The 111,839-nt window shown below is 68.0% G+C and carries 111 protein-coding genes (2 of these 111 cut by a window edge); 57 read left to right on the top strand and 54 right to left on the bottom strand.

Annotated features, from left to right (window positions below; all coding sequences use genetic code 11):
• Positions 1-1,081, top strand: the 3' portion of a protein-coding gene (locus A9Z05_RS12825) for a secretin N-terminal domain-containing protein (protein ID WP_256121975.1). 260 nt of this gene lie to the left of the window's left edge; 1,081 of the gene's 1,341 nt are visible here — the last part of the coding sequence; its start codon lies off the left edge, out of view; the stop codon is at positions 1,079-1,081.
• Between the two features lie 135 nt (positions 1,082-1,216).
• On the opposite strand, the gene A9Z05_RS12820 is transcribed toward A9Z05_RS12825, so the two are convergent.
• From A9Z05_RS12820 to A9Z05_RS37750, 5 genes are all read right to left on the bottom strand, one after another.
• The gene (locus A9Z05_RS12820) at positions 1,217-1,672 is read right to left on the bottom strand and encodes a molecular chaperone Tir (RefSeq protein ID WP_040139485.1); all 456 of its coding nucleotides are present in this window, start codon (positions 1,670-1,672) and stop codon (positions 1,217-1,219) included.
• Positions 1,673-1,795: 123 nt separating this feature from the next.
• Positions 1,796-2,005 carry a hypothetical protein gene (locus tag A9Z05_RS12815; RefSeq protein ID WP_006765597.1) on the bottom strand — a complete coding sequence of 70 codons (210 nt, stop codon included), beginning with the start codon at positions 2,003-2,005 and terminating at the stop codon, positions 1,796-1,798.
• A gap of 173 nt (positions 2,006-2,178) precedes the next feature.
• On the bottom strand, positions 2,179-2,439 hold the full coding sequence (locus A9Z05_RS12810) for a hypothetical protein (protein ID WP_011660757.1): 261 nt from the start codon (positions 2,437-2,439) through the stop codon (positions 2,179-2,181).
• A gap of 23 nt (positions 2,440-2,462) precedes the next feature.
• Positions 2,463-3,503, bottom strand: coding sequence for an HrpD5 family protein (gene hrpD5, locus A9Z05_RS12805; RefSeq protein ID WP_256121973.1), 1,041 nt, complete (start codon positions 3,501-3,503; stop codon positions 2,463-2,465).
• A gap of 114 nt (positions 3,504-3,617) precedes the next feature.
• Complete coding sequence (locus tag A9Z05_RS37750; protein WP_256121972.1) at positions 3,618-4,145, bottom strand: hypothetical protein; 528 nt, start codon at positions 4,143-4,145, stop codon at positions 3,618-3,620.
• Here A9Z05_RS37750 and A9Z05_RS37745 point away from each other — a divergent pair.
• Positions 4,125-4,835, top strand: coding sequence for a hypothetical protein (locus tag A9Z05_RS37745; RefSeq protein WP_256121971.1), 711 nt, complete (start codon positions 4,125-4,127; stop codon positions 4,833-4,835). The genes A9Z05_RS37750 and A9Z05_RS37745 overlap by 21 nt on opposite strands.
• On the opposite strand, the gene sctS is transcribed toward A9Z05_RS37745, so the two are convergent.
• Genes sctS through sctU form a run of 6 tightly spaced genes read right to left on the bottom strand, consistent with a single transcriptional unit; the run spans position 4,805 to position 10,855 of the window.
• Entirely contained in the window at positions 4,805-5,068 is a 264-nt protein-coding gene (gene sctS / locus A9Z05_RS12795) for a type III secretion system export apparatus subunit SctS (RefSeq protein ID WP_027782683.1), read from the bottom strand. The genes A9Z05_RS37745 and sctS overlap by 31 nt on opposite strands.
• A 10-nt stretch (positions 5,069-5,078) precedes the next feature.
• A complete protein-coding gene (gene sctR / locus A9Z05_RS12790; protein WP_069618416.1) occupies positions 5,079-5,735 on the bottom strand; it encodes a type III secretion system export apparatus subunit SctR in 657 nt (218 codons plus the stop codon).
• Complete coding sequence (gene sctQ, locus A9Z05_RS12785) at positions 5,722-6,846, bottom strand: type III secretion system cytoplasmic ring protein SctQ (RefSeq protein ID WP_069618415.1); 1,125 nt, start codon at positions 6,844-6,846, stop codon at positions 5,722-5,724. The genes sctR and sctQ overlap by 14 nt, the downstream gene beginning before the upstream one ends.
• Positions 6,847-6,853: 7 nt before the next feature.
• Positions 6,854-7,798: a type III secretion system protein SctP gene (gene sctP, locus A9Z05_RS12780; protein WP_069618414.1), complete on the bottom strand. Its 945-nt coding sequence runs from the start codon at positions 7,796-7,798 to the stop codon at positions 6,854-6,856.
• A gap of 16 nt (positions 7,799-7,814) precedes the next feature.
• Entirely contained in the window at positions 7,815-9,791 is a 1,977-nt protein-coding gene (locus tag A9Z05_RS12775) for an FHIPEP family type III secretion protein (RefSeq protein ID WP_069618413.1), read from the bottom strand.
• Between the two features lie 5 nt (positions 9,792-9,796).
• Positions 9,797-10,855 carry a type III secretion system export apparatus subunit SctU gene (sctU, locus tag A9Z05_RS12770; RefSeq protein ID WP_069618412.1) on the bottom strand — a complete coding sequence of 353 codons (1,059 nt, stop codon included), beginning with the start codon at positions 10,853-10,855 and terminating at the stop codon, positions 9,797-9,799.
• A gap of 334 nt (positions 10,856-11,189) precedes the next feature.
• Here sctU and A9Z05_RS12765 point away from each other — a divergent pair, with 334 nt between their 5' ends.
• The 9 genes from A9Z05_RS12765 (at position 11,190) to A9Z05_RS12725 (ending at position 18,160) form a co-directional block, all read left to right on the top strand.
• The gene (locus A9Z05_RS12765) at positions 11,190-11,801 is read left to right on the top strand and encodes an HrpB1 family type III secretion system apparatus protein (RefSeq protein ID WP_256121970.1); all 612 of its coding nucleotides are present in this window, start codon (positions 11,190-11,192) and stop codon (positions 11,799-11,801) included.
• A 28-nt stretch (positions 11,802-11,829) separates the two neighbouring features.
• Positions 11,830-12,228 (top strand): serine kinase, encoded by a 399-nt coding sequence (locus A9Z05_RS12760; protein ID WP_069618410.1) that lies wholly within the window; start codon positions 11,830-11,832, stop codon positions 12,226-12,228.
• Positions 12,229-12,284: 56 nt separating this feature from the next.
• Complete coding sequence (sctJ, locus tag A9Z05_RS12755) at positions 12,285-13,079, top strand: type III secretion system inner membrane ring lipoprotein SctJ (protein WP_069618409.1); 795 nt, start codon at positions 12,285-12,287, stop codon at positions 13,077-13,079.
• Complete coding sequence (locus tag A9Z05_RS12750) at positions 13,076-13,888, top strand: type III secretion protein HrpB4 (protein ID WP_256121969.1); 813 nt, start codon at positions 13,076-13,078, stop codon at positions 13,886-13,888. Before sctJ ends, A9Z05_RS12750 begins: the two co-directional genes overlap by 4 nt.
• Entirely contained in the window at positions 13,882-14,892 is a 1,011-nt protein-coding gene (gene sctL / locus A9Z05_RS12745) for a type III secretion system stator protein SctL (protein ID WP_069618408.1), read from the top strand. Before A9Z05_RS12750 ends, sctL begins: the two co-directional genes overlap by 7 nt.
• 51 nt (positions 14,893-14,943) lie before the next feature.
• Positions 14,944-16,335, top strand: a complete 1,392-nt coding sequence (sctN, locus tag A9Z05_RS12740) for a type III secretion system ATPase SctN (protein ID WP_084044221.1) — start codon at positions 14,944-14,946, stop codon at positions 16,333-16,335.
• A gap of 15 nt (positions 16,336-16,350) precedes the next feature.
• Positions 16,351-16,836, top strand: coding sequence for a type III secretion system protein (locus A9Z05_RS12735; RefSeq protein WP_069618407.1), 486 nt, complete (start codon positions 16,351-16,353; stop codon positions 16,834-16,836).
• Between the two features lie 52 nt (positions 16,837-16,888).
• Positions 16,889-17,695, top strand: a complete 807-nt coding sequence (gene sctT / locus A9Z05_RS12730; protein ID WP_069618406.1) for a type III secretion system export apparatus subunit SctT — start codon at positions 16,889-16,891, stop codon at positions 17,693-17,695.
• 75 nt (positions 17,696-17,770) lie between these two features.
• Positions 17,771-18,160, top strand: a complete 390-nt coding sequence (locus tag A9Z05_RS12725; RefSeq protein WP_069618654.1) for an HrpB1 family type III secretion system apparatus protein — start codon at positions 17,771-17,773, stop codon at positions 18,158-18,160.
• 68 nt (positions 18,161-18,228) lie between these two features.
• Here the strand turns inward: A9Z05_RS12725 and A9Z05_RS12720 are convergent, their stop codons facing one another.
• Entirely contained in the window at positions 18,229-18,705 is a 477-nt protein-coding gene (locus A9Z05_RS12720) for a RidA family protein (protein WP_069618405.1), read from the bottom strand.
• Between the two features lie 121 nt (positions 18,706-18,826).
• Positions 18,827-19,882, bottom strand: coding sequence for an aldehyde reductase (locus A9Z05_RS12715; protein WP_069618404.1), 1,056 nt, complete (start codon positions 19,880-19,882; stop codon positions 18,827-18,829).
• 58 nt (positions 19,883-19,940) lie between these two features.
• Between A9Z05_RS12715 and A9Z05_RS12710 the strand changes: the two genes are divergently transcribed.
• The gene (locus A9Z05_RS12710; protein ID WP_069618403.1) at positions 19,941-20,987 is read left to right on the top strand and encodes an AraC family transcriptional regulator; all 1,047 of its coding nucleotides are present in this window, start codon (positions 19,941-19,943) and stop codon (positions 20,985-20,987) included.
• Positions 20,988-21,304: 317 nt separating this feature from the next.
• Here the strand turns inward: A9Z05_RS12710 and A9Z05_RS12705 are convergent, their stop codons facing one another.
• Complete coding sequence (locus tag A9Z05_RS12705) at positions 21,305-22,696, bottom strand: PLP-dependent aminotransferase family protein (RefSeq protein ID WP_069618402.1); 1,392 nt, start codon at positions 22,694-22,696, stop codon at positions 21,305-21,307.
• Between the two features lie 48 nt (positions 22,697-22,744).
• The gene (locus A9Z05_RS36900; protein ID WP_176730200.1) at positions 22,745-23,047 is read right to left on the bottom strand and encodes a hypothetical protein; all 303 of its coding nucleotides are present in this window, start codon (positions 23,045-23,047) and stop codon (positions 22,745-22,747) included.
• Positions 23,048-23,077: 30 nt separating this feature from the next.
• Here A9Z05_RS36900 and A9Z05_RS12700 point away from each other — a divergent pair, with 30 nt between their 5' ends.
• The 10 genes from A9Z05_RS12700 to scpA are packed head-to-tail and all read left to right on the top strand — an operon-like array spanning position 23,078 to position 33,018.
• Entirely contained in the window at positions 23,078-23,560 is a 483-nt protein-coding gene (locus A9Z05_RS12700; RefSeq protein WP_046424759.1) for an MSMEG_0572/Sll0783 family nitrogen starvation response protein, read from the top strand.
• A gap of 19 nt (positions 23,561-23,579) precedes the next feature.
• A complete protein-coding gene (locus tag A9Z05_RS12695; protein WP_069618401.1) occupies positions 23,580-24,602 on the top strand; it encodes a Nit6803 family nitrilase in 1,023 nt (340 codons plus the stop codon).
• Positions 24,595-25,665, top strand: coding sequence for an MSMEG_0568 family radical SAM protein (locus A9Z05_RS12690; protein ID WP_069618653.1), 1,071 nt, complete (start codon positions 24,595-24,597; stop codon positions 25,663-25,665). Before A9Z05_RS12695 ends, A9Z05_RS12690 begins: the two co-directional genes overlap by 8 nt.
• A 17-nt stretch (positions 25,666-25,682) precedes the next feature.
• Entirely contained in the window at positions 25,683-26,228 is a 546-nt protein-coding gene (locus A9Z05_RS12685; RefSeq protein WP_249190522.1) for an MSMEG_0567/Sll0786 family nitrogen starvation N-acetyltransferase, read from the top strand.
• Positions 26,225-27,208, top strand: coding sequence for a sll0787 family AIR synthase-like protein (locus A9Z05_RS12680; protein ID WP_069618399.1), 984 nt, complete (start codon positions 26,225-26,227; stop codon positions 27,206-27,208). Before A9Z05_RS12685 ends, A9Z05_RS12680 begins: the two co-directional genes overlap by 4 nt.
• The gene (locus A9Z05_RS12675; protein WP_069618398.1) at positions 27,205-28,389 is read left to right on the top strand and encodes an MSMEG_0565 family glycosyltransferase; all 1,185 of its coding nucleotides are present in this window, start codon (positions 27,205-27,207) and stop codon (positions 28,387-28,389) included. Before A9Z05_RS12680 ends, A9Z05_RS12675 begins: the two co-directional genes overlap by 4 nt.
• A gap of 9 nt (positions 28,390-28,398) precedes the next feature.
• Positions 28,399-28,683, top strand: a complete 285-nt coding sequence (locus A9Z05_RS12670; protein ID WP_069618397.1) for an MSMEG_0570 family nitrogen starvation response protein — start codon at positions 28,399-28,401, stop codon at positions 28,681-28,683.
• Between the two features lie 56 nt (positions 28,684-28,739).
• Positions 28,740-30,041, top strand: a complete 1,302-nt coding sequence (locus A9Z05_RS12665; protein WP_069618396.1) for an MSMEG_0569 family flavin-dependent oxidoreductase — start codon at positions 28,740-28,742, stop codon at positions 30,039-30,041.
• 5 nt (positions 30,042-30,046) lie between these two features.
• On the top strand, positions 30,047-30,880 hold the full coding sequence (locus tag A9Z05_RS12660) for a Pnap_2097 family protein (protein ID WP_069618652.1): 834 nt from the start codon (positions 30,047-30,049) through the stop codon (positions 30,878-30,880).
• Positions 30,877-33,018 (top strand): methylmalonyl-CoA mutase, encoded by a 2,142-nt coding sequence (gene scpA, locus A9Z05_RS12655; RefSeq protein WP_069618395.1) that lies wholly within the window; start codon positions 30,877-30,879, stop codon positions 33,016-33,018. Before A9Z05_RS12660 ends, scpA begins: the two co-directional genes overlap by 4 nt.
• 145 nt (positions 33,019-33,163) lie before the next feature.
• Here scpA and A9Z05_RS12650 read toward each other — a convergent pair whose 3' ends face one another.
• A complete protein-coding gene (locus tag A9Z05_RS12650; RefSeq protein WP_069618394.1) occupies positions 33,164-33,982 on the bottom strand; it encodes a response regulator transcription factor in 819 nt (272 codons plus the stop codon).
• 176 nt (positions 33,983-34,158) lie between these two features.
• Here A9Z05_RS12650 and A9Z05_RS12645 point away from each other — a divergent pair, with 176 nt between their 5' ends.
• The 3 genes from A9Z05_RS12645 (at position 34,159) to A9Z05_RS12635 (ending at position 36,965) form a co-directional block, all read left to right on the top strand.
• Positions 34,159-35,004, top strand: coding sequence for a carbon-nitrogen hydrolase family protein (locus A9Z05_RS12645; RefSeq protein WP_069618393.1), 846 nt, complete (start codon positions 34,159-34,161; stop codon positions 35,002-35,004).
• 139 nt (positions 35,005-35,143) lie between these two features.
• Positions 35,144-36,484 (top strand): APC family permease, encoded by a 1,341-nt coding sequence (locus A9Z05_RS12640; protein WP_069618392.1) that lies wholly within the window; start codon positions 35,144-35,146, stop codon positions 36,482-36,484.
• A gap of 268 nt (positions 36,485-36,752) precedes the next feature.
• Positions 36,753-36,965: a hypothetical protein gene (locus A9Z05_RS12635; protein WP_069618391.1), complete on the top strand. Its 213-nt coding sequence runs from the start codon at positions 36,753-36,755 to the stop codon at positions 36,963-36,965.
• Positions 36,966-37,026: 61 nt separating this feature from the next.
• Here the strand turns inward: A9Z05_RS12635 and A9Z05_RS12630 are convergent, their stop codons facing one another.
• From A9Z05_RS12630 to A9Z05_RS12620, 3 genes are all read right to left on the bottom strand, one after another.
• Complete coding sequence (locus A9Z05_RS12630; protein WP_069618390.1) at positions 37,027-37,452, bottom strand: NUDIX hydrolase; 426 nt, start codon at positions 37,450-37,452, stop codon at positions 37,027-37,029.
• A 218-nt stretch (positions 37,453-37,670) separates the two neighbouring features.
• Complete coding sequence (locus tag A9Z05_RS12625) at positions 37,671-39,059, bottom strand: nucleobase:cation symporter-2 family protein (protein WP_069618389.1); 1,389 nt, start codon at positions 39,057-39,059, stop codon at positions 37,671-37,673.
• A gap of 143 nt (positions 39,060-39,202) precedes the next feature.
• Positions 39,203-40,180, bottom strand: a complete 978-nt coding sequence (locus A9Z05_RS12620; RefSeq protein ID WP_069618388.1) for a LysR substrate-binding domain-containing protein — start codon at positions 40,178-40,180, stop codon at positions 39,203-39,205.
• Positions 40,181-40,313: 133 nt separating this feature from the next.
• On the opposite strand from A9Z05_RS12620, the gene A9Z05_RS12615 reads away from it, so the two are divergent.
• From A9Z05_RS12615 to A9Z05_RS12605, 3 genes are all read left to right on the top strand, one after another.
• Entirely contained in the window at positions 40,314-41,033 is a 720-nt protein-coding gene (locus A9Z05_RS12615; RefSeq protein WP_069618387.1) for an SDR family oxidoreductase, read from the top strand.
• Between the two features lie 240 nt (positions 41,034-41,273).
• The gene (locus A9Z05_RS12610; RefSeq protein ID WP_059582584.1) at positions 41,274-41,609 is read left to right on the top strand and encodes a putative quinol monooxygenase; all 336 of its coding nucleotides are present in this window, start codon (positions 41,274-41,276) and stop codon (positions 41,607-41,609) included.
• Positions 41,606-42,763 (top strand): iron-containing alcohol dehydrogenase, encoded by a 1,158-nt coding sequence (locus A9Z05_RS12605; RefSeq protein WP_069618386.1) that lies wholly within the window; start codon positions 41,606-41,608, stop codon positions 42,761-42,763. The genes A9Z05_RS12610 and A9Z05_RS12605 overlap by 4 nt, the downstream gene beginning before the upstream one ends.
• A 37-nt stretch (positions 42,764-42,800) precedes the next feature.
• On the opposite strand, the gene A9Z05_RS12600 is transcribed toward A9Z05_RS12605, so the two are convergent.
• Together A9Z05_RS12600 and A9Z05_RS12595 are read right to left on the bottom strand one after the other, a co-directional pair.
• Positions 42,801-43,322, bottom strand: a complete 522-nt coding sequence (locus A9Z05_RS12600; protein WP_069618385.1) for a hypothetical protein — start codon at positions 43,320-43,322, stop codon at positions 42,801-42,803.
• A 59-nt stretch (positions 43,323-43,381) separates the two neighbouring features.
• Positions 43,382-45,562, bottom strand: a complete 2,181-nt coding sequence (locus tag A9Z05_RS12595; RefSeq protein ID WP_176730199.1) for an ornithine decarboxylase — start codon at positions 45,560-45,562, stop codon at positions 43,382-43,384.
• A gap of 507 nt (positions 45,563-46,069) precedes the next feature.
• Here A9Z05_RS12595 and A9Z05_RS12590 point away from each other — a divergent pair.
• Both A9Z05_RS12590 and potE read left to right on the top strand, forming a co-directional pair.
• A complete protein-coding gene (locus A9Z05_RS12590; protein ID WP_069618383.1) occupies positions 46,070-48,370 on the top strand; it encodes an Orn/Lys/Arg decarboxylase N-terminal domain-containing protein in 2,301 nt (766 codons plus the stop codon).
• 70 nt (positions 48,371-48,440) lie between these two features.
• Positions 48,441-49,826 (top strand): putrescine-ornithine antiporter, encoded by a 1,386-nt coding sequence (potE, locus tag A9Z05_RS12585; RefSeq protein ID WP_069618382.1) that lies wholly within the window; start codon positions 48,441-48,443, stop codon positions 49,824-49,826.
• Between the two features lie 4 nt (positions 49,827-49,830).
• On the opposite strand, the gene A9Z05_RS12580 is transcribed toward potE, so the two are convergent.
• Positions 49,831-50,739 carry a LysR family transcriptional regulator gene (locus A9Z05_RS12580; RefSeq protein WP_069618381.1) on the bottom strand — a complete coding sequence of 303 codons (909 nt, stop codon included), beginning with the start codon at positions 50,737-50,739 and terminating at the stop codon, positions 49,831-49,833.
• Between the two features lie 196 nt (positions 50,740-50,935).
• On the opposite strand from A9Z05_RS12580, the gene A9Z05_RS12575 reads away from it, so the two are divergent.
• A complete protein-coding gene (locus tag A9Z05_RS12575; RefSeq protein ID WP_069618380.1) occupies positions 50,936-51,520 on the top strand; it encodes a putative glycolipid-binding domain-containing protein in 585 nt (194 codons plus the stop codon).
• A 4-nt stretch (positions 51,521-51,524) separates the two neighbouring features.
• On the opposite strand, the gene A9Z05_RS12570 is transcribed toward A9Z05_RS12575, so the two are convergent.
• Together A9Z05_RS12570 and A9Z05_RS12565 are read right to left on the bottom strand one after the other, a co-directional pair.
• Entirely contained in the window at positions 51,525-52,517 is a 993-nt protein-coding gene (locus A9Z05_RS12570; RefSeq protein ID WP_069618379.1) for a sulfonate ABC transporter substrate-binding protein, read from the bottom strand.
• A gap of 503 nt (positions 52,518-53,020) precedes the next feature.
• Positions 53,021-53,428, bottom strand: coding sequence for a DUF427 domain-containing protein (locus A9Z05_RS12565; protein WP_069618378.1), 408 nt, complete (start codon positions 53,426-53,428; stop codon positions 53,021-53,023).
• Positions 53,429-53,798: 370 nt separating this feature from the next.
• Here A9Z05_RS12565 and A9Z05_RS12560 point away from each other — a divergent pair, with 370 nt between their 5' ends.
• Positions 53,799-55,460, top strand: coding sequence for an ABC transporter substrate-binding protein (locus A9Z05_RS12560; RefSeq protein WP_069618377.1), 1,662 nt, complete (start codon positions 53,799-53,801; stop codon positions 55,458-55,460).
• A 45-nt stretch (positions 55,461-55,505) separates the two neighbouring features.
• On the opposite strand, the gene A9Z05_RS12555 is transcribed toward A9Z05_RS12560, so the two are convergent.
• The 10 genes from A9Z05_RS12555 to A9Z05_RS12510 all read right to left on the bottom strand — a co-directional run bounded on the left by A9Z05_RS12555 (position 55,506) and on the right by A9Z05_RS12510 (position 66,226).
• Entirely contained in the window at positions 55,506-56,453 is a 948-nt protein-coding gene (locus A9Z05_RS12555; RefSeq protein WP_069618376.1) for a TauD/TfdA family dioxygenase, read from the bottom strand.
• 155 nt (positions 56,454-56,608) lie between these two features.
• Entirely contained in the window at positions 56,609-57,562 is a 954-nt protein-coding gene (locus A9Z05_RS12550) for a TauD/TfdA family dioxygenase (RefSeq protein ID WP_069618375.1), read from the bottom strand.
• 148 nt (positions 57,563-57,710) lie between these two features.
• Entirely contained in the window at positions 57,711-58,556 is an 846-nt protein-coding gene (locus tag A9Z05_RS12545) for an ABC transporter ATP-binding protein (protein WP_069618374.1), read from the bottom strand.
• 50 nt (positions 58,557-58,606) lie between these two features.
• A complete protein-coding gene (locus tag A9Z05_RS12540) occupies positions 58,607-59,422 on the bottom strand; it encodes an ABC transporter permease (RefSeq protein ID WP_069618373.1) in 816 nt (271 codons plus the stop codon).
• A gap of 24 nt (positions 59,423-59,446) precedes the next feature.
• A complete protein-coding gene (locus A9Z05_RS12535) occupies positions 59,447-60,289 on the bottom strand; it encodes an ABC transporter permease (RefSeq protein WP_069618372.1) in 843 nt (280 codons plus the stop codon).
• 13 nt (positions 60,290-60,302) lie between these two features.
• A complete protein-coding gene (locus A9Z05_RS12530; protein WP_069618371.1) occupies positions 60,303-61,370 on the bottom strand; it encodes an ABC transporter substrate-binding protein in 1,068 nt (355 codons plus the stop codon).
• Positions 61,371-61,473: 103 nt separating this feature from the next.
• Positions 61,474-62,721, bottom strand: coding sequence for a glycosyltransferase family 87 protein (locus A9Z05_RS12525; protein ID WP_069618370.1), 1,248 nt, complete (start codon positions 62,719-62,721; stop codon positions 61,474-61,476).
• A 6-nt stretch (positions 62,722-62,727) separates the two neighbouring features.
• Entirely contained in the window at positions 62,728-63,825 is a 1,098-nt protein-coding gene (locus A9Z05_RS12520; RefSeq protein ID WP_069618369.1) for a glycosyltransferase family 2 protein, read from the bottom strand.
• 372 nt (positions 63,826-64,197) lie between these two features.
• Positions 64,198-65,184 carry an ABC transporter substrate-binding protein gene (locus tag A9Z05_RS12515; RefSeq protein ID WP_069618651.1) on the bottom strand — a complete coding sequence of 329 codons (987 nt, stop codon included), beginning with the start codon at positions 65,182-65,184 and terminating at the stop codon, positions 64,198-64,200.
• Between the two features lie 163 nt (positions 65,185-65,347).
• The gene (locus A9Z05_RS12510; protein ID WP_069618368.1) at positions 65,348-66,226 is read right to left on the bottom strand and encodes a LysR family transcriptional regulator; all 879 of its coding nucleotides are present in this window, start codon (positions 66,224-66,226) and stop codon (positions 65,348-65,350) included.
• Between the two features lie 100 nt (positions 66,227-66,326).
• Between A9Z05_RS12510 and A9Z05_RS12505 the strand changes: the two genes are divergently transcribed.
• Complete coding sequence (locus A9Z05_RS12505; RefSeq protein ID WP_069618367.1) at positions 66,327-67,898, top strand: MFS transporter; 1,572 nt, start codon at positions 66,327-66,329, stop codon at positions 67,896-67,898.
• A 105-nt stretch (positions 67,899-68,003) separates the two neighbouring features.
• Here A9Z05_RS12505 and A9Z05_RS12500 read toward each other — a convergent pair whose 3' ends face one another.
• The 5 genes from A9Z05_RS12500 to A9Z05_RS12480 form a co-directional block, all read right to left on the bottom strand.
• Positions 68,004-68,444 (bottom strand): DUF1090 family protein, encoded by a 441-nt coding sequence (locus A9Z05_RS12500; RefSeq protein ID WP_069618366.1) that lies wholly within the window; start codon positions 68,442-68,444, stop codon positions 68,004-68,006.
• A 167-nt stretch (positions 68,445-68,611) separates the two neighbouring features.
• Complete coding sequence (locus A9Z05_RS12495) at positions 68,612-69,787, bottom strand: LysR family transcriptional regulator (protein WP_069618365.1); 1,176 nt, start codon at positions 69,785-69,787, stop codon at positions 68,612-68,614.
• A gap of 61 nt (positions 69,788-69,848) precedes the next feature.
• A complete protein-coding gene (locus A9Z05_RS12490) occupies positions 69,849-70,577 on the bottom strand; it encodes an aspartate/glutamate racemase family protein (RefSeq protein ID WP_069618364.1) in 729 nt (242 codons plus the stop codon).
• A 23-nt stretch (positions 70,578-70,600) separates the two neighbouring features.
• Entirely contained in the window at positions 70,601-72,151 is a 1,551-nt protein-coding gene (locus A9Z05_RS12485; protein WP_069618363.1) for an NCS1 family nucleobase:cation symporter-1, read from the bottom strand.
• A 253-nt stretch (positions 72,152-72,404) separates the two neighbouring features.
• Complete coding sequence (locus A9Z05_RS12480; RefSeq protein WP_069618362.1) at positions 72,405-72,680, bottom strand: hypothetical protein; 276 nt, start codon at positions 72,678-72,680, stop codon at positions 72,405-72,407.
• A 146-nt stretch (positions 72,681-72,826) separates the two neighbouring features.
• Between A9Z05_RS12480 and A9Z05_RS12475 the strand changes: the two genes are divergently transcribed.
• Entirely contained in the window at positions 72,827-73,378 is a 552-nt protein-coding gene (locus A9Z05_RS12475; protein ID WP_069618361.1) for a DUF3005 domain-containing protein, read from the top strand.
• Positions 73,379-73,476: 98 nt separating this feature from the next.
• On the opposite strand, the gene A9Z05_RS12470 is transcribed toward A9Z05_RS12475, so the two are convergent.
• A complete protein-coding gene (locus A9Z05_RS12470; RefSeq protein WP_069618360.1) occupies positions 73,477-74,238 on the bottom strand; it encodes a DUF4397 domain-containing protein in 762 nt (253 codons plus the stop codon).
• Entirely contained in the window at positions 74,235-74,630 is a 396-nt protein-coding gene (locus tag A9Z05_RS36895) for a hypothetical protein (RefSeq protein WP_176730196.1), read from the bottom strand. The genes A9Z05_RS12470 and A9Z05_RS36895 overlap by 4 nt, the downstream gene beginning before the upstream one ends.
• Positions 74,631-74,746: 116 nt before the next feature.
• Between A9Z05_RS36895 and A9Z05_RS12465 the strand changes: the two genes are divergently transcribed.
• On the top strand, positions 74,747-75,079 hold the full coding sequence (locus A9Z05_RS12465; RefSeq protein ID WP_069618359.1) for a hypothetical protein: 333 nt from the start codon (positions 74,747-74,749) through the stop codon (positions 75,077-75,079).
• Positions 75,080-75,194: 115 nt separating this feature from the next.
• On the opposite strand, the gene mmsB is transcribed toward A9Z05_RS12465, so the two are convergent.
• The 3 genes from mmsB to A9Z05_RS12450 form a co-directional block, all read right to left on the bottom strand.
• The gene (mmsB, locus tag A9Z05_RS12460) at positions 75,195-76,085 is read right to left on the bottom strand and encodes a 3-hydroxyisobutyrate dehydrogenase (RefSeq protein WP_069618358.1); all 891 of its coding nucleotides are present in this window, start codon (positions 76,083-76,085) and stop codon (positions 75,195-75,197) included.
• 17 nt (positions 76,086-76,102) lie between these two features.
• Positions 76,103-77,629 carry a CoA-acylating methylmalonate-semialdehyde dehydrogenase gene (locus A9Z05_RS12455; RefSeq protein WP_069618357.1) on the bottom strand — a complete coding sequence of 509 codons (1,527 nt, stop codon included), beginning with the start codon at positions 77,627-77,629 and terminating at the stop codon, positions 76,103-76,105.
• Between the two features lie 117 nt (positions 77,630-77,746).
• A complete protein-coding gene (locus A9Z05_RS12450; protein WP_069618356.1) occupies positions 77,747-79,066 on the bottom strand; it encodes an MFS transporter in 1,320 nt (439 codons plus the stop codon).
• A gap of 157 nt (positions 79,067-79,223) precedes the next feature.
• Here A9Z05_RS12450 and A9Z05_RS12445 point away from each other — a divergent pair, with 157 nt between their 5' ends.
• Positions 79,224-80,183: a LysR family transcriptional regulator gene (locus A9Z05_RS12445; RefSeq protein ID WP_069618355.1), complete on the top strand. Its 960-nt coding sequence runs from the start codon at positions 79,224-79,226 to the stop codon at positions 80,181-80,183.
• Positions 80,184-80,276: 93 nt separating this feature from the next.
• Complete coding sequence (locus A9Z05_RS12440) at positions 80,277-81,068, top strand: uracil permease (RefSeq protein ID WP_069618354.1); 792 nt, start codon at positions 80,277-80,279, stop codon at positions 81,066-81,068.
• Between the two features lie 67 nt (positions 81,069-81,135).
• Here the strand turns inward: A9Z05_RS12440 and A9Z05_RS12435 are convergent, their stop codons facing one another.
• Both A9Z05_RS12435 and A9Z05_RS12430 read right to left on the bottom strand, forming a co-directional pair.
• A complete protein-coding gene (locus A9Z05_RS12435) occupies positions 81,136-81,858 on the bottom strand; it encodes a haloacid dehalogenase type II (protein WP_069618353.1) in 723 nt (240 codons plus the stop codon).
• Positions 81,859-82,066: 208 nt separating this feature from the next.
• On the bottom strand, positions 82,067-82,705 hold the full coding sequence (locus A9Z05_RS12430) for a hydrolase (RefSeq protein ID WP_069618352.1): 639 nt from the start codon (positions 82,703-82,705) through the stop codon (positions 82,067-82,069).
• A gap of 120 nt (positions 82,706-82,825) precedes the next feature.
• Here A9Z05_RS12430 and A9Z05_RS12425 point away from each other — a divergent pair, with 120 nt between their 5' ends.
• Positions 82,826-83,719, top strand: a complete 894-nt coding sequence (locus A9Z05_RS12425; RefSeq protein WP_069618351.1) for a LysR substrate-binding domain-containing protein — start codon at positions 82,826-82,828, stop codon at positions 83,717-83,719.
• Positions 83,720-83,990: 271 nt separating this feature from the next.
• Positions 83,991-86,240 (top strand): bifunctional diguanylate cyclase/phosphodiesterase, encoded by a 2,250-nt coding sequence (locus tag A9Z05_RS12420; RefSeq protein WP_069618350.1) that lies wholly within the window; start codon positions 83,991-83,993, stop codon positions 86,238-86,240.
• Between the two features lie 28 nt (positions 86,241-86,268).
• On the opposite strand, the gene A9Z05_RS12415 is transcribed toward A9Z05_RS12420, so the two are convergent.
• Positions 86,269-87,330 carry a diguanylate cyclase gene (locus A9Z05_RS12415; protein ID WP_069618349.1) on the bottom strand — a complete coding sequence of 354 codons (1,062 nt, stop codon included), beginning with the start codon at positions 87,328-87,330 and terminating at the stop codon, positions 86,269-86,271.
• A gap of 68 nt (positions 87,331-87,398) precedes the next feature.
• Entirely contained in the window at positions 87,399-88,403 is a 1,005-nt protein-coding gene (locus A9Z05_RS12410; protein ID WP_069618348.1) for a chemotaxis response regulator protein-glutamate methylesterase, read from the bottom strand.
• A gap of 51 nt (positions 88,404-88,454) precedes the next feature.
• Between A9Z05_RS12410 and A9Z05_RS36115 the strand changes: the two genes are divergently transcribed.
• Positions 88,455-88,721 carry a hypothetical protein gene (locus A9Z05_RS36115; protein ID WP_141723407.1) on the top strand — a complete coding sequence of 89 codons (267 nt, stop codon included), beginning with the start codon at positions 88,455-88,457 and terminating at the stop codon, positions 88,719-88,721.
• On the top strand, positions 88,718-89,146 hold the full coding sequence (locus A9Z05_RS12405) for a hypothetical protein (protein WP_069618347.1): 429 nt from the start codon (positions 88,718-88,720) through the stop codon (positions 89,144-89,146). Before A9Z05_RS36115 ends, A9Z05_RS12405 begins: the two co-directional genes overlap by 4 nt.
• A 50-nt stretch (positions 89,147-89,196) precedes the next feature.
• Here A9Z05_RS12405 and A9Z05_RS12400 read toward each other — a convergent pair whose 3' ends face one another.
• Positions 89,197-89,421: a hypothetical protein gene (locus tag A9Z05_RS12400; protein ID WP_050013757.1), complete on the bottom strand. Its 225-nt coding sequence runs from the start codon at positions 89,419-89,421 to the stop codon at positions 89,197-89,199.
• Between the two features lie 279 nt (positions 89,422-89,700).
• Here A9Z05_RS12400 and A9Z05_RS12395 point away from each other — a divergent pair, with 279 nt between their 5' ends.
• From A9Z05_RS12395 to A9Z05_RS12380, 4 genes are all read left to right on the top strand, one after another.
• Positions 89,701-90,390: a DUF969 domain-containing protein gene (locus A9Z05_RS12395; protein ID WP_069618346.1), complete on the top strand. Its 690-nt coding sequence runs from the start codon at positions 89,701-89,703 to the stop codon at positions 90,388-90,390.
• A complete protein-coding gene (locus A9Z05_RS12390) occupies positions 90,387-91,337 on the top strand; it encodes a DUF979 domain-containing protein (protein ID WP_069618345.1) in 951 nt (316 codons plus the stop codon). The genes A9Z05_RS12395 and A9Z05_RS12390 overlap by 4 nt, the downstream gene beginning before the upstream one ends.
• A gap of 19 nt (positions 91,338-91,356) precedes the next feature.
• A complete protein-coding gene (locus A9Z05_RS12385; RefSeq protein WP_069618650.1) occupies positions 91,357-92,379 on the top strand; it encodes a DUF2891 domain-containing protein in 1,023 nt (340 codons plus the stop codon).
• A gap of 158 nt (positions 92,380-92,537) precedes the next feature.
• The gene (locus tag A9Z05_RS12380) at positions 92,538-93,599 is read left to right on the top strand and encodes an asparaginase (RefSeq protein WP_069618344.1); all 1,062 of its coding nucleotides are present in this window, start codon (positions 92,538-92,540) and stop codon (positions 93,597-93,599) included.
• A gap of 95 nt (positions 93,600-93,694) precedes the next feature.
• Here the strand turns inward: A9Z05_RS12380 and A9Z05_RS12375 are convergent, their stop codons facing one another.
• Entirely contained in the window at positions 93,695-94,669 is a 975-nt protein-coding gene (locus A9Z05_RS12375) for a LysR family transcriptional regulator (RefSeq protein ID WP_069618343.1), read from the bottom strand.
• 142 nt (positions 94,670-94,811) lie between these two features.
• Here A9Z05_RS12375 and A9Z05_RS12370 point away from each other — a divergent pair, with 142 nt between their 5' ends.
• Positions 94,812-96,218 carry an aspartate ammonia-lyase gene (locus A9Z05_RS12370; protein ID WP_069618342.1) on the top strand — a complete coding sequence of 469 codons (1,407 nt, stop codon included), beginning with the start codon at positions 94,812-94,814 and terminating at the stop codon, positions 96,216-96,218.
• A 76-nt stretch (positions 96,219-96,294) separates the two neighbouring features.
• Positions 96,295-97,800: an amino acid permease gene (locus A9Z05_RS12365; RefSeq protein ID WP_069618341.1), complete on the top strand. Its 1,506-nt coding sequence runs from the start codon at positions 96,295-96,297 to the stop codon at positions 97,798-97,800.
• A gap of 74 nt (positions 97,801-97,874) precedes the next feature.
• Here the strand turns inward: A9Z05_RS12365 and A9Z05_RS12360 are convergent, their stop codons facing one another.
• Entirely contained in the window at positions 97,875-98,558 is a 684-nt protein-coding gene (locus A9Z05_RS12360) for an alpha/beta hydrolase (RefSeq protein WP_069618340.1), read from the bottom strand.
• A 724-nt stretch (positions 98,559-99,282) separates the two neighbouring features.
• Here A9Z05_RS12360 and A9Z05_RS12355 point away from each other — a divergent pair.
• The 6 genes from A9Z05_RS12355 (at position 99,283) to A9Z05_RS12330 (ending at position 104,986) form a co-directional block, all read left to right on the top strand.
• Positions 99,283-101,670, top strand: coding sequence for an MCP four helix bundle domain-containing protein (locus A9Z05_RS12355; protein WP_069618339.1), 2,388 nt, complete (start codon positions 99,283-99,285; stop codon positions 101,668-101,670).
• Positions 101,671-101,692: 22 nt separating this feature from the next.
• Entirely contained in the window at positions 101,693-102,421 is a 729-nt protein-coding gene (locus A9Z05_RS12350; RefSeq protein ID WP_069618649.1) for a methyl-accepting chemotaxis protein, read from the top strand.
• Entirely contained in the window at positions 102,418-102,999 is a 582-nt protein-coding gene (locus tag A9Z05_RS12345; protein WP_069618338.1) for a hypothetical protein, read from the top strand. Before A9Z05_RS12350 ends, A9Z05_RS12345 begins: the two co-directional genes overlap by 4 nt.
• A 21-nt stretch (positions 103,000-103,020) precedes the next feature.
• Positions 103,021-103,980, top strand: coding sequence for a chemotaxis protein CheX (locus A9Z05_RS12340; protein ID WP_069618337.1), 960 nt, complete (start codon positions 103,021-103,023; stop codon positions 103,978-103,980).
• 36 nt (positions 103,981-104,016) lie between these two features.
• The gene (locus A9Z05_RS12335) at positions 104,017-104,382 is read left to right on the top strand and encodes a response regulator (protein ID WP_006486240.1); all 366 of its coding nucleotides are present in this window, start codon (positions 104,017-104,019) and stop codon (positions 104,380-104,382) included.
• Positions 104,383-104,527: 145 nt separating this feature from the next.
• Positions 104,528-104,986, top strand: a complete 459-nt coding sequence (locus tag A9Z05_RS12330; protein WP_069618336.1) for a DUF3592 domain-containing protein — start codon at positions 104,528-104,530, stop codon at positions 104,984-104,986.
• 22 nt (positions 104,987-105,008) lie between these two features.
• On the opposite strand, the gene A9Z05_RS12325 is transcribed toward A9Z05_RS12330, so the two are convergent.
• Entirely contained in the window at positions 105,009-105,887 is an 879-nt protein-coding gene (locus A9Z05_RS12325; protein ID WP_249190217.1) for a LysR family transcriptional regulator, read from the bottom strand.
• 137 nt (positions 105,888-106,024) lie between these two features.
• Here A9Z05_RS12325 and A9Z05_RS12320 point away from each other — a divergent pair, with 137 nt between their 5' ends.
• Both A9Z05_RS12320 and A9Z05_RS12315 read left to right on the top strand, forming a co-directional pair.
• A complete protein-coding gene (locus A9Z05_RS12320; protein WP_069618334.1) occupies positions 106,025-107,455 on the top strand; it encodes an MFS transporter in 1,431 nt (476 codons plus the stop codon).
• A 178-nt stretch (positions 107,456-107,633) separates the two neighbouring features.
• The gene (locus A9Z05_RS12315; RefSeq protein WP_069618333.1) at positions 107,634-108,428 is read left to right on the top strand and encodes an enoyl-CoA hydratase; all 795 of its coding nucleotides are present in this window, start codon (positions 107,634-107,636) and stop codon (positions 108,426-108,428) included.
• Between the two features lie 210 nt (positions 108,429-108,638).
• On the opposite strand, the gene alr is transcribed toward A9Z05_RS12315, so the two are convergent.
• The gene (gene alr, locus A9Z05_RS12310; RefSeq protein WP_069618332.1) at positions 108,639-109,760 is read right to left on the bottom strand and encodes an alanine racemase; all 1,122 of its coding nucleotides are present in this window, start codon (positions 109,758-109,760) and stop codon (positions 108,639-108,641) included.
• 302 nt (positions 109,761-110,062) lie between these two features.
• Between alr and A9Z05_RS12305 the strand changes: the two genes are divergently transcribed.
• Complete coding sequence (locus A9Z05_RS12305) at positions 110,063-110,434, top strand: MAPEG family protein (RefSeq protein WP_069618331.1); 372 nt, start codon at positions 110,063-110,065, stop codon at positions 110,432-110,434.
• 45 nt (positions 110,435-110,479) lie between these two features.
• Here A9Z05_RS12305 and A9Z05_RS12300 read toward each other — a convergent pair whose 3' ends face one another.
• The gene (locus A9Z05_RS12300) at positions 110,480-111,427 is read right to left on the bottom strand and encodes a LysR family transcriptional regulator (protein WP_069618330.1); all 948 of its coding nucleotides are present in this window, start codon (positions 111,425-111,427) and stop codon (positions 110,480-110,482) included.
• A gap of 119 nt (positions 111,428-111,546) precedes the next feature.
• Between A9Z05_RS12300 and A9Z05_RS12295 the strand changes: the two genes are divergently transcribed.
• Positions 111,547-111,839, top strand: partial view of an ABC transporter ATP-binding protein gene (locus tag A9Z05_RS12295; RefSeq protein WP_069618329.1) — the start only. It continues 3,247 nt past the right edge of the window; only the first 293 of its 3,540 coding nucleotides appear in the window; the start codon lies at positions 111,547-111,549; its stop codon lies off the right edge, out of view.

Below are 111,839 nucleotides of genomic sequence, written 5' to 3'. Positions count from 1 at the left end.
CATCCGGCCTCACTTCCTTTTGGCGAATGCGCTGCGTGCGTCGCTCGAGCAGGCAGGTCTTGCCGATACGCACTTCCCGCTGGCGGTGGACGCCGCCGCGCAAACGGTGAACGTGCGCGGGCCGGCGACCTACGTGGAGCGTATTCGTGCCGCGGCCGAGCGCTTCGAACGCGACGCGCGAGCGCGCGTGCGTTTGTCCGTGCGGGTGTTTCGCCTGAGTGCCGCGAATGCCGCCGACGAAACGCGCGTGGTCGATGGCCGCACGCTCGTCGTGCCCGGTGTGGCCACGCTCTTGCGGCGCCGTTTCGAGCGCCCGGCCGTTGCGAGCGGGACCGCCGTCTCCGATGCACCGCGGATCGTCGAGTTCGATGCGGCGTTGCCGGTGATCGAAGCGGATGCGACCACGAATTCCATCCTGATACGCGATCGGGCCGAGCGCATCGACGCCGACGGCGCGCTCGTCGCCAGCCTGGACGTGCGTGCGCAGCTCGTATCGGTCCAAACGTGGGTGGTGGATGTCGATGGCGACGCGCTCGACGCGTTGCGGCCCGCGCTGCCGCCGGCCATGGCCGACGGGGCAGGCGCGGAGCAGGCGACGGCGGACGTGCGCGAGCACCGCGATGCAGGTGTCGCGCCCGACGGCGGCCGCGCGCTGATCGCGCAGCTCAAGGCATTGGCCAGGAGCGGCCGCGCCGAAATCGAGGTGTCGCAAACGGCGCTCACGCACGACCGCTCGCCGGCCGTCATCGACCGCCACGAGGCACGCCTCGCACGCCGTGACGAGGATGACCTGCCCGATGACGGTGCCCGCGACCTCTGGCTCTCGATTGCACCGACGGTCGAAGGCGCCGCGTCGATGCCGCGTATCGGCTTGCGCGTGGAACTGGGGCGCCGCCGCGATGCGCGCGGCTATCGGGCGGTCGACGAAAGCCTGGCGCCGGGCGAGTGCCTCGTCATCGACGGGCCGGCGGGGCACGGAAGCGATGTCGCGCGTCGCGCGGACGATACCGGTTCCGGCAGTGCGGGAGACGGGAGCACGCGCCGCCGCCTCGTCTTGCTGATCCCGCGCGTGGCGGCATAGCGCCGAGCGGGTGGGCGCCCGCGACCGCGTGAGCGTGAAGCGACGTGCCCTGTACGAACGGATGCGATGGCTGGCCAGGCATCGATGCGCGCGCGGATGCGCCCGTTGCCTGAAGCGCGCTTGCGCTCGCCGGGCTTACGCCCGCAGCCACATGAAATTGCCCGAGGCGATGCCCTCGAACATTTCGTCCGGCGATTCGAGGATGTTGTTTTGCCAGTAGCGGCCGTGTTCGGCGTAGTGCGAGAAGAGATCGGCGAGATAATCGCCGGTGATCGTCGGGCCCATCGGCAGATGGACGAGCAGCACGACGTTGCCCGTATCGGATTCGAGGCACAGTTGCGCCTGGTCCTGCGCGTAGACGAGCAGGTTGGCCTCGAGCATGAGCCGAAAAACGACGAGCGACCGGCCGGGCGTGACGGCGCCGTAATGAAAGCTGACATAGACCGAATCGGGGTCGGTCTCGTGGTGGTCGAGATGGACGTCGAACCCCTCGATCTCGAGCGTTTGCGTCTCGACGACGTACTCGGCGTCGGGCAGCCCGACCACCGCGCAAACTTCGTGAATCAACTCGACGAAACGTTCCCTGCTCATGGGCGGCAATCTCCGGCGAAAATAGGGCGGCCCGCTTGCAAAAAAGCGGGGGCACGTAGCCGGAAAGCCGGGCTTTCCGCCTTCGTGCCCCTCGCGCGAACGGACTGCGGCAACGCGAGCGGCTTACTGGCCCTTCGCGGCGTCGGCGATGTTCTTCGCGCCGTTGTTGCCGACGGAAGCGAGCGCCGACGTTTCCTGCTGCTGCATGTTGATCTGCATGGCGGCCATCGTCATGGCGTTGTTCTGGTTGGCCATGGCCTGCATCTGGCCGACCATGTCGGCGTTTTGCGAACCGGCTTGCGAGACGCCCGAGCTTCCGATCGATGAAGACATGATGTATTCCCCTTATCAAGAAAGTGATGGAAAAAGCACTGCTATGGGTTGACGCCTGATGCTTCGGTAAAAGGCCCGTGGCCGTGGTGGCCGCCGGTCCGGACCGGCTGACGCGCAGCCGGATGCTGCAACTGCAAACTGTTCAACCGTCTTCCGTATCGCCGCGGATGCCGTCAAAGCGCCGCGCCACGGGCGCTGTGGCGCTCCTGCAGCGTGAGCACGATGCGGCGCGCCGCGATCATCCCGCGATAAAGCTTTTGCAGATCGAGCCGCTCGCGCTCGTCGGCCGCGGACTGCGTGGCCGTACTGATCCGGCGCGCGGTTTCGTCGAAGGCCGCCGCGATGCGCGCGACCCGTTGCGCGCCGTCGGGCGCCGAGAGCGTGGCATCGAGCGCGTTCAGATCCTGCGCGATGGGAAGCAATGCGTCGTACATGTCGGTTCCTTTGGTGGTCGAGGTCAATTGTTTGCTTCGTTCCCGCTGCTCGCGAACAGATGCTTCGTGCCGTCGGGCGTCTCGATGTAGCGCAGCCCGCCCGTGGCGATCACCGACGTGTACTCGACATCGGGCGTGAGCGCCTGCGCCTCCTTGACATCGACGTCGACGCGCTTGACGTTGTCGCCGAGGTCGGCCCTGATACCCGCTATCAGCGTGCGGAAGGTCGTCATCGACTGCACGCTGCCGCTCACGCGGAAGACGCCGTGGCCTTGGTAACTCACTGCCGCGCCCGTGCCGGCGAGCGACTGCTGGATGTTGTCCACGTCTTGCTGCGCGACGTCGTATTCGCGCCGCACCTTGCCGCGCGCGAGGCTGTCCATGATCCGCTGCGCCTTCGCGCTTTCGTCGGTGCTCGTCACGATGCCACGCACCGCCACACTGTCCTTGCGTGCCATTGCCTGCAGGTCGCCGAGGCCTTCGCGGTGCAGGGCCTCCTGCAACTGCCGTGCGAGCGCGTCGGCGTCGAACCTCACGCTCGCCGCTTCGCTCGACTGCGTACCCGCGAACATCACACCGGCCACGGCGATGCCGCCGATCGCAGCGGTGCAGGCGAGCGCCAGCACGGCCGTGCGCCAGGGCACCTTCGGCGAATCGGCCGGCGCGTGGCCGGCGCCGGGTTCGTCCGCATGGGCCGGGGCCCGATCCGGCGCGCCGCTATCCGCGTCAGCCCCCGTCGCGGTGTCGGTGGCAGGCGGCTCGGCCGTCTTCCAGAGGCCCGCCAGCAAATCGAGATCGCGCGGCCAGGCTTCGCCGTCGGGGCCCACGCAAAACACGACGTCGCCGAACGGCACGGCCACGAAGTCCGCCACGAGCACCTCGTCGCCGTTCGCCGAGCGGATCCGCGCCACACCGTCCTCGCCCACGCAAAGCTCGATGTCCTCGACCGTCCAGTCGCTGATGCAGACATCCGAGTGCTCGGTGGCGCCGATCCGGTAGGTGCCGCTCGTGAGCCGGACCTGGGCTCCGGCGTGGGTGCCGGTCAGTACTCGAAGCGCTTTCATGATCGTGGTATCCGTGTATCCGACGTGGGTCATGCGGTTGCCGTTGCTGGTCGCCGCTCCGGCGTTTCGCTGCTTCGCGCATCGGGCCGCCGGGCCTTGACCGTCGAAATCAGTTTAGGGTTTTGCCGGTGGCGCAGCCGGCGCCATGCGAACTTCGAACGTCTTATCCGAAGCGCCGGCCGTGGGCTTGGCCGTCCCTTGCCGCGCGGCGCCGGTTGGACCACCCGTCGCGCCGCCCGTGACGGCGGCGCCGGCGGGCACCCCGCCGGCCGGCAGCGCGGCTTGCGTGTCGAGAATGCGTTGCTTCACGGCCGCGATCGATTGATCGTCGTACGAGTATTCGATGCCCGCGCTCTGGCGGGCGAGCGTGTTGTCGAGCGATACGCCGAGAAGCCCCGCCACCGCGGCGGCCTTGCCCGGGGTCGCGGCACTTTGCATCAGTGCCGCATGGCGGTGCGCGTGAAGCCGGGCAGCATTGCGCCGAAGCGCCATCGGCGAGCGCATCGCGAGCAGCATCGGCACCGCCAGCAAGGGCCCCAGCTCGACCTGCGCGGCAAGCCGCAGCACCTCCTTCGCGCACGCCGCCGCGAGTTCGGCCGGCAAGTCCGGCGCACCGAGCTTGTGCGTCGCGAGCAGTTGCATCGTGGCCGGGAGCGGCTGGCTGCGCGCGGCGGCCTTGGCCCGGCCCGCCTTGCCGATCGCGAACTTGCGCGGTTTGTCGCGGCCTTCGCCGGACTGACGGCCGTCGCGCCGAGGCTGCCCGTCGCGCGGCGCACCCTGCTGCGGCTGCCCCTGCTCTTCGCCGTGCTGATTCGAGCCGCGATCGTGCCCATGGCCGTTGCGATGCTGTTGCTGCCCGTCGCCGTGTTGCTGATCGCGCTCGCGCTTTTGCTGCTGACCCTGCTCGTGCTTGCGTTCGCGCTCGTGCGGGTGTTCGTGTTCATGCTCGTGCCTGGGCTCGAGCGCGTGCGGGTCGTCCGGCCGCTCGTGAGCCGATGCCTCTTTGCCCTGCGTCTTCGCCGAGCCCGCCGGCCGCGGCCGTTGGCCGAGCTGGCGCATCAGCTTTTGCGCGGAAGGGGGCGGCGGCTTGTGCATGCCTTCGGCAAAACGCTTGCCGCGGTAGAAAGCGGCGGCGAGCATCTTGTTGTGCTGCATGCGCGCGCGCTGCATCTTCGTGTGCTGCACCTTCACGCCCGTGAAGCCGCGCGCCTGGGTCATCTGCCCCACGTGCTCGGCGCCGGCCTGCGCCTGCTGCGCGAGATCGGCGGCGTGGTGGCCGTGGTTGTTGCGGATCGGCGAATTCACGACGGCACCGCGAGCGTGATGATCTGATTGGCGAAGCGCAGGATCGCGGCGGCGCCCCAGGCGCCGATCATGAGCACGGTGGCCACGACGGCCACGAGCTTCACCGCGTACGAGATGCTTTGGTCCTGCATCGACGTGATGGCCTGCACGAACGAAATCGCGAGGCCGGAGAGCGCGGCGACGGCCACTACCGGCATCGAGACGGACAGGCAGAGCAGCAGGCCCTGCGAGGTGATGCGAACGAGCGTATCGGTTTCCATGGTGCGCGCCTCAGCGATAGGTCATGACAAGACCGTGAATCAATGTGGACCAGCCGCTCATGACGACGAACAGGAGCAGCTTGAACGGAATCGCGACGTTCGTCGGCTGGACCTGATTCAGGCCCATCGCCATCAGCACGTTGGCGATGACGAGATCGACGACGATGAATGCGATGTACAGCAGAAAGCCGATCTTGAAGGCGTCGGTCATCTCGGTCAGCGTGAAGGCCGGGGCAAGGACGATGAGGTCGTCCTCACGGATCTTCGCCGCCATGTCCTTCGGCCAGACCACGGTTGCCGAGCGCACGAAGAACCGCTTTTCGCGCTCGTGCGCGTGCTTCTTCAGAAAGGCGCGAAACGGCTCCTTTGCCGCATCGAAGGCATCGAGCACGACGAGCGACGTGTCGCTGCCGGGGGTACGGTGCATCGTCTGCATGGTTTGCATGGCCTGCATGCCGATCGGCGCCATCACGTAAGCGGAGACGAGGACCGCGATGCCGTTGAGCACCATGTTCGGCGGCACCTGCTGCACGCCGAGCGCGTTGCGCAACAGTCCGAGCACGACCACGATCTTCGCGTACGAGGTCGCGACCATGGCGACGAACGGGATCAGGCTGATCGCGACGACGGTGATCAGCAGCCCGGTGAGATCGCTAAACTGAACCATGGCCGCGCGACAGCTGAACGAGACGCACGCCGAGATGATCGCCGACGCTCACGAGTTCGCCGAAGCCGATCGTCTGCCCGTAGGTGACGAGCCGCACGCGCGCATCGGGCAGCGCGGTGGGCAGCTCGAGCACGTAGCCCGCGCGCAGCGCCGAGAGCTGGGCGACCGGCATCGAAACCGTGTCGATCTCGAGCTTCAGCGGCAGGTCCAGCTGGCTGATTTCGACGGGCGTGTCGATCGAATCGGTAAGCGGCGCGTTGAACTGCGTCTCATGGCTCATGGTGGGGTCCTCGCTCAAGGTCATCAGATGGTGGGTGACGTCTGCCACGGCGCGCAGCTGCCGCGTCCCGTAGCGGCCCCAGACGACTTGCATCGGGGCGGACGAGTGCTCGCTCGCGAAGAGCGCGCGGGTGGCTTCGGGAACGGCACGCAAGATGACGTCCCCCGCGCGCAGCGAATCGAGCGTCGTCACGTTCATGGTTTTCTCGCCGATCCGCAGCCGGCCCGGTACGGCGATCTCGCTGACGTGGGTGGCGAACGGCGTGCATTGCCGGGCCACGAGCGTTTCGAGCGCGTCGAGCCAGCCGCTGTCGATGTGCTCGATCACCGCATCGAAGCGGGTATCGCCCAGGCGCAGCGAGAGCGCGCAGCAAGGCCCGCTCGGCGGCTGACGCGCGGCGCGTTCGAGCGAGACGATTTCCACGCCGTCGAAGCCGAGCGCTTGCAGGGCGCGCCGCAGCGGATCGAGCAGGATCGCGCATACGGCATCGCGCAAGCGCTCGTTGACGGGCTCGTCCGACGCGACGACGCTCGCGAGCCCCGTGTGCTGTCCGACGTCGATGCGCACCGCGGCCGTCTCCATGCCCCAGCGCACGCGCACGACGGCGGCGCGCTCCGGCGCCACGAAGTCGTGCGCGCCGACGCTGAAGGCCGAGACGCCGAGCGCGTGAGCGAGCAGTGCGCTCAGGCGCTCGTCGACGGCGAGCCGATGCTGGCGCGCGGTGGCGGCCGCAAGCGCGGGCAGCCGCGCGGGATCGAGCAAAACGGCTACCGCCGGCGCTTGGGCGCCCGCCGCAACGTGGTCTGTCAGTAGCGTTCGTGTGGTATCCATATGGGTTTTACGTGACGATGATCTCGACGCTGCGCGCGCCGTCGAAGCGGCCTTGCATCACTTCTTCGAGGCTTGTGCGCAACGTCGCCGCATGCTGTGAGATTAGTTCGCGCGAGCGTGCGTCGGTGGTGTCGAAGCGAAGCGTCAACTGGAAATGCGAAAGCGCGAGGCTCAACGTGCAGCCTGGCAGCAGCGCCGGATCGATGGGAATCGTGATCTGCCAGTCGCCGCTTGCGAACACGATCGGATTGGCGCAGAAGTCCGACACCTCGGCGACGATCGAATCGACGAACCGGTTCATGTCCTGGCCCGTGCGCGCCGGTGCCTGCACGGCGACCACGGCGTGCGGGCCGCCTGCTTCGGGGCGCCGCGGCTCGCGCGCGGCTTGAACGCGCGGCGTGTCCGGCGCAGCCGTCGATGGCCGGGCGTTGGGCGGCCTCTGCGGTGAAAGCGGCGCCGCGCCGCGCGCCGGCATCGGCGTCGGTGCGGGCATCGTCGAATATGCCGGCACATGCACGAGCCCATGCATGGCCGAATGCACCGGCACGCGCATCGTCGAATGCATGGGCGGATGAATCGTCGCAGGTACCGGAGCGGGCACCGGGGCTGCCGATCGGGCGTGCGCCGCAGCGTCGTCGCGGTCGTCGCCGGAGCCGGCCTGTGCGTCGTCGTCGCGCTCGCCGCTGCCGGCATCGTCGCGATGTTCGTCCGCGGCGAACCCGGCGACCGGGTAGAGCGGATCGGCTGGCTCGGCGAATGGCGGCTCGGCCGGTGCGGCGCACGGCTGCCCGTCGCCGGGCGCTTCCGATGCGCCGGCGCGCGTGCCTTCGCGCAGGCGCTGAAAAAGGGCGGCCTGGCGGCTCAACTGCGCGGCCGGCATCTCGGGTGCGGGGTCGGTGTGCGCGGCCGGCGCCGCGATGACGCGGGCGCGATGAGGGGCGGAGGAGTGCATGGCGCGGCTCCCTCGATCACATCGCCAGGCGGCCGACGGGCTGGAGATCGACATGCGCGCCGAGCTCCTGGTACGAATACACGGGCAGCCAGGGCAGCCGTGCCTCGATCATGCGCTTGATGTAGCGCCGGATATCCATCGACGCGACGAGCGCCAGTGGCTGCTGCGGCGTATCGCCGACGATGTCGGCGATCTTGCCGACGAGCTGGCCGATTTCGTCGGGCGGCAGCGCGAGGAAGTTGCCCGTGGGGGTCTGTTTGATCGACTGCCGGATGTGCTGCTCGACCTGAACGTCGACGAGTACGACGGGCAAATCCCGCACGCCACCCGTCGCGCGATAGGCGATGAGCCGGCCGAGCTCCATGCGGATGTACTCGGTCAGCATCAGCATGTCCTTCTCCTTCGGTCCCCAGACGATCAGGCTTTCGGTGATGCTGCGGATATTGCGCACGGGCACGTCTTCCTCCAGCAGCCGGCGTAGCACGTCCGCCATCTTCTGCAGCGGCAGTGCCTTTTGTACCTCCGCGACGAGGCCCGGGTAGTCCTCGTTGAGCTGATCGAGCATCCACTGTGCTTCCTGGATGCCGAGAAAGAGATGGGCATTGCGCCGCAGCAGGTCGATCGTGTGGCGTGCGATCAATGCTTCCGGTGTCGCCGCGGCGGCAGGCGCGTCCGCGGCGCCGCCGTCGGCCGCCGCGTGTACCGCGCGCGTTTCGGCGAGCGTGGTGCGCCCTTGCGGCACGTCGAAGATGAGCACTTCGTAACTGTCTTCGGGCAGCGTGCCGTCGGACCACATCATGATGCCGGGGAACGGCAGGCCGACTTCCGATTGCAGCGCGTGGCGCTGTGCGTCGAACGCGCGGTCAAGGGCATCGGCCGCGAGGCGCGCGCTGACGTCGGCTGCGAGGCGCACGCCGAGCGGACAGGTGAACTGCGGCGGGCGTGGCAGGATCGACGGCGCGTCGCCCTTGGCGCCGGCGCGCTGCAGTGCCCCCACGGGCTTGCCGGCGCCTTTGGCAGGACCATCCTGCTTTTTCTGCAGACGGTAGCCGACGAAGCCGAGCAGCCCGGCGAGCAGCGCGAAGAGCGCGGCCGGAAAACCGGGCACGGCGGCGAAGCCGAGCAGCAGCAGCGCGGCGAAGTACAGCGCGCGCGAGCTGCTCGTGAACTGGCGCCTGATGTCTTCGCCGAGGGAGGAATTTCCATGGTCGCCGCCTTCGTCCACGCGCGTGATCATGACGCCCGCGGCCACCGAGATCAGCAGCGAGGGAATCTGCGAGACCATGGCGTCGCCGATCGAGAGGACCGAGAAGCGGTTGGCCGCCTCGCCGGCCGACATGCCGTGATAGGCGACGCCCACGGCGATGCCCGCGACGATGTTGATCATCGTGATCATGAGGCCGGCGATCGCATCGCCTTTCACGAACTTCATCGCGCCGTCCATGCCGCCATGCAATTGGCTTTCGATGGCGAGCCTCGCGCGTTTCCTGCGGGCTTCGTCCGGCGTCAGGATGTTCGCGCGGAGGTCGGCATCGATGCTCATCTGTTTGCCGGGCAGCGCATCGAGCGTGAACCGTGCCCCCACTTCGGCGACGCGCTCCGAGCCCTTGGCGATCACGATGAACTGCACGACGGAGATGATGACGAACACGACAAGGCCGACGACGAGATTGCCGCCCACGACGAGTTGGCCGAAGCTTTCGATGATTTCGCCGGCATCGGCATGCAGCAGGATCGACTTCGTCGACGCGATATTCAGCGAGAGCCGGAAAAGCGTCGTGAAGAGCAGCACGGACGGGAACGCCGACAGCGTGGCGATATGGCCCACATACATCGTCACCATGAGCAGCGTGATGCTGATCGTGATGTTGATCGCGAGCAGCCCGTCGATGATGGCGGGGGGCAGCGGCAGGATCATCAGCGAGACGATCGCGATCAGCAGGACGGCGATGCCGGCCTCGCCGATGCCGGGCAGTTTCATGGTCTTGAACATGTCCACTACTCCGTGGTGGCGGTTTGAGGCGCGAGGCCGTCCACCCAGCGAAGAATCGCGGCGACGACTTCGAACAGTTCTTCGGGAATCGGCTGATTGAGCGGCACCTTGTGCAGCATGCGCGCGACGGGCGGGTTCGCGACGATGGGCACGCGCGCGTGCATCGCCTGCTGGCGCAGCCGCAGCGCCTGCTCGTCGAGGCCCTTGGCGAGGACGACGGGCAGCGGAAACTCCGCCGGGTCGTAGCGCAGCGCGACCGCGTAGTGAACCGGGTTGACCACGACGACGTTCGCGCGCGCGACGCCGCCTTTCGGGCCTTCCTGCGACATCTCCCTGGCCATGCGCTTGCGCTCGCCCTTGAGTTCGGGGTTGCCTTCGCTTTCCTTGTGCTCGCGCTTCACCTCGTCTTTCGACATCCGGTTCTTGCGGATGAAGAGCCACTTCTGCAGCTTGTAGTCGAACGCGCCGATGACGACGAACACGCCGAGCGCGACCACGACCACATGCATGAGCACGGACCACAGCACGCCGATCAACTGCGGTACGGACTGATCGAGCGCGCTCGCCACCACGGGCATCGCGCTTTTGATCGTCTGCCACATGACGGCGACGAGAATCGCGGCCTTGCCGACCATCTTCGCGAGGTCGATGGCCGAGTTCATCGAGAAGATGCGCTGAAAGCCGGACCCGGGGCTGACCGACGCAAGCTTCGGCATCACGGCTTTCAGCGAAATCTTGAGTCCCGTCTGGGGGGCGAGCGCGATGATGGCGGCGACGAGCGCGACGGCCGCGATCCCGCACAGCAGACCGAGCGCCTGCAGGCCGATATGAACGAGGATGGGCCAGAGGTCCTGCAACTCGCGCTCGCCGTGGGTGAAATCGACCGCTTCCTTGACGACCGCGCGCAGCGTGTCGGCCAGATAGTGCTGACCCGCCGTCAGCACCAGCACGATCGAGCCGAGCGACGCGACTTCGACGAGGTCGGTGCTCTTCGCGACCTGGCCTTCCTCGCGGACCTTGTCCAGCTTCTTGTCTGTGGGCTCTTCGGTTTTCTCGTCGCTCATGACCGCTGTCCTTCGCTTGTCGCCGGCACGCACCCGGGATGGGGCGCCCCGATGCAACGTTAGCGGCGCCGCGGTATCCGGCGCGACGGCGATGCGAAGCAAGGACAAGGGCTGCGAAGCGGGCGGCGCGACGGCGCGTCGCTCGGGCGCAGGCCACGTGAGCAAGGCAACCCGCGCGGCGGCGGGCGCGCGCGAAGGCGTCCGCGAAAGCGGCTCGGACCGCCGCCGCATCGCATGCGGCGCTTCGCAATTCGTTGTGCGACTTCGTGCCCGGCACGTGGCGCGCCCGTCGTGTTGCGTAACTTAGCGTCAACGGAAGGCCACGCCTCATCGGGTGCGGCCCATCGGATCGAATCTGATTTCCTTGGGGGAAAGGATGGACGTTCTGAAGGATCGGCCGCAGTGCCCATCGGGAGTCGTCGGCGCGATCGTCGACCTGGTCAGGGTGGCATTGGCCCGCGCAGGCACGCCGCAGCAAGTCGACATCGACGATCTCGAGCACCTCGTCGACGTGCTGCATCTGCTGCGCCCGGATTCCGCCGAATTCGCGTTTTTCGACGGCTGGCTGCATATGGTGCGCGCGGAATGGAGCGAGGCCGAACGGCTCTTTCGCAATCTGGTCGAGCGCGCGGTGTGCCTGCCGGCCAGCAAGGGAATGTTGCTGCAGTGCCTGAAGGCCCGCCAGGAGTTCGGTTGGCAGGACGAGGCCCGACACCTGCTGGAGGAGGGCGGCAACGAAGAGGTTGAACGGCTCGCGAAGGTTCTGCTTGCGAGCGAGGAGCTGAAGCAGGCGGTCGCGACCGCGAAGCGCACGGGCCGCTTCGTTGCGCCGGATTCCGCGCTCGCGTTCGAGAACGGCGCGCACGCCGAAGACGGCGAAGCGGTCGCGACGCCGTCGTCCTCATCCAGCGACATGCTGCTGACGATGCAGTACATGCGCGTCTGAGCCTGTTGCCCCTACCAGGAGAAACGAAATGAGCATCACGACTGCATCGCAACTCCAGTACGAACTGGCCCGCGTCACCGGCACGACGCCCGCGGCGCCGAATGCGGACGCGATATCGCAGCCGCTCGTCGACAAATTCCAGGCGATGATGGCTTCGGCGCCCCACCATGCGGCAGCCGTCCACCCGACCGAGCGCGCGGACCTCGTGACGAAAGCAGTCGAGGAGCAGGCGGACTATTACCGGCAAGTGCCGAACGACGTGCTCTATATGACTCAGCACATGAGCGCGCTGTCGATGGAACGCCTTGCCGCCGCCGACATGACGATCCAGCTCGAGATCGCAAGCCTGAACGCCGATCTGCAGGTGAAGATGGCGACCGTGCAGTCGTCCAAGGACGCCGTGCAGACGCTCATGAAGAACCAATGACTTGACGTTCTCCTCTCCCTAAAGAGAGAGGATTCCCACACTGGCCGGAGCAACTGATGAAACCGAACCTCGTGCCTTCGAGGCTGCCCTCCACATGGCGGCTCGTCGCGGTGGCGGCGCTCGTGCTGTCGCTTGCGGCCTGCAAGCAGGAGCTCTACGGGCAACTGACCGAAAGCGACTGCAACGAAATGGCGGCCGCGCTGCTGATGTCCGGCGTCGACGCGCAAAAGAGCACGCCCGATGGCGGCAAGACCTGGTCGGTCAGCGTCGACGAAAAGCAGATCGTGCATGCCGTGGAAGTGCTGCGCGCACGCGGCCTGCCGCGCAAGAAATTCGACGACCTCGGCTCGCTGTTCAAGAAGGACGGGCTCGTTTCCACGCCGACCGAGGAGCGCGTGCGCTTCATTTACGGTTTGTCGCAGGAACTCGACGATACGTTGTCGAAGATCGACGGCGTGGTCGTGGCGCGCGTGCAGATCGTGCTGCCGAACAACGACCCGCTCGCGCAGTCGGTCAAGCCGTCGTCCGCATCGGTCTTCATCAAGTACCGGCCCGACGCGAACCTCGATCGGATGACGCCGGCGATCAAGAACCTGGTTGTGCACAGCATAGAGGGGCTGACCTACGATCAGGTCAGCGTGACGAGCGTGCCGGCCGATGCGCTCGATCCACCTGCCCACCCGCACCGCCAGGACGGCTGGGTCGTCTATGCGGGCGGCGCGCTCGGCGTGCTGCTGTTGACGATCGCCGGCGGCTTCGCGCTCTGGCGCGGCAATCTGCTCAAGGGCGGCGGCGGACTTGCGGGCCGGTTCGCGCGCGGGGCGGGGCGTGCGGCGAAAGCGCCGGCATGACCTTCGATCCGAACGACCATATGGCCGGCACGGCAAGCAGGGTTGAGCACTTGACGAGCGCATACGACGCCGCCGAGGCATACGACGCCGCCGCCGACAGCGTTGCCGCCCCGAACGGCGAGACGCCGGCGGCCGTGGCGGCGAGACTGGCCGCCTACCATCGGCGCCGGCGTACGCTGTTCGACTGGATGCATCCGGCGTACCTTGCACGCGTGCCCGGTGCGGACCGGCTCGGCGCATGCAACCCCGCGCAGGCCGAGGCGCTTGCCGATGCGCTGCTCGACGAATGGGGCATGCCGGTGCCGCCGCTTGCCGCGTTCTACGCGCCGGAAACGGCGCTTGCGTTGCTGCCGGCGCACGATTGTCTGACCGTATTCCGCTTGCGCGCGCTCGTCGAGCAGGCGGAGCCATTGCGCGCCTGGATCGACCGGCCGCGTCGCGAGAGGTTGACCGGCTGGATCGGGGCGCGCGGCGTCAATCTGCTCTTCGCCCGCGGGCGCGAGCTTGCGGGCGATGCGTGTTCGCTTGCTGCACGCGCGCGCCACGCGGCATCGGTCATGCAAGTGCCGCTCGACGCGGCCGATGGCGATGTCCTGGCCTGGCTCGGCTTTCGGCTTTTCGAGCGCGACTGCCGATGGGCGCCGGGCGACCCGCTCGCGATCATGCGGTTGGCCATGCCGGCGCGCGACGACGAGGGCGCGTTGCCGTCCCCTTCGTTGCCGCTGTCACTACCGTCTTCGGAAGGCTCGAGCCTGAGCCTTTCGATCGTCTCGCAACTGCCCGACTTGTTTCCGGAGTGGTCATGGTGATCTGGTTACGCAATCCGCAGGCCGAAGGCACGAGCCTCGGCGTGGGCGTCGAAGGCGACGTCCTGCGTCATGAACGCGTCGCGGCGATCGTCGAGATCGATGCGGCGTACGCCGAGATGCGCCGGCAATGCGACGACGCACTGGACGCGGCGCGCGCGCAGGCCCGCATGCTGCTCGACGAAGCCCGCGCCCGCGCGGACGAACTCGTCGAGCGCGCCATGCGCGAGTTCGCGCAAGCGGCCGAGCGGGGCTACGACGACGGATTGCGGCGGGGGCTGACCGATTGGTACGCACGCGCGGCAGCCGCGCATGCCGAAGCCAGCCGGCTCGCGCCCGGGCAGCAGGACCGGCTGGCCGAACTCGTGACGCTGGCGGTCGAGCAGATCGTCGCGTCGGTGGATCCCAAGGCGCTTTTCGCGCGCGCGGCCGCGACGGTCGAGCGGATCGTCGCCGACGGCAGTCCCGTTCATCTGCGTGTTCATCCGTCGGATCTGGCCGCGGCCAGCGCGGCCTTCGACGAAGCGGCCGCGGCGTGGCGCGAGGCCGGGCGCTCCGTGCGGCTGTGCGTGGCGGCCGACGCGACGCTTGCGCCCGGCGCGTGCGTCGCCGAAACCGATCTGGGTGCGATCGACGCGAGCTTGTCGTTGCACCTGGCGGCGATGCGCGACGCCCTGGCGCGCGCGGTGCGAAGCGTGGCGGAGGAGCCATGGCGCGATGCGCCGACTGCGCGGCCCGGGGATGACGCACAAACCGTCGACGCGCAGGCCGGTTTCGCGGGCAACGCCGAGGTGCCGATCGGCGAGTCCGCCGTCGGAGCCGGCGAGGACCTGACGGACCCGGATGCGCACGCGGCCGACGGCGGCGATGGCGACGATGGCGACGGCAACATCGGGGACGAAGAAGGTTGGCAAGACGATGCCGCGGCCCTGCACACGGCGGACGACCGGCGCGACGAGGGCTGGGCCGATGCCGCGTATGCCGACGCCGACGCGATGTCCATCTGAACCGGCCTTCGCGCCGCACGTGGAAGAAGACATGACAAGGAAGGGAGCGCCATGATCGACAGCGCGGACGGTTTCGGAACCGACGAAGCGAGCGGGGTGCGCATCGCGCAGCCGCGGGCCGTACGCGGCTTTTCGGCGCTGATGGATGCGATGGAGCGCGAACTGCGCACCCGCGCACAACCCGCGGCATGCGGCAAGGTGCAGGAAGTGATCGGCACGCTCGTACGCGTATCGGGGCTTGACGCGACGCTCGGCGAGCTATGCGAGCTGCGCTCGCCCGAAGGCGCCTTGCTGCAGCGTGCCGAGGTAGTCGGCTTCTCGCGCGACGTCGCGCTGCTCTCGCCGTTCGGCCGGCTCGGCAGCGTGTCGCGGGCGACACGCGTGGTGGGACTCCGACGTCCGCTTTCGCTGCGCATCGGCCCCCGCCTGCTCGGCCGCGTGATCGACAGCCTGGGCGAGCCGATCGACGGCAAGGGGCCGCTCGAATGCGACGAATGGCAGCCCGTCATCGCCGATCCGCCCGATCCGATGTCGCGGCCCGTCGTCGATACCCCGATGCCGACGGGCGTGCGCGTCGTCGACGGCATGATGACGCTGGCCGAGGGCCAGCGCATGGGCATCTTCGCGCCGGCCGGCGTCGGCAAGAGTACGTTGATGGGCATGTTCGCGCGCGGGGCGCGCTGCGACGTCAACGTGATCGCGTTGATCGGGGAGCGCGGCCGCGAAGTGCGCGAATTCTGCGAGCACATTCTCGGGCCCGACGGGATGGCCCGCTCGGTCGTCGTCTGCGCGACATCGGACCGCTCGTCGATCGAGCGCGCGAAGGCCGCTTATGCGGCAACGGCGGTGGCCGAATACTTCCGCGACCGCGGCATGCGTGTGCTGCTGATGATGGATTCGCTGACGCGCTTTGCGCGCGCGCAGCGCGAAATCGGCCTGGCGATGGGCGAGCCGCCGACGCGGCGCGGCTTTCCACCGTCGATCTTCGCGGAGCTGCCGCGGCTGCTGGAGCGCGCGGGCCGCTCGGAGCACGGCTCGATCACCGCCCTTTATACCGTGCTGGCCGAGGACGAATCGGGCGGCGACCCGATCGCCGAGGAGGTACGGGGCATTCTCGACGGTCACATGATTCTTTCGCGCGAGATCGCGGCACAGAACCGCTATCCGGCGATCGACGTGCTCGGCAGTCTGTCGCGCGTGATGACGCAGGTGGTGCCGCGCGAGCACGTGGCGGCGGCGGGACACGTGCGGCGGCTGATGGCCAAGCACAAGGAGGTCGAATTGCTGCTGCAGGTGGGCGAGTATCAGAGCGGCACCGATGCGCTTGCCGACGAAGCCATTGCGAAGATCGACGCGATTCGGGCTTTCCTCGGCCAACCGACCGATCTGCTCGTCGACCCGAGCGACACGCTCGCGGCCCTCGGCGAGATCGTGCAGTCCTGATACTGGAGGCGAGCGATGAAAGACCGCCGTGTTGCCGCGTTCGAGCGCGTGCTCTCGCGTCGCCGCCAGCTCGATCGCAAGCTCAATGCGGCGCTCGGCGGTTTGCGCGGCGAGCTGCAGGCGCTCACGGACGCGTTGGAGGAAAGCCGCGCGGCGGTGCACGCGCATGCGGCCGAGCTTGCCGCGCACGACGGCAAGATCGACGCGATGCTGGGCAGCGTGTCCTTCCGGGCGGACGAGTATCTGAAGCTGCGCGAATTCCGCTCGCACGCGGCCGAGCAGCACGCGATGCTCGAGGCCCGGGCGGCGCAGGCCGGGCAGGCGCTGGCGGCGAAGGAGGCGCAGATCGGTGCGCTGCGCACCGAGATTCTGCGCAACCGTGCCCGCATCGACATCTACGGCAAGCGGCGCGACACGCTCGTCAAGGCAATCGAGCTCGCGATCGAGGACGCGCAGGACGAGGAAACATCGGAGAGCCGCCGGCCCAGCCCGGCGTTTTGAAGCGGCAAGCGCGCCCGCAAGCCGCGCATCCATTGAACGACAGGCGACTGAAATGAGCGAGATTACCTTCGCATCGATCGAATCGAGCCATCAACTGGTCAGGTTTCTGATCGTGCTCGGCCTTTGCAGCGAACGATTGATGGTCCTGATGATGATTTTTCCGCCGACGTCCGACAACGTCGTGCAAGGCCGCGTGCGCACCGCGCTGGCGCTGCTGTGGGGCAGCTTCATCGCCTACGGGCAACGCGGCCTGCTCGAGCAGGGGGATGCGACGCTGCTCGTGGGCATCGGGTTGAAGGAGGCGCTGATCGGCGTCGGCCTTGGCTTCGCGGCGTCGACGGTGTTCTGGGCCGCCGAAAGCGTCGGCACGTACGTCGACGATCTGACCGGTTTCAATCAACTGCAGATGCAGAACCCGAGCCAGGGGCAGCAGACGTCGCTGACTTCCACGCTGCTGAGCCAGTTCGCGATCGCGGCGTTCTGGTGTCTGGGCGGCATGACGTTTCTGCTCGGCGCGATCTACGAATCGTATACCTGGTGGCCGCTTGCGAACCTCACGCCGGCCGGGGGATCGGTACTCGAATCGTTCGTTTTGCTGAAGACCGACTCGCTGATGGAAACGGTGGCGAAGCTGGCCACGCCGATGATGCTGATGCTGCTGCTGATCGATATCGGCTTCGGCTTTACCGGGAAGGTGTCGCAAAAGCTCGATCTGCCGTCGCTGGCGCAGCCCGTGAAAGGCGCGCTCACGATTCTGATGCTCGCCTTGATGGCGGCGATTTTCATCGATCAGGTACGCGATCAGCTGTCGCTCGTGGGCATCGCGGCCGAGGCGAGGGCGCTCGCGGGCGGCAAGTGAAACGCGCTGAATGCGCGAGCGGGCGCAATGATGCGTGCGCCGATGGCGATTGGCTGAAAAAGCTTGGAGAAGCACATGATCGAGACGTTGAGCGACAACGCGATCGTTACGGGGATGATGGACGTGCTGTGGGCCGGTGCGGCGCTGGATACGTTTTCGGACGTCCAGGACCTGCTCGACGCGATGGCGGTGCTGCGTCCCGGGAACGGCGAAATGCGCGAGGTGCTGGCCTGGTGGCATGTGCGTGCACGCGCCTGGGGCGAGGCGCTGAGCGAATTGCGCCGGGTGGAGCGCGATGGCACACTGTCGTCGCGCGGCATGGCGCTCGCGGCCGTATGTCTTTATGCGCTTGGCGATGCATCGTGGCGTACCTATGCCTACGCGGCGGCGTACAAATCCGACGACCCGATGGCCACGCGCACCGCCCAGGCGCTGCTCGCCGCGCCCGCGATCGGGCGCGGATAGATTCCACTGAACCTTGAAACTCGCGTCGACACGCTGACGCCACGCCCGGCGCGACGGGACCGGGCGAACTAATCGCGGCCTGCTTCGCGGTGCAACTCGAATACGCTGTCGATTTCCACCGGAATGCCCATGGGCAGCGTGTGCACGCCGATCGCGCTGCGGGCCGGCAACAAGTCCGCGCCGAACAGGTCCAGCAGTACGTCGCTCGCACCGTTCGCCACCTGCGGATGCCGAGTGAACGAAGCCGACGCGCGAACGTACACGGTCAACCGTATGCAACGCCTGACGCGATCGAGCCCGCACCGTTCGTCGAGGCAAGCCAGAATCATCAGCATCGTCAGCCGTGCGCAGGCTTGAGCGCGCTCGATGCTCATGTCTTCTCCGACGATGCCCGTCACAGGCTTGCCGTTCTCGAACGGCCCGAGGCCCGACACGTGTGCGTGGTTGCCCGCGATCGATACGGTCCGATACGAGCCGAGCGGCGCGATGGGGGACGGAAGAACCAGTCCGAGTGCGGCAAGACGGGCGGTGGTGGTGTCAGGCATGGAGCCTCCGTAGGAGAGTGAGCAAAACCGTCGCCGGGCTGGCGGTGCTTTCGGGGCGCAGGGCCCTCGATCGGCAGGCCGGAACAAAATGGCAGCGGCGGGAGCGGTGGTTGTGCGGATGCTATCGCCGGCCGGCATCGCGCAGCAGCCCGAGGTGCACGAGGCTTTCGGCCGTGGCGACAATGGCGTCCTCGCGCGGGCGCGGCGACCAGCCGAGCAAGCTGATGGCTTTCTGACTGGTGGCGTTCAGATTGCGGCCGAGCAGCGGCAGCGATCCTCGCAGCGCGGGATCCTTCAGCGCGCCGATGCGCACGAGCCAGTCGGGCAGCACCCGGGTGGACACATGGCGCGCGGCATCCCCCATGCGCGCCTTGAGCACCTGCGCGACTCCGGCGAGCCACATGCTTTCGCCGGCAATGGCAATGAAGCGCTCTCCGTTCGCGGCGTCGTGGGTCATGGCGCGCACATGCAGGTCGGCGACGTCGCGCACGTCGACGAAGCCGGAATTGATGCGCGGATTGCCGGGCTGGCCGTTCAGCATGCCCCTGATCAGGCGGATGGAGTGCGAATAGTCGTCGCCGAGCACGGGCCCGAGAACCGTCACCGGATTGATCGCGGACAGTTGCATGCCGCGTCCTTCTCGCGCGATGAAATCCCAGGCTGCGCGTTCCGACAACGTCTTCGACTTCTGATAAGGCCAGACATCGGCGGCCGTCAGGTTGCTCCAGTCGGTCTCGTCGAAGGGGCGGCTCATTGGCCCGTGGCCGGCGCAGATCGCACCGAAAGCGGAGGTCAGCACGACGCGCTTTACACCCGTGTCCCGCGCCGCACGCAGCACGCGCAGCGTGCCTGCCACGGCAGGCTTGACCCAATCGTCTTCGCTCGTCTGCGTGCCGGTGGGCGTGGGCGACGCGCCGTGCACGACGTAGGTGCAGCCGGCAGTTGCCTGTTGCCAGCCGTCGTCGGCGAGGAGATCCGCCTCGACGAATGACAGGCGCTCGCCAGGTTTTGCGCCGCCTCTTTCGAGCTGCGCGCGCACCTGAGTCTCGCGTGCGAGCGAGCGAACGGTGGTTCGCACCCGATAGCCGCGATCGAGCAGCGCCAGGATGCAGTGTTGCGCAATGAAGCCGCTGCCGCCCGTTACGAGAACCGATTCGAGGCTGGTATTGCTGTTCATGTCGTTGAGTGTCCGGGACGAAGAACCGGAAGGTTAAGGCCCGGCCGGCGGCTTGTTAATGCTCTATAGTGCGATTTACTTGCGCGACAGTACGATCATGAGTGACGACCCTTTCTCCGACATCCTGAGGCTCACGAGCGCCGAATCGCTGGCGACGGGAGGCTTTTCCGCCGGCGGCGCTTGGGCCGTTCGATTTCCGGCACCCGACAAGATCAAGTTCTTTGCGGTGGTGAAGGGCGTGTGCTGGGTTTCTATCGACGGAGAAGAAACGCCCATCCGCTTTGGAAGCGGTGACGTCGGGTTGCTGACGGCAAAGCGGTCCTTCGTCCTCGCGAGCGATCCTTGCGTTCCGCCCGTCGACGCGATGGCGTTGTTCTCGGGCGCCGGCAGGTCGGCGGTGAAACTGGGCGACGGCGACGACTTCGCGCAGATCGGCGGGCACGTACTGCTCGATCCAGTAACGGGCAGCTTGCTGTCGGACGTTCTGCCGCCATGGATTCACGTGCCGGCCGTATCGCCGCAGGCCGTGAAGGTTCGCTGGCTTCTCGAGCAACTCGTGGAAGAGCGCGCGGCCGATCTGCCTGGCGCGCAACTCGTATCGGCCCAGCTTTCCCAGCTGCTCTTCATTCAGATACTGCGTGCACATCTGAAAACGTCCGCGTCCTTGACGGGATGGCTGCGCGCGTTCGGCAACCCGCGCATCGCCCCCGCATTGCGACTGATGCACGGCGATCCCGCACGTTCATGGCATCTGGATGAGCTTGCCGCCGCGTGTGCGATGTCGCGGACCACGTTCGCTTCTCACTTCAGGGCGAGCGCCGGTGTCGCGCCGTTGGCCTATCTTGGCGAGTGGCGCATGCGCGTTGCGGAGCGCCGTTTGCGCGACGAGAACATTCCGGTGGCTCTGCTTGCCCAGTCGCTCGGTTACTCGTCCGAAAGCGCATTCAGTAACGCGTTCAAGCGCAGGTCCGGCCATTCGCCGACCGCATATCGTCATATCGTACGGACTGCTTCCGAAGACGTGGGCAGTGAGCGCGCTAGCGTTCGAGCGGACGTCGAAGCTGCTGCTTCGACGCTGCAGTCGCTTCCATCGGAACCTCGGTGAAATGCTCGATCGGTACGCGGAGCGGCTCGCGGGCATGAATGGTTCACGGCCCTCAAGACAGGCGTTGCCCTGCCTTGCGCAAAGATCCCGTCAGGTGACGCAATACTTCATTTCCAAGCGAACGGACGTTTATTTCGTTGGCGCGCTCGCGCATGATCATGCACACGGCGCTCAAATCGAAGCTGCGCTCGGATCGCCGTCCAGCACGAGTTTTCAGGCCGCGGCGCGGATCGGCATTCGACCCACGTTCTGACGGTTGCGGGTCGAGCGCGAGGGCGAACCGGGGCGTTCGTTTGTATTCGACGCGGTACCGGCCGCTACATCGCGGCACCGTAAAGATGATGCGCGTCGGTCAGTGCATCCGCGACGAGTTCCAGGCCGTCGCGGCACTGCTCACGATCCTGCGGCCCGCCGAGGCAAATACGGATCGCCGCCGGCGGGTCGCCGTCCGTCGAAAATGCCGCGCTCGCCACGGCGGCGACGCTTCGACTCCGCAGATGCTGCGCCAGGTCCGGTGCGGTCCATAGGCACTCGCGCGGAATCGGCAACCAGAGATGGAAACCGTCGGGGTGGGCATCGAACGGCCATGCGCCGAGAATCCGGCCCGCGATGGCCTGCCGTGCATGTGCCTCCGATCGAATCGCGGCCAGCATTTCGCTCGCGGTGCCGTCGTTGATCCATTGGGTCGACAGCAGCATCGTGAACGGGCTCGGCATCACGGTGGTGGCGCGCAATGCGCCGGCGATACGCTGCGCTTCACGCACCGTCGGCGCCAGCAGGTAAGCGATGCGCAACCCGGCGCCGAAGTTCTTCGACATGCCGGTCACGTAGTAGGTCAGTTCGGGCGCCAGCAACGCCAGCGGCGGCGGCGCGCTCTGCGGCAGCATCGCATACGCGTCGTCCTCGATGATGGGCACGTTGTAGCGCAGTGCGACATCGGCTAGGGCTTCGCGGCGTCTGAACGGTATCGTGAGCGTGCTCGGGTTCTGCAGAGTAGGGTTGCAGTACAGCGCGGCTGGTCGTCCGCTTTTGCAGAGCGATTCGAATGCGTGCGGCAACGGACCGTCGTCGTCCCGTGGCAGCGGCTGCAACTGTACGCCCAGCTGTGATGCGATTGCCTTGATGCCCGGGTAAGCGAGCGAATCGAGGCAGATTGCGTCGCCGCGGCGCGCAAGCGTGGAGACGAGCGCGACGAGCGCGCTGTGGATGCCCGGGCAGACGAGCACGGTATCGCCACTGCAGCCCGGCAGGCGATTGGCCAGCCACGCGCGGCCGGCGGCGCGATCCGCCGGGGTGCCGCCGAAATCCTGATATCGCATGAGCTGGTAAGGATCGGCGCCATCGATCCATGCCGCCGCCGATTGTTGTAGTCGCCTGGCCATCTCGGGCGGCTCTGGCGGCATGTTCATCGACATCTCGATGCTGCTTCCTCCCGACAGTGGAATCGTTCGCGTCGGGCCGCGCACGAACGTGCCGCTTCCCGCGCGCGTATCGAGCAGGCCGCGTCGGCGCGCTTCCGCATACGCGCGGGCCACCGTGGTGTAGTTGAGGTTCAGCGCACCGGCGAGATCGCGCAACCCGGGCAGGCGGTCGCGTGGCTTCAGACGGCCCGCGGCGAGATCTTCCTCGATGAGGTCGGGGATCAGCAGGTACGCCGGTTTCCTGCTTTCCAATAGCCGCTTAGACCAATGATGGATTGCGTAGTCCATACCCGATTCCATTTGACGGTTAATCGAAACGTTAGCATCACGCATTAATCAAAAAATATCGATATCGGTATTTCTCAGCCTGCTGATTGCATTGATCGCATCGTGTATCGGATCGATGCATCGATGCACGCTCGATGCGCACGAGCCGCTTTCTGCTGCATCAGTCCGGTGCGCGGCGGCGCGCTGGCCGGTCGTTTTCCGTCCGAGACCGATCCGGTCACGCAAGGATCGGACCGACGGCATCGGCATTGATCGATTGAATGATTGGAGAGTGATCGCATCGGCTTGGAGCCCGTTGGCATATGCGTTGCGTGAATGAGTTCGCCCGGATTCGAAAGCGTTCGGGAACATCGTTCAACTCATTTCCAAACGGAGCGTGCCATGCCCGCAGTCAATCAGCCTCTGCACAAGAAAGGAGATTTCCTCGTCGATTACGAGGAAAAAGTGTTCGAAGACGTCAAGGCGGAACCGGGCGAGAAGGCGCTCGTGACGTTCCACACGGTTGCGTTCGAGGGATCGATCGGCTTCGTGAACCTGCTGCAGGCGACACGCCTGCAACGCAAAGGGTTCGACACGTCGGTGCTGCTCTACGGCCCCGGCGTGACGCTTGGCCTGCAGCGCGGGTTTCCGACGCTCGGCGACGAAGCATTTCCCGGCCATCTGAACTTCAACAAGCAACTCGTCAAGTTCATGGAAGAGGGGGGGAAGGTCTACGCGTGCCGCTTCGCGCTGCAGGCGCTATACGGGCACGGCGAAGCGTCGCTGATCGAGGGCATCCGGCCGATCAATCCGCTCGACGTGCTGGATATCCAGCTGCTTCACCGCAAGGAGAACGCGCTGATCATCCACACCTGGACCGTTTGATCGAGCGACGGGTGCCATCATGTCCGACAAACGCATCGTCCGTGCGGCAGCCGTCCAGATCGCTCCCGATCTGGAGCGCGCCGGCGCGACGCTCGACAAGGTCTGTGCGGCGATCGACGAGGCCGCCGGCAAGGGCGTCCAGCTGATCGTCTTCCCCGAAACATTCGTGCCGTACTACCCGTACTTCTCGTTCGTGCGGGCGCCGGTCGCGTCCGGCGCCGATCACATGCGGCTCTACGAGCAGGCCGTCGCGGTGCCCGGCCCCGTGACGCAAGCGGTCGCCGAGCGCGCGCGGCTGCACGGGATGGTGATCGTGCTCGGCGTGAACGAGCGCGATCACGGCAGCCTGTATAACACGCAGCTGATCTTCGACGTCGACGGACGACTCGCGGTGAAGCGCCGCAAGATCACGCCGACGTTTCACGAGCGAATGATCTGGGGGCAGGGCGACGCGGCCGGGCTCAAGGTTGCGCAGACCGGCGTCGGACGGGTCGGTGCGCTCGCCTGCTGGGAGCACTACAACCCGCTCGCGCGGTATGCGCTGATGACGCAGCACGAGGAAATTCACTGCAGCCAGTTCCCCGGATCGCTGGTGGGCCCGATCTTCGCGGAACAGATCGAAGTCACGATTCGTCACCACGCGCTGGAATCGGGCTGCTTCGTCGTCAATGCGACCGGTTGGCTGACGGATGCCCAGATCGAGTCGATCACCGGCGATCCGAATCTGCAGAAAGCCCTGCGCGGCGGCTGCAATACCGCGATCGTGTCCCCGGAGGGCCAGCATCTGGCCGAGCCGTTGCGCTCGGGCGAAGGGATGGTGATCGCCGACATGGACATGTCGCTGATCACCAAACGCAAGCGAATGATGGATTCGGTCGGCCACTATGCCCGTCCGGAACTGCTGAGCCTTGCCATCAACGATCGGCCGGCGACGACGGTGACCCCGATGGGGACCGGCGCTTCGGCCGCACGCGACTTCGAGGGAAACTGCCATGAGCGCGAACGCGAAACCGTCGGTGCAGAGCCGGCAATTGATGACTGAACTGCAGTCGGTCGGGCTGCGCCTCGCGGACCCTCGGGTGGGCGCGGCGAGCCGGCGCGGCGGCGCGGGGCCATCCGATCACAAGGCCGTGACGGTCGACGGCGTGACCATCATGGTGCCGGTCCACACGAGCACCGCGTGGGAATCGCCGTTCGTCGCGGCGGAGCCCGACGCGGCGGGCGTCAGCCTGCTCTCGCGCGGCGCCATCCCGATCGCGAGCATCAGCTTTCCGTCGAACCCGCGCTTCTATGCATTGCAGACGCTGGAGGGCGTGCCGTATTCGCACATCGCGACGCTGCATGGCGCCGACGTGCTGGCGACCACGGTGTTGCAGACCTGCATTCGCTACGAGAGCCGGCGCAAGACCTGCCAGTTCTGCTCGATCGGCCAGTCGCTGGCCGCCGGCCGGACGATCGCACGCAAGACGCCGGAACAACTCGCGGAGGTGGCGCGCGCGGCGGTGCTGCTCGACGGCGTCAAGCACATGGTCCTGACGACCGGCACGCCGCCGACGCCGGATCGCGGCGCCCGCGTGCTGTGCGAAAGCGCGTTCGCGATCAAGGCGGCCGTCGATCTGCCGATCCAGGCGCAGTGCGAGCCGCCCGACGACGACGGCTGGTTCGACCGGATGAAGGCAAGCGGGATCGATACGCTGGGCATGCATCTGGAAGCCGTGACGCCGGCCGTGCGCGAACGGATCATGCCGGGCAAGGCGAGCGTGCCGTTGTCCCGGTACAGGGCGGCATTCCGCGCGGCCGTCGCGGTGTTCGGCCGCGGACAGGTCAGCACCTACATCCTCGCCGGGCTGGGGGACAGCGAGGCGGCGATCCTGGACATGTCGCGCGAACTGATCGACCTGGGCGTGTATCCGTTCGTCGTGCCGTTCGTTCCGATCAGCGGCACGCCGCTGGAGAGCCATCCTGCGCCGTCGCCGGACTTCATGCGCGCGGTGCTCGCGCCGCTCGGCGCCATGTTGCGCGACGCCGGCATGCGTTCCGCCGACATCAAGGCCGGGTGCGGCAAGTGCGGCGCCTGCTCGTCGCTGTCGACCTACGAGGCCTGACCATGTACTGCGTAGAGATGGGGTTGGCCGACAGCCGCGACACGTACCGGCCTGCCGAGTACCGGATCAAATGGGCGGAGCTTCCGTGGGAAATCGACGAGGCGTACAAGCTGCGCCGGGCCGTATTCTGCATCGAGCAGGGGATTTTCGTCGGCGACGATCGCGACGATATCGATCGTCAAGCGCAATTGCTGGTCGCGGTCAGTGGCTGCGCCGGCCTGCCGGAGCAGGTGGTCGGCACGGTGCGGATTCATGAAACCGCGCCCGGCGCCTGGATGGGGTCGCGGCTCGCGGTGCATCCGGCGTTCCGCCGACAGGGCAGGATCGGCTCGATGCTGATCGCGCTGGCCGTCAGCAGCGCGCATGCCGAAGGTTGCGACACCTTCGTCGCGCATGTGCAAGCGCAGAACGTGCCGCTGTTTCGTCGGCTTCACTGGGATGCACTCGGCGAGGAAACGTTATTTGGCCGCCCCCATCAGCTGATGCAGGCCCAGCTTGCGCACTATCCGCCGTGCGGTACGCCGTTCGAGGGTTTCGTCCTGCGCTCGGAGGGACGGCCATGAGTGTCGGGGATCGCATCGCGGCGCTGCGTGCCAGCCGCGGCTTCCAGCACAAGCACGACATCTCCGGCGTGGTCGCATCGCTCGCGGCAGCATTGCCGAACGGCGAACGCGATCTCGCCCACGCGGTGGCGCTCGGTGACGACTGTGCGGCGATTCCCGACGGTGACGGCTATCTGCTCTTTGCGATCGAGGGCATGGTCGGTGATTTCGTCGGGTCGATGCCGTGGTTCGCCGGATATAGCGGCGTGATGGCGAATGTCAGCGACATCTATGCGATGGGCGGGCGGCCGATCGCTGTCGTGGACGCATTGTGGAGCGACGGGATCGACACCGCGCGGCCGGTGCTTGCCGGGATGGCCGCGGCTGCGTCGGCGTATGGCGTGCCGATCGTCGGCGGTCACAGCAACACACGCAGCGCGCAGGGGCAACTGGCCGTATCGATCCTGGGCCGGGCGCGCGCGCTGCTGTCGAGCTTCAGCGCGCGGCCGGGCGATCGCCTGATGATGGCGGTCGACTTGCGCGGCGCATTCGAGGAGCCGTATCCGTTCTGGAATGCGTCGGTCGGCGCGCCGCCGGCCAGGCTGCGCGGCGATCTCGAGATTCTGCCGGTGTTGGCCGAAGACGGGTTGTGCGATGCCGCGAAGGATATCTCGATGGCGGGCGTGCTCGGTACGGCGCTGATGCTCATCGAATGCTCGCGCGTCGGTGCGCGGATCGCGCTCGACGCGATCCCGCGGCCTCCCGGCGTCGACTTCGATCGCTGGCTGACGGCCTTTCCGAGTTACGGGTTCCTGATGGCGGCGCGGCCGGCGCATGCCGACGCGATCGCGGAACGCTTCGCGGCGCGCGGGCTCGCGTGTGCGGTGATCGGCGATATCGACGCAACGCGCGAGGTCGTCGTCGAAGAGGCGGGCGAAACGGCGGTGCTGTGGGATTTCGGGATCGAGCCGTTCATCACCGGCGTCGGAGGTGTGCGATGAGCGGCGACACGTTGCGCATCGCGCTGCTGACCCACTCGGTCAATCCGCGCGGCGGCGTCGTGCACGCACTCGAACTCGCGAGGGCGCTCCACGAAGCGGGAAGCGACGTCACCGTGTTCGCGCCGGCCGCGCCGGGCGATGCGATGTTCCGCGATGTCCCGTGCCGCGTCGTACTGGCGCATGTCGGTGGCCGTCCGCGCGGCGTCGTGGAAATGGTGCGCGCGCGAATTGCCGCGATGGGGCACGCGTTGCTGGAACACGATGCGGGCCGGTTCGACGTTCTGCACGCACAGGACAGCATCACGGGCAATGCGCTGGCCGAACTGCGGCAGTCAGGCGCAATACGCGGATTCGTACGGACCGTGCATCACCTCGACGTATTCGACGACCCGCAGCTCGAACGCTGGCAGGAACGTGCATGGCGCGAGGCGGACCAGGTTCTGTGCGTGAGCGCCGCGTGGGCGGCGACGATGCGCAAGACGTTCGGGGTCGACGCGAGCGTGGTGCCCAACGGCGTAGACGTCGCCCGGTTCGCTCGCGCGAGCCAAGCGGACATGCAGGTGGTGCGGCGGCGGTTCGGCCTGCACGGCGCGCCGGTCGTCCTGGCGATCGGCGGGATCGAGCAGCGGAAGAACTCGATCGCGTTGCTCGACGCATTTGTCCGGCTGCGCGGCACGATGCCCGACGCACGGCTCGTGATCGCGGGCGGCGCGAGCCTGCTCGATCACGACGCCTACGCGCGCCGCTTCGTTGCGCGCGCCGCCGCGCTCGGGCTCGGGATTGGCGTCGACGAAGCCGTCATACCGACCGGGCCGCTTGATGATGCGGCGCTGGTCGCGCTGATGCACTGCGCCGACGTGGTGTCGATGGTGTCGATCCGCGAGGGATTCGGTCTGGTCGTGCTCGAGGCGCTCGCGTGCGGCAAGCCCGTCGTCGTATCCGAAATCGAACCGTTTACCGAGTATCTGGACGAGCACGCGTGCGTGTGGGCCGATCCCGCCGATGTGGATTCGATCGCCGATGCGCTGCACGACGCGCTCTCGGGGCGGCGGGCGCCCGATTTCACCCATGCCGTCCCTGCACTGCTGAACCGCTTCACATGGGACGCGAGTGCGCGCAGGCATCTGGACATTTACCAGGACGGGCTGGCGCAGCGCGCGCAAGCATCGTCCGCCGAGTAAGGAGGCATCATGCCGGTCATGCATTTTCGGGTTCGTTGGCCCGACCAGTCGGAAACCAACTGCTATTCGCCTTCGACCGTGGTGTCGGAGTTTTTCACGCCCGGCACGCAATACGCGCTCGACGACTTCGTCGAGCGCGCGCGGCGCGCACTGGGTATCGCATCCGATCGCGTACGCGAGAAATACGGGTTCGCATGCTCGGCCGCGATGGACGAGCTGGCGCGAATCGAAGCGCACGCGGAACGATTCGTGCCGCAGCGCGATGCGACCGTGACCGTCATCGAGCTCGTTTAGGGCGTCCGGCGCGCAGGCATCCGCTGTCGTCTTCAACACACATTCAGGACTGCATCATGTCAAGCGAACCCGTTGTTTCATCCGGCCTCCCGGATATCGATGCCCATCTCGGCGTAGCCGTCGTCGGTGGCGGGCAGGCCGGGCTGTCGATCAGCTACTACCTGAAGCAGGCAGGTATCGATCATCTCGTCTTCGAAAAGGAGACGGTAACGCACACGTGGCGAAAGCAGCGCTGGGACGCGTTCTGTCTGGTGACGCCGAACTGGCAGTGCGCGCTGCCGGGCTATCCGTATCGCGGCGCCGATCCGCACGGCTTCATGACGAAGGACGAGATCGTCGAGTATCTCGACGGCTTCATCCGCAGCGTCGATGCGCCGGTGCTGGAACATACCGCGGTCGAGCATGTGACGCGCGACGCGCACGGACGCTATCGCATCGACACGTCGCGCGGCACGTACACGGCGGATCGTGTCGTCGTTGCATCGGGCGGCTACCATCGGCCGATCGTGCCGCGCATGGCCGAGCGGCTTCCTGCATCGATCGTGCAGCTCCAGTCGTCGGAGTACCGGAATCCATCCGTCTTGCCGGACGGACCGGTTCTCGTGGTCGGATCGGGACAGTCGGGTGCGCAGATCGCGGAAGACCTCCACCTCGCCGGGCGAAAGGTGTTCCTCGCGGTGGGCGATGCGCCTCGCTGTGCCCGTTTCTATCGGGGCAGGGACGTCGTCGACTGGCTGGCCGACATGCAGTACTACGACATGCCGGTCGATGCGCATCCGCTGCGCGAAGGCGTGCGCGACAACACCAACCACTATGTGACCGGCCGCGACGGCGGGCGCGACATCGATCTGCGCCGCTTTGCCGCCGAAGGGATGGAACTGTACGGCCGGCTGGAGGATTTCGCGGGCGGGCAGTTGCGATTCTCCGCGGATCTGTCGGCGCGGCTCGACAGCGCCGACGATACGTACAACCGGATCAATGCCGGCATCGACGCGCATATCGAGAAGAACGGGATCGCCGCGCCGCCCGCGACGCGCTACGAACCCGTGTGGCGTCCGGCCGGCGAGCGCACGGCGCTCGATCTCGCGGCCAGCGGCATCGCATCGGTGATCTGGTGCATCGGCTTCACCCCGGATTTCGGCTGGCTGGATGCGCCGGTCTTCAACGGCCGCGGCTATCCCGCGCACCGACGCGGCGTGACGCCGGTTCCCGGCCTCTACTTCGTCGGCCTGCCCTGGCTATACACGTGGGGTTCGGGGCGATTTTCCGGCGTGGCGCGCGACGCCGCCCATATCGTCGACCAGATCCGGGCCGAGATGACAGCCGCGCGGTGCTCGGCCGACAGCCTGGCCGCCTGACGCCGATGCATACCGCCATCCACCGCTATCGGGCCGGCATGCCGCAGCTCGCGCACACGGGGCTCGCGGAAAACTGGCTGCTCAAGGAGTGCGGGCAGCGTCACTGGGACGCGCTGGCCGCGCATGGCGGCCGCGACGCGCCCGAGTTCTTCGACGACGACGGGCGGCGTGCCTATGCGTCGTTCGTCGCGGTGCGCGTCGACATGAACCGCCGTCACGCGATTCGCGAGAACGATACGTTCGCGCTGCATGTCGCGCTTCGCCGGGTCGGCCCGGTTCGTCATTTCAGCGAGCAGCGGATCCGGCACGGCGACCACGAAGCAGGAATCGTGCGGATGATGTCGACGTTCGTGACGCGCGAACACGCTGGCAGTAACCGCTCGGTGGTGAAGGCGCGAATGACCGGCGTCGACGGCCGCACGGGACCGGTCCCGGCCGATGTGCTGTCGATGGCGGAGTGCGCGAAGAAGTTGCGGATGCGGGATGCGTCGATCGTGCCGGCGCTCGCCGGCTTCACGGAGGACGTTGGCGCAAGCGTGTCGTTCCTGCCGTGCCCGAACATGGATTTCAACGGCGCGGACCTGCTGTACTTCGCCAGCTTCCAGGCCTTCGTCGACCGCGCGGAATGGCAGCATTACCGCTTCGCGCACGCACCGGTGCTGGCGGCGCGTCAACTGTACTTTCATGGAAATCTCGACATCGGCGATGCGTTGACCGTGCATTTCGCGCGTGCCCGGGCCAATGCGGGCGGCTTGCTGCACTGGAGCGAAATCCTGCGCGACAGCGACGGGATGAAGATTGCCGATGTCATTACGCAAAAGCACTGGAGCCGGGCATGAACGAAGCGGCCATCATGGCGCCCGGCGCCGACGCGCAGCACGTCGCGCGGAACGATCGAGGCGCGCGCACGGTGCCGCTGCGCAAACTTTACACGCAGCGCGATCTCGAAGCCGTCGCGCATCTCGGCGGCATGCCCGGCACGTGGCCCTATGTGCGCGGGCCGTACGCGTCGATGTATACCGATCGCCCATGGACGATTCGCCAATACACGGGGCACGCGGACGCGGTGGATTCCAATCTCGCGTTTCGCGCGGCGCTCGAACAGGGCGCGCAGGGGCTGTCGGTCGCATTCGACCTGGCGACGCAGCGCGGCTACGACTCGGATTGCGCCGACGCGCGGGCCGACGTGGGCGTGGCCGGCGTCGCGATCGATACGGTCGAGGACATGGCGCGGCTGTTCGACGGCATCGCGCTCGACCGCACGACCGTGTCGATGACGATGAACGGCGCGGTTCTGCCGATCATGGCGGCATTCGTCGTGGCCGCCGAGGAGCAGGGCGTGCCGCCCGGGCGGATCGGCGGGACGATTCAGAACGATATCCTGAAGGAGTACATGGTCCGCAATACGTGGATCTTCGCGCCGGAGCCGTCGATGCGGATCGTCACCGACGTCGCGCTGTGGCTGGCGCGGCATGCGCCGCGCTTCAATGCGCTGTCGGTGTCGGGATATCACTTCCAGGAAGCCGGCGCCGATGCCGTGCTCGAACTCGCGTTGACGCTGTCGAATGCGCGGGCGTACGTCGACACGCTGGCCGCACGCGGGATGCCCGCGGATGAAGCCTGCGCTCGGCTGAGCTTCTTCTTCGGCGTCGGCAGCGATTTCTATACGGAAATCGCCAAGCTGCGCGCGGCGCGTCTGCTGTGGGCGGAGATCGCACACGCGTGCGGCGCGCGTTCGCCGCGGGCGTGTGCGCTACGCATGCATTGCCAGACATCGGGCTGGTCGTTGACCGCACAGGAGCCGGAAAACAACATCGTTCGCGTGACGGCGCAGGCGATGGCCGCGGTGTTCGGCGGCACGCAGTCGCTGCACACGAATGCGTACGACGAAGCGCTTGCGCTGCCGTCCGCGGCGGCGGCGCGCCTCGCGCGCAATACGCAGCTGATTCTGCAGCATGAAACGGGACTGTGCGAGACGGTCGATCCGTGGGCCGGCTCATACATGATGGAGTCGCTGACGGACGGCATCGCGACGCGCGTGCGCGCCGAGCTGGCAGCCATCGACGCGCAGGGCGGCGTGATCGCCGCGATCGCGTCCGGCTGGGTGAAGCGGCGCTTGCTGCATGCCGCGGCGGAGACGCAGGCGCAGGTCGATTCCGGGCGCCGGACCGTGGTCGGCGTGAATCGTTTCGTCGCGAGCGATCCGACGGATGCGTTCATGGCGAGCGAGATGGACGGTCGTCACGTTCGTGCGGGGCAGGTGCGCCGAATCGCAGCCGTCAAGGCCGCGCGCGATCCGGTGCGGGTAGAGGCGGCGTTGCGGCGGCTGGCCGATGCGGCGCGCGACGGCGGCGGAAACCTGCTCGCATTGGCGATCGACTGCATGCGGGCACGTGCGACCGTCGGGGAGTGTACGCACGCGCTGGAATCGGTATGGCCGCGGCATGCCGCGGCGGTGGATGCGGGCGGCGAGGGCGTCTACGGCGACCACCGGTGCGACGACGCCGCATGGCGGGCGGCGGCGGGCCGCGTCGGCCGGCTGGCGAAACGTGCGGGACGCCGGCCGCGCATCGTGATCGCCAAGCTCGGCCAGGACGGACACGACCGCGGCGCGGCGGTGGTCGCAGCCGCGCTGGAGGACGCCGGATTCGACGTCCTTCGCCTGCGGCTGTTTCAGCAACCGGCCGCCGTGGCGGCTGCCGCACAGGCGCATGGCGCGGATATCGTGGGCGTTTCGTCGTTGTCGGGCGCCCACCTGGAGCTCGTCGAAGGGCTGCTCGACGAACTGGCGCTGCTTCGCGCCGAGATTCCGGTCGTGTTGGGCGGCATCTTTCCCGTCGCGGATGCGCGCCATCTGAAGGCGAAGGGTGTCGCGGCGACGTTCGGGCCGGGTACACCGCTCGACGCGATCGTCGAAGCGCTGTGTGCGTGTATCGAGCAGGCCCGGTGTGTACATGCGGCGAACGGCGTGATCTGACCGTGTCCGCGGGAATGGGGCGCCTCTTCTCGATCGCCGAACCAGCGCCCTTTTCCTGACACGGGAGAATGCGCGATCTCGCTGCCGCGCGCGATTGCGTCATGACCATCGATCGGATGTCCGAGCGGCGACGCCGTCGCTCGCCTCACGCGGATTCACCCGCTCTCGCGGGATCGTAGAACAGCGCGAAGAGTTCCGACTGCGACCCGACACCGAGCTTTGCATAGATATGCTTTTTATGTGCGCGCACGGTCTCAAACGAGATCGACAGTTTCTCGCCGATCGCCCGCGTGGAGAAGCCGCTCAACGACAGCATCGCCACTTCGGTTTCACGCGTCGTCAATGCGCCGCGTCCGCTCTTTCCGGTCAGCATGCCGAAGCGCGTGTGCGGATCGGGCGCTTCTTGTTGTCTCGCGCGCGGCGTTTCGTTCACGACGAACGTTTCGAAGCGCAGGCGCTGCTGCATCAACGACAGCACCCAGGGTGTGTAAAGCGTCAGCAATGCCATCTCGCGCTCGTCGTATTTGCTCGTCTTGCCGAGCGAGAAGCCCAGCGTGTGATCGCGATCGATCACGACGTTGAAATGCACTTCGTCGCCGACGATGTTCTTCTTGAAGTACCGCTGGTAATACTCGGTCATCCGGAAGTTGTCCGGCGCGACGTCGGCGAGCGTGTAGAAGCCCGACGCCTGCGTTTCGAACGCGGCGAGATAGAACGGATCGAGCTGGTAGAGCGCGGCCAGATAGTCCTGGAACATCAGGTCGATCTTGCCGTCCGGCATCGCTTGTTCCGCGAGCACGAGCGGCGCCGCATCGCGCGCGAAGCGTAGCGCGACCCAGTTGTCGAAATCGAGATGCCGCTCGAGTACGCGCGTGAGACGCGCCCAGAAATGCGGACCATCGAGGGCGTCGATGGCCGAGCCAATCTCCCGATGAAAAGCGAGATCTCGCCATTCGAGGTCCATCGTGTGCTCCGGTGAGGGTAACCCTGGCGGGGAATTTCAGGTCAAAAATAATAACCCGATAATCGGCCTCAATTCGACGGGCGGCGGCCCGTCCGCCGCTTCGCTCGACGCGCGTCGCGTGACACGTGCAACGCATACGACATGCCAATGAAAGGCAATTGGAAGGAAATGGCTTCATGCAGGTAGAACTCGCGCAACTGTCGCTCGTCGACGGACACGTCGCGCACAACACGCGCAAGGTGATCGACACGATCGAGCGCGTCGACGTGGCCGGCGGCACGAAACTGATCGTGTTCCCCGAAACGACGCTGTCGGGTTTCCCGACGCGGGAGAACGTCGCGGATGTCGCCGAGACGCTCGACGGCCCGCGGCTGCTGGCGGTACGCGACGCGGCACGTCGCAAGGGCGTTGCCGTCGCGGTGGGCTTCGCGGAGCGCGATGGCGGACGGTTCTACAACACGACGGTACTCGTCGACGAGCGGGGCGACATCGTCCTGCGCTATCGCAAGACCCACCTGTGGGCGTCGGATGTCGGCGTATTCACGCCAGGCGACCGCTTCGCGACCTGCGTCTGGAACGGCCTGACGGTCGGCCTGCTGATCTGCTACGACATCGAATTCCCCGAGACGGCGCGCGCGGTCGCTGCGCTCGACGCCGATCTGCTGATCGTCACCAACGGCAACATGGACCCGTTCGGCCCCGTCCATCGCCGCGCGATCGCGGCACGTGCGATGGAGAACCAGATGTTCGCGGTGATGGTGAATCGCTGCGGGACCGGCGACGAGGATCTGACGTTCGCGGGCCTGTCCACGCTGGTCGATCCGTTTGGCGAGAGCACGATCGAACTCGGCCGGGACGAAGCCGTCGCTCAGGCGCGCCTCGATCTGACGCGCCTCGCAGCAAGTCGCGAACATTACAGCTATCTGCACGACGCGCGCGTGGCGCTCGGTCTCTCGCCTGTCGAACAGGTGGGCGGCAGTCGCGTGCTCACGATCGACGCGGGCCGTCACCGCGCCGAGTAGCCCGAATCCACGGTCCATCCGATGCATGGAGCAGGGCGCGATGCCCGCACATGCCCGGTCGTCCCATCGACATGCCGGAAATGCCTGCCGCACGGCACCCAGGCATTCGCATCGGCCCCAGAAGGGCCCAGGAGATAACATGCAAGCGTCGTCACCCAGCGAACCGGTACGCCTGAAGCGCACGCTCGGCCTGCCGTCCGTGCTGTTGTTCGGCCTCGCCTATATGGCGCCGCTGATCGTCTACGGGACCTACGGCGTGCTCGCCAAGGCCAGCGACGATACGGCCGCGCTCGCCTATCTGCTCGCGCTGATCGCCATCGCGTTTACCGCGCTCAGCTACGGCAAGCTCGCGCGGCTCTATCCGGCCGCGGGCTCGGCCTACACGTACACGCGCAGGACGTTCAACCCGCACCTCGGCTTCATGATCGGCTGGGCGACGCTGCTCGACTATTTCTTCCTGCCGATGGTGATCTGGCTGATTGGTGCCGCGTACCTGAACGCGGCATTTCCGCACGTGCCGACCTGGATCTGGATCGTCGCGTTCATCGTGCTGACGAGCGGGTTGAACATCGTCGGCATCGAACTGGCCGCGCGCTTCAATATCGTGCTGATGGTCGTGCAACTGGCGGTCGTCGCGATGTTCGTCGTACTGTGCTGGCACTATGCGTCGGCTGCGGCGGGCCCCGGCGGCATCGCGATGGCGGAGCCGTTCTTCAGGCCGCACGTGCCGTTCGGCGCGACGATGGCAGGCGCCGCGATCGCCGCGTATTCGTATCTCGGCTTCGACGCCGTCTCGACGTTGACCGAGGAAACGATCGATCCGAAAAAGAACATGCCGCGTGCGATCCTGCTGATTGCGCTGATCGGCGGCGCGATTTTCGTGATCGCGGCGTATACGATGCAGCTCGCGCATCCCGGCGTCGAATTCAAGGATACGGATTCGGCCGCGTTCGAAGTCGCGAAGATGATCGGCGGCGACCTGTTCGTCACCGTGTTCCTCGCGGGCCTGATCCTCGCGCAGTTCGCATCGGGCATCTCCGCGCAAGCGAGCGTCGGGCGGCTGCTTTACGCGATGGGCCGCGACGAAATCCTGCCGAAGCGCATCTTCGGGTTCATTCATCCGCGCTTCAAGACGCCCGCGATCAATATCGCGCTTGCCGGTGTCGTCGGATTGATCGCGCTGAAGCTGGATGTCGCCACGTCGACGTCGTTCATCAACTTCGGCGCGTTCCTCGCCTTTACGGCCGTCAATCTGTGCGTGATCCGGCTGTATCTGTCGGGCAATCCCGGTGAGCGCGGGATCGGAGTATTCGGCGGCCTCGTTTTTCCGTTGATCGGCGCGGTGTCCGATATCTGGCTGCTCGTGAGCCTCGAGAAGGCGGCGCTCGTGCTCGGCGTCGCATGGTTCGTGCTCGGGCTCGTGTATCTGTGCTGGATTACGCGGCTGTTTCGCCAGGCACCGCCGGAAGTGGCGATTTGAACGGCGAGCAGGCGGGCGACTACGGGCGCGACGCCGAAGCGCCGGCCGATCAGTGACGACGACGTGATCCGGGGGCTGGACGGGCACACCCCATGACCTGCTGCAGGTTGCGCGACCCGGCTGCACGTGGCGGCCGCGGCCGCCGAAACTTGATCGGGAAAAGCACCAGAAGCTTGCGGATTTTCTTCCGGTTATAGTGGAATCACTGAAGGTAGACGCGGCGCTTGTTGCCGATACCGTTCAGGTAACGACCGTAGACGGGTGCCGTATGAAAAACATAATCGACAAGACCGCTGGACCGATCTGGGGCGTGGCAGCAGGATTGCTTCTTGCTGGTGCAGGATTGAGTCTGGGTATTTTTCCGGCGGCGCTGCGCAGCTCGGGCAGCGCAAACGAGTTCATGGCGTCCGGCGTCGCGATGCTGGGCATCTTCCTCGTCGTCTATTCCACGCACGAACTGCGAAGAAAGCGCTCGCACTGAGCGAGCGCGCACCGCTGATCGCGATACCCGACTCGAGCCGGCCGACGGCTCGGGGTGGGCGTTACGCCTTGAGGATTTCGTGGTTGTAGACGAGTTCGACGATTCGCTTCGTCGGAAGACTTGCGCGCAGACGGTCGATACTGTCGATCGGAAACCACTTGCATTTCTCGATCTCGTTGCTCGCTTGCGGCGTCTGGTCCGGCCCGACTTCCGCGAAGAACACGTGATGGATCTTCGCGAGCCCGGTGAACTGCATCGAGTACACCAGATCCTGGCCGGTCATGCCCGTTTCCTCGCCCAATTCGCGATGCGCGGCTTCGAGCGGTGTTTCCCCGCGCTTGATCGTGCCGCCCGGAAGGGCCCAGCGCGATGCCGCACGCGTGACGAGCAACACGCGCGCATTGCGATAGCAGACGACGGTCGCGCGTTCCTTGATCGGAACGGCAGTCGTTTCGGGGGCTTTGTCGGGCGCGAGGGTTTGGGGCATGCGGTGATTCTAACCAGCCAGAATCGATCGGCCAAGGCGCCCTGACCGGGTTTGGCGATTGATTGCCGCCGATGCGCGGTCGGCACGTTGCGTGCCGGCCGAAAGCGCAGGGCCGGTGGCGGGGCCGTGCGCCGGACGCCCGATGCCGTTGGGCATGAGGACCGACGCGGCCCGTCACGACCGCCACGTTGTCATGCGGTTCGCCCCGCGCTTGGCCGTTACTTCCTTTCCGGCAGGAACCAGTTCATCACGAGGGCGCAGATGCCGCCCGTCGCCACGCCCGATTCCAGCACGTTCTTCAGCGCATGCGGCAGGCTGTTCAGAATGTCCGGTACCTGCGACACGCCGAGGCCGAGCGCGAGCGACACCGCGATGATCAGCAGCGCGCGGCGGTCGAGGTGGACGCCCGCGAGGATGTTGATGCCCGACGCGGCCACGGCACCGAACATCACCATCGCCGCACCGCCGAGCACGGGCTCCGGCACGGCCTGCAGCACGCCGGCGACGACCGGGAACAGGCCGAGCACGACGAGCATCCCCGCGATCCAGATGCCGACGTGACGGCTCGCGACGCCGGTGATCTGGATCACGCCGTTGTTCTGCGCGAATACCGAACTCGGGAACGTATTGAACACGCCGGCCAGCAGCGAGTTCGCGCCGTTGACCAGCACACCGCCCTTGATCCGCTGCATCCACACCGGCCCTTCGACCGGCTCGTTCGAGATCTTGCTGGTGGCCGTCACGTCGCCGATCGCTTCGAGCGACGTGACGAGATAGATGATCAGCATCGGCACGAACAGCGCCCACGAGAAGCCGATGCCGAAATGCAGCGGCGTTGGCACCTGGAACAGCGCGGCCTGGTGCATGCCGGTGAAATCGAGGCGGCCGAGGAACGCGGCCGCGAGGTAGCCGATCGCGAGCGCGATGACGAGCGCCGTGCTGCGCACCCAGACGACCTGCACGCGGTTCAGCAGGATGATCGTGCCGAGCACGAGGCCCGACAGCGTCAGGTTCTCGGCGCTCGCGAACGTGCCCTTGGCCATCGCGCCGTAGCCGCCGCCCATGCTGATCAGGCCGACCTTGATCAGCGTGAGGCCGATCAGCAACACGACGATGCCGGTGACGAGCGGCGTGATCAGGCGCTTCACGAACGGCAGGATGCGCGACACGCCCATCTCGACGAACGACCCGGCGATCACGACGCCGAAGATCGCGGCCATCACGGTCTCCACCGGCGTGCCCTGCTTGACCATCAGGCTGCCGCCGGCGATCAGCGGGCCGACGAAGTTGAAGCTCGTGCCCTGAACGATCAGCAGGCCGGCGCCGAGCGGACCGAAGCGCTTGCACTGGACGAAGGTCGCGATGCCGGAAATCACCAGCGACATCGACACGATCAGGGTCGTATCGCGGCTGGACACGCCGAGCGCCTGGCAGATCAGCAGGCCGGGCGTGACGATCGGCACGATGATCGCGAGCAGGTGCTGCAGCGCGGCGACGAAGGCGACCATCGGCGCCGGCTGGTCGTTCGGACCGTAGACGAGGTCGCGGGCCGCGTCTGCGGCGTCGGCGCCGCGGGAAGCGGATTGGGCGGAGGAGGCGGGTTGCATGGCGAGCGGGCCGGACAAGGTGGAAAGTGCGGCATTTTAGCCGAAGGGGCTGCCGGCGCCGCCCGGTCGGGCCGCGGTAGTGGGGCGTCGCGGGTGCGTTGCCGACCGCGCGGATGGCCGGCCAGGGAGCCCGCGACGCGACGTCAGCCGGCCGCGCGGGCTCCCTGGCCGCGCGCCGCGGCGCGTGGCGGGCCGGAATCCGGATACGCGCGCTGGCACACGGCGATGACCGTGTCGCGCAGACGGCGATGGACGGGGTCGCCATGCATGCGCGGATGCCACAGCGCGGACACGAGGATCGCCGGCAAGCGGACCGGGACTTCGAAGCTGCGCAGCCCGAGCGCTTCGATGAGCCCGGGCGAGCACGCGTTGCCGAGGCTCGAGCGCGGCACCAGCGCGATCAGGTCGGTGCTGGCCGCGACGCGCATCGCGTCCGGATAGCCCGGCACGACGACATGCACGGCGGGGCCCGGGCCGGCCTCGCCGGTCGAGTCGCCGGCGGGCCCGCCGAAATCGCCCAATTGGGCTGCGATAACGTGGCGGCAGGCCGCATAGCGCGCGGGCGTGATCCGGGCCGATGCGAACAGCGGATGCCCGGCGCGCGCCACCGCGACATGCCAGTCGTGAAAGAGCATGCGCGTGTGCAGTTCGGGCGCGTCGTCGCCGCGCTTGCCGATTTCCAGGTCGACCGTGCCGTCGCGCAGCGCTTGCGGATCGCGGTCGAGCTTCGGGACGAAGCGGATCCGCACGTGCGGCGCGACGTCGGCCAGGGCGGCGACGACCGGGCCGGCCAGCATTTCCATGAACGATGCGGCCGCGCGAATGGTGAACGTGGCCGTGAGCGTCGCCAGCTCGACGTCGGCCGTCGCCGGCCGGAGCACCGCGCGCGCGTCGCGCGCGACGGCATGCACGCGGTCGCGCAACGCGGCGGCGTGCGGCGTCGGCACGAGCTTGCGCCCGGCGCGCACGAGCAGCGGGTCGCCGGTGGCGATACGCAGCCGCGTGAGCGTACGGCTCATCGCGGACGTGCTCAGGCCCAGCCGGCGCGCGGCGCCGGTCACGCTGCTCTCCGACAGCAGCACGTCGAGCGCGGTGACGAGGTTCAGGTCGATGTCTTCCATGCGGACAGGATACGCCACTGCGAGGTTTGGCATGGCGTTTGGTGCAACGATGGATTGCATCGGGTGCGTCTGGCGCCTGCCTTGGTGCGCGCCTATAGTGGGCGCATGACGAAACACGGCAAAGGCGAAAACCATGCAATCGACTGAATCGAATCGACGAAACGCCCCCGCGCTCCTGCTCGTCGCGGCGTCGCGCGGCCTCGGACTGGCAATGGCGGAGGTATTTCTGAACAAGGGCTGGAACGTGACAGGTACCGTGCGCGAAGGAGCGGGGCGCACGAAGCTGCATGACCTGGCCGACCGGTTCGACGGCCGGCTCGAGATCGGCACGCTCGACATCTGCGAGCCCGCGCAGCTGGCCGCGCTGCGCGAGCGCCTGTCGGGCCGGCGCTTCGACATGCTGTTCGTGAATGCGGGCACGACCAACGATCCGAATGAAACGATCGGCGAAGTGACGACCGACGAATTCGTGCGCGTGATGATCACGAATGCGCTGGCGCCGATGCGCGCGATCGAGACGCTGCAGGATCTCGTGACCGACGACGGGCTGATCGGCGCGATGTCGTCGGGGCAGGGCAGCGTGACCAACAACGTCACCAGGATGCGCGAGGTGTATCGCGGCAGCAAGGCCGCGCTGAACCAGTTCATGCGCAGCTTCGCGGCGCGTCAGGCCGACACGCGCCGCGCGCTGGCGCTGATGGCGCCCGGCTGGGTCCGCACCGAACTCGGCGGGCCCGACGCGCGCCTGACCATCGAGGAGAGCGTGCCGAGCCTCGTCGACGTGCTGCTGGCGAAGCGGGCGCGGCCCGGGCTCGAATATCTCGACTATCTGGGGCGGACGGTGCCTTGGTAGCCGGGGTGGCGGCGCAAGCGGGCGGCGGCCGGCCCTGTTCCGGCTCGTCGTGAGCGTGCGGCGCGATTCGGCCTGCTGTTCGCGGCCCGGTCGCGGCACTGCGAAGGCCGTGCCGATTCAATACAATGCGACGACGCGTCAGCGATACGGTGCCGCATCATCGCGTTTGAATCCATCCGGTTCATGGCGGATGGGGGGCGCTCCCGTCGCGACGGGCTTGTGTCGAACATGGAGCGCAGCATGAACGAACCCTATCTGCAGGTCATCGCGCATTTCTTCGCGAAACCCGGCAACGGCGACCGCGTGGTCGAACTGCTGGCCGAACTCGCGCCGGCCACGCGCACCGAGCCGAAAAACCTCGACTACGCGTACTTCCGGTCGCCGGAGAACCCCGACCACATCGTGATCCTCGAGCGTTACAGCGAGGCCGACGGCCTCGACGTGCATCGGGAAACGCCGCATTTCCAGCGGATCGGTGTCGGCGCGATCATGCCGTTGCTCGATCGTCGCGAGGTGATCCGCTACATGGTGCAGCCGGACACCGGCACGGCGACGGCCCCGGGAGGCGCCCGATGAACCCGTTTCAATTCCGCACCGTTCCGACGCAGATCGTCGAATTCGGCGCCGCGCGCCGGCTCGGCCCGCTGTTGCGCGAACGCTTTCCGGCGCTCGTGCGGCTGTGCGTCGTCACCGATGCGTTCCTGCATCGCAGCGGCGTGCTCGCGCCCGCGCTGGAGAGCCTCGCCGCGCACGGCTGGCAGGTCACCGTGATCGACGACGTGATCGCCGATCCGCCCGAGCACGTGGTGCTCGAAGCGACCGCGCGGGCCGTCGCGGCCGATGCCGAGATCGTGCTCGGTCTCGGCGGCGGCTCGTCGATGGACGTCGCGAAGCTGATCGCGGTGCTCGCGCCGGGGCAGCAGGCGCTGGCCGACATGTACGGCGTCGACAAGGTCGCGAGCGCGCGGCTGCCGCTCGTGCAGATGCCGACCACGGCCGGCACCGGCTCCGAGGTCACGGCCGTGTCGATCGTCACGGTCGGCGAGGCGCGCAAGATGGGCGTCGTGTCGCCGCACCTGTTCGCGGACGTCGCGATCCTCGACGCGGAGCTCACGCTCGGCCTGCCGCGCGCGGCGACGGCGGCGACCGGCATCGACGCGATGGTGCACGCGATCGAGGCATACACGTCCGCGCGGCTGAAGAATCCGGTATCGGACATGCTGGCGACGCACGCACTGACGCTGCTGTCGCGCAACCTGCTGGCCGCATGCGACGACGGGCGGAACCGGCACGCGCGCGAAGCGATGCTGGTCGGCGCGATGTTCGCGGGGCAGGCGTTCGCGAATGCGCCGGTCGCGGCCGTGCACGCGCTGGCTTATCCGGTGGGCGGGATCTTCCACGTGCCGCACGGGTTGTCGAATGCGCTGGTGCTGCCGCACGTGCTGCGCTTCAATGCGCCGGCCGCCGCGCCGCTGTATGCGGAACTGGCGGCCATCGTCGCGCCGTCGGCCACGGGCAGCGACGAAGCGAAAACGCACGCGCTGATCGCCGAGATCGACCGGCTGATCGTCGCGACGGGGATTCCGCGCACGCTGCGCGAGGTCGGTATCGGCGAGGACGACCTGCCGAGGATGGCGTCGGACGCGATGCTGCAGACGCGTCTGCTCGTGAACAATCCGCGCGAGGTGACCGAGGCCGACGCGCTGGAGATCTACCGGCAGGCGTGGTGACGCGGCGGGCACGATGCTGCCCGCCGGCCGGGTTCCTTCATTTCAGGTCGCGATCCTTGCAGGTCGGCTCGAATTCGCCGTCGAAGTACTGATACAGGTGCACGAGCAACTTGTTGGCGCCGACCTTGCGCCCGAGGTAATGCGTGCCCTCCGCCGACGTGCAGGTCGAGAATGCGAGTGGCAAGCCGCCGTCGAGCACGGCTTCCGGGTGTGCGCCCTGGCGCACGAAATGCGCGGTGCCGACGACGCCGAAGCCGCGCGTGTCCGCCGGCACCGACTTCGGCAGCGACAGGGCGTACGCGGCGATCGTGCGGTCGTCGTGCAGGCTGTCGAGAATCTGGGTGCCGGGCTTGCCGGCGGGGCCGGTGATTATCGCGCAGCAGCGCGCGACGCCTTGGTCGTCGTCGGGCAGCACTTGCAGTGACGTGCCTGCCGCGAGATGCGTATTCGGCGTGTAGTAGACGCCGTCGGCGACCACGCCGACCTGCTGCGCATGCGCGGCGATGGAGACGGCGAGCGCCGGGGCGATCAGGAGCGGACGAAGCGGTCGGATGGGCATGATGGCGGCGATGATACACGCGGCGCGCCAGCGCCGCGCGGGTCGGGCACGGATCGCGATCAGGCCCGCGACGCGTCGGCGCCGGCTGCGACCACGTATGCCGACGCCTGCTTCGTGCCGTCCGGCTTCGTCTGCAGGTACACACCCTGGATTTCCGGCTCGAAGCCCGGCAGCGCGTTGATCCCGGCTTCGAGCGCACGGAAGTAGTCGAGTGCAGGGCCGCCCCACGCCTCGCCGGGCACCACGCAGAAGATGCCGGGCGGATAGGGCAGTGCGCCTTCGGTCGCGATCCGGCCTTCGATGCGGTCGAGCGTGACGAGCTCGACGTTGTTGCGGATCAGCTCGGTATTCGCGGCCTGCGGCAGCATCGCCTGCTTCGGGAACTGCGCGCGCCGGAACATCTGTTTCTGCAGATGCTTCATGTCGTGGCCGCGGTAGAAATCGTGCATGCGCTGGCACAGCTGCCGCAGGCGCATCGTGCCGTACAGCTCCGGATAGGCGTCGCACAACGACGGAATCGCTTCGCGCAGCGGCGTGTCCTGATCGAGATGACGTTCGAACTGCGCGAGGTGCGCGACCAGATGCTGCAGCTTGCCGGAACTTTCCGACGGCGTGAGCAGGAACAGGATCGTATACAGGTCGGCTTTCTCGGGCACGACGCCGTGCTCGCGCAGATAGCGCGCGAGGATCGGCGCCGGCGCGCCGAACGGCGCGTATTCGTGCGTATCGCGATCGATGCCGGGCGTGGTCAGCAGCAGCTTGCACGGATCGACGAAATACTGGTTGTCCGCATAGCCGTCGAAGCCGTGCCACCTGTCGGCCGGGTGGAAGCGGAAGAAGCGCAGGTCGTCGACGATCTGCTCGGTCGGGTAGTCGGCCCACGGGCGGCCGTCGATCTGCTGCGGAACGAACGGGCGAATCTGGCGGCACGTTTTCAGCAGCAGCTTGCGCGCATCGACGCCGTGTGCGACGCAGTCGCGCCACAGGCGCCTGCCGGCCGGGCCCGCATGCATCTGTGCATTGACGTCGAGCGCCGCGAACATCGGGTAGAACGGGCTCGTCGACGCGTGGATCATGTATGCGTTGTTGAAGCGCCGGTGATCGCAGAAGCGCTTCTGCCCTTCGATGTGGCTGTCCTTCTTGTGGATCTGCGATGTCTGCGAGAAGCCGGCCTGCTGCTTGTGCACCGACTGCGTGACGAAGATGCCGGGATCGTCGGGCCCGAGCGTCAGCATCAGCGGCGAGCAGTCCTGCATCATCGGGATGAACTGTTCGTAGCCGACCCACGCCGAATCGAACAGGATGTAGTCGCACAGATGCCCGATCCGGTCGACGATTTCGCGCGCGTTGTAGATCGTGCCGTCGTAGGTGCCGAGCTGGATCACCGCGAGCCGGAACGGGCGCGGCAGGTCGGCTCGCTCGGGTGCGACGTCGCGGATCGCGTCGCGAATGCGCGCTTCGCCGAGCGCCGCGCTGTCGACGCCGCCGATGAGGCCCCACGCGTTGCGCGCGGTTTCGAGGTAGACCGGCCGCGCGCCGGACAGCACGAGCGCGCCGAGGTGCACCGACTTGTGATTGTTGCGGTCGAACAGCACGAGATCGTCGGGCGCGAGCAGTGCGCTCGTGACGACCTTGTTCGACGTCGACGTGCCGTTCAGCACGAACCAGGTTTTATCCGCGTTGTAGATGCGCGCGGCGTTGCGCTGCGCTTCCAGCGCGGGCCCTTCGTGAATCAGCAGATCGCCGAGCCGGACGTCCGCGTTGCAGAGATCCGAGCGAAACAGCGTCTCGCCGAAGAAATCGAAGAACATCCGGCCGAGCGGATGGTTCGAGAAGAACTGGCCGCCCTGGTGGCCCGGGCAGTCGAATTCGACGTAGCCGCGCTGCACGTAGTCGCGCATGACCTTGAAGAACGGCGGCAGCAGGTTCTCGCTGTAGATGTCGGCCGCGGCGGAAATCTGCCGGCCGTGGTAATGGCGGCCGCCTTGCCGGAGCGGGATCACGCCGCTCGCGCTCGGCAGGACCGACGGCGGCACTTCCTGGTCGGGTTCGACCGCGACGAAGAACGGAATCGCGAAGCCGGTTCCCTCGACGGTTTTCAGCACCTTCTCCGCGGCATCGATGCCGACGACGATGGCCGCGATATTCGTGAAATCGGTCTGGAATACGTCGACCTGTTCGTGCGTGGTGAGAAAGGCGCCGATCAGCGCCGGCTCGACTGCGATTTTCAACAGGCTCACGCGAACTCTCCGGTAAATGACCTGAAACGGGAGCCGCATTCGCGCCGGCGCGTCACGTCGATTACGACGCGCGCTGCAGCCGATTGAAATGCTCCCGCGAATGCCGAACGCCGAATGCGGACTGCACCGAGAAGCGTTGAGCAGCGCGGCACGGCCGTGATCGGACAGTGCCCGGCGCAGCCGATCGTAGCAACAAAGGCACGCGAATTCAATCGACCGGCATCGTCAATGTCATTGGCGGATGAGCCTGATCAATTGATCAGGAATTGGCGTGCTGCGGCGCATATAAAAATGATCCAATGTTGAAATCCTATTGGAAATGCGCCGATGGTTTCACCGAATCGTCGGCTTTTCATCGAAAGGCGTTCATGGCATAGTCGGCTCCGAACTGGATGGCGAATCAAGCCGGAATGGCGAGCGTCTCATGCCGCTGCCCGTGACCTGCCGTCCGCGTGCTCGTGAGACGAACGATACCAATCGAAGCAACGCAACAGCGAGGGCAAGAACATGAACACTTCCGCCGGCGGCATTCGTCGCCTCGGCATGCGCGCGCTACTGGTCGACGACGAGATCGCGCAGGAAACGGCAACCGGGCGTGCGGTCCGCACGCTGAGCGCGGAGCTCGCGCAACGCGGTATCGACGTGTTGACGGCGACGTCCGCCGACGATGCCATCGTGCTGATCCGCTCCGATCCGTCGATCCAGTGCGTGCTGCTCGACTGGGATCTCGGCGTGGACGGCCACGGGCCGTCGGAGGCGGTGGTCGATGCGATCCGTCAACGCAACGGCAGCGTGCCGATCTTCCTGCTGGCCGATCGCAGCGTCGCGTCGACGGTGCCGGCCGCGGTGATGGGCAAGGTCGACGATTTCGTGTGGTTGCTCGAGGATACGGCCGACTTTATCGGCGGGCGCATCCACGCGGCGATCGAACGCTATCGCTCGACCGTGCTGCCGCCGATGTTCGGCGCGCTCGCGAAGTTCTCGCGCGTCTACGAATACTCGTGGCATACGCCCGGCCACACGGGCGGCACCGGCTTCCTGAAATCGCCGGTCGGCCGCGCGTTCTTCGAATACTTCGGCGAATCGCTGTTCCGCTCGGACCTGTCGATCTCGGTGGGCGAGCTCGGCTCGCTGCTCGATCACTCGGGCCCGATCGGCGAAAGCGAACGCTATGCGGCGCGCGTGTTCGGCGCGCATCGTACGTATCACGTGACGAACGGCTCGTCGACGTCGAACCGCATCATCCTGATGGCGAGCGTGAGCCGCGACCAGATCGCGCTGTGCGACCGCAACTGCCACAAGTCGGCCGAGCATGCGATGACGATGTCGGGCGCGATTCCGACTTACCTCGTGCCGACGCGCAACCGCTACGGGATCATCGGGCCGATCGCATCGGAGCGCCTCACGCAAGCGGCGATCCGCGAGGCGATCGCATCGAATCCGCTCGCGGCGGGGCTGGCGGACCGCCAGCCGAAGCATGCGATCGTGACCAACTCGACGTACGACGGCCTTTGCTACAACGTGACGCGCGTCGAGGAACTGCTCGGCGCGAGCGTCGACCGGCTGCATTTCGACGAAGCGTGGTACGGCTACGCGCGTTTCAATCCGATCTACCGCGACCGCCATGCGATGCACGGCGACCCGCGCGACCACCACAAGGACCGGCCGACGGTATTCGCGACGCAGTCGACGCACAAGCTGCTGACCGCGCTGTCGCAGGCGTCGTACATCCACGTGCGCGACGGCCGCAGCCCGATTCCGCATGGTCAGTTTAACGAAACGTTCATGATGCACGCGTCGACGTCGCCGAACTACGCGATCATCGCGTCGAACGACGTCGCGGCCGCGATGATGGACGGCCCCGGCGGCGCCGCGCTGACGCGCGAATCGATCGAGGAGGCCGTCGCGTTCCGGCAGATGATCGCGCGGATGAACGGCGAATTCGGCGCGAAGGGCGACTGGTTCTTCGAGTGCTGGCAGCCTGACACCGTGCTCGAGGCGCGCACGGGCCGCACGCTGCCGTTCCACGAGGCGCCGCCCGAGCTGCTCGCGAGCGACCCGGCGTGCTGGGTGCTGCGCCCCGGCGCGCAATGGCACGGCTTCGGCAATATCGAGGACGGCTACTGCATGCTCGACCCGATCAAGGTGTCGATCGTCACGCCGGGCGTGGCGCCGGCCGGCGGCCTGATGCCGGTCGGCATCCCGGCGAGCGTCGTCACCGCGTATCTCGATGCGCGAGGGATCGTCGTCGAGAAGACGACCGATTTCACGATCCTGTTCCTGTTCTCGATCGGCATCACGAAGGGCAAGTGGGGCTCGCTCGTCAGCGCGCTGTGCGATTTCAAGCGTGACTACGACGCGAACCTGCCGCTCGACATGGCGATTCCGTCGCTCGCGAACGAGCATGGGTCGCGCTATGCGGGCATGGGGCTGAAGGATCTGGCCGACACGATGTTCGCGGCGATGGAGCAGCTCGGCACGACGCGCCTGATGTCGGAGGCGTTCTCGATCCTGCCGAAGCCGGAAATGAGCCCGGTGCGCGCGTACGAGCATCTCGTGCAGGGCCGCGTCGAGCAGGTGACGCTCGACGAGCTGGCCGGGCGCACGGTGGCCACCGGCGTCGTGCCGTATCCGCCGGGCATTCCGCTGTTGATGCCGGGCGAGAACGCGGGGCCGGCCGGCGGCCCGGTGCTCGGCTACCTGAAGGCGCTCGAAGCGTACGACCGGCGTTTTCCGGGCTTCGCGCACGACACGCACGGCGTGGAAGTCGAGGACGGCACGTACCGCGTGTACTGCCTGACGGCCTGAAGCCCCGAAGCCTGACCCGGCGAACGGGCGACCGGCCGCGCGGCGGCCTCACATCGAAGGATCGAACACCATGGACAACGCAGCGCATCTGGCCGACGCGGCCCCGGCGGCCGCACCGAAGAACCGGATGAACGTCTGGCAGCTCACCATTCTCACCGCGGTCAACATGATGGGCTCCGGCATCATCCTGCTGCCGGCGAAGCTCGCGCAGGTCGGCACGATCTCGTTGCTGTCGTGGATCGTCACGGCCGGCGGCTCGCTCGCGCTGGCCTATGCGTTCGCGCGCTGCGGGATGCTGAGCCGCAAGCCGGGCGGGATGGGCGGCTACGCGGAATACGCGTTCGGCAAGGCCGGCAACTACATGGCGAACTACACGTACGGGCTGTCGCTCGTGATCGCCAACGTCGCGATCGGCGTCACGGCGGTCGGCTACGGCACCGTGCTGTTCGACGCGACGCTGTCGCCGCTGCAGACGGGCCTGTGGACGATCTTCCTGCTCGTGCTGACGACGGTCGCGAACTTCGGCGGCTCGCGCATCACCGGCCGGATCGGCGCGGTGACGGTGTGGGGCGTGATCATTCCGGTCGTCGTCGTGTCGCTGATCGGCTGGTTCTGGTTCAGCGGCGCGACCTGGGGCGCCGCGTGGAATCCGCACGACATGCCGTTCGGGCCGGCCGTCGGCGGCTCGATCGCGGTGACGCTGTGGGCGTTCCTCGGGCTCGAATCGGCGTGCGCGAACGCGGATGCCGTCGAGAATCCCGAGCGCAACGTGCCGATCGCCGTGCTCGGCGGCACGATCGCGTCGGCGATCTTCTATATCGTGTCGACCAACGTGATCGCCGGGATCGTGCCGAACGCGATCCTCGCGAAGTCGAATGCGCCGTTCGGCCTCGCGTTCGCGACGATGTTCACGCCGACCGTCGGCACGATCGTCACCGCGCTGATGGTGATCGCGTGCATCGGCTCGCTGCTCGGCTGGCAGTTCACGGTGGCGCAGGTGTTCAAGAGCTCGGCGGACGTCGGCTACTTCCTGCCGGTGTTCGCCCGCGCGACGCGCACGGGCACGCCGATCGTCGGCATGGTGATCCTGTTGATCGCGCAGGTCGCGCTGGCGCTGATGACGATCAGCCCGGAGCTGAGCAGCCAGTTCCAGAAGATCGTCGATCTCGCGGTCGTCACCAACCTCGTGCCTTACGTGATGTCGATGGCCGCGCTGATCACGATCCAGAAGGTCGCGAAGGTGTCGCCGGGCAAGGCGCTGGTGACGAACGCGGTCGCGATGGTCGCGACCGCGTACAGCTTCTACGCGCTCTACAGCTCGGGCGAGCAGGCGCTGATGCTCGGCGGCCTGTGCGTGTTCCTCGGCTGGACGCTGTTCGGCTTCGTCAGCGCGCGCTTCTACCAGATGGAGGTCGACGCGCACGTGAAGGAGCCGGGGAAATCGCTGCAGACGTGACCTGCTAGCGCGGACGTTGCGCCAGCAGCGGCGGCAGGGCGCGTTTCAGCAGATCGACGACGGCGCGCACGCGCGGCGGCAACGGCCGCTGCGCGTGTACCAGCACATTGAGCGCGAAGTCGGGGACGTCGTAGTGCGGCAGCAGGCGGACGAGCCGGCCGTGCGCGAGCGCGTCGGCGCAAGCCGGATGCTGGACCACGCCGATACCGCCGCCCGCCGCGATCGTGTCGAACATCGGGCGCCAGTGGCTCGCGGTCATGACCGTGCGGATGCGCGCGTATTCGACCGCACCGCCGTCGCGCTGCAGCGGCATCTGTTCGTTCGCGAATACGCCTTTCACGCGGATGAACGGATGGTTCGCGAGATCGGCCTTCGTGTCGAGCGGGCCGTGCCGCTCGAGATACGACGGCGCGGCGACGAGCACGCGGCCGACCGCGCCGAGCGCGTATGCGACGAAGCCGCCGTCGCGAAGCTGGCCGACCCGGATCGAAATGTCGACGCCCTCGGTAACCGGATCGACGATCTCGTCGTTCAGCACCAGGTCGATGTGCAGCTTCGGATACGCGGTGCGGATCTGCATCAGCACGGCCGGCAGCACGACCTCGCCGAAACACTGCGGCGCCGCGAGCCGGATCGTGCCGTCGAGCGCGTTCTCCGTCCTCGACACCGACGCCACGGCCAGTTCGGCCGCTTCGAGCAGCGCCTTGCTGCGTTCGTAGAAGAGGCGGCCTTCCTCCGTGCACGCGAGCGTGCGCGCACTGCGCATCAGCAGCCGCGTGCCGAGATGCTTTTCGAGTTTCTCGATGCGTTCGCTGACGGCCGGTTGGCCCATGTCGAGATCCCGCGCCGCGCCGGACATCGTGCCGCGCTCCACGACTCTCACGTAGATGCGCATCGTCGCCAACAGATCCATGAAGTCGCGCCTCGTGTCTTCCGTTCGATTTTTACCGATCGACGGATGGTACCAAAGCGGCGTCCACGCGATGGTGTGCGCCGGGCCGATACTGATGATCGGCCGGCGCGCCCACGATGCTGCCGAAGCCGCGTGCGTTCGTCGGCACCGTGAGCGAAAATCGGCATTCTTTCGCACGGCCGACAGGAGACGCGACATGACGCAACGGAGTGAAGTGCGACGGACGCATTGCGTCGCATGGCAGAACGTGCAGACGTGGCAGGCGGCCGAATGGTGCCGGCTCGACGAGTCGCGAACGGGCATCGCGCTGGCGGGTGCGGTGGCGGGCGCGATCGGCGGCACGCCGTTTCGTATCGACTACGCGATCGCGTGCGGCGCCGACTGGCTCACGCGCTCGGCGCGCGTGACGCATTGGACCGGCACGGCGCCGCCAAGGCAATGGGACATCGCATGCAATGCAGGGCAGTGGACGATCGACGGTGTCGATGCGCCGGCGCTCGCGGGCGCGACCGACATCGATCTCGGCTTCAGTCCGTCGACCAATACGCTGCCGATCCGTCGGCTGGCGCTCGCCGTCGGCGAGCAGGCCGAGATTCGCACCGCGTGGCTGCGTTTTCCGGATATCGCCGTCGTGCGCGGCGAGCAGCGCTATACGCGCACCGCGCCCAACGTGTACCGCTACGAGAGCGGCACGTATGCGGCCGATATCGCGATCGACGATGCGGGCCTCGTCACCGACTACGACGAATGGCGGCGCATCGGCGGGGCGGCTGCGCCGTGACGCGTCAGCGCGCGCTGGCGACCGACAGCTTGCCCGGAATCAGCTTCAGCGCGCTGAACGCGTCGGCGATACCTTGCTGATACGCGAGCGTCGCATCGCCGATCGGCTGCACGCCGTAGCCGGCGCGCTTGAGCGCGACTTCGAGCGTCGGCGCGTCGAGGCCGACGAGCGGCGACAGTTGCGCGGCGACCTCGGGCACGTGATCGCGCGCCCAGCGATCGACCGCGTCGACCTCGTCGAGCAGCGCGCGCAGCACCTGCGGATGCGCGGCCGCGTACTGGCGCGCCGCGAGGTAGTACTGCGTGTTGCGCACGAGCCCGTCGCCGTTCGCGACCACGCGCGCGCCGAGCTGCCGTTCGGCGGCGGCCAGGTACGGATCCCAGATCACCCACGCATCGACGCTGCGCTGCACGAACGCGGCGCGCGCGTCGGCGGGCGTCAGGTAGATCGGCTGGATGTCGGCATACGTAAGGCCCGCATGCTCGAGCGCTTTCACCAGCAGGTAGTGGACGTTCGAACCCTTGTTGAACGCGACCTTCTTGCCGCGCAGTTGCGCGACGGTGCGGATCGGTGAATCGGGCAGCACGACGATCGCCTCGCCCTGCGGCGCGGGCGGCTCGTTGCCGATGTAGACGAAATCGACGCCGGCGGCCTGCGCGAAGATCGGCGGCGTTTCGCCGACCGTGCCGACGTCGATCGCGCCGGCGTTCAGCCCTTCGAGCAGTTGCGGGCCGGCCGGGAATTCGAGCCATTGCACGGTGACGCCCTGGCTCGCGAGACGCTTCTCGAGCGTGCCGCGCGCCTTGAGCACGACGAAGTTGCCGTATTTCTGGAAGCCGACGCGCAGCCGCGTGCCGCTGTCGGCGGCGCGGGCGGGCACGGCCGCGAGCGGCCCGAGCGCGAGCCCGGCCAGCCCGGCGGCCGCGCCGTGCAGCCACCGGCGGCGGCGCGGGTTCGCCGGGGTCGTTTCAAGGTCTGCGTGCGGTGTGTCGTTCATTAGGGCGTGTTCACGCTAATAACGGGTTTGCGCTGGCCCCCAGAAGGGCCGAGCGCAAGGATTGCGACGAAGCGAATACTCGACGTATTCGCGAGGAGCATGACGCGGCGATCGACCCTTCTGGGGGCCAGCCCCGCGAATGAATTTTTCCAAACAGGGGAACGTGCCTTTCCGCCCACATTGCGGCGTCGTGCGTCGCTTGTTTGGCACGGCCAAACGGCGCTCCTTACTCCTTGCACTGCGGGCGGAAAGGCACGTTCGCAAACCCGTTATTAGCGTGAACACGCCCTAAGGCGTCCTGCTGGCGGGTTCACGGGGCGCGCGCGAAGGCGGCGCGGCCGGCGCAGGAGCGGCCCGGATGCGGGCGACGCGCGCAACGGGCCGGCCCGCGCCGGTGTCGAGACGATACGGCCCGGCGGGACGGCGGCCAACCAATGAATCCGCATATGCAAATCAGCGGCCGGACGATACGTGAACGGTGACGCGGCAGCGCGTCGCCGGGCTCACTCGGAGACGAGCAGGCTTTCCTCGATCGAATCGACGCGGTCGGGATAGAACGCGAGATGCCCGCGAATTGACTCGACGGCCGGATTCGGATGCTCGTACGTCCAGACCGCGTTGGTCGCGCGTTCGCCGCCGGCCGGAATCGAGTAGTACGCGCAATCGCCCTTGTACGGGCAGTAGGTCGCGTGGTCGGTGCGTTGGAGCAGCGACATGTCGGCATCCTCGCGCGGAATGTACAGCACCGCCGGATAGCTGGCCTCGCGCAGCACCAGCGCATGGCGCGTATCGGCGACGACCTTCCCGGCGACTTTCACGACCACGCGCGACGAGTGCGGTTCGATCAGGATCGGGTGATCGGGGCCCGGCGACTTCACGGGACGAGAGGGCGTATCGGGGTTGATCGACATCGGGGTCCTCCAGGAACGGGGCGCACCCGCGGGTGCGCGGTGCCGGCACGCGTGCGCCGGCGGATTCCCGCGCACCGGTGCCGGCGTTGGCCAACCGATACGATGCACCCATTCGGCGGAAGTTGCAGGGGGCCGGAAGGGACGTCCGCCGCCGTGAGCGCATGGCGCTGCGTCATGACGCCGAGCGGGCGGCGTCGCGGCGGCGTTCGCGAACCTGTCTGCGGCGCTCGCATGGACGTTCCGATGCAGCGGCAGCGGGATGCATCCGCGACGATAAGCAACGCGGAATTAATTGGTAAGCGATCGGCGGGCGGCGCGCGAAGATCGACGGTCGTCATTCGCATGACACCTCTTTCTTCCCTTTGCCACCATGAAGAATCCTTTCGTTTCGTCAGCCGCGCGCCGTTCGAGCGGCGTATCGCCTGCCGCTGCCGCGCTCCGCTGCATCGCCGCGTCGCTGCTGCTGGCCGGCGCCGCGACGCACGCACTCGCGGCGCCCGCGGGCAAGACGCTCGTGTACTGCACCGAAGGCAGCCCGGCCGGCTTCGATCCCGGCCAGCACACGACGAGCACCGATTTCGATGCGAGCACGTACCCCGTCTACAACGGGCTCGTGCAGTTCAAGCGCGGCACGCTCGATCTCGAACCGGCGCTTGCGACGAGCTGGGACGTGTCGCCCGACCAGCGCACGATCACGTTCCACTTGCGGCGCGGCGTGAAATTCCAGACCACCGCGTGGTTCACGCCGACGCGGCCGTTCCAGGCCGACGACGTCGTGTTCACGTTCCGCCGGATGCTCGACCCGGACGACCCGTTCCGCAAGGCCTATCCGGTCAGCTTCCCGTATTTCAGCGATCTCGGCTTCGACCACAACGTCGAGCGCATCGAGAAGGTCGACGACTACACGGTGCGCTTCGTGCTGAAGTCGCCCGACGTCGTGTTCGTGCGCAATCTCGCGATGGCGTTCGCGTCGGTGCTGTCGGCCGAATATGCGGGCCAGCTCGCCGCGCGCCATCGCGAGTCGGACATCAACCAGTTCCCGGTCGGCACGGGGCCGTTCGTGCTGCGTACGTACCAGAAGGACGCGCTGATCCGCTACGACGCGAATCCCGACTACTGGAAGCCCGACGACGTGAAGCTCTCGCGCCTCGTGTTCGCGATCACGCCCGATCCGGCCGCGCGATTGCAGAAGCTCGTGGCCGGCGAGTGCCAGGTGTCGGCGTTTCCGCGGCCGGCCGATCTCGAGACGGTGCGGCGCGACCCGAAGCTGACGCTGTTTTCGGGGACGGGCTTCAACGTCGGCTTCGTCGCGTACAACACGCAGCATCCGCCGCTCGATCGCGTCGACGTGCGGCGCGCGCTCGACATCGCGATCGACAAGACGGCGATCATCAAGACCGTGTTCAACGGCGACGCGACGATCGCGACGAACCCGATGCCGCCCGCGCAATGGTCGTACAACCCGCGCCTGAAGGACGCGCCGCGCGATCCGGCCGCCGCGAAGGCGCTGCTCGCGCAGGCCGGCTTCCCGAACGGCTTCGACCTGACGCTGTGGGCGATGCCCGTGCAGCGCCCGTACAACCCGAACGCGCAGCTGATGGCGCAACTGATCCAGCAGGACTGGGCGAAGATCGGCGTGCGCGCGAAGATCGTCAGTTACGAATGGGGCGAATACAACCGCCGCGCGAAGCACGACGGCCAGCACGACGCGATCCTGTACGGCTGGTCCGGCGACAACGGCGACCCCGACAACTGGCTCGGCACGCTGCTCGGCTGCGAAGCGGTGCACGGCAGCAATCTCGCGAAGTGGTGCAACAAGGACTTCGAGCAACTCGTGAGCGCCGCGCGCTCGAATGGGGACGTCGCGAAGCGCACGGCGCTGTACGAGCAGGCGCAGGTGGTGTTCAAGGATCAGGTGCCGTTCACGCCGATCGCGACGTCGATCGTGTCGCTGCCGATCTCCAGGCGCGTGCACGGGCTGACGTTCTCGCCGCTCGGCGGGCACCGGTTCGACGGCGTGTGGCTCGATTGATGTAAGCGGGGGCCGGCGCGTTCGTACGCGCCGGCATTTGCCGCATCAGTTGAGTGCGACGGCGGCCGCGGTTTCGACCGGCGTGCCTTCGAGCGCGACCGACGGGCGGCCGTCGGGGCCGACCGGCACGTCGCCGATGAGCGTCGTGCGATACAGCTGGCGGTCGAAGTCGAGATCGAAGATGTCGACGGGCGCGAGATGCGCGGTCGCCCGGTTGTCCCAGAACGCGATGCTGCGCGGCTCCCACTTGAAGCGGATCGTGAATTCCGGCCGCGTCACGTGCTCCCACAGCAGTTCGAGCAGCGCCTGGCTCTCGCGCGGCGTCAGCCCGACGATCGATTTCAGGAAGCTCGGGCTCACGTACAGCGCGCGTTCGCCGGTCTCCGGATGCACGCGCACGAGCGGATGTTCGGTCACGAGCGGGCGGCGCTCGACCGCGTCGTCGAAGGCGCCGGTCGCGCGCGCGCCGGGCGGCGGCGTGAAGCGATGGATGCCGCGCAGCGTGTCGACGAAGCCACGCAGCGGCGCGGACAGCGTTTCGTACGCGCGCACGAGATTCGTCCAGTGCGTGTCGCCGCCGTACGGCGGGATCGTCACGCCGCGCAGGATCGATGCCCACGGCGGGTTCACGGCTGCCGTCACGTCGGTGTGCCAGCCGGTCCAGGGCCGGCGCACCGGCTCGCCTTCGAAGCGCGTCGCCTTGCGATGCTTCGCGATCGAATAGACTGCCGGATGGTCGTCGACGTGCCCGAACACCGGGTGGCCGACCGTCGGCTCGCCGAACTGCGCGGAGAACGCGACATGCTGCTCGTGCGTGAGGAATTGTTCGCGGAAGAAGATCACGCGCCATTTCAGCAGCGCGGCGCGGATCGCTGCGATCTGCGGGGTGGTCAACGGTTGCGTGAGGTCGACGCCGCGGATTTCCGCGCCGATATGGGCGGACAGCGGAATCACGTCGACCGGGTGGGCGGCGGGTTCGAGTAGGGCGCTCATGCGACGCTCCTGGCGGAAGTGAACGGGGAAGACGGACGACATCGTTGCGCGTGCAAGTGTCGGTCCTGTGAGGCGATATCCATGGCGGGTGTCCTCCAGCAAGGAGCGCGGCGGCGCGCGGGAAAGCGCCGCCGCGTGACGTGGATACGCGGACGTTATTGCAGCGTGGCGCCCGGCCCTTTCAGCAGGACGCTCTGGCGGCCGTCGATGCCGACCGGCACGTCGCCGTGAACGGTCGCGCGGCGCACGACGCGGCGCGCATCGCCGTAGTCGTTGATCGCGTAGTGCTGCGTCGCGCGGTTGTCCCAGATCGCAACGTCGCCCTCCTGCCAGTTCCAGCGCACGGTGTTCTCGAGGCGCGTCACGTGCTCGTGGAACACCTGCAGCAGATGCGCGGAATCCTGCGCCGACAGCCCCTTGAGCCGCTGCACGAAGTGCCCGAGCACGAGTGTGCGTTCGCCGGTTTCCGGATGCACGCGCACGACCGGGTGCTCGGTTTCGTAGACGGTCGACGTGAACACTTCGCGGTAGCGCTTCAGTTGCGCATCGTCGGCGTGCACGTGCGTCGACGCATAGTCGTACGCGTTCGTGTGCAGCGCCCACAGCGTGTCGGCGAGCGCGCGCAGCGATTCGGGCAGATGCGCGTACGCGGCGGCCGTGTTGGCCCATACGGTGTCGCCGCCGAACGGCGGGATCACGACCGCGCGCAGGATCGAGATCTTCGGGTACGCATCGACGAAGGTCACGTCGGTGTGCCACGAATTGGCGCGTGCGCCGTGCGCGGAATCGAGTTCGAGCAACGCCGCGCTGCCGTCGACGGACGGCACGGTCGGGTGCGCGACCGTGTCGCCGAAGCGGCGGGCGAACGCTTCCTGCGCGGTGTCGTCGAGATGGTGCTGGCCGCGGAAGAACAGCACCTTGTGGCGCAGCAGCGCGGCGTTGATCGCGTCGAACGTCGCGTCGTCGAGCGTGGCCGACAGCCGCACGCCGGCAATCTCGGCACCGATCCGGCCGGCGACCTGGCGAAGCTGAAGCGGGACGGCGGCCGTGCGCGGCGCGGCGTGCGAAGCAGGCGAAGACGAGTGAGCGGCATGCTGGACATCGGACATCGGGAGTCTCCTGGGAGTCGGGTCGGTCGAGTCTCCATTCAAGCAGGCGCCGCGCGGAACCGGAACCGATGAATCGTCACAACCTTAGCGTGCGCGCTGCGATGAACGATATGTGTCGTGATGCTGAGCGATTCGGGATGGCATGCGCTTACCACGCGAGCCGCCATTCGCCGATCCGGTGCGGGCGCGCCGCGTCGATGCGCTTGCCGTCCGAACCGTCGTCGTCCGGCGGTTCGCTATCGTCGAAATCGGCGAGCACCGTGTCGCGCAAGCGCGCGAATGCCGGCGAATCGCGCCGGCGCGGCCGCGGCAGCGCGACGTCGACGATGCGCGCGATGCGGCCCGGTCGCGGCGCCATCGTGACGACGCGGTCGCCGAGATAGACGGCTTCGTCGACGTCGTGTGTGACCAGGAGCATCGTGATGCGCTCCTGTTCCCAGATGCGCAGCAGTTCGTTCTGCATCTTCGCGCGGGTCTGCGCGTCGAGCGCGCCGAACGGCTCGTCGAGCAGCAGCACGCGCGGGCGGTTCACGAGACCGCGCGCGATCGCGACGCGCTGCGCCATCCCGCCCGACAACTGGTTCGGAAACGCGTGCTCGAAGCCGTTCAGCCCGACGAGCGCGATGTGTTCAGCGATCGCGCGCCGTTTCGCGGCGGCGTCCAGCGGCGCGTTGCGCAGCGCGGCGCCGATGTTCTGTTCGACGGTCAGCCACGGGAACAGCCGGTGATCCTGGAACACGATGCCGCGCTGCAGCGACGTGTCGCGCACGCGTTCGCCGCCAGCGCGGATTTCGCCGGTGTAATCGGTGTCGAGCCCGGCGACGAGCCGCAGCAGCGTCGACTTGCCGCAGCCGCTGGCGCCGACGATCGTGACGAATTCGCCGGCGCGCACGTGCAGCGATACGTCGTCGAGCACCGCGAGCGCCGCGCCGCGTTGCGCGTAGTGCTTGCCGACATGGAGGATGTCGAGCGAATCGGAGGTGAGAGTCGTCATGGCGGTACGAAGAAGGGGCGAAACGGAAGGAAAGGGGAAGGAAAGGGCGCTCAGCGCGCGAGGTCGCCGCGCCGCGCCAGCACCTTGCGCTCGATCGCCCGCGCGGTCGCGTTCAGTGCCCTGCCGGTCACGCCGACGACGATGATCCCGAACAGCACGAGATCCATCCGGAACTGCTCGCTGCCGTCGATCAGCGTGTTGCCGATTCCGCTTCCTGCGACGAGTAGGTACTCGGCGCCGAGCGTCGCGAGCCACGAATAGATCAGGCCGAGATACAGGCCGGTGAAGATCGACGGCAGCGCGGCCGGGAGGATCACGTAGCGGATCAGCTGAAGCCGCGAGTAGCGCAGTGCGCGGGCGACGTCGACATACGTGCGCGGCACCGCGTGAATGCCGTCGCAGGTATGGGCGGCGACCGGCAGCAGCGCGGCGAGCGACAGGAACACGACCTTCGCGACGTCGCCGAGGCCGAACCACACGGAAATCAGCGGAATCCACGCGAACAGCGAGATCTGCTTGAACGTGTCGAAGCTCGGGCCGACCATCCGCGCGGCGACACGCGACAGCCCGAGCACGGCGCCGAGCACGAGCCCGGCCGTCGCGCCGATCGCGAACCCGCATGCTTCGCGCGCGAGCGACGCCGACAATGCGCGGCCGAGCGCACCGCTCGTGGCCTGCGCCCACGCGGTGTGCAGCACGTCGGCGGGGCCGACGAACAGCCCGCTTTTCACGAGGTGCGTGGCAGCGAGGGCCCACCAGCACGCAAACGCGGCGAGCGGCAGCATGAAGCCGCGCCAGTCGGGCGCATGCAGGCGGCGGGCGGCCGTGGTGGGCGGTGTGAGTGACGGTGTGGCGGCATGCGGCACGGGCGATTCTCCTTCGAGGGCGCTTCAGCCGCGAAACGCGGACGGCACGCCGCGGCGCAGGCGCGCTTCAAGTGCGTCGAGCGCCCGGTTGATCAGCAGGCCGACCGCGCCGACCACGACCACGGCCGCCATCACGAGATCGAGCTGGAACAGTTGCCGTCCGTACACGATCAGGTAGCCGAGCCCTTCGGACGACGCGACGAGTTCGACCACGACGAGCGCGAGCCACGACTTCGTGAACGCCAGTCGCACGCCGGTCGCGAGCGTCGGGATCGCGGCCGGCAGCACGACGTGGACGATGCGTTGCCGGCGCGTGTAGCCGAACCCGCGCGCGACTTCGTCGAGCGCGGGCGGCGCCTGGCGAAACCCCTGCAACGTGCTCAGCGTGACCGGCACGAGCGCCGCATGCGCGATCAGCAGGTACTTCAGCGGCTCGCCGACGCCGACGAGCAGCAGCAGGAACGGCAGCCAGCCGAGCACCGGAACCTGCACGAGCGCGTTGAAGCTCGGCAGCACGTAGGCTTCCAGCGTGCGCGACAGCCCCAGTGCGACGCCGATCGCTACACCGAGCAGCGTGCCGGCCGCGAAGCCGACGAGCACGCGCTGCAGGCTGATCAGCGTGTGGCGCACGAGATCGCCGCTCGACGCGAGCTCGGCCAGCGTGTCGACCACGCGTTCGGGCGGCGGCAGGATTTGCGGCGCGATCCAGCCGCGCGCGCTGCCGACGCTCCACAGCGCGAATAGCAGCGCGGGCAGCACCCACGGGGCGAGCTGCCACGCGAGCCGTATCACCGGGGCCGCGCGGCGCGGGGGCACGGCGAGCGTGTGCGGTTCGGTCGACGGGACGGAAAACGCGGTGTCGCTCATCGGGGTGGTCCGGTCAGGAGAGGGCCTTGCCGGCCGCGTCGTAGCGCGGCCAGTAGTGTTCGAGTTTCAGCGTGCGCAATGCATTGTCGAGATACTTCGGCTCGAACCAGCCGTCGACGTCGACCGGCTGGCGGATCAGCTTCAGGTTCAGCGCATCCTGCGCGACGGCCTTGTAGCGCGCGACGACGAACGGATCGATCAGCGGGGACAGGCGGTCCTTCAGGCGCTGGTTCGCATAATCGGCCTGCCACGACGAATACGGCACGCCGCTCTTTGCCCAGAGCTTGAACAGCGCATCGCGGTTCGCCTCGTCGGACGACCATTGCGCGCCCTTCACGAACGCGGTGACGACGCGCTGCACGATGTCCGGGTGCGCGCGGTCGAACTCGTCGAGCACGAGCAGGTGGGTCTGACGCGTCAGCTGCGGCCCGTCGTTCTGCGATTCGTAGATGATCTTCGCGAGGCCCGCGTCGCGCAGCTTGTAGAGCCCGTAATCGCCGACCGACGCGTCGATGCCTTTCGATGCGAGCGCGGCGAGCGAGCTGGCGGCGTCGAGGTTGATCACGCGCAGGTCGCGTTCGCCGAGGCCGTTCTTCGCGAGCGCGTTGTCGGCGACGAGCTGCAGGTTGGTGCCGCGGAAGATCGACACGCGGCGGTCCTTCAGGTCCTTGATCGAGCGGATCGTGGAGTCGGGCGGCACCGCGATCTTGATACCCGAGCGCACGCTCGCGGCGAGCAGCAGGCGCGTCTTGATCCCGTTCGAGCGCGCGAGTACGGCGGGCAGGTCGCCCTCGTATGCGAAGTCGAGCGCCTTGTTGGCGATCGCCTCGTTCACGGCCGGGCCGGCGCCCTTGAAGAACAGCCATTCCACCTTGATGCCGTCGGCGGCGAATTCCTTTTCGACGAGTTGCTGCAACTGCACGGTGGCGGCGCTCGATCCGCCGAACGTCGGTGGATCGCCGGCGCCTTGCTGGGCGACGCCGATGCGGATGGTGACGGGTTTGTCCGCGTGCGCGGCGGCGGCCGGCAACGCAATGAGGGACGCGATCAGCAGCGATCGCAGCAGGCGCAGTGGGAGCATGAATCGATGGATCCGGAACGTTGGGGAACGAGGCCGGGCCGCAGCCCGTCGGGTCATTCTCGATGACGCCCCGGGGCCGGACAAGCAACGATTTGAACTATGCTTATCGCCGCGCGGGGGATCGCGGGAGCGAGCGCGCGCGCTGCAGCAGCACGAGCAGCGCGATCGACGTGACGGCGGGCCCGATCTGCGGCAGCGTCATCCACGGATTCAGAAACTCGTACAGCGGCAGCGCCCACATGACGGCGATGAGGCCCTGCTCGCCGCGTCGCCAGCCGTACTGCGCGCCGAGCGCGATCATGGACGCGATCGGGATGCACAGCCACGACAGTTCGTAGTGCCAGGCATAGGGATTGGCGGCCAGCGTCGCGATCGCCAGTATCGCGCCGCGCAGTCTGACGTCCCGGCTGCGACGCCAGACGCGGCACGCTGCCGCGAGCGCGATCGCGGCCACGCCGGCCTGGCCGGCGAACGCGAGGGCGGGCGACAGGCCGGCGAGCCGAAACGCCGCGAACGGCGTCGGCGACGCAAACCAGAACGGCACGCCATGCTCGATGATGAGCGAACGCAGCGCGCCGGCATTCTGCAGAAACAGGCGGAGCGGTTCCATGCCGCCCGCCGCGATCCCCAGGGCGGTGATCGCGCTCGCCCACGCGGCGGCCCACGCGAACGCGCGCCATGCGCGCGCGGCAATCAGCACGAACGGGAACAGCACCGCCAGCTGCGGCTTGACCGACAGGAGTCCGATACACAGGCCGGCCAGCATCGGCCGCCGGTCGACGAAATACACGGCGAGCGCGGCGCACGCCGCGGTCAGCATCGCGTTCTGTCCGTGCAACGCGGTGACGAGCACCCCCGGGCAGGCGACCAGCGCGAGCCAGCCGATGCGTGTCGCGCCGGGTACCGCGCCGAGCCCCGACACGCGCCACACCGCGAGGCCGAGCAGCACGATGCCGAGCACGACGAACAGCGGATAGCTGATCGCGTAGGGCAGCAGCGCGAGCGGTGTCACCGCGAGCAGGTACGACGGCGGGTACAGCCACGGCAGGAACGCATGGCGGCCCGCCAACGGGAACAGTCCGGCGAGCGCGCGAGAAAACGCGGGGACGTCGTAGGCCTGCCACGGCGAGCCGTGGAGCATCAGATGGGATGCCGACCAGAACACCATGTACCCCGAACCGGGGCGGAACGTGGCCGAATCGGTCGAATGAAAGCCGATCCAGAGCAGGATCGACCCCAGCAGCATGCCGATCGCCAGCATGACCGCGCTGTACAGCGCGATGCGTGCGGGTGTGAGCCACACGCGGACCGCGCATTCGTCGCGCCGTATCGACGAGCCGGAAATATCCATGCGGCGCTACTTGACCGACAGGTTGCGCGGCGCGTGCGCGCCCGCGACGACCGTCTGCCGGCGCCGGGCCGTCGCGACGCGCCGGACCGGAAACTGCAGCAGCGTCGGGCCGTCCGGCGGCGCGGCGTGCCGCGCGGGTTGCTGGCCGGCCAGCGCATGGGCCCGGTAGCGGCGCCGCACGAGATAAACCGGGCGCTGCTTCGATTCGTGATAGATCCGGCCGACGTATTCGCCGATCACGCCGATGCCGATCAACTGGATGCCGCCGACGAACAGCATGACGGAAATCAGCGACGCGTAGCCGTGCACCGGATTGCCGAACAGCAGCGTGCGCATCACGATGTACGCGCCGTAGACGAACGACAGCGCGGCGAACGCGAGGCCGATGTAGGTCCACACGCGCAACGGCACGGTGCTGAAGCTCGTGATGCCTTCGAGCGCGAAGTTCCAGCGCCGCCACCCGGAGAATTTCGAGCGGCCGCCGCTGCGCGCCGCGCGCGTGTATTCGATGATCTCGGTACGGTAGCCGACCCACGCGAACAGGCCTTTCATGAAGCGCCGCCGCTCGGGCAGCGCGCGCAGCGCGTCGACGACCTGGCGATCCATCAGCCGGAAATCGCCGACGTTCTCCGGCATCTCGACCTCCGAGAGCCGGTTGTGCACGCGGTAGTAGAGCGCGGCGGCCACGCGCTGCATCAGCGGATCGCACCGGCGGTCGGTGCGCTTCGCGGCGACGACCTCGGCGCCGGCGTGCCAGCGTTCGAGCATCGCGGGGATCAGCGCGGGCGGGTCCTGCAGGTCGGCGTCGATCAGGATCACGGCCGCGCCGGCCGCTTCGTCGATGCCGGCGGTGAGCGCCGCTTCCTTGCCGAAGCGCCGCGTGAGATCGACGATGCGCACCCGGGGATCGGCGACCGCGATGTCGATCAGCTTGTCCAGCGTGCCGTCGCGGCTGCCGTCGTTCACGCAAACGATTTCGAAGCGCGCGGTGCCGATCGCTTCCAGTATCGGAACGGTGGTCGCGAAGAACGCATCGATCGCTTCCGCTTCGTCGTGAAAGGGCACGACGAGCGATACCAACGGCTTCAGGGTGTGCCTGGACATACGTCCCCCCGTGAGGTCTGGTCTGCGCCGCATTGCGTGGTTCCGTTGCCGCCGGACATGCGGAGACGGGGCCGGATCGGCGCGCTTGTCATGTGTTGTGTTTGTGAGGGCCTCGGCGGCGTGCCGCGGGTCGGTCGGCAAGCCGTCGGATCATTCTACGCACGAATGACACGCAGTTGGCAGCGGGTGCGGGTTTGTTCGGGGGCGGCGTTCCGACGTCGTTCGCGCCGTCGTCCTGGGCAGACGGCGGCCCGATCGTGGAGCGGCCGCCGTTCGCCGCGATGCGCACGCTCGTCGCGTCGACGTTCGGCGACGACGTGCCGAATCTCGACATGGCGCGGCCGTGCTGAACACGTCCTCGCGCCGCATCGCTCAGGCGGACACCTGCCGGACGGCGATCGACGCGACGTCGACGCGACGCGGCAGGATCGCATCGGCCGCCGCGCGATCGGCGACGCGCTGCAGCACGGCGATGTCGGCGTCGCCGAGGCTGCGTTGCGCGAGCGCGGCCCGGCGCGCGATATCGGTGGCCGCGTCGGTCGGCAGGCGCGTGAGCGACGCATAGACGCTCGCGTAGTCGGCCGGGTGCGCGAGCGCCCATTGGCCCGCGCGGGCAAGCCGTGCGAGCACGTCCGCGAGCGCCGCGCGCTTGCCGCGATCGTCGAGCGTCTCGACCGGCGACGTGAGGAACGCGAGCCCCGAATTGATGCCGCTGCCGTCGCGGACGATGCGCGCGCCGCGTCGCACCGCATGCCCGTAGTACGGATCGAACGTGGCCCAGATGCCGATCCGCTTCGCCTCGAACGCGGCGAACGCGTCGACCGGCAGCACGAAGCGCACCTCGACGTCGCGCGGCGCGAGCCCGTGTTCGCGCAGCGCGCCGTACAACTGGTATTGCGAGATGCTGCCGCGCGCCGACGACACGACGACGGTTTGCCCTTTCAGGTCGGCCACCGTGCGCACCGGCGAGTCGGGCTGCACGACGATGCCGAGCGACGTCGGCGAGCCGACGCGCGTCGCGACGATTCGCAACGACGGATCGCCGAGCGCGGCCGTCAGGACGGGCAGGTCGCCGGCCGGCGCGAGGTCGATTGCGCCTGCGCGCTGCGCTTCGAACAGCGGCGCGGCGCCCTGGAAGTTGGCCCAGCGGAACCGGTACGGCGTGCCGTCGAGCACGCGCGCCGCTTCGGCCAGCGCCCGCAGGCCGCCGGCCTGGTCGCCGAGTACGAGCGTGACGCCCGACAGGGCGTCGCCGGCCGCGCGGGCGGGGAGGGCGAGGCCGCCCGCGAGCGGCGCGGCGGCGAGGGCGGCAAGGCGCTGCAGCGTGCGGCGGCGCGCGGTGGCGAAAGCGTGGGTCATCGGCGGCGTGTCCTCGGTGATCCGCGCGCGGGCGGCGCGGCTGCCGGGCAGGTTACGGAATCGGTTTCCGGCCGACAAACATCGAATCGTGGAATGCATATTCGCGCGGCGACCGTCGGTGCGGCCGCCGCCGACCCGATGGCCCGGGCCTGGCGCGAGCGCCTTACGCGGCCGGCGCAACCGTGCGCAGGAATGCCCGCACGGCGGGCGCCTTTTCGAACCGCCGGTGCGCAAGTGCGAGCGCCGACATGATCGGCTTGCCGGCGATCGGCCGGTACACGACGCCCGGCAGCGACACGCAAGCGGCGAGCGCATCGGGAATCACCGCGACGCAGCCGTTCACCGACACGCACGCGAGCACCGCCAGCAGGCCGCCCGGCCGCGCGGCCACGACCGGCGCGAAGCGGCCGCGGCGCGCGACTTCGAGCGTGCCAAGCGCCTGTTCGGGCACGGCGAAGTGCGCGTCGGCGAGGTCCGCCGCGCGCACCGCCGCCATCGCCGCATGGCGCGAATCGGCCGGCACGGCCACGACGAACACGTCGCGCTGCAGCGTGACGATCCGCAGGCCGCCGGGCAGCGGCAACGGCGGGCGCACGTACGCGAGGTCGAGGCGGCCCGCGTCGAGCTGGTTCGCGACGTCGTCCATCGGCACTTCGCGCAGGTTCAGCTCGATGCGCGGATGCGCGGTGCGGAACGCGCCGACCGTGCGCTGCAGCGTGCCCGAATAGACGGCCGACGACACATAGCCGATCTCGATCCGGCCGAGCTCGCCGCGTTCGGCCAGCGCGGCGAGTTCGCGACCGCGCTGCAGATGGTCGAACGCGGCGCGCGCTTCCGCGAGATAGGCTTCGCCGGCCGCGCTCAGCGTGACCGCGCGGCGCGACCGGTGAAACAGCCGCACGCCGAGCACGCGCTCGGCTTCCTGGATCTGCCGCGTGAGCGCGGGCGGCGCCATGTCGAGCGCGTCGGCCGCGCGCGCGAAGTGCAGATGCTGCGCGACGCTCAGGAATGCGCGCACGTGACGGAATTCGAGCTGGCTCATGGTTGCGATTTTCGTCAATGAAACTGCCTTGAAGTGTCAATGACAGGCAATAGCGGCCAAGCCTAGCATACGGCTCGTTCATCCTGTTCCGGAGTGGCCGATGTCCCAGTCTTCACCGGCGTCGCGCGCGAGCGCGGCGGCCGCCCCGCGCACCGGCGGCAACTTGCCTGCCGCCGCGACGCTCGCCGTCGCGTCCGCGACCTGCGCGCTGATCGTGCTCGACACGAACGTGGTGGCCGTCTCGCTGCCGAGCATCGCGCGCGGCTTTCACGCGAGCTTCGCCGATATCGAATGGGTCGTGAGCGCGTACATGACCGCGTTCGCCGCGTGCCTGCTGCCGGCCGGCGGCCTCGCCGACCGCTTCGGGCGCAGGCGGATGCTCTTCGCGGGGCTCGCGCTCTTCTTCGTCGCGTCGCTCGGCTGCGGCATCGCGCCGTCGGCCGGCTGGCTGATCGCCGCGCGCGCGGTGAAGGGCGGCGGCGCCGCGCTGCTGCTGACCGCCGCGCTCGCGGTGATCGCGAACCGTTTCCCGGACGGACGCGAACGGGCGCGTGCGTGGGCGATCTGGGGCATGTGCATGGGGATCGCGACGGCGATCGCGCCGCTCGTCGGCGGTGCGATCACGCAATGGATCGGATGGCGCTGGGTGTTCCTGCTGAACCTGCCCGTCTGCCTGCTGCTGGCGGCCGGCGCGCGCGTCGCGATCGACGAATCGAACGATCCGCATGCGAAACGCGTGGACGCGGCCGGCAGCCTGCTGTTCGGCGCGGCGCTCGCCTGTGCGATCGCGGCGCTGATCGGCGCGCCGTCGCACGGCTGGCTGTCGGGCGCGACGATTGGCCGGCTCGCGCTCGCGGCCGCGCTGCTGGCGGCATTCGTCGGCGCGGAGCGCTGGCAGGCGCGGCCGATGATCGATCTCGCGCTGTTCCGCCAGCCGCGCTTCGTCGGCGCGGTGCTCGCGATGTTCGGTTATGCGGCGTGCGCGCAGGTGATGATGACGTTCCTGCCGCTGTACCTGCAAAACGCGTTCGGGATGTCGGCGATCGATGCGGGGCTCGGCATGCTGCCGTTCGCGTTCGCGATGATCGCCGGCCCGTCGCTCGGTGCGGCGCTCGCCGCGCGCGTGTCGTCCGGCGGCGTGCTGGCGGGCGGGCTCGCGCTGATCGGCGCCGGCAACCTCGCGACCGCGGCGCTGACGGCCAGCGGCGACTACCGGCTCGTCGCGCTCGGCATGTTCGTGACGGGGTGCGGCGCCGGCATCATGAACGGCGACACGCAGAAGGCGATCATGGCGTGCGTGCCGCCGGATCGAACGGGCATGGCGTCGGGCATCAGCACGACGACGCGCTTCTCGGCGATCGTGACGGCCGTCGGCGTGCTCGGCGCGGTGCTGGCGGCGAGTACGCATGCACGGCTCGACAGCCTGCTGTCCGCGACGCCCGGCCTGCGCGCGTTTGCCGATGCATCGTTCATGTCGAGCCTGCTGGCCGGCGACCTCGCGCAGGCGCTCGGCCGCGTGCCGCCGTCGGCTGCCGGCGCGCTCGCGCAGGTGGCGCCCGTCGCGTTCGCGAGCGGGTTCGCCGATGCGTTGACGGTGAGCGGCGTGCTGGCGCTCGGTTCGGCCGTCGTTGCATACAAGTTGCTTGCGCAACCGATGCGCGGAGGCGCGTGACGTCGTGCACGGTCCTGCTGTCGACGTTCGGGTCGATCGTGTCGCTGTCGGTGCTGCTCGCGCCCGTACCCGCACGCGAGCGCCGCGCCGCGGCGTTTCAACCCTTCAATCCGCCAGCGCTTTCAGCGCGTCGCGATCGACCTGCGCGTCGTGCAGGTCACGCGTGGCGTTGCGCAGCTTCGCCTGCTTGTCGGCGAGCTTGCGTTGCGCGTTGTTCAGCTTCTTTGCATCGCCGCGCGCTTCGGCTTCGTGGACGCGCGCCTGGGCGTGGCGTACTTCGTCTTCCGCGTTGCGCAGGTCACGCGTCCTGTCGGTCAGCTTGCGTTCGGCGCGTGCGAGCTGGCCGCCATCCGTGCAGTTCGCCTGGATTCGTTCAAGCGCGGCCTGCTGGCGCATCGCCTGTTGCGTGTTGCCGAACCGTTTCGCGTTGTCGATCTGCGTGTGCAGCGCGCGGATGCGCGTCGCGCAGTCCTGAGTGCCGGCGAATGCGCCAGTGCTCGCGAATAGCGCGACCGGGACGGCTAGCGCGATGAGCGGGTTCTTCATGGGGAATTTTCCTCGATTCGATCAAGCGGACACGGACGTTCGCAATGCGACGTCCGCCGGCACATATTCAAGGCGTCATTCTGACGAGTCGGCGCGGCGCGGGTAAATAGGACCGGTCTGACATGCAGCGGCCTGGTGGATCATGCCGGCCGCGCGTGCGGCGCCGGTCAGTGCGACTTCGTCGCGATGCGATGAATGCGGGCCGCCTGCGCGACGCGCGTCGGCGGCGACGCATGACAATGCGTGGCCGGTCCGCGGCGCGTGCGTCGGGCAGGCTCGGGCGGATCGGCGACGGCCGGCGTGGTTTTCGGCGCGTCCGTATCGGCCCCGGAAGCGGCGATCGCCGCGATCGCAGGCAGCCTCGCGTCGGTGTCGAGCCATGCGCGCGTCGCTTCCGCGATCAGTCCGCGCAGCCATCGACCGCCTTCCGCGCACGCGCCCGATTCGTTCCACGTCATCCGGTACGCGATGTCCGGCGGTTCGGCCGGCAGCGCGACCGCGGCGAGCGGCAGCAGCTTCGCGTAGTGTCGCGCGAGCCGGTACGTGGTGGTGAGGATCAGGTCGCTGCGCACGAGCGCATGCGCGGCGAGTTCGAAGTGCGGCAGCGTGACGACGATGCGCCGCTGCAGGCCCACGCGTTCGAGCTGCCGGTCGATCGCGCCGGACGCTTCGAGCCACGACGGCGTCGGGCACAGCTGCGGCGCCGCGGCGAACCCGGCGGCCGTCATCGCGCCGCGCCGCGCGAGCGGATGCGTCGCGCGCATCAGGCACACGACGCGATCGTCGAAGAGGTCGTCCTGCCGGAAGCGCGACCGGCGTGCGGGGCGGTTGTCGATCACGACGTCGAGTTCGCCGTCGGCCAGCGCGCGCTCGTCGTCGAACCCGTCGCCGAGCGGATGAAACACCAGTTGCGCGTTCGGCGCACGCTCGCGGAACAGCGCGACGAGCTTCGGCACGAACAGCACGTTCAGATAGTCGGGGCAGCCGATCCGGTAAGTGCGCACCGACGTGCGCGCGTCGAACGTCGGCTGCTGGATGCGGATGAAGTCGATCACGCGCAGCGCGTTGCGCAGCGGCTCGATCAATCGCGCGCCGAACTCGGTCGGCACCATCCCGTAACGGCTGCGCACCAGCAGCGGATCGCCGAGCAGCGTGCGCAACCGCTTGAGCGCGGCGCTCGTTGCCGGCTGCGACATGTTCAGGCGCACGGCCGCACGCGACACGGTACGCTCGGTCAGCAGCACGAGCAGGATGCGCATCAGCCGCGCATCGAGCACGTCGAGCGCGCCCACGGCGTCGCCTGCGTCGTGGGGCGGGGCGGCCGGATCTAGCGGGCGCCGCATGCCGATACGCGTCCCGGCGAGACGGGGCGAGCGCGCCACCCGGCAGCCGGCCGGCGGCCCGTCATTTCGCGAAGGTTCCCGGCCAGCCGACGATCCGCTTCGGGCGCGGCGGCGCGTACGTGCGGACCTTCGACGTCTTCAGCTTCAGGCGCACCAGCGACTCGGCGAGCGCGACCGCGGCCGACACGCCGTCGACGACCGGCACGCCCGTGCATTCCTCGATCTGGCGGTCGAGGCCGGCCATCCCGCCGCAGCCGAGGCAGATCACTTCCGCGCGATCGTCCTTCACCGCGCGCTGCGCCTCGACGACGATCGATTCGATCGCGCGGGCCGGGTTCTCGTCGAGTTCCAGCACCGCGAGGCCGCTCGCCCGCACCGACGCGCAGCGCGCATCGAGCCCGGCGAGCTTCAGGCGATCCTCGATCAGCGGCACCGTGCGGTCGAGCGTCGTGACGACCGAGTAGCGATGGCCGAGCAGCATCGCGACGCTCGCGGCCGCTTCGGTGATGTCGACGACGGGCACCGTCAGCAGTTCCTGCAACCCTTCGCGGCCGTGTTCGCCGTACCCGGCCTGGATCACCGCGTCGTACGGTTCGTCGTAGCTCAGCACGCGATCCATCACGGCGATCGCCGCGAGGTAGCTCTCGAAGTTGCCTTCGATCGACTCCGCGCCGAAGCGCGGCGTGAGCCCGACGATCTCCGTGCCGGGCGACGCCGCGGCCTGCGCTTGCGCGGCGATTGCGTCGGTGATCGACCCGGTCGTGTTGACGTTGACTACCAGGATTCTCATTGGTGACTCCGTATGCGTGTGTGTCAGTGTTGCGTGCAGGCGACCGCGATGTGTTCGCCCGAGCGCGCTTCGTAGTGCCGCTTGCGATCGGCCGTCAGCCAGTACACGCTTCCTGCGATCGCCGCGCCGAGCAGCCACGAGAACGGCGTCATCGCGCTGAAGGCCGGCACGACGGCCAGAGCGATCGAGATCAACGCGGACGGCACGAGTGCCGCGAGCGCCTTGCGGTTCACGCCGCGCGTGTAGAAGTAGGCGCCGGTCGGTGCTTCGGTATAGAGGTCGGGCACGTTCACGCGCTGCTTGCGCACGAGCCAGTAGTCGACCGTGATGATTCCGTACAGCGGGCCGAGCAGCGCGCCGAGGCCGGACAGGAAATAGACGATCACGATCGGGCTGTTGTACAGGTTCCACGGCAGGATCAGCACGGCGATCGTCGCGCTGATCAGGCCCGCGCGGCGGAACGACAGGCGGTGCGGCGCGAGGCTCGTCAGCACGAAGGCCGGCGCGACGAAGTTCGCCATGATGTTCACGGCGACCGTCACGATCAGGAAGGCGAGGCAGCCGAGCACGAGGAACGGCTTGTTCGGCACCGTCGCGATGATTTCCGTCGGGCTGTGGATGATGTGGCCGTTCAGCTTGAACTGCGCGCCGGCCAGCACGAAGCTGATCGTCGCGAACAGGAGGATGTTGACCGGCAGGCCCCAGAAGTTGCCGACGCGCACGGTTTTCGCGCTCGGCGACGAACGGGCGAAATCGCAGAAGTTGAGCACCAGCGTGCCGTAGATCGCGAGCCACAGCGCGCCGCCCGCGAAGATTTCCGTCCACATCTTCAGGCCCGTCATCGGCTTGCCGATCGACATCGCGAGCTGGCCGCCGGTGCGGCTGAACATCCATGCGGCGAGCGACAGCGTCGTGACGAGGATCACCGGGCCGGCGAGCCCCTCGTACTTGCGAACCATCTCCATCCCGTACGTGAGGATGCCGATCTGCACGAGCCAGATCGCGACGAACGTGATCCAGCCGAGCGACGACAGCCCGAAGATCGCATTCCGGTCGAACGCGGCGAGGCCCGGCCAGATCGCGGTGAGCAGCACGCGCAGCACGACCGACGCGAGATAGGTCTGGATACCGAACCATGCGATCGCGATCACCGCGCGGATCAGCGCCGGCAGCAGCGCGCCGTAGATGCCGAAGCTCATCCGGCTGATCACCGGGAACGGCACGCCGGTCTTCTGGCCCATGTAGCCGGTGAGGTTCATGAACGAGTACACGAGCACCGCGCCGATCGCGAGCGACGCGAGCATCTGCCAGCCCGACAGCCCGAGCGCGAACAGCCCGATCGCGAACGAGTAGTTCGCGATGTTATGCACGTCGTTGGTCCATAGCGCGAAGATGCTGTAGCGGCCCCAGGTCCGGCCTTCGGCCTGGGTCGGCGCGAGATCGGCGTTGTGCAGCCGCGGGCTCGGCGCGGGATCGCGCGCGGCCGTGTCGGTTCGATGCGATGCGACGTCCGCGCCGGGCCCGATGCCCGCGCGGTGAATGGCTTCCAGTTGCACGCCGGTGTCTCCTTCCATGTGCGGGGCGCGACACCTGCGCCTGTCGTACGCAGCGCGGGCCGGGCCCCGGTGGACGTTATGTGTCGGATTTGTTCGCGAGTATGGGCGGCGGCTACCGCGATGGGAAATTAAATATTCGGGTGGGCGTCATTTGAAAAATGAATGCAATGGCGGGCGGTCGCGGAGAGGGACGACGGCACGCATATTGCGAGTCATCGGATTCCATCCACATCGACATCAGCGGAGGTGTCATGCAGCGATATTCCATTCGTCACGTATCGCGAGCCGTCTTCGCCGGCATCCTGATCGCGGGCCTGGCGGCAGGCGCGGGTTGCCAGAAGAAGGGCGACAACGGCGCGGCCAGTTCGGATTCGAGCGCAGCGAGCGGCATGTCGGCCGCGCCTTCCACCGCACCGTCGGGCATGCCGAGCAGCGGCGCGGCCGGCACGACGCTGCCGGGCGCGGCTTCCGCGCCGGCCGGCGCGAGCGGCGGCGGTTGACGGGCGGTCAGGCGGGCGGCGCGCCAGCGTGCCGCCCGTCCGCTCACCGAGTGCCGCGTTCGTCGGCACGTGCGTCGAGCGGCGCACGTGTGGGGCGATGCGCATGAAAGATTTGCAAGGACCGTTGTAGCGAATTCCGGCCCGGCGACGACGGCGTGACGCCGGCGTCCGCCGGGTCGGGCAAGGAGGTGCGATGCAGAACGCGGAATCGAACCCTACCCCGGAAAAGCAGCGGGAACAGATCGCGAAGAGCCCGGTGAAGACGCCGGCGGCCGGCGACATGCCCGACGCGGCGACGCAGGCCGCACAGGCGGCGCAGCGTCCGCTGACGCCGGAGGCCGTCGCCGGGAAAATGCCGACCGGCCTGCCGGCGATCGACGTCGATGCGCATGCGGTCGACAGCGGCGATCCGGTGCGCCGGGCCGCCGGGCGGATCGTCACGCTCGACAACGCGAACATGGCGATGACCGACAACACGGTCGACGTCGACGGCAAGGGCATGGAGGCGCGCACCGGCGCGTCGGAACTGCAGGACAACGTGATCTATTCGAACGCGTCGCTCGACGAAGCGGTCGATACGCCCGACGAAGGGCTCGGCGGGATCGAGAGCCGTCCGTCCGGCAACATGCCGCAGATCGCGACGCGGCCGGGCTGGCGCGTGCGCCATGTCGGCGACGTCGACATCGAGCATGGCGACAGCATGCGCGCCGAGCACGTGATCTGCCTCGAACGGGCCGACGACTGATGGCGGGCGCCGATACCGACGCTTGATACCGGTATACGACCCGCGGCGGCCGATGCAATCGCACCGGCCGCCGCGGGTCGTTTCGGGACCTTGCTGCGTTACTGCGGACCCAGTTCCTGCGCGGACGTATCGGCGTTGTTGCCCTGCGCGACGAGCACGTGAATGTCGTTCGGCGTCACGTCGCCGACGCCGCCGGACGGAATCGTCAGCAGCAGCCAGTCGGCGTTGTTGCCGATGCTGACCGGCGCGGTCCTGAGGATCGGCGACTTGCTGCCGGCCGTCGTGACGATCACCTGGTAGGTGCCGCCGTTCAGGTAGACCGAATCCTGCGTCGTCGCCGGCACGGCGTTCTGGTAGGCCGCACCCGCCATCGTCGGGCTTTGCGTCGTGATGTCGGTGCCGGGCGGCACGACGTACACGTCCACATTCTGTGCATTCGGCGATGCGTTGAAGCTGCGCACGCGCGCCTTGTCCGACAGCAGGCCCTTGTCGTACGGATCGTCGATCACCGAGATCAGCGACGTCGTGCTCGGCAGCGCGATCGTCGTGTAGTGATGCCCGTTCGCGGCGCTGAACGATTGGGACGCGATGGTGGCGGTCGTGCCCGACACGTCGTAGCTCGCGGTCTGCGTACCCGAATCGATGTCGTGATAGCGCGTCACGCCCTTGTATGCGACGCCCGACTGGTCGATCTTCGCATTCAGGTAGTAGTCGAGGTTCGGGCCGGCCGGCACCGCGTTGATGAAGCGCGCCTGCGGCTTCGAGATGCCGAGTTCGGTCCCGGCGTCGTCGCCGCCGCCGCACGCTGCGAGTACGGAAATGACCGAGCACAGGGCCACTATCGTTCGTATTGATTTCATGTCGTCCTCTCGTTCAGGAAACCTGCCTTGCGATGCGGGACCGCCGCGCAAAGGATCGCGCGGGGCGCAGCGCCGGTTGGAAGGAAGATGGCTGTCCGCCGGATGGCGGGCGCGCAAATGACGCAATCGATGTGCCTGCGCGGAAAAAAAGCCGGCGAACGACGGCGGGGCGCGCGACGCGGGGCGCGATAGGGGCGGGCTGCGCGATCGGCGCGGTTGTAAAAACGCACATCCGCGCGCTGCGCGCCGGGGCCAGCCGGCGTGGCGCCACCTGGCCGAAGCGTGCGCCAGAACCCGGCGGCGACGCGCATCGACGGTCGCGCCGGACGAAATGACTTGCCGGACGAATACGACAGCTGGCGACGGCTGTAAATCTTGCCTGATTCGGCCATCGTTTAACCATTCGAAACAATGTGTTCACCGAAAGGGGCATGATCTCCGGCGATCGAGCAGGCATACTGTCGTCTATGTTGCTCAATGCACGTCGACCGGCGTGCGCTTGCCCTCCATGTCCATTCCAGTCTCTTTTCGAACCTTGCGATGGTTGACCATTGCGGCGACTGCATGCTTGCTCGCCGCATGTTCGACCGCTTCCGACGTGACCGCGACGTCGAACCCGAACGTGTTTACCGTGACGACGCGCACGGTGGGCGTGTCGACGACGTGGGCCGACGCCCACGAGAAGGCCGTCAGCGAAGCCACCAACTACTGCTCGCAGCGCGGGATGCGCGCGAGCATGAAGCAGGAATCGCTGACCGCCGGCCGCCGCGTCGACGCGCGCTCCGAACTCGCGTTCGAGTGCCATCCGACCTTCGAGACGGCGTCGAACCCGCGCGGTTGACCGACCGGCGGCATGATCGCGCCGCCCGCGTTGTCCTCCCCCCGCATGCAAACCGACCCGCGATGCCGTACCGGCACGTCGCGGGTCGGCGCACGTCCGGCGTCGGCCGGGCGGGTCAGGCCGGCTGCGCCTCGTACAGCTTCACGCACGCGGAGAAGTCGAGCGTGCCGAGCCCCTGCTGGCTCATCGACTGATAGAGCTGCTGCGCGAGCGCGCCCATCCAGACCGGCTGATGCGCGCTGCGCGCGGCTTCGGTCGCGAGCCCGAGATCCTTCAGCATCAGGTTCGCCGCGAAGCCGCCCGCATAGCCGCGCGCGGCCGGCGCCGTGTCGCTCACGCCCGGATACGGGTTGTACGCGTCCGAACTCCAGCAGCGGCCGGTCGACGTGTTGATGATGCCGGCCAGCACGGCCGGCTCGATGCCGAGCGTGGCGCCCAGCGCCATCGCTTCCGCCACGCCCATCATCGAGATGCCGAGCAGCAGGTTATTGCAGATCTTCGCGATCTGCCCGGTGCCGGTGCCGCCGCAGTGCACGACGTTCTTGCCCATGTCGAGCAGCACCGGGCGAATGCGCTCGAACAGCGCGGCGTTCGCGCCGACCATGAAGGTCAGCGTGCCGGCCTGCGCGCCGCCGGTGCCGCCCGACACGGGCGCGTCGGCGAGCGGGCAGTCGCGTTGCGCGGCGGCGTCGGCCACCGCGCGCACGGTGCCGGGATCGATCGTGCTGCAGTCGATCAGCGTCGCGCCGGCGCGCGCGCCGGCCAGCACGCCGTCGTCGCCGAGGTAGACGGCGCGCACGTGCTGCGCGGCCGGCAGCATCGTGATGATCACCGAGCCGCGAGCGGCGGCGTCACGCGGCGACGCCGCTGCCGTCGCGCCGGCGCGCACCGCGGCGTCGACCGCGTGCGCGTCGAGGTCGAACACCGTCAGCGCGTGGCCGGCCTTGAGCAGGTTGGCGGCCATCGGGCCGCCCATGTTGCCGAGTCCGATGAAGGCGATTTCCATGTGCGGGCTCCGTCGGGTCAGCGCAACGCGATCGTCGTGTTCACGCCGCCGGCCGTCGCGTCGTCGTCGAACCAGCGCGCGGTGACCGTCTTCGTCTGCGTGTAGAACTGCACGACCTGCTTGCCGTACGGGCCCAGATCGCCGAGCTTCGAGCCGCGCGAACCGGTGAAGCTGAAGTACGGCACCGGCACCGGAATCGGGATGTTGATGCCGACCTGGCCGACGTCGATCTCGCTCTGGAACTTGCGCGCCGCCGCGCCGCTCTGCGTGAACAGACCCACGCCGTTGCCCATCGGGTTGCGGTTGACGAGCGCGATCGCGTCGTCGAGCGTGTCGGCTTCCATCACGACCACCACCGGCCCGAAGATTTCTTCCGTGTAGATCGACATGTCGGTCGTCACGCCCGAGAAGATCGTCGGGCCGACGAAGTTGCCGTGCTCGTAGCCGGGCACCTTCACGTCGCGGCCGTCGAGCAGCAGCGTCGCGCCTTCCTTCACGCCGGCGTCGATCAGCGACACGATGCGTGCCTTCGCCGCCTTCGACACGACCGGGCCGACGTCGGTGCCGGCTTCGGCGCCCGCGTTGACCTTCAGCGCCTTCGCCTTCTCGACGAGATCGGGCAGCCAGTCGCGCGCGTTGCCGACCAGCACGACGACGGAGGTCGCCATGCAGCGCTGGCCGGCCGCGCCGAAGCCCGCGCCGACGAGTGCGTTGATCGCCTGCTCGCGGTGCGCATCGGGCAGCACGACCGCGTGGTTCTTCGCGCCCATCATCGACTGCACGCGCTTGCCGTGCTGGCTGCCGAGGTTGTACACGTGCGTGCCGACGCGCGTCGAGCCGACGAACGAGATCGCCTTGACGTCGGGGTGCGTGCACAGGCGGTCGACCACCGTCTTGCCGCCGTGCACGACGTTCAGCACGCCTTGCGGCACGCCGGCCTCGATCGCGAGTTCGACGAGCTGCATCGTCGACAGCGGGTCCTGCTCGGACGGCTTCAGCACGAACGTGTTGCCGCAGACGATCGCCATCGGGAACATCCACAGCGGAATCATCCCGGGGAAATTGAACGGCGTGATGCCCGCGCAGACGCCGATCGGCTGGCGCAGCGTGTAGGTGTCGACGCCGCCCGCGACGTTCTCCGCGAATTCGCCTTGTTGCAGCGTGCCGATCGAACACGCGTGCTCGACCACTTCGAGGCCGCGGAAGATGTCGCCCTGCGCATCGGGCAGCGTCTTGCCTTGTTCGGCCGTCAGCGTGTGCGCGATCCGTTCGAGATTGCGGCGCACGAGATCCTGGAACTTCAGCATGATGCGCAGCCGCGCGCCGATCGGCGTCGTCTTCCAGGTCTGGAACGCGCGCTGCGCGGACGCGATCGCGGCATCGACCTCGTCGAGCGTCGCATACGGCACGCGGCCGATCACTTCCTGCGTCGCGGGGTTCACGATGTCGCCCCATTCGGCGCTTTGCGATTCGACGAACGCGCCGTCGATCAGCAGCTTGGCGGTGGGCAGGGCGAGGGTGGTCTGGGGAACTGCGGCGTTCATGGAACTCTCTCCGGGGAAACGGGGTGGCGAGGACAAAGGGAAGCCTGCGTCCGCCGCGCGTGCACGCGCGGCGGGCGGCAGGGCGAACTGAATCCGATTAAATGCCGGCCGGCGTGCTCAGGCGCGCGCCGGGCGCATCAACGCGGTACACACGAGCGCGAACACGCCGAAGCCGACGAGGTACGCGATCACGTAGTGCGGCTGGCCGCCGCCGGCCTTGAGCAGCGACGTCGCGATCATCGGCGCGAAGCCGCCGCCGATCACGCCGGCCAGCTGGACCGACAGCGAGATGCCGCTGTAGCGGATTTCCGCGGGAAACTGCTGCGCGAACAGCAGCGATTCCGGCGCATAGAGGATCGGGAACACGACGCCGAGGCCGAGCACGATCGCCCACCATGCGGTCGACGTCTGCTGCGTGCCGAGCATCATGAAGAACGGCGCGGCGAACGCGCACATCAGCACGAGGCCGATCGCGAACATCCGGCGCTGGCCGATGCGGTCGCTCAGATGCCCGCACAGCGGCATCGTGACGAGCGACAGCGCCGCGCCGGCCGTGATCGCGTGCAGCATCTCGGCCTTCGGCAGATGCAGCTGCTGCGTCGCGTAAGCGAGCGCGAACGTGACGACCATGTAGAACCAGGTGTTCTCGGCGGCGCGCGCGCCGACGATCGTCAGCACCTCGCGCGGATGGCGGCGCAGCGCGGCCGTCACCGGCGATTTCTCGGCCTTGCCCTGCTTGCGGACCTTCTCGAAGTCGGGCGATTCCGGCACCTTCGCGCGGATGAACCAGCCGAGGCCGACGAGCGCGATGCTCGCGAGGAACGGCACGCGCCAGCCCCACGACAGCATGTCGGCTTCCGGCAGCGCGGCCACCGCGGCCATCGCCAGCGACGACAGGATCAGGCCGAGCCCGACGCCCGTCTGCGGCAGGCTGCCGAACAGCCCCTTGCGGCCCTTCGGCGCGTGCTCGACGGCCATCAGCACCGCACCGCCCCATTCGCCGCCGACGGCCATCCCCTGCAGGAAGCGCATCGCGATCAAGAGCGCGGCGGCCCAGTAGCCGATGCTGTCGTACGACGGGATCAGCCCGATGATCATGCTCGGCACGCCCATCAGCAGCAGCGTGATCATCAGCATCGATTTGCGGCCGATGCGGTCGCCGAAGTGGCCGAACACGATGCCGCCCATCGGCCGCCCGATGAAGCCGACCGCGAACGTGCCGAACGCGGCGAGGGTGCCGACGACCGGGTCCAGCGACGGGAAGAAGATGCGGTTGAACACGAGCGCGGCGGCCGTGCCGTACAGGAAGAAGTCGTACCACTCGATCGTGGTGCCGGCCATGCTGGCCCAGCCGGCCAGCAGGTAATGCTTCGCGGTGCGCTCGGGCGCCGGCGTCGCGATGGTCGCATGCTCATCGAGGGTGGATCGGGTCTGCATGGTGTCTCCGGTTTTATTGCCCGCGGCTCATGGTCCGCAGGTCACGGTCGAGTATAGTTATGCGCAGATTCATGATGTACCGATAAAGAAACCGGTTGGATGTGCATTTATGCATATCGACGGCCGGCCCGGAGACGCCCGTTTTTTCCCCTCGCCGATGCGACATGCCACCGAGCCGGTTTCCGGCAACCTGAACTGGGACGACCTGCGCTTTTTCCTCGAAGTCGCGCGGACGCAGCGTGCGAGCGGCGCGGCGAAACGGCTCGGCGTCGACTACACGACCGTCGCGCGGCGCATCCGCGCGCTCGAAGCCGCGATGGGCACGCTGCTGTTCGACAAGTCGCGCTCCGGCGGCTTCACGCTGACGGCCGAAGGGCAGCGGCTCGTCGCGTATGCGGACGCGATGGAGACGACCGTGCAGTCCGCGTGCGACCAGGTCGCGAACACGGGCGAGGCGCTGTCGGGCCACGTGCGGATCGGGTCGACCGAAGGGTTCGGCTGTTTTTTCCTCGCGCCGCAGCTCGCGCAGTTTCGCGCCGCGCATCCGCACGTGACGGTCGACCTGCTGCCGGTGCCGCATTTCGTCAACCTGCCCAAGCGCGAGGCCGATCTCGCGATCACGCTCGAGCGTCCCGAGCGCGGGCCTTACGTGGTCACGAAGCTGTGCGACTACCAGTTGCGGCTCTATGCGACGCGCGACTATCTGGCGAACCACGCGCCGATTGCCTGCACGGACGATCTCGCGCGGCATGCGTTCATCAGCTACGTCGACGATCTCGCGTTCAGCAACGAACTGCTGTACCTGGACCGTGCGGTGCCCGGCGCGACGGCGGGTTTGCGCACGACGAGCGTGATCGCGCAGGTTTTCGCGGCGCTACAGGGCGGCGGCCTCGCGATCCTGCCGTGCTTCATCGCGGCCACGCAGCCGGCGCTGGTGCCCGTGCTGCCGAACGACGTAGTCGTCACGCGGTGTTTCTGGCTGACGTGCCGCGAGGATCTGCGCAAGCTGCGTCGTGTGACCGCGCTGTGGGATTATCTGCGCGCGGCGGCGGACGCGAACCGCGCGTTGCTGTCGGGGGAGTCGGGCACGCTGCGTTTCGTCGGCGAGCCGGAGTAGCGGTCGACGGGCGGGGCGGGGCGGCGACGCGACGATCGATCCGGATGACAACACGGCCGGCGGCGATTCGACCGGCTATCGGGGAGAGGGCAAATGGCATTGACGCATGCAGGCAAGGTTTTCGTGGTGTGCGTGGTCGTATTCGGCGTGACCGCCTACTGGCTCGCGTCGCGCATGGTGCGCCGACAGACGGGCGGCAAGCGCGGTTCAGGTGGCGCGGTCGCGTTCTGGTGGCTCGTATGTTTTTGCCTGGTGTCGCTGTTTTTTCCGTTCGCGTACTGGATCGGCGACGAGCTCTACGCACTGACGGTGTCGCCGAAATACGAGGCGACCGTCGTGTCCTACGAATCCGGGTGGGATACGTGCGAGCGTCGCGACAGCCGCGGGCGCACCGAAAAGTATCGATGCATCCAGTACACGTCGATCCTGGAAGCCACGATGCCGGATGGCGAACGCATCGTGCTGCCGGGCAACATTCGCTCGGGCGCCGTGCCCGAAATCGGCGAGAAGATCGATGTCGTGTTGCCGCAAGGCGCCCGTCAGTGGCACGAACGCAGCGTACGGAGTATCGGGCTGCTGGCCGGCGGCACGGTGATGGTCGCGATCATCGGGTATTTCGTGTACCTGATCGCGGCGTACGGGGCCGGGAAGAAGATCGACGGCGCGGCACGCTTCGGCGTGGCGGCCGTGCTGAACGGGCTCGTGCCGCTCGGCGCGCTGCTGATGGAAATCGCGTTGCTGAGCGTGCCGTACCGTTACTGGGTGCACGGGAATCCGCAGCAATGGCCGGTATGGGTGCTCGCGCTGTGCCTGCTGTTCGCGCTGGCGCTGCTGCCGTTGCTGCTCGTCCATGCGCGAACCGCATGGCGGGCGGTGGTGAAGTAGCGGAGGCGCGGCATGCCTGTACCGCGCCTCGCGAGCGCAGCGCGGGGCAGGCCGCGCCGCGCGGCACTCAACCCGGGCAACCCAGCCGATCCGCAAGCTCGTTCAGGGCCCTGACGTCGAAATCCCACGCATCGTCGGCTTGCAGGTCGGTCGTCTGGCCGGGCCCGTGCTCGGTCGGCCGCAGCACGAACGCGGTCGACAGCCCGAGCCGGCGCGCGGCCGCAAGATCGCCGTTGTGCGCGGCCACCAGGCACAGCTCGGCCGGCGCGAGGCCGAGAATCTCGACCGCTTCGGTATAGACGGCCGGCGACGGCTTGTACGCGCGCGCAACCTCGGCGCCGAGAATCGCGTCCCACGGCAGCCCGCCGTGCTTCGCGACGTCGACCATCAGCCGGATATTGCCGTTCGACAGCGGCGCGATGATGTAGCGCTGCTTCAGCCGGTGCAGCCCGGCGACGGCATCGGGCCACGGATCGAGCCGGTGCCACGCGAGATTGAGCGCGTCGATGTCGGCATCGGGCACGTCGACGATCCCGAAACGGTCGAGCGTACGGACGAGGTTCTCGCGATGCAGCACGTCGAGCCGCACGTAACGGCGGCGTCCGCTGCGGATTTCTTCCATCGACGGCGAATATTCGGCGCGCCACGCATCGGCGAACGCGAACGGATCGAGCGTCGGCGCGTGGCGGTCCAGGAAGGCGGCAGCGCCGCGTGCGACACCGCTTCTCCAGTCGACGATCGTTCCGAAGACATCGAAAACGAGCGCCTTGATTTCGGCAGGGTTCGTCATGGGGGTCCAGTGAAAGTCGTTCGATGAGGGTTCACATCGCCGTGCCGCTGGATGGCGCGACGCCGGTTCGATCGACATTGAATCACGGATACGAAAACGCGGCCGGGGAGGCCGCGATGCGGGACTCGCGCCGGTCGCGCCGGCGCCGCGAAGCAGGGCAAGGGCGCGCGCTGGCCGGGCAGCGCCGACCGCCGCGCCCCCGGGCCGATCAGTTCTTGTCGTACGAGAACTGGATGCCGGCCGTGCCGCCGGTTTCGATGAACAGGTTCACGAACGCCGGCACGGTGGCGCTGCGCGCCCAGTCGCGCTGCAATTCGCAGAACAGCTGCGCGACGCTGATCATCTGGCCGCCGGCCTGCTCGATGCGGCGCAGCGCGGCTTCGTGCGCGGCGACCGACGTGCCGCCGACCGCATCGACGACCACGTACACCTCGTAACCCGCCTTCAGCGCGTCGAGCGCCGGGAAGGTCAGGCACGCTTCGGTCCACAGCGCGGTCATGATCAGCTTCTTGCGGCCGGTCGCCTCGACGGCCTGGCGGAACTCGACGTCTTCCCACGAGTTGATGCTCGTGCGGTCGTAGGTCGGATAGCCTTCGAGCGCCGCGCGCAGTTGCGGGATCGGCGGCTTGTTCAGCCCGGTCTTCACGTTGACGGTCGAATGGACGATCGGCAGGTCGTACGCAACCGCCGCCTTCGATGCGCCGACGATGTTGTTGATCAGCAGTTGGCGGTCCATCGACGCGATGGAATTCACCTGCACCGGCTGGTAATCGATGACGATGAACGCCGCGTTCCGCGGGGTAAGCAGGTGGTCGTTCGCGGGGTCGCGAATCGGTTCGCTTGCCATGGTTGCCTCCAGAGATAGTTCGGGAATGTGAAGGGGCACGTCGAAACACGATGCTATGCCTGGAACAACCGGTGTTCCAGTCCCTTAAAATGCCGTCAGTGTTCTATGGGTGGAACAATCATGGATGACCTGAACGACCTCTACTATTTCGTGAAAGTGGTCGAACACGGCGGGTTCACGCAGGCCGGGCGCGCGCTGGACGTGCCGAAATCGACGTTGAGCCGGCGCATCGCGGCGCTGGAAACGCGGTACGACGTGCGGCTGCTGCAGCGCACGACGCGCCATTTCATGGTCACCGAGACCGGGCGCGAATTCTACGAGCGCTGTCTCGCCGTGCTCGTCGAAGCCGACGCCGCGCGCGAGGTGATCGAGCGCCGGCACGCCCAGCCGCGCGGCATCGTGCGCGTGAGCTGCCCGACCGCGTTGCTCGAATACCGCGTGAGCGAACTCGTGGCGCGTTTCATGGCGCTTCATCCGCAGGTGCACGTGCATCTCGAGGCGACGAATCGCCGCGTCGACCTGTTGAGCGAAGGATTCGACCTGGCGCTGCGCGTGCGTTTCCCGCCGCTGGAGGACAGCGATCTCGTGATGCGCGTGCTCGCCGACAGCCCGCAGCGGCTGGTGGCGGCGCCGCAGTGGCTGGCCGGGCGCGCCGCGCCGTCGGACCCGGCCGAGCTGATCGGCGTGCCGAGCCTCGACTGGGGGCCGGCACGGCATCACGTGTGGCAATTGATCGGGCCGAACGGCGAGCATGCGCAATTGCGCCACCACCCGCGCTTCGTGACCGACGACATGCACGCGCTGCGCGATGCGGCGATTCATGGCGTCGGCATCGTGCAACTGCCGTGCATGGTCGTCGAGGACGACCTGCGCAACGGCACGCTGGTCGACGTGCTGCCCGGATGGGCGCCGAAGGGCGGCGTGGTGCACGCGGTGTTTCCGTCGCGGCGCGGGCTGCTGCCGCGCGTGCGCCTGCTGATCGACTTCCTGGCCGAGCACATCCGGAAGGATTGACGGGCGGCGCGCCGGCGCCGTCGTGCGGCGCTGCAACCTTTCATCGCACCGGCCGCCGCCCGCACGCCGCGCGGCAACCGAGCGTAAACCCCTGATGTAAGCAGACACGCCGATCGTCACGGATTGGTGTTAAATACATTTCGGTGCGCCCTCGCTCGGCGCGCAAACGGGGCGCACCGGGGATCGGCGTAAACCCGGAGCGGAACAGGGCACGAAATATCGATGACGAACCGGGCGTATCAGACCCGGTCGGACAGACGGCAGGATTCACTTGAATACCGAACCGCAAAGTTCTCGCTACAGCCTCGGGCTCGCCGCGGAAGTGCTCGCATCCGAGCAGAGCGTGCTGAGGCTGATCACACGCAACACGCCGCTGCCGGAACTGTTGGTCGAAGTTTGCCGGCGTGCCGAGGCTTTGCTCGGCGACGGCGCGTCGTGCACGATCCTGCTGCTCGATACGGACGGCGTGCACGTGCGCGTCGGCGCGGCGCCGTCGCTGCCCGCGCAGTACAGCGCGGCGATCGACGGCGCGACGATCGGCCCCGCGGCCGGCTCGTGCGGCACCGCGATGTACGAGCGCCGGATGGTCACCGTCGAGGACATCGAAACCGATCCGCTCTGGGCCGACTATCGCGCCATCGCGTTGCCGCTGGGCTTGCGCGCGTGCTGGTCGGTGCCGTTCCTCGACGACGCGGGCGCCGTGCTCGGCGCGTTCGCCGTTTATCATCATTGGCCGTGCCGCCCAAGCGACCAGGAAACGGCGCTGTTGCGCGATATCGGCAACAGCGTCGGGCTCGCGGTGCACCAGGACCGGATCGCGCGGCAGCTCGCGCGCAGCGAGGAACATCACCGGCTCGTCGTCAACAGCCTGAGCGAGGGTATCCTCGTCGTGTCGCGCGACGGCGTCGTGATCGCGAGCAATCCGAGCGCGAACCGGATGATGCGCGCGAAGGGCGAACTCGTCGGCCGCCGGCTGTCCACGGTGATCCTGCGCAAGCTTCGCGAGGACGGCACGCCGATCGACCCGTACGACTGGCCGAGCCGGCGCGCGCTCGACACGGCCACGCCGATGCTCGACTACACGGTCGGCTTCGGTCTCGCGGACGGCGACATCATCTGGGTGCGCGGCAACGCGGTGCCGATCGTGAGGCCGGGCGAGACGCAGGCCGACTCGGTGCTCGTGTCGTTCAACGACATCGGCCCCGTGCGCGAAGCGCAGCAGCAGTTGCGCTACATGGCGACCCGCGACGCGCTGACGGGCCTCTACAACCGCCGCTGGCTCGGCGACCGCATGCGCGAGCTGTTCGGCGTGCGCGATGCGGCGGCCGGGCCCGCGCGCGTCGCGATCCTGTTCATCGATCTGGTCGGTTTCAAGAAGGTCAACGACACGGCCGGCCACGACGCGGGCGACGCGCTGCTGCGCAGCGTCGCTGCGCGGCTCGCGGGCTGCGCGGACGGCCGCTACGCGCTCACGCGCGTCGGCGGCGACGAGTTCGTGATCCTCGTCGACGACTGCGACGATCCCGAGCGTCTGGCGGGGCTCGCGCGCGAGGTCATCGACGCGATCGCGAAGCCGTTCGCGATCGCGAACAACGAATACTGGCTCGGCGTATCGATCGGCATCAGCGTCGCGCCGCGCGACGGCGACGACGCCGTGACGCTGATGCGCAACGCCGATTCGGCGATGTACGACGCGAAGCAGCACGGCCGCAACCACTTCACGTTCTTCACCGCGCAGCTCAACCTGCGGCTGCAGCGCCGCTTCGCGATCGAGCAGTCGCTGCGGCGCGCCCTCGCGTCGGACATGCTGCGGCTCGCGTATCAGCCCGTGGTTGACGCGCGCACCGGCCGCACGGTCGGCGCCGAAGCGCTGCTGCGCTGGACGAGCCCCGAGCTCGGGCCGATGTCGCCGGCGGAATTCATTCCGGTTGCGGAAGACACGGGGCTGATCGTCGCGATCGGCCAATGGGTGCTCGAAACCGCGTGCCGGCAGGCGGCCGAGTGGCGCCGCACGATCGCGCCGGACCTGATGCTGGCCGTCAACCTGTCGCCGCGGCAGTTTCACGAAGGGCTCGTCGAATCGGTCGCCCGCTGTCTCGCGCAAACGCGGCTCGACCCGTCCGCGCTGGAACTCGAGATCACCGAAGGCGTGCTGATGAACGACACGGACACCGTGCTGCCGATGCTCGAAGCGCTCACGGACATGAACGTGCGGATCTCGGTCGACGATTTCGGCACCGGCTATTCGTCGCTCGCGTACCTGAAGCGTTTTCCGCTGCACAACCTGAAGGTCGACCGTTCGTTCGTGTCCGGCGTGCCCGATCATCACGACTCGGTCGCGATCACGCAGGCGGTCGTCGCGATGGCGCATTCGCTCGGCATGAAGGTCACGGCCGAAGGCGTCGAGACGCAGGCGCAGTCGTGGTTCCTGCAGCAGATCGGCTGCGACATGCAGCAGGGCTATCTGTTCAGTCGCCCGCTGGATCCGCACGACTACGCGCGCCGGCTCGGCGCCGCGTGAGCGCGACGCGCTCGCCGGACATGGCGCGTCAGCGCGCGCCGAACCCGCCGGCGCCCGGCGGCGTCGGCGACGGATCGATCTCGACCCGGTTCTTGCCTTCGTGCTTCGCGCGATAGAGCGCGCGGTCGGCCGCCTCGATCAGCACGGTCGTCGGCAGGCCGGGCGCCGGCACGATGCTCGCGCCGCCGATGCTGATCGTCACGATCTGGCTGCCCGTGGACGAATGCGCGTGCCGTACGCGCAGCGCCTCGACCGCGAGCCGGATCTTCTCGCCGAGCAGCCGCGCGGCGCCCGGCGACGTGGCCGGCATCACGACCGCGAATTCCTCGCCGCCGAAGCGGGCGGCGAGATCGCCCGACTGCCCGAGGCAGCGCTCGATCGTCGATGCGATCTGCTTGAGCACGCTGTCGCCGGACACGTGCCCGTACGTGTCGTTGTACAGCTTGAAGTTGTCGACGTCGATCATCAGCAGCGACAGCTCGCTGCGCTCGCGCGTGCCGCGCCGCCACTCGGCGGCCAGGTATTCGTCGAGATAGCGCCGGTTCGACAGCCCGGTCAGGCCGTCGGAGTGCGTGAGGCGCCGCAGTTCGAGATTGGCCTCGAGCAATTGCTGTTGCGACTGCCGCAGCGCGCGATAGGCTTCGTCGCGCTGCAGCAGGTTCATGTACGAGCGCGAGTGGTAGCGGATGCGCGCGACGAGCTCGATGCGGTCGGGCAGCTTGACCAGGTAATCGTTCGCGCCGCACGCGAACGCGGCGCTCTTGATCACCGGTTCTTCCTGCGTCGACAACACGATGATCGGCACGTCGCGCGTCGCCGGATTCGCGCGGTACGCGCGCACGAGGCTCAGCCCGTCGGTGCCGGGCATCACGAGATCCTGCAGGATCACGGTCGGGCGCGTCTCGATCGCGGCGGCCATCGCGTCGTCCGAGCGCGGGCAGTAGTGGAAGTCGATGCCTTCCTCGTCGACGAGCGCGCGCCGCACGGCTTCCGCGACGATCGTCTGGTCGTCGACCAGCAGCACCATCGCCGGCGCATCGGCGGGCGACGCGGTCGGGCCGCCCGGCGGGCGAGTCAGGTCAATCGTCATGGTCGATGCGGGTCGTTGCGGTTGTTGCTGGGGCAGGCATGGGCGTTGCGCGCGGTCATCGTCGGGGCTCAGATCCGCGCGAGCGCCGCCAGTTCGCCCGCGATGCGCCCGAGCGGCAGGATCGCGCGCGCCGCGCCGAGCGTCGCGGCCGCCTTCGGCATCCCGTACACGGCGCTGGTCGCCTCGTCCTGCGCGATCGTATGGTAGCCCTTCATGCGCAGCGCCTTCAGGCCGATCGCGCCGTCGCGTCCCATCCCCGTGAGCAGGACGCCGATCACGCGGCCGGGCCAGTGCTCGGTCAGGCTGTTGAAGAACACGTCGACCGACGGACGATACGGCGTGGCGGCCGGTTCCCGCGTGTATTCGAGCGTGCCGGCGCGCGTGATGCGCAGGTGATCGTCGGTCGCGGCGAGCAGCGCGACGCCCGGCTGCGGGCGGTCGCCTTCGTGCGCGACGCGCACGGCGAGCCGGGTCTGACCGTCGAGCCATTGCGCCATGCCTTCGGCGAACGCGCGATCGACGTGCTGCACGATCACGATCGGCGCATTGAAATCGGCCGGCAGGCTGCCGAGGATCGATGCGAGCGCGCCGGGTCCGCCGGCCGATGCGCCGATCGCGACCAGCGGGCCGACGCCGCCGCGCGCGGCCGCGCCGGCGACGCGCGTGCCGCCCGGCGCGTCGAGCAGGCGGCCGATCTGGTCGATCTTCGCGAGCAGCAGTGTCGTCGTGTCGCCGGCCGCGCCGTCGCCGAGCCGCGGCGTATCGACCGCGTCGAGCGCGCCGGCGCCCATCGCCTCGAACACGCGCCACGCGTTCGCGCCGATGCAGCTCGTCACGATCAGGATCGCGCATGGTCGCTCGGAGCGCATGATCCGCCGCGTCGCTTCGATCCCGTCGAATTTCGGCATGATCAGATCCATCAGCACGATGTCGGGCGGCTGCGCGGCGCACAGTTCGACGGCCTGCGCGCCGTCGGTCGCGACCCACAGCACGCGGTGCTCGGGCCGTCGCGCGATCGCGCGGCGCATCGCCTCGACGGCAAGCGGGAGGTCGTTGACGATGCCGATGTTCACAAGCGGAATTCTCCGGTCGGTTCGTAGTGTTGTTGGAGGTGGGCCGGGTTCATGGAAGGTGCAGCCGGTTCGGCGCGGCCGGACGGCATCGGCGGCCGGACGGCGCGGCATTCTTTTGGGTTGACGACGCCCGAATGCTGTCATGCGGCGCGGGCGGCGGCAATCGAAAAATTTGCGCATTGTGCCGTTTCAGTGCGTTTCCTCCATGGCGATGCCGCATTGTCTGCAAGCGGGCCGGTCGATCCCGTGCGGACAGGCCGCAAAAGTCCGCATGTTACCGTGCCGGCATCGACAAAAAGAAAGGAGAGAACCGAATGACCGCGCCCGATACCGTCCTCGTCAGACGCGCCCCGTACGCGCCGATCGTGATCGAGCAGGACGGCTGTTTGCTGTACCGGATCTACATCGAGAGCGGGCACGCGTCGTTCTACCGCGATTTTCCGGTCGAACCCGATGCGGTGCGCGTGCTGCGCGACGATGCCGAACGCTATTACTTCCTGTTCGCGGCGCTTCACCATCCGTACCAGTTGAGCGCGACGAACCTCTCCGATGCGGAGCGCGAGCGTTATTTCAGCACGATCCTGTTCGCCGGCCGCGACGCGGTCGAAGCCTTCATGACGGAACGCGATCGCGCCAGCAACGGCGCGGTGGCGAACCTGCTGAGGATCTTCACGCAGGCCGATTACCGACAACTGCGCGAGGGCCGGTGGTTCGGCCTGGGCGCGGGCACGCCGGCCGCGTAGCGGACCGTACCGTGGCAATCGGGCCGCGTAGCGGCCCCGCCGCCGCGCCGTCAATGGCTGCGCGCGTAGCCCTGGATCAGCGCGCGCATCATCCCCTCGACCGTCGCGTCGCGCAGGTCGTCTTCCTGCTCCGCTTCCTCGACGAGCGCGGCATAGGCGGTCGCGAGCGTCACGCGGTCGACTTCATGGCGTTGCTCCATCAGCGTCACCATCCCGTCCTTCGCCAGATGCGCGGAGAACGCGCGGCTGCCGATGGTCTGGAATACGTCAATCATGGCGGCTCTCCCATACGTTGCCGATGCTTTTCAGTGTAGTCGGCGTCCCGCGGCCGCGCCACGCGCGGCGACCGGCCGACCGGCCCGATTCGTCCGATGAAACGCCGCCGACACATGCCGCATGCACGGTATCCGGCGGCTTCAACGTTTACCCGAATCGGCAAATTGTCGACTTTTTATCGATAAAGTCTCGTGTTAGATTTCGCCGTCCGAGCCCGATGCAAACCGGGCCGGCAGCGCGCGGCCGACGTGCCGCGCGTCCAGACACAAGGAGGGGAAATGCTGGTGCTGATTGGGGTGCCGATCGTCGTGATCGGCTTCGCGCTGCGCTTCAATGCGCTGCTGGTGGTCACGATCGCCGGGCTCGCGACGGGGCTGGCGGGCGGGCTGAATCTCGTCGACATCGTCGGCGCGTTCGGCAAGGCGTTCGCCGAGAACCGCTATATGGGGCTGATCTGGCTCACGCTGCCGGTGATCGCGCTGCTCGAGCGCAACGGGCTCAAGGAGCAGGCGAAGCGGATGATCGCGCGCGTGCACGCGGCCACCACGGGCCGCGTGCTGATGCTGTATTTCGTGCTGCGCCAGGCGACGGCCGCACTCGGCCTCACGTCGCTCGGCGGCCACGCGCAGATGGTGCGGCCGCTGATCGCGCCGATGGCCGAGGCCGCCGCGGTCGGCCGGCACGGCGAGCTGCCCGAGTCGGTGCGCCAGCAGATCCGCGCGCATGCGTCGGGCGCCGACAACGTCGCCGTGTTCTTCGGCGAGGACATCTTCATCGCGATCCAGTCGATCCTGCTGATCAAGGGCTTTCTCGAGCAGAACGGCATCGCCATCGAGCCGCTGCACCTGTCGGTATGGGCGATCCCGACCGCCATCGCCGCGCTGCTGATCCACTGCACGCGCCTCGCGCTGCTCGACCGCCGGCTCGCGCGCGGCTTCGGCCTGGTGAAGCAGGAGGGCGCGCGATGATCGGTCTCGAATCGCTGTACACGCTCGCAGGGCTCATGTTCGCCGCGTTCGCGTACTTCAACCTGACGGACCGCACGAACCCGCGGCGCGTCGTCAATTTCGCGTTCTGGGCCATCTACGCGATCACGTTCCTGTTCGGCGCGCTGCTGCCGCATTTCGTCATGGGCTGCCTGGCGATCGCGCTCGCGCTGATCGCCGGTTCGGGCAAGCTCGGCCGCGGCCGGTCCGACGAGGCCGGCGAAGCGGCGGCCGTGCGGCGCGAGACGCTCGCGCAGCGCTTCGGCAACCGGCTGTTCCTGCCCGCGCTGCTGATTCCGCTCGTCACGCTGATCGGCACGTTCGCGCTGAAACTCGTGCCGTTCGTCGAGCCGAAGAGCGTGACGCTGATCTCGCTCGTGCTCGGCACGATCGTCGCGTTCGTCGTCGCGCTCGCGATGCTGCGTGATTCGCCCGTGCATGCGCTGAAGGAAGCGCGCCACACGATGGACGCGGTCGGCTGGGCCGCGATCCTGCCGCAGATGCTCGCGGCGCTCGGCGCGCTATTCGCGGTCGCGGGCGTCGGCGGCGTGGTGTCGGGGCTCGTGAAGGAATGGGTGCCGATCGATTCGCCGTTCGCGGTGGTCGCGGCCTACACCGTGGGCATGGCGCTGTTCACGATGATCATGGGCAACGGCTTCGCCGCGTTCCCGGTGATGACGGCCGGCATCGGCCTGCCGCTGATCGTCCACCAGTTCCACGGCAATCCGGCGATCATGGGCGCGATCGGGATGCTGAGCGGCTTCTGCGGTACGCTGATGACGCCGATGGCCGCGAACTTCAACATCGTGCCCGCGGCGCTGCTCGAACTGAAGGACAAGAACGGCGTGATCAAGGCGCAGTGGCCGACCGCCGTGCTGCTGCTGGCCGTGAACACGCTGCTGATGTACGCGTTCGTATTCCGCTTCTGACTCGATGGACGAGATCCTCATGACCGACCGACTCACCCCCGAACTCGCGTCGAAATTCGCGTCGCTCGCGCTCGCACACCTGACCCGCGAATATCCGAACAAGCTCACGCATGCGCTCGAAGGTCCGCACGACGTGCAGGGGCCGCGCGCGCTGCACCCGATCTTCTACGGCAGCTACGACTGGCACTCGTGCGTGCACGGCTACTGGCTCGTGCTGCGCGTGCTCGAACGCTTCCCGGCATTGCCGGAGGCCGAGCGCATCGTCGCGATCGTCGACGCGCACTTCACCGACGCGAACGTCGCCGGCGAGCGCGCGTATCTCGCGCGGCCGCACAACAGCGGCTTCGAGCGGCCGTACGGCTGGGCATGGCTGCTCGCGCTCGTCGCGCAGCTCGAGCGGCTCGCGCTGAAGGGTGCGCTGCCGCAGGCCGCGCGCTGGGCGAAGACGATGGCGCCACTGGCCGACCTGTTCGTGTCGCGCTTCGAGACTTTCCTGCCGAAGGCCACCTATCCGCTGCGCGTCGGTACGCACTTCAACACCGCGTTCGCGCTGGCGCTCGCGCTCGATTTCGCGCGCGATACGCGACGCGACGGGCTCGCGGCGCTGATCGTCGATACCGCGAAGCGCTGGCACCTGAACGACGTCGCATGCCAGGCGTGGGAGCCGTCGGGCGACGAATTCCTGTCGCCCGCGCTGATGGAAGCCGAACTGATGCGGCGCGTGCTGCCGGCCGCCGAATTCGACGGCTGGTTCGCGCGCTTCCTGCCCGACCTCGCGCGCGGCGAGCCGGCGACGCTGTTCGAGCCGGCGACGGTCAGCGACCGCAGCGACGGCAAGATCGCGCACCTCGACGGGCTGAATCTGAGCCGTGCGTGGTGCCAGCGTTCGCTGGCCGGCGCGCTGCCGGAAGGCGATGCGCGGCGCGCGAAGCTGCTCGACGCGGCCGATAGGCATCTCGCGAGCGCGCTCGCGCACGTGGCCGGTGACTACATGGGCGAGCACTGGCTCGCGACGTTCGCGTTGCTCGCGCTGGACGCGTAGCGCACCCTCAATCTTTCGTGGGGGCACGACCGCCTTTGCATCCCATGCAACACCGCTTTCCATATCAGGGCCGGCGCGCGGCGGCGGCGACTCGCTACACTGCCGTACCGGTTGGACGGGCCCCGGCATCAGGCCCGCGAGCAAGGAGACAGAAGAGGATGGACACCCCACGCGCAGCGGTCGTCACGTACCGCGGGAAGGCGATCGAGAACACGCACATCGCCCATGTGGCGGTCGTCGATGCACGCGGCCGGCTGCTGGCCCGGTTCGGCGACCCGTTCCGGATGACGCTCGCGCGGTCGGCGGCCAAGCCGGCCCAGGCGCTGTCGGTGATCGAGACGGGCGCGCCGGAGCGCTTCGGCTTCGACGACGCGGACATCGCGCTGATGTGCGCGTCGCACAGCAGCGAGGATCGTCACATCGAACGCACGCGCGCGATGCTCGCGAAGGTCGCCGCCCACGAATCGGATCTGCGCTGCGGCGGCCATCCGCCGTTGTCCGACGCGGTGTACCGGGCGTGGATCAAGCGCGACTACACGCCGACCGGCGTGTGCAGCAACTGTTCGGGCAAGCATGTCGGGATGCTGGCCGGCGCGCAGGCGATCGGCGCCGCGATCGCCGATTACCATCTGCCCGACCACCCGATGCAGGTGCGCGTGAAGCAGGTGGTGGCCGATGCATGCGGCCTGCGCGACGACGAGGTCGACTGGGGCATCGACGGCTGCAACCTGCCGACGCCCGCGTTCTCGCTGGATCGGCTGGCGCGCCTGTACGCGTCGCTGGCCGACGGCGCGGACGCGGTGGAAGCGGGCGGCGCGCTCACGGACCGCGTGCGCGCGCTGGCGCGCATTCACCGTGCGATGACCGCCCATCCGGAGCTGGTCGCAGGCGAAGGGCGCTATTGCACGGTGCTGATGAACGCGTTTGGCGGGCAGGTGGTCGGCAAGCTCGGCGCGGATGCGTGCTACGGGATCGGCGTGCGCGCGTCGGAACGCACGCGGCAACTCGGCGCGGACGGTGCGCTCGGCATCTCGGTGAAGATCGAGGACGGCAATCTCGACGTGCTGTATATGGTCGTCAGCGAAATCCTCGAGCGGTTGCAGATCGGCACGGCCGAGCAGCGCGCGCAACTGTCCGCGTTCCACCGGCCGCCGATGCTGAACACGCAGGGCGTCGAGTTCGGGCACGCGACGTTCCCGTTCGAATTGCAGGCGGCTTAGGGCCAGCGCAAGCCCGTTATTAGCGTGAACAGGCCCTGACGCGGTCGCCGCGCCGATGCCGCCGGCCCGCCATCCGGGCCGCGCCTCGGCGCGCGCTACGCGCGTGCGTCGCGAAGCTTCGCCAGCTCCCGATCCGACAGCTCGCCGATCTGCGCGAGATGTTCCACGAGAAAATCCTTCAGCACGCGCAGCTTCGCCGAGCTGCGCCGGTTCGCCAGATACGCGATGTAGATGAATTCGCCGGTCAGCCGGTTCTGCAGCCGGTAGCGCGGCAGCACGGCTTCGAGCTGGCCGCTCGCGAGCAGGTCGCGCACCAGCCAGATCTCGAATTCCGCGATGCCGAGCCCCGCGCAGGTCGCTTCCAGCAGCAGCTCCGAATGGTCGGTGACGAGATTGCCGGCCGGCAGCACGCTGTGCCGCGTGTCGCCGCGCACGAGCTCCCAGCGCGGATCGCCTTCCGGGTGCACGTAGCGCAGGCAGTTGTGGTGCTTCAGGTCGTCCGGCGTCGCCGGGCGACCGCAGCGGTCGAGGTAGCCGGGCGTCGCGCACAGGATGCTGTCGTTGCGCGACAGCCGGTGGACGACCAGGTTGTCCAGGTAGTTCTCGCCTTCGTGGATGTCGAGATCGAAGCCGCCGGCCACGAGGTCGTTGTGGTTGTCGGTGAGCCGCACGTCGAGCTGGATCGTCGGGTAGCGCGCGAGAAACGGCGCGATCAGCGGCGCGAGATGGCGGCGGCCGAACGCGACCGGCGCGGTGAGCTTCAGCGGGCCGCTCGGCTGCGCATTCAGCTCGGCGACGACGCGCAGCGTGTCGTCGAGATCGGCGATCAGCGTGACCGCGCGCTCCAGATAGATATGGCCGGCTTCGGTGAGCGTCACGCTGTGCGTCGAACGGTGCAGCAGCGCGACGCCGAGCGCCTCCTCGATCGCGGTGACCTTGCGCGCGACCGTCGACGTCGACACGTGCATCTCCTTCGCGACCGCCGAAAAACTCCCCGTTTCGACCACCCGCACGAACGCGCGCATGGCGCCCAGGTGATCGATGCCGGTTTCTCTCGCGCCTTTTTTCATTCGATTCTCGCTGTTGCGTCCCACGCAAAACCGCTTTCGATAATACAGAAGAGAGCTTGTTTTTGCAAAGGCATAGAATGCGAACCCGTCGCGTCGGCAAGCGGCGGCCGGCGAGCGGCACGAGACATTTCAGGAGGGCACGATGGCAGAAAACGGCTTCCGCGTCGAAGCGGATCTTTTAGGCAAACGAAGCATTCCGGATACCGCCTATTACGGCGTCCACACGCTGCGCGCGAAAGAGAATTTCGACATTTCGGGCCGCACCATCGCGTCACTGCCGTACCTCGTGATGGCGCTCGCGTCCGTGAAGGAAGCGGCGGCCGACGCCAATTGCGAACTCGGGCTGCTGCCGCGGTCGCACCGCGATGCGATCGCCGCCGCGTGCGTCGAGATCCGCGAAGGGCGGCTGCACGACCAGTTCGTCGTCGACGTCATCCAGGGCGGCGCCGGCACGTCGACCAACATGAACGCGAACGAGGTGATCTGCAACCGCGCGCTCGAAATCATGGGTCACGCGCGCGGGCAGTACGAATACCTGCATCCGAACGAGCACGTCAATCTCGCGCAGAGCACCAACGACGTCTATCCGACCGCGATCCGGATCGCGACGTGCTTCGCGGTCGAGCATCTGCTCGAAGCGATGGCGCGGCTGCGCGATGCATTCGCGGAGCGGGCCGACGCGTTCGCCGGCTTGCTGAAGCTCGGCCGCACGCAGTTGCAGGACGCGGTGCCGATGACGCTCGGCCAGGAATTCTCGACCTACGCGGTGATGTTGACGGAAGACATCGCGCGGCTGCAGGAAGCCGGCTGGCTGATTCGCGAGATCAACCTCGGCGCGACCGCGATCGGCACGGGGATCACCGCGCATCCGCAATACGCGGAGAAAGCGCTGGCCGCGCTGCGCCGCATCACCGGCCTCGACCTGAGCACCGCGCCGAACCTGATCGAGGCGACGCAGGATTGCGGCGCGTTCGTCCAGGTGTCGGGCGTGCTCAAGCGGATCGCCGTCAAGCTGTCGAAGATCTGCAACGACCTGCGGCTGCTGTCGAGCGGCCCGCGCGCGGGCTTCGGCGAGATCAACCTGCCGCCCGTGCAGGCCGGCTCGTCGATCATGCCCGGCAAGGTGAATCCGGTGATTCCGGAAGTCGTCAACCAGGTCGCGTTCGAGGTGTTCGGCAACGACGTGACCATCACCTTCGCGGCCGAGGCCGGCCAGCTTCAGCTCAACGCGTTCGAACCGGTGATCGCGAGCGCGCTGTTCCGCAGCTTCAGCCACCTGACGGCCGCGTGCACGACGCTCGCGCAGCGATGCGTGAGCGGCATCACCGCGAATCCGGAGCGGTTGCGCGAAACGATGGAGCGCTCGGTCGCGCTCGCGACCGCGCTGAATCCGTACATCGGCTACAAGCGCGCGACCGCCGTGGCCGCCGAAGCGCATGCGACCGGCAAGTCGATCCGCCAGGTCGTGCTGGCGCGCGAACTGATGACCGAGGCGCAACTCGACGAAGCGCTGCAGCTCGAAGCGCTGATCCGGCCGCGCGCGTTCTGACGCGAGCCGGTTCGCGGTCGTACCGAAAACGCCCCGGAGCGGGGCGCGACACATCTACAAACAACGGAGACTCACGATGAAACACCCCAGCGAGCGCCCGGCCGGTCCGGCCGGCGGCGCGGATGCCGCGCATGCCGATCCCGATGCGATGTTCGCGTCGCACGAAGCCGGCTACGCGAAGCAGTTGAAGCCGCGGCACGTGCAGATGATCGCGATGGGCGGTGCGATCGGCACCGGCCTCTTTCTCGGCGCGGGCGGCCGCCTGCAAAGCGCGGGGCCCGCGCTCGCGCTCGTGTATCTCGTGTGCGGCGTGTTCGCGTTCCTGATCATGCGCGCGCTCGGCGAACTCGTGATGCACCGGCCGACCAGCGGCAGCTTCGTGTCGTACGCACGGGAGTTCATGGGCGAACGCGCGTCGTTCGTCGCGGGCTGGATGTACTACCTGAACTGGGCGACGACCGGCATCGTCGACATCACCGCGGTCGCGATCTACATGAAGTACTGGGCCGTGTTCACCGACGTGCCGCAATGGGTGTTCGCGCTCGGCGCGCTCGGGATCGTGTCGGTGATGAACATGATCGGCGTGAAGGTGTTCGGCGAGATGGAATTCTGGTTCTCGCTCGTCAAGGTCGGCACGCTCGCGGTGTTTCTCGCGGTCGGCACCGTGTTTCTCGCGAGCGGCCATCCGGTGGGCGGGCAGATGACGGGGCTGCACCTCGTCGCGGATCACGGCGGGATCTTCCCGCACGGGATCCTGCCGGCCGTGCTGATCGTGCAGGGCGTCGTGTTCGCGTATGCGAGCATCGAGCTCGTCGGCGTCGCGGCGGGCGAGACGGCCGACGCGCGCAAGGTGCTACCGAAGGCGATCAACAGCGTGATGTGGCGCATCGCGCTGTTCTACGTCGGTTCGGTCGTGCTGCTGACGATGCTGCTGCCGTGGACCGCGTACAGCGCGCACGAAAGCCCGTTCGTCACGTTCTTCAGCAAGCTCGGCGTGCCGTATGTCGGTACCGTGATGAACGTCGTCGTGCTGACGGCCGCGCTGTCGAGCCTCAATTCCGGCCTCTATTCGACGGGCCGCGTGCTGCGCTCGCTCGCGATGGGCGGCTCGGCGCCGCGCTTCGTGTCGCGGATGAACGCGCGCGGCGTGCCGTACGGCGGGATCGTGATCACGGTCGCGATCAACGCGATCGGCGTGCCGCTGAACTATATCGTGCCGGCGCAGGCGTTCGAGATCGTGCTGAACATGGCGTCGCTCGGGATCATCACGACGTGGGGCTTCATCGTGATGTGCCAGATCCTGTTCCGTCGCGCGGTCGATCGCGGCGAGATGAAGGCCGTGTCGTTCCGGATGCCCGGTGCGCCGTTCACGTCGTGGCTCACGCTCGCGTTCCTCGTCGGCGTGCTGGTGCTGATGGCGTTCGACTACCCGGGCGGCACGTGGACCATCGCGACGATTCCCGTCGTCGTGCTCGCGCTGGTGATCGGCTGGAAGCTGGCGAAACGTGGCGCCGAGCGCGAGCGGGCGGCGGCGATGCCCGCATCCGTGCGTGCCGTTGCGGATCCCGCGCAGAACGCGTGACGTCATGCACCGGGGGGCCGGTCCGTTCGCGGGCCGGCGCCCCGGTGCGTTCGGTTCCGGTTCAATTCTTAAATTCAGTTCAACCCGGCGCGCTCGCCGACCCATCGGCCGAAATCGCCGGCCATCTCCGCGGTCAGCTCGTGGCCGGCCGCATACAGACGCGTGTCGTGCGCGACGCCGAGCGCCGTCAGCTTCGCGTCGGCCGTGTCGGCCCACGCGATGGGCAGCTTGTCGTCGAAGCGGCCGTGCATCACCAGCGCGTGCAGCGTGCTCAATGCATCGCGCGGCGCGATCAGCGGATCGATTTCCGGCAGGATGCGCCCGCACAGCACGGCGAACGCGCTCACGTCGCCCGGCGACGTCAGGCCCACGCTCGCGCTCATGATGCCGCCCTGGCTGAAGCCGGCGATCATGGTCGGCAACGCGGGGGCCGCGCCATCCCGCGCGCGGAGCGCATGCAGCAGTGTGAGCAGTTGCACGCGGCTCTCGTCCGCACGCGCCGCATCGATTTCAGGGCCGTTCGGGCCGAAACGCACCGGAAACCATGCATGCTGATTGGGCCCGAATGCGAGCGGCCCCCGCAGGAACGCGATTTCGATGCGCGGATCGATCGTGTCGGCCACGTTCAGCAGGTTGGTCTCGTTACCGCCGACGCCGTGCAGCAGCAACAGGCGGGCGGCGGGGCGGCCGGTGGCCGGACGCAGCAGGTATCGAAGGCCGGAATCAGGTTCGGTGGTCAGCGGCAGGACGTCGGTCATCGCAGGGGTCCGGTTGGGGGGAGTGATCCGACAGTCTAAAACGCCCCGGGGGTGAGGTGAATCGCCGGATTGCGATTGATTCTTTCTCGCCAGGAATGAATTGACCGGGTTGAAAGTTTTTTGTCAGAATCGGGTGCGACCACCGACACACTGGGAGATCCGATGAATTCGACGAAAAGATTTGAAGCCGACGATGCCAAAGCTGAACGGTTTCCCAAGGACGCGGGATTCGGCGCTCGCGGTTCCCATGAACCTCGTCGCAGCGCAGTGAGCGCGAACGAGCCGGCGCCGGAGCAGTCGGCGTGGCTGGCACCTCTGATCGGACCAATAGACCCGGAGTTTGAAAACGCGCTCGCGTCGCGACCCGCGATTTCAGACGAGAGCGGATGCGTTTGACGTTGCGGCAGCGAAGCGAAGGCGCAAACGTTTTACCGGTATTCGACCGGATTGAATTATCGGATCGAGAAATAAAAGAATGAATATCCAGATCCGATTTGCCGAGGTCGCCGGGCAAGCCGGACGGGACGCCCAGGCTGGCAGTTAACGGCCGGTCCAATAAGAACTTTAGCCTTTTCTCCCTACAATTGATCATTGCGATTTTCTCAATGGCCGATTGATTTTCGGTCATCGGACAGTCATACACCATCCCCGATAATTCGGCGCTCACATTCTTTCAATAGACCAAAGGGCGATCGAAACCCGATCGCTGCGGGGAGCCGTGTTCATGACCATCCGTCATCGCATTACGCTGCTAGTCGTCCTGACGTTCTTCGCGCTGTCCGCGATCGGCGTCTACGCCGTGTACCAGACGCGCAAGAGCGCGTCCGAAGTGCGTCAGGTCACCCAGGGAATCGTGCCGAGCGCGCTTGCGTCGGCGGATCTCGTCGCCGACGTGAAGAACATCCAGATCGCGACGATGACGCTCGTCTACGCGCCCGACGCGAACACCGCCGCGCAGGCGCGCGACGAGCTGACGGCGAAGCAGGCCGCGCTGCGCGCCGCGCTCGACGCGCAGGCGAAATCGGCGGTCGGCCGCGCGCAGGAAGGCCTCGTCGCGCAGGCGAAGGACAGCGCCGCGAACTATTTCGCGGCGATCGACGACACCGTGAAGATGAAGACGGACGGCAAGGCCGGGATGGCGCAGGCCTACCTGTTCGCGAACGTCGCGCAGTATCGCGACGAACTCGAAAGCATCGTCGACACGCTGCGCGTCGAGAAGAACCGCCAGAAGGACGACGCGATCGGCGCGCTGAACGGGATGCTCGCGACCACGGCGACCGCGATCGCGGGCGTCGCCGGCACGGTGATCGTGCTGCTGACCGCGCTCGGCTTCGTGCTGTATCGCCAGATCACGCGCCCGCTGATCGGGATGCAGACGGCGATGAGCGAGATCGCGACGAGCCAGGATTTCACGCGCCGCGTGCCGGTGGGCCGGATGGACGAAATCGGCCATTCGATCGTCGCGTTCAACGGGATGATCGAGAAGATCCAGGAGAACGCCGCGCAACTGAAGCAGAAGACGGCCGATATCCAGGCGATGCTGCAGAACATGCAGCAGGGCATCCTGACCGTCGTCGAAGGCGGCGTCGTGCATGCGGAATATTCGGCGTACCTCGAAACCATCTTCGAGACGAACGACATCGCCGGCCGCGACCTGATGGCGCTCGTGTTCGACGATTCGGCGATCGGCGCCGACGCGCGCTCGCAGGTCGATGCGGCCGTGCATGCGTGCCTCGGCGAGGACAGCATGAACTTCGGGTTCAACGAGCATCTGCTCGTCAACGAAGTCGCGAAGCGGATGCCGGACGGCCGCGAGAAGTGGCTCGACCTCAGCTGGTCGGCGATCACCGACGAGACCGACACCGTGGTGCGCCTGATGCTGTGCGTGCGCGACGTGACCGAGATCCGCGCGCTGACCGCGCAGGCCGGCGAACAGCAGCGGCGCCTCGAGATGATCGGCGAGATCCTGTCGATCAGCCAGGACAAGTTCCACGACTTCGTGCACAGCGCGAAGGGCTTCCTCAGCGAGAACGAGCGGATGATCCGCCAGCACGAGCGCGTCGATCACTCGATCGTCGCGGCGCTGTTCCGCAACATGCATACGATCAAGGGCAATGCGCGCACGTACAGCCTCCAGCACCTGACGAACATCGTCCACGAAGCGGAGCAGGCGTACGAATCGCTGCGCCGCGCGGACGGCGGCCCCGAATGGAACCGCGACGCGCTGATGGACGATCTGGCGCGCGTGCGCGAAGCCATCGATCACTACGCGACGATCAACGCGGTCACGCTCGGCCGCAGCGGCGAGCCGGCACCGAATGGCGCCGATTTCCTGATGGTCGAGCGCGCGCATATCCGCGAGAGCCTGCGCGTGCTCGACGGCGCCGATCCGGCGAACGCGTCCGACTGGCACGCGGCGCGCGATGCGGTGCGCCGCATGCTGAGCCAGCTCGGCACGCAAGGGATCGGCGACGCGCTCGGCGGCGTGATCGAGTCGCTGCCGTCGCTCGCGGCCGAACTCGGCAAGCCGGCGCCCGTCGTGCACATCGACAGCCACGGCCAGCGCGTGCGCAGCGAGATCGTCGCGACGCTGAAGAACGTGTTCATGCACCTGCTGCGCAATGCGATCGACCACGGGATCGAATCGTCCGACGCGCGGCGCGCGGCCGGCAAGCCGGCGTCCGGCACGATCGACATCGCGGTCGGGGTGGGCGGCGGCGAACTGTGGTTCGTGCTCGGCGACGACGGCCGCGGCCTCGCGCTCGACCGGATTCGCGGCATCGCGCGCGAGCGCGGCTGGATCGATGCCGAGAGCGAAGCGGCGCTGTCCGACGAGGACGTCGCCGAGCTGATCTTCCGGCCGGGCTTCTCGACCGCGCAGACGGTGACCGAAGTATCGGGGCGCGGCGTCGGCATGGACGCGGTGCGCAATTTCCTGAAGCGCGACGGCGGCGATATCGCGCTGCGCTTCACCGACGATCGCGTCGGCGCGCCGTATCGCGCGTTCGAGACGATCGTGTCGCTGCCGGCGCGTTTCGCGGCGGACGGTGCCGCGCACGGCGCGGGCCACGCGCAGCGCGCGCACGGCGCGGATATCGGCGCGGCGGAGTGACGGCGTGATCGTGCAGGCATGGATGATTCAGATGGCCGCCGCGCTGGCGGGCGGCGTGGTCGTCGCGGTCGCGGCGGCGATCGTGTTTCGCGTGATGCGCCAGCGGCTCGTCGCGGCGCTGGCGCGCGATGCGCACGCGTTGCGCGGTGCGCTCGACGCCGCCGGCGCACGCGCCGATGAAGCGGCGTCGGCGCATGCGCGAGCGGCCGATGCATGGGCGCAACGCGAGGCGCGGCTGGAGGAGGCGCTGACGCGGGAGGTATCCGCGAACGGCGCGCAGCGCGACGCGTTGCAGGCGCTGTCGGCCGATCGCGCGGCGCTCGCGCAGCATGCGATGAAGATCGCCGACGAAGCCGCGCGCTTGCGCGGGCTCGCCGGCACGTTCGAGCGCTGGCACGAGCAGATGATCTCGCTGACCACGCAGAACCAGGACATGCGCGCGAAGAACCAGGAGCTGTCGGCGATCGTCGCGCACGTGTCGATCGTGTCGCTGAACGCGTCGATCGAGGCCGCGCGTGCAGGCACGGCCGGGCGCGGCTTCTCGATCGTCGCGAGCGAAGTGCGCGGGCTGGCCGCGCGCTCGCAGGAGCTGTCGAACAGCTATCGCGACAGCCTGAACCGCAACGATCTCGTGACGGCCGCGACGTTCCAGGACATCCAGGCCGGCGGCAAGATGATCACGGCCGCGCTCGCGACCGTCGAGACGCTGGCCGGGCAACTGCATGCACGGATCGAAGGGGCGGCGGCGTGATCAGTGCGCAGGCGAGGGCCGGTTTCGAACGGATCTTCTTCGATGCCGCGCGCACGCGGCTCGCGGCCGGCGGCACGTGCGACATCCGGCCGGCCGCCGGTCACGAACACGATGCGCCGGATCGCGTGCGCGCGAAGTCGGGATCGAAGCCGAACGTGGTCGAGCATGTGGTCGTGCTGACGATCTCCGCGCTGCATTTCCGCCTGCTGCTCGCGCTGCGCTTCAGCGACGACGACGCGACGCGCCGCCATTTCGCCGTTGCGTCGGCGGGCGCGAACAGCCAGCGGCCGCTGACCGACGCGTTCATGGAAGTCGCGAACCTGTGTTGCGGCGCGATCAACCAGGCGCTGACCGCGCCGTTTCCCGATCTCGGGATGTCGACGCCTTACCTGCTGAGCGGCGCGAGCCTCGACTCCATGCACGCGCTCTCGCCCGATTACGTGGCCGCGTACGATCTGACGCTCGACGGCGACGTGCGGGTCGGCGCGACGCTGTGCGCATGCGCGAACGCGCCGGTCGATTTCCACGTGCCGGAAACGGCGATGATGGACAGCGGCGGCGAGCTCGAACTGTTCTGACGACCATCAGGAATCCATCGGATGAACGAAGATCAACCCGTCAGCAAGGTGCTCGTACTCGACGACAGCCGCGTGCACGCCGATGCGATCAAGCGTTTCTGCGACGCGCACAACCTGGTCGGCCTGACCGTGCGGCGCAGCCGGCTGCTGAAGGTGCTGCGCTCGAACATCGATCTCGGCGCGATCCTGCTCGCCGAGGATTACGGCGGCTCGCCGGCCGAGAGCGCGATCATCGCGACGCAGATCGACGCGCTACGGCCCGAGCTGCCGATCATCCTGCGCCGCGAATCGCTCGCGTCGCGCGACGGGCTGCCCGATGCGCTCGCCCGTGTCGCGTGCGCGGCCTACGTCGCCGGCGACATGACGCCGCTCGAGCGCGCGATCGACGAATACCTGTTCAGCCGCGACTACCCGAACGCGCTCGTGCGCGGCATCTCGGAAATCACCGACGCGCGCATCGACAGCCTGTTTCCGGGCATGACGATCGAGCACGATACGCCGTGCATCGTCCGCGACCAGATCATCTTCGGCGAGGTGTTCAGCCTGATCGCGCTCGAAAGCGCATGGTGTCGCGGCTACATGCTGTTGCAGACGAGCGAGCAGCCGCTGCTCGACATGCTCGGCGGCACGCGCGACGGCGGCCGCGCGCCGGATTTCCGCGACGTGAACAGCGTGCTCGGCGAGCTGACCAACCTCGTGTGGGGCGCGTTCAAGAACCGCTATCTCGGCGACGCGGAGGCGCTGGCGCGCCATCCGGTGCAGGTGCCGCTCGTCGTCAATCACAAGCAGAAGTTCATCTCGTTCGGCGGCGACTGTCCGCAACTCTGTTTCAAGTATCGGATGACCGATCCGGCGTCGGGGCGCGCGGTCCGTCTCGACCAGCGTTTCGTGTTCAGCCTGAGCTGGTCGCCGGAGGATTTCCGCGAATCGGTGCAGGACGTCGGGCCGATGGTCGAAGCGGGCGAACTCGAACTGTTTTGAATGTTGAAGTCGGCAACGACGAAAGGGGAATACGACATGGCAAAGATTCTGGTGGTCGACGATTCGGGCACGGTGCGCGACGAAGTCGCGGGCTTCCTGCGCAATCATGGGCTCGACGTCGCGACGGCCGTCGACGGCAAGGACGGGCTCGCGAAGCTCAAGGCGACGCCCGGCGTGCGCCTCGTGATCAGCGACGTGAACATGCCGAACATGGACGGCCTGACGATGGTCGAGAAGATTCGCGGCGAGCTGGCGAACACGGCGGTCAACGTCGTGATGCTGACGACCGAAAGCAGCCCGGCGATGAAGGAGCGCGGCAAGGCCGCCGGCGTGAAGGGCTGGATCGTGAAGCCGTTCAAGGGCGACGCGGTGCTCGACGCGCTGAAGAAGCTCGCGGGCTGACGCGCCAGCGGGCCGTCGAACGGTTGCGCGCGCAATTTACAGCGCGCCGCGATGTCCGTATCCTGCCGGATGCCGAGGGCGGCGTGGCGGCGCATCGTGCGCTGCACGCCCGGCATTGACGAACATCAGAAACGGAACAAAACCGATGGCATCCGAATACGGGCGACCCGCTGCGCGGTACACGGGCATGCAAATCGCGAAGGGCGTCGTTTTTACCATCGTCGGCACATGCATGCTGATCGGCGTCGCGCTGTACGCGCAGTCGACGCGCGAATTCCTGCGAACGTCGGTCGTCGTGCCGGGGCGTGTCGTCAAGCTGAACGCGGGCGCGCATCATCCGGAGATCGCGTTTACGACGCTCGCGGGCGAGCAGGTCGAATATGCGCAGGGCGGCGACGTCAGCGTGCAGGACGGCGCGACGGTCGAGGTGCGCTATGCGCCGGACGCACCGAAGATGACCGCACGGATGAATACGTTCGGCGCGATCTGGGGCGGCGTGCTGACAATCGGCGCGATGGGGGCGGTCTTTTTCGCCGTCGGCGTCGCGCAATTGTGGCCGGGCGTGCGTGCATGGCGTAGCGGGCGGAACGCGGCCGCGCGCTGACGCCCTGAAGCTTGCAGGCTGGCTACCGGCCCGCCGCCGCGGTCGCGAATTCGTCGACGACGGCTTCGATCACCGCCTGCACGCGCGCGGTCTTGTAGAGATCGGCATGGGCGACGAGCCACACGTCGAAATGATTGCACCGCTGCGGCATGAGCCGCACCAGTTCCGGCTCGGTGTCGGCGCGAAAGCACGGCAGCTCCGCAATGCCGAGCCCCGCCAGCGTGGCCTCCACCAGCATCATCGTCGACGAGGTCTGGAACATCACGCGTCCGCGCGACGTCGGTTCGCCGCACAGCGCATCCCACATCGCCGGCACCACCGGCTGCTGGTACATCACCAGATCGTGCCCGTCGAACGCGTTGCCCGCGAGCGGTTCGCCCCGTTCGGCCAGGTAGCGGCGCGATGCATAGATGCCCGTTTCGAGATGCCCGAGCCGCCTGGCGATCAGGTCCGGCGATTCCGGCCGCAACGTACGGATCGCGAGATCCGCTTCGCGGCGCGTGAGGTTGGTGATTTGCGCCGACGTCACGCACACGACGTCGATGCCGGCATGTCTGCGCCGCAAGCGGGCGATCGCGGGCACGACGAAACGCTTGCCGAGCGAGTCGGTCGTGGCGATGCGCACGGACCCGGCCAGTTGCTCGTCGAGCCCCATTACGCGGCGTTCGATCGTGAGCGACGCGCGCTCCATCGTTTCGGCCGGTTCGAGCAGCGCTTCGCCCGCGGTCGTCAGCACATAGAGGGACGGTGTGCGGAGAAACAGCCGGGCCGACAGTTCGTCCTCGAGCGCGGCGATCCGGCGCCCGACCGTCGCCTGGTCGACGTTCAGCTGCGCCGCGGCGCCGCGCAGCGTGCCGGTGCGCGCCAGCGCGAGGAAGAAGCGGGCGTTGTCCCAGTTCAAGCGGATCGATCGTGTCATCGGGCAGGCGGCGACGGACGGGAAACGGTGATGCAGATCTGCATCGGGGAAATGCGAAATTATCACTTTTCCGCATCGCGCGCCCGGTCCTAGACTTCCGGCATCTGCATGGAGGTGTCATGGCCGATTGCCGTTCCGTTTCCGTCCCGGTTTCTCCCGTCACGCTGGCGGCGCCGAGCCGCGCGACGGCGCGCGAGCAGCGCCTGACGCTGGCGCTCGTCGCGGTCGGCATGTTCATGGCGGTACTTGATTCGACGATCGTCAACGTCGCGCTGCCGGCGATGCGCGCGAGCCTCGGCGCGACGGTCGCGGAACTCGCGTGGATCGTCGACGCGTATACGCTCAGCTTCGCCGCGCTGATCCTCGCGGGCGGTGCGCTGTCCGACCGGTTCGGCGCGAAGCGCGTGTACCTTGCCGGGTTGGCGCTGTTCGTCGGCGCATCGGCGGCGTGCGGCGTCGCGTCGTCGGTGGCGATCCTCGTGGCCGCGCGTTTCGTGCAGGGCATGGGCGCCGCGCTCTTTTTGCCCGCGTCGCTCGCGATCGTGCGCAGCACCTTCGACGTGCCGGCCGAGCGCGCGCGGGCAATCGCGGTGTGGGCCGGCATCGCGTCGGTCGCGGTCGCGGTGGGGCCGGTGCTGGGCGGCATCCTGGTCGACGATTTCGGCTGGCGCAGCGCGTTCCTGATCAATGTGCCGACCGGCGCGGTCGCGTTTGCCGGCGCGGCGGCGCTCGTTCGCGCCGCGGTCGCGCGGGACGTGCGCCAGTTCGACTGGGCCGGCCAGTGCGTCGGGGCGGCGGCGCTCGGCGCGCTGTGTTTCGCGGTGATCGAATTGCCGACGCGCGGCGCCGGCGCCGCGGAGGTCCGCGCCGCGTTGTTGCTCGCCGCGCTCGCCGCCGGGGTGCTGGTCGTCGTCGAGCGGCGCGCCCGCCATCCGATGGTGCCGCTCGCGTGGTTTCGCAATCGCGTCTTCGTCGCGATGAACCTGATGGGCAGCCTCGTCTATGTCGGCTACTTCGGGTTGCTGTTCGTGCTGAGCCTGTACCTGCACGGGCGCTTCGGCATGAGCGCGCGGCAGATCGGGCTGACGCTGCTGCCGTTCGCGTTGAGTCTGTCGCTCGGCAATCTGCTGTCGGGAAAACTGCATGGCCGCGTTCGTCCGGTCACGCTGATGGCGAACGGCCTCGCGATGGCGGCGCTGGCCATTCCGGCGATGGCGCTTGCGCTCGCGCTGCATGCGCCGTGGCCGGTGGTCTGGACGGCCATGGCCGCCTTCGGCACGGGGACCGCGCTGTCGGTCGCGCCGATGATCGCGACGGTGCTCGAACAGGTGCCCGCCGACGCGGCGGGCGTGGCGTCCGGGTTCCTCAACGCGGCACGGCAGGCCGGCAGCCTGCTCGGCGTGGCCGTCGCAGGCGCCGCGACGATACTGTTGCCGGATCTGACCGATGCGCTGTGGGCGGTCGCGGCGCTCGGCTGTGTCGCCTATGCGATTGCCGCGTTGGCCGCAAGGACGGCCGGCCGCGCGGAAGCCGCGCAACCACGCCGTTGACGCGTGACGGGCACGGTCGTTGCGCACTGCAGGCCGCCGTGCATGGGCGTGCGGCACCGCGGCTGGACGCCGTACGGAATGTGGAGGACCATTTCGTGACGGTGCCGCGACCGGACGGACATGCGTTTCGTCCGGCCGCGCCGCATCGAATCCTGCCGAACCCGTCGAACGGAACACCATGGAACCCATTCACGAGACAGCCGAGCCGATCCTGCTGCGCGACGCGCACGACGGCGTCGTCACGCTGCGCCTGAATCGCCCGCAGCAGTTCAACGCGTTGTCCGAAGCGATGCTGTCGGCGCTGCACGATGCATTCGACACGCTGGCTGCCGATCCGCACGTGCGCTGCGTCGTGCTGGCCGCCGAAGGCAAGGCGTTCTGCGCGGGCCACGACTTACGCCAGATGCGCGGCAAGCCCGAACTCGATTACTACCGCACGTTGTTCGCGCAGTGCAGCCGCGTGATGCTCGCGATGCGCGCATTGCCGGTGCCGGTGATCGCGCGCGTGCACGGCATCGCGACGGCGGCCGGGTGCCAGCTCGTCGCGGCATGCGACCTCGCGATCGCTGCCGATACCGCGCGCTTCGCGGTGTCGGGCATCAACGTCGGGCTGTTCTGCTCGACGCCGGCCGTCGCGTTGAGCCGCAACGTCGCGGCCAAGCGCGCGTTCGACATGCTGGTGACCGGCCGTTTCGTCGATGCGGCGACGGCCGCCGCGTGGGGGCTCGTCAACGAAGCCGTGCCCGAGGATGCGCTCGATGCGGCCGTCGCGCGCAAGGTCGCGGAAATCGTCGCGAAGAGCCCGGCCGCGGTGCGGGTCGGCAAGCAGATGTTCTATCGTCAGCGCGAGTTGCCGCTCGACGAAGCGTATGCGTACGCGGGCGACGTGATGGCGCGCAACATGATGGAAGAGGATGCGGGCGAGGGGATCGACGCATTTCTCGAGAAGCGCAAGCCGACGTGGCGTTCGTGATGCGTTGACGGAAGCGGGCGGGCAGCGAGTGCGTTGTCTCCCGACGGTGCGTGCAACGCGCTACGACGTGGCGCGTTGTTGCCGGTGCGCGAAGGCGGTTCGCCGCAAAGCAGACGGGCCGCCAGGGCGGCCCGCAAGCAAGCAGAACGGCATGCGCGGCGAGACGGTCACGCACCGTCGCATCCGTGGTATCGCCGCAGGGGCCGCCGGTCAGCGTCCGTAGCTCCCCGTCCGCAGCGCCGGCTGCACGGTCGACGCGCCGGGCGGCACGATCACGACCGGCACGCGGCGCGCGAGCGCGCACATCAGCTCGTAGCCGATCGTGCCGCTGGCTTCCGCGACATCGTCCACCTTCACCTGGTCGCCCCACAGCTCGACGCTCGAGCCGATGCCCGCGTTCGGGCACGGCGTCAGGTCGACGGTCAGCATGTCCATCGACACGCGGCCGACGACGCGCGTCATCACGCCGTCCACCGCGATCGGCGTGCCGGTCGGCGCGTGGCGCGGATAGCCGTCCGCGTAGCCGCACGCGACGACGCCGATCCGCATCGGCCGGTCGGCCGTGAAGCGGCGGCCGTAGCCGACGGTCTCTTCGGGCGCGAGCGTCTGCACGCCGATGATCTTGCTGGTCAGCGTCATCGCGGCCGTCAGCGGCGTGTCGGCGATATGCCGCGCCGCGCCGGTCGGCGATGCGCCGTACAGGATCGTGCCGGGCCGCACCCAGTCGCGGTGCGCGCGCGGATGCCACAGCACGGCCGCCGAATTCGACACCGAGCGCTCGCCCGGAATCCCGGCCGTGGTCGCGTCGAACTGTTCGAGCTGCCAGTCGACTTCGCCTTCGTCGGCGTTCGCGAAATGCATCATCAGCGTGATCCTGCCGATCGACGGCGCGCTGGCCGCGCGTTCCCACGCGGCGCGGAACGCGGCCGGCCGGTAGCCGAGCCGGTTCATGCCGGAATTCATCTTCAGCTGGATATCGATCGGCTGCTGCGGCTTCGCGGCGATCAGCAGGTCGAGCTGTTCGTCGCAGTGCACGGCGACCGTCAGTCGATGACGATCGGCCAGCTCGACGTCGGCCGGCTCGAAGATTCCTTCGAGCAGCAGCACGGGCTTGTCCCAGCCGAGTTCGCGTACGCGCACGGCTTCGTCGAGATCGAGCAGCGCGATGCCGTCGGCAGCCGCGAGGCCCGGGTAGATCCGTTCGATGCCGTGTCCGTATGCATTGGCCTTGATCACCGCCCACACGCGCGATTGCGCGGCGGTGCGGCGGATGAAGTCGAGGTTGTGGCGGACGGCATCGGGGCGGATATGGGCGACGATGGGGCGGGGCATGGCAAGGGCTCGGGTCGGATGTCGTTCGGCGCAGGGCGGTGCGGGGAAAATGGCTGGCCCGGCGCGGGAGCGCGTCAAGCCAGTGTTGAGCGCTATCTTATTGGTGTTCGACCAGTTTTAATTAACGTATTTGTCGGCGATTTGGTGGAAATTTTGGTGCCCGCGGGGGCGAGCCGGTCGCCCGGAAAGCCTTGCTCAGCCGAGTCTCCCGTCTAGAAAACCCGTGCGCGAACGGCACGGTGCAATGCTAAGCTCTCGCGATCTTGTCATTGGTTAATGTAAGCATAACGGAGGAGACTTTGATGACGACGTCCCAGCTGTGCCTGTTCATCGTGGCGCTGTTGCCGTTCCCGATGACGTTTCTCGCCAAGGCCCGCAAGGGCTACGACAACCGTACGCCGCGCGATTACCTCGCGAAGCTCGAAGGCTGGCGCGCACGCGCGCAGGCCGCGCATCAGAATTCATGGGAAGCGCTCGCGCTGTTCGCGGTCGCGCTGGTGGTGGCGTGGCACAACGGCGCGAACGTGCATCGTGTCGACCAGCTCGCGATCGCGTTCGTCGCGATCCGCGTCGTCTATGCGCTGATGTACCTGCTCAACTGGGCGTCGCTGCGTTCGCTCGTGTGGTTCGGCGGAATGGCGTGCGTCGTCGGGCTGTTCTTCGCGACGCCGTAAGCGGGCGCCCACAGGCAACGCGCAGCCGACGTTGCAGCCGGCCCGTCACGCGCCGCCCGCGCCTTGTGCGTGACTGTCGTTGGATGCGGGCGCAACGATCTTCGACACGAACGGCGGCGCGTCCGCTTCGCTGCGCAGGAACGCGATCAACGGATCGAGCAGCCGGTGCCGCGTCGACGGATGGCGGCGCAGCACGAAGCGCCATGACGCATCGCGCGCGAGGCCCGGCACCAGCGGCACCAGGCGCCCGCTGCGCAGTTCGGGCTCGATCAGCGGCACGCGGCCGAGCGCGATGCCCGCGCCGCCGACGGCCGCGCCGATCACCTGGCTGAAGCTGCTGTAGCGGACGATCTTCGTGTCGAAGTCGTCCGGCAAGCCGAAGTGCACCGCCCAGTTGCGCCAGTCGATCTCGGGGCTGTTCTCGTGCATCTCCTGCAGCAGCCGCGAGCGGCATACGTGCTCCGATGCGTACGGAAACAGTTCGGGGCTGCAGACCGGAAACACGGTTTCCCGTATCAGCACGTCGTCGTCTGCGCGCAGCCGATGCGCGGGCACGTGCACGATCGCCAGATCGACGCTGCTGCGCGCGAAATCCGGCTCGTCGTCGAGCACGACCGCATGCAGCGGGGTGTCGGGATGCAGCGACGAGAATTCCGCGAGCCGGCGCGCGAGCCACATCGACGAAAACGGCGCGTTGGCGGACACGGTGAGCCGTTGCGCGGTGCCGCGAATGTCGGCGCACGCGTCGGTCAGACGCGACAGCGCATCGCCGACGGCCGGCAGCAGACGCGCGCCGGCCGGCGTGAGGCTGATGCCGCCGAGCCCCGTGCTGCGTTCGAGCAGCCGGGTGCCGAGCGATTCCTCGAGCGAACGGATCTGGTGGCTGACCGCGCTGGTCGACACGTTCAGCTCGGCCGCCGCGCGCGCGAATCCGCCGAGGCGGACGGCCGCCTCGAAAGCACGCAGTGCGCTGAGGGGAGGAAGGTGCGACATGCGGGGTATTGTAGTTGACTCAACACCCGTTGAAAAATCATCTTTTGCCGCGCGCGGGCGGCGCGGGTAGCCTCGATCCGGTCCAGAAAAACGCAACGAAACACCGACCGGAGGGCTGCATGTATTTCGACCGACGACTATGGGCAATGATGGCGGGACTGCGCTGGCGGGTGGCGGCGGCCGTCGCGCTCGGGCTGCTCGCGATGGGTGTCGGCATCCTGCGCTTCGTGTTTCTCGGCCGCGTGCTGGCGCTGGTGTTTTCGGGCGCGCCGGCGCGCGGCATCGGCGAGGCCGTCGCTGCAACCGCGGCTTGCGTGCTGTTGCGTGCATGGCTCGACCATCGCCGCACGGTGCTCGCGCAGCAGACGGCGGGCCGCGTGCAGGCGACGCTGCGCGCGCGGCTGTTCGACCG

The sequence above is a fragment of the Burkholderia sp. A2 genome, from assembly GCF_001729305.1.
Taxonomy (GTDB): Bacteria; Pseudomonadota; Gammaproteobacteria; order Burkholderiales; family Burkholderiaceae; genus Burkholderia; species Burkholderia sola.
Note: the sequence above shows the minus strand (reverse complement) of the source record. Positions and strands in the feature narration are given on the sequence as shown.

Bases quoted from the DNA above. Each gene is read 5' to 3' on its own strand.
- A9Z05_RS12495 (WP_069618365.1), bottom strand. From the start codon at position 69,787: ATGCGGCGCCCGCTAGATCCGGCCGCCCCGCCCCACGACGCAGGCGAC.
- A9Z05_RS12525 (WP_069618370.1), bottom strand. From the start codon at position 62,721: ATGGATATTTCCGGCTCGTCGATACGGCGCGACGAATGCGCGGTCCGC.
- A9Z05_RS12710 (WP_069618403.1), top strand. From the start codon at position 19,941: ATGCTCTATAGTGCGATTTACTTGCGCGACAGTACGATCATGAGTGAC.
- scpA (WP_069618395.1), top strand. From the start codon at position 30,877: ATGAACGAAGCGGCCATCATGGCGCCCGGCGCCGACGCGCAGCACGTC.
- sctJ (WP_069618409.1), top strand. From the start codon at position 12,285: ATGAAACCGAACCTCGTGCCTTCGAGGCTGCCCTCCACATGGCGGCTC.
- A9Z05_RS12430 (WP_069618352.1), bottom strand. From the start codon at position 82,705: ATGGCAAGCGAACCGATTCGCGACCCCGCGAACGACCACCTGCTTACC.
- A9Z05_RS12635 (WP_069618391.1), top strand. From the start codon at position 36,753: ATGAAAAACATAATCGACAAGACCGCTGGACCGATCTGGGGCGTGGCA.
- A9Z05_RS12625 (WP_069618389.1), bottom strand. From the start codon at position 39,059: ATGCAACCCGCCTCCTCCGCCCAATCCGCTTCCCGCGGCGCCGACGCC.
- sctS (WP_027782683.1), bottom strand. From the start codon at position 5,068: ATGGAAACCGATACGCTCGTTCGCATCACCTCGCAGGGCCTGCTGCTC.
- A9Z05_RS12320 (WP_069618334.1), top strand. From the start codon at position 106,025: ATGGCCGATTGCCGTTCCGTTTCCGTCCCGGTTTCTCCCGTCACGCTG.
- sctP (WP_069618414.1), bottom strand. From the start codon at position 7,798: ATGCACTCCTCCGCCCCTCATCGCGCCCGCGTCATCGCGGCGCCGGCC.
- A9Z05_RS12600 (WP_069618385.1), bottom strand. From the start codon at position 43,322: ATGCCCATCCGACCGCTTCGTCCGCTCCTGATCGCCCCGGCGCTCGCC.
- A9Z05_RS36115 (WP_141723407.1), top strand. From the start codon at position 88,455: ATGGAAGGTGCAGCCGGTTCGGCGCGGCCGGACGGCATCGGCGGCCGG.
- A9Z05_RS12555 (WP_069618376.1), bottom strand. From the start codon at position 56,453: ATGAGCGCCCTACTCGAACCCGCCGCCCACCCGGTCGACGTGATTCCG.
- A9Z05_RS12365 (WP_069618341.1), top strand. From the start codon at position 96,295: ATGAAACACCCCAGCGAGCGCCCGGCCGGTCCGGCCGGCGGCGCGGAT.
- A9Z05_RS12355 (WP_069618339.1), top strand. From the start codon at position 99,283: ATGACCATCCGTCATCGCATTACGCTGCTAGTCGTCCTGACGTTCTTC.
- A9Z05_RS12675 (WP_069618398.1), top strand. From the start codon at position 27,205: ATGAGCGGCGACACGTTGCGCATCGCGCTGCTGACCCACTCGGTCAAT.
- A9Z05_RS12760 (WP_069618410.1), top strand. From the start codon at position 11,830: ATGAGCATCACGACTGCATCGCAACTCCAGTACGAACTGGCCCGCGTC.
- A9Z05_RS12775 (WP_069618413.1), bottom strand. From the start codon at position 9,791: ATGTTCAAGACCATGAAACTGCCCGGCATCGGCGAGGCCGGCATCGCC.
- A9Z05_RS12385 (WP_069618650.1), top strand. From the start codon at position 91,357: ATGACCGACCGACTCACCCCCGAACTCGCGTCGAAATTCGCGTCGCTC.
- A9Z05_RS12665 (WP_069618396.1), top strand. From the start codon at position 28,740: ATGTCAAGCGAACCCGTTGTTTCATCCGGCCTCCCGGATATCGATGCC.
- A9Z05_RS12490 (WP_069618364.1), bottom strand. From the start codon at position 70,577: ATGAGAATCCTGGTAGTCAACGTCAACACGACCGGGTCGATCACCGAC.
- potE (WP_069618382.1), top strand. From the start codon at position 48,441: ATGGACAACGCAGCGCATCTGGCCGACGCGGCCCCGGCGGCCGCACCG.
- hrpD5 (WP_256121973.1), bottom strand. From the start codon at position 3,503: ATGAAAGCGCTTCGAGTACTGACCGGCACCCACGCCGGAGCCCAGGTC.
- A9Z05_RS12605 (WP_069618386.1), top strand. From the start codon at position 41,606: ATGAACCCGTTTCAATTCCGCACCGTTCCGACGCAGATCGTCGAATTC.
- A9Z05_RS12445 (WP_069618355.1), top strand. From the start codon at position 79,224: ATGCGACATGCCACCGAGCCGGTTTCCGGCAACCTGAACTGGGACGAC.
- A9Z05_RS12535 (WP_069618372.1), bottom strand. From the start codon at position 60,289: ATGAGCGACACCGCGTTTTCCGTCCCGTCGACCGAACCGCACACGCTC.
- A9Z05_RS12680 (WP_069618399.1), top strand. From the start codon at position 26,225: ATGAGTGTCGGGGATCGCATCGCGGCGCTGCGTGCCAGCCGCGGCTTC.
- A9Z05_RS12390 (WP_069618345.1), top strand. From the start codon at position 90,387: ATGATCGGTCTCGAATCGCTGTACACGCTCGCAGGGCTCATGTTCGCC.
- mmsB (WP_069618358.1), bottom strand. From the start codon at position 76,085: ATGGAAATCGCCTTCATCGGACTCGGCAACATGGGCGGCCCGATGGCC.
- A9Z05_RS12530 (WP_069618371.1), bottom strand. From the start codon at position 61,370: ATGCTCCCACTGCGCCTGCTGCGATCGCTGCTGATCGCGTCCCTCATT.
- A9Z05_RS12660 (WP_069618652.1), top strand. From the start codon at position 30,047: ATGCATACCGCCATCCACCGCTATCGGGCCGGCATGCCGCAGCTCGCG.
- A9Z05_RS12620 (WP_069618388.1), bottom strand. From the start codon at position 40,180: ATGGAAGACATCGACCTGAACCTCGTCACCGCGCTCGACGTGCTGCTG.
- A9Z05_RS12300 (WP_069618330.1), bottom strand. From the start codon at position 111,427: ATGTCGCACCTTCCTCCCCTCAGCGCACTGCGTGCTTTCGAGGCGGCC.
- A9Z05_RS12505 (WP_069618367.1), top strand. From the start codon at position 66,327: ATGTCCCAGTCTTCACCGGCGTCGCGCGCGAGCGCGGCGGCCGCCCCG.
- sctN (WP_084044221.1), top strand. From the start codon at position 14,944: ATGATCGACAGCGCGGACGGTTTCGGAACCGACGAAGCGAGCGGGGTG.
- A9Z05_RS37750 (WP_256121972.1), bottom strand. From the start codon at position 4,145: ATGCAACTGCTCGCGACGCACAAGCTCGGTGCGCCGGACTTGCCGGCC.
- A9Z05_RS12305 (WP_069618331.1), top strand. From the start codon at position 110,063: ATGACGACGTCCCAGCTGTGCCTGTTCATCGTGGCGCTGTTGCCGTTC.
- A9Z05_RS12560 (WP_069618377.1), top strand. From the start codon at position 53,799: ATGAAGAATCCTTTCGTTTCGTCAGCCGCGCGCCGTTCGAGCGGCGTA.
- A9Z05_RS12565 (WP_069618378.1), bottom strand. From the start codon at position 53,428: ATGTCGATCAACCCCGATACGCCCTCTCGTCCCGTGAAGTCGCCGGGC.
- A9Z05_RS12455 (WP_069618357.1), bottom strand. From the start codon at position 77,629: ATGAACGCCGCAGTTCCCCAGACCACCCTCGCCCTGCCCACCGCCAAG.
- A9Z05_RS12650 (WP_069618394.1), bottom strand. From the start codon at position 33,982: ATGGACCTCGAATGGCGAGATCTCGCTTTTCATCGGGAGATTGGCTCG.
- A9Z05_RS12720 (WP_069618405.1), bottom strand. From the start codon at position 18,705: ATGCCTGACACCACCACCGCCCGTCTTGCCGCACTCGGACTGGTTCTT.
- sctQ (WP_069618415.1), bottom strand. From the start codon at position 6,846: ATGGATACCACACGAACGCTACTGACAGACCACGTTGCGGCGGGCGCC.
- A9Z05_RS12330 (WP_069618336.1), top strand. From the start codon at position 104,528: ATGGCATCCGAATACGGGCGACCCGCTGCGCGGTACACGGGCATGCAA.
- A9Z05_RS12750 (WP_256121969.1), top strand. From the start codon at position 13,076: ATGACCTTCGATCCGAACGACCATATGGCCGGCACGGCAAGCAGGGTT.
- A9Z05_RS12575 (WP_069618380.1), top strand. From the start codon at position 50,936: ATGACGCAACGGAGTGAAGTGCGACGGACGCATTGCGTCGCATGGCAG.
- A9Z05_RS12705 (WP_069618402.1), bottom strand. From the start codon at position 22,696: ATGGACTACGCAATCCATCATTGGTCTAAGCGGCTATTGGAAAGCAGG.
- A9Z05_RS12685 (WP_249190522.1), top strand. From the start codon at position 25,683: ATGGGGTTGGCCGACAGCCGCGACACGTACCGGCCTGCCGAGTACCGG.
- A9Z05_RS12690 (WP_069618653.1), top strand. From the start codon at position 24,595: ATGACTGAACTGCAGTCGGTCGGGCTGCGCCTCGCGGACCCTCGGGTG.
- A9Z05_RS12395 (WP_069618346.1), top strand. From the start codon at position 89,701: ATGCTGGTGCTGATTGGGGTGCCGATCGTCGTGATCGGCTTCGCGCTG.
- A9Z05_RS12820 (WP_040139485.1), bottom strand. From the start codon at position 1,672: ATGAGCAGGGAACGTTTCGTCGAGTTGATTCACGAAGTTTGCGCGGTG.
- A9Z05_RS12435 (WP_069618353.1), bottom strand. From the start codon at position 81,858: ATGACGAACCCTGCCGAAATCAAGGCGCTCGTTTTCGATGTCTTCGGA.
- A9Z05_RS12715 (WP_069618404.1), bottom strand. From the start codon at position 19,882: ATGAACAGCAATACCAGCCTCGAATCGGTTCTCGTAACGGGCGGCAGC.
- A9Z05_RS12340 (WP_069618337.1), top strand. From the start codon at position 103,021: ATGAACGAAGATCAACCCGTCAGCAAGGTGCTCGTACTCGACGACAGC.
- A9Z05_RS12405 (WP_069618347.1), top strand. From the start codon at position 88,718: ATGACCGCGCCCGATACCGTCCTCGTCAGACGCGCCCCGTACGCGCCG.
- A9Z05_RS12610 (WP_059582584.1), top strand. From the start codon at position 41,274: ATGAACGAACCCTATCTGCAGGTCATCGCGCATTTCTTCGCGAAACCC.
- A9Z05_RS12315 (WP_069618333.1), top strand. From the start codon at position 107,634: ATGGAACCCATTCACGAGACAGCCGAGCCGATCCTGCTGCGCGACGCG.
- A9Z05_RS36900 (WP_176730200.1), bottom strand. From the start codon at position 23,047: ATGTTCCCGAACGCTTTCGAATCCGGGCGAACTCATTCACGCAACGCA.
- A9Z05_RS12645 (WP_069618393.1), top strand. From the start codon at position 34,159: ATGCAGGTAGAACTCGCGCAACTGTCGCTCGTCGACGGACACGTCGCG.
- A9Z05_RS12500 (WP_069618366.1), bottom strand. From the start codon at position 68,444: ATGAAGAACCCGCTCATCGCGCTAGCCGTCCCGGTCGCGCTATTCGCG.
- sctR (WP_069618416.1), bottom strand. From the start codon at position 5,735: ATGGTTCAGTTTAGCGATCTCACCGGGCTGCTGATCACCGTCGTCGCG.
- A9Z05_RS12640 (WP_069618392.1), top strand. From the start codon at position 35,144: ATGCAAGCGTCGTCACCCAGCGAACCGGTACGCCTGAAGCGCACGCTC.
- A9Z05_RS12520 (WP_069618369.1), bottom strand. From the start codon at position 63,825: ATGTCCAGGCACACCCTGAAGCCGTTGGTATCGCTCGTCGTGCCCTTT.
- A9Z05_RS12630 (WP_069618390.1), bottom strand. From the start codon at position 37,452: ATGCCCCAAACCCTCGCGCCCGACAAAGCCCCCGAAACGACTGCCGTT.
- A9Z05_RS12360 (WP_069618340.1), bottom strand. From the start codon at position 98,558: ATGACCGACGTCCTGCCGCTGACCACCGAACCTGATTCCGGCCTTCGA.
- A9Z05_RS12440 (WP_069618354.1), top strand. From the start codon at position 80,277: ATGGCATTGACGCATGCAGGCAAGGTTTTCGTGGTGTGCGTGGTCGTA.
- A9Z05_RS12725 (WP_069618654.1), top strand. From the start codon at position 17,771: ATGATCGAGACGTTGAGCGACAACGCGATCGTTACGGGGATGATGGAC.
- A9Z05_RS12700 (WP_046424759.1), top strand. From the start codon at position 23,078: ATGCCCGCAGTCAATCAGCCTCTGCACAAGAAAGGAGATTTCCTCGTC.
- A9Z05_RS12590 (WP_069618383.1), top strand. From the start codon at position 46,070: ATGAACACTTCCGCCGGCGGCATTCGTCGCCTCGGCATGCGCGCGCTA.
- A9Z05_RS12695 (WP_069618401.1), top strand. From the start codon at position 23,580: ATGTCCGACAAACGCATCGTCCGTGCGGCAGCCGTCCAGATCGCTCCC.
- A9Z05_RS12470 (WP_069618360.1), bottom strand. From the start codon at position 74,238: ATGAAATCAATACGAACGATAGTGGCCCTGTGCTCGGTCATTTCCGTA.
- A9Z05_RS12425 (WP_069618351.1), top strand. From the start codon at position 82,826: ATGGATGACCTGAACGACCTCTACTATTTCGTGAAAGTGGTCGAACAC.
- A9Z05_RS12485 (WP_069618363.1), bottom strand. From the start codon at position 72,151: ATGGAAGGAGACACCGGCGTGCAACTGGAAGCCATTCACCGCGCGGGC.
- sctU (WP_069618412.1), bottom strand. From the start codon at position 10,855: ATGAGCGACGAGAAAACCGAAGAGCCCACAGACAAGAAGCTGGACAAG.
- alr (WP_069618332.1), bottom strand. From the start codon at position 109,760: ATGCCCCGCCCCATCGTCGCCCATATCCGCCCCGATGCCGTCCGCCAC.
- A9Z05_RS12550 (WP_069618375.1), bottom strand. From the start codon at position 57,562: ATGTCCGATGTCCAGCATGCCGCTCACTCGTCTTCGCCTGCTTCGCAC.
- A9Z05_RS12375 (WP_069618343.1), bottom strand. From the start codon at position 94,669: ATGAAAAAAGGCGCGAGAGAAACCGGCATCGATCACCTGGGCGCCATG.
- A9Z05_RS12735 (WP_069618407.1), top strand. From the start codon at position 16,351: ATGAAAGACCGCCGTGTTGCCGCGTTCGAGCGCGTGCTCTCGCGTCGC.
- A9Z05_RS12515 (WP_069618651.1), bottom strand. From the start codon at position 65,184: ATGACCCACGCTTTCGCCACCGCGCGCCGCCGCACGCTGCAGCGCCTT.
- A9Z05_RS12415 (WP_069618349.1), bottom strand. From the start codon at position 87,330: ATGACGATTGACCTGACTCGCCCGCCGGGCGGCCCGACCGCGTCGCCC.
- A9Z05_RS12450 (WP_069618356.1), bottom strand. From the start codon at position 79,066: ATGCAGACCCGATCCACCCTCGATGAGCATGCGACCATCGCGACGCCG.
- A9Z05_RS12510 (WP_069618368.1), bottom strand. From the start codon at position 66,226: ATGAGCCAGCTCGAATTCCGTCACGTGCGCGCATTCCTGAGCGTCGCG.
- A9Z05_RS12335 (WP_006486240.1), top strand. From the start codon at position 104,017: ATGGCAAAGATTCTGGTGGTCGACGATTCGGGCACGGTGCGCGACGAA.
- A9Z05_RS12350 (WP_069618649.1), top strand. From the start codon at position 101,693: ATGATTCAGATGGCCGCCGCGCTGGCGGGCGGCGTGGTCGTCGCGGTC.
- A9Z05_RS12580 (WP_069618381.1), bottom strand. From the start codon at position 50,739: ATGGATCTGTTGGCGACGATGCGCATCTACGTGAGAGTCGTGGAGCGC.
- A9Z05_RS12380 (WP_069618344.1), top strand. From the start codon at position 92,538: ATGGACACCCCACGCGCAGCGGTCGTCACGTACCGCGGGAAGGCGATC.
- A9Z05_RS12815 (WP_006765597.1), bottom strand. From the start codon at position 2,005: ATGTCTTCATCGATCGGAAGCTCGGGCGTCTCGCAAGCCGGTTCGCAA.
- A9Z05_RS36895 (WP_176730196.1), bottom strand. From the start codon at position 74,630: ATGGCCGAATCAGGCAAGATTTACAGCCGTCGCCAGCTGTCGTATTCG.
- A9Z05_RS12570 (WP_069618379.1), bottom strand. From the start codon at position 52,517: ATGAACGACACACCGCACGCAGACCTTGAAACGACCCCGGCGAACCCG.
- A9Z05_RS12465 (WP_069618359.1), top strand. From the start codon at position 74,747: ATGTCCATTCCAGTCTCTTTTCGAACCTTGCGATGGTTGACCATTGCG.
- A9Z05_RS12400 (WP_050013757.1), bottom strand. From the start codon at position 89,421: ATGATTGACGTATTCCAGACCATCGGCAGCCGCGCGTTCTCCGCGCAT.
- A9Z05_RS12615 (WP_069618387.1), top strand. From the start codon at position 40,314: ATGCAATCGACTGAATCGAATCGACGAAACGCCCCCGCGCTCCTGCTC.
- sctL (WP_069618408.1), top strand. From the start codon at position 13,882: ATGGTGATCTGGTTACGCAATCCGCAGGCCGAAGGCACGAGCCTCGGC.
- A9Z05_RS12670 (WP_069618397.1), top strand. From the start codon at position 28,399: ATGCCGGTCATGCATTTTCGGGTTCGTTGGCCCGACCAGTCGGAAACC.
- sctT (WP_069618406.1), top strand. From the start codon at position 16,889: ATGAGCGAGATTACCTTCGCATCGATCGAATCGAGCCATCAACTGGTC.
- A9Z05_RS12475 (WP_069618361.1), top strand. From the start codon at position 72,827: ATGCAGAACGCGGAATCGAACCCTACCCCGGAAAAGCAGCGGGAACAG.
- A9Z05_RS12370 (WP_069618342.1), top strand. From the start codon at position 94,812: ATGGCAGAAAACGGCTTCCGCGTCGAAGCGGATCTTTTAGGCAAACGA.
- A9Z05_RS12810 (WP_011660757.1), bottom strand. From the start codon at position 2,439: ATGTACGACGCATTGCTTCCCATCGCGCAGGATCTGAACGCGCTCGAT.
- A9Z05_RS12545 (WP_069618374.1), bottom strand. From the start codon at position 58,556: ATGACGACTCTCACCTCCGATTCGCTCGACATCCTCCATGTCGGCAAG.